We start from the raw sequence: 92714 nt of genomic DNA on the forward strand, positions 1-92714 counted from the left end.
CGGAACGGACGGCCCCGGAACGCACCGGGGGGCCAACCACTCGGGAGGAAACCCTCATGAAGCGCAACATCGTCATCGCCACCGTCGCGGCCGCCGCGCTCATCGGCGGCGGGACGGCCACGGCCTTCGCGCTCAACGGCGACGGCGAGAGTTCCCCGGCCTCGTCGGGCTCGTCGGCACAGAAGTCGAGCGTCCAGCTGAAGGGCGACGGCGCGCGGGGCGCGGAGGCCAAGGGCGACGACCGTGACGACGACCGGTACGACGACGACCGGTACGACGACGACCGGTACGACGACGACCGGCGCGACAAGGACGACCTGGATGACCGCGACGACCGCGACGACCGGGATGGCCGGGACGACCGGGACGACCGGGACGAGGACGCGCGGGACGCCGCCGAGGCCAAGGCCGCCAAGGTGAGCGCCGCGGACGCGATCGCCGCCGCGCTGAAGTCCGCGAACGGCACCGCCGTCTCCGCCGACCTCGACTCCGACGACGGCAGCCTGGTCTGGGACGTCGACGTCCTCGGCAAGGGCGGCGACACCTGGCACAGCGTGCACGTCGACCCCCGCACGGGCAAGGTGCTCGACTCGCACACGGAGAACGACGCCGAGGACGCGGCCGAGGCCAGGGCCGCGCTGAAGGGCTCCTCGGTCTCCGCGGCCGACGCGGCGAAGGCCGCCGCCGGCAAGGGCACCGTGACGTCGGTCGACCTCGAGGACGAGGCCCGCGGCAAGGGCGCCTGGGACGTGGAGACGGTGTCCGCCAAGGGCGCCGAGAGCCACTGGGTCGTGGACCTCGACTCCGGCAAGGTGACCGCCGGCCCCCTGGACGACTGACACCCCAGCCCCTCGCACCCCGCCCCTCACACCGCGCCCGCCGCCACCGCGGCGGGCGCTTTCCCTCCCACCCGCCCGCCCACGGCTCCCGGCCCCACCCCTCCCGGGGCCCCGCGGTCCCCTCCCCCGAGCACCGCGGCGGAGTCCTCCACCCACTGCCCGGGTGGCGGCGGGCGGGTGGGCGCGCACAGCCGCCGCGCCCGGCCCCGCCGTGCCAGGTGCCGGACCACCGCCCAAGCCGGGCCCCGCAGGACGAAAGCCCGGCGGGGCCTAGGCCCCGGTCAGCCCCTCCACCAGGGAGTCCGCCGCCGCGTAAGGGTCCAGCTCGCCCGCCACGATCCGCTCGGCCAGCGCGCTGAGCCGCACGTCCCCGTGCAGGTCGGCGATCCGCTCCCGCAGGGCCGTGACGGCGATCGTCTCGATCTCACGGGCCGCCCGGGAGACCCGCCGCGCGGCGAGGACCCCCCGCTCCTCCATCCACGCCCGGTGCTTCTCCAGCGCCTCGACGACCTCGTCGGTCCCCTCGCCGCGGGCGGCGACGGTCTTGACGATGGGAGGCCGCCAGTCCCCGGGCGTACGCGCCTCGCCGAGGCCCAGCATGTGGTTCAGCTCGCGCGCGGTCGCGTCGGCGCCGTCGCGGTCGGCCTTGTTGACCACGTACACGTCACCGATCTCCAGGATCCCGGCCTTCGCGGCCTGGATGCCGTCGCCCATCCCGGGCGCGAGGAGGACCACGGAGGTGTCGGCCTGCGAGGCGATCTCGACCTCGGACTGGCCGACGCCGACCGTCTCGACGAGGACCACGTCGCAGCCCGCGGCGTCGAGCACCCGGATGGCCTGCGGCGCGGCCCAGGCGAGCCCGCCCAGATGCCCCCGGGTCGCCATGGAGCGGATGTAGACGCCGGGGTCGGAGGCGTGCTCGGACATACGGACGCGGTCACCGAGCAACGCCCCGCCGGAGAAGGGCGACGACGGGTCGACGGCGAGGACGCCCACCCGCTTCCCGGCCCGCCGGTACGCGCTGACCAGGGCCGACGTCGACGTGGACTTGCCGACGCCCGGCGAACCGGTGAGCCCCACGACATACGCGTGCCCGGCCAGCGGCGCGAGGGCCGCCATCACTTCGCGCAGCTGCGGCGAGGCCCCCTCCACCAGCGAGATCAGCCGGGCCACGGCCCGCGGCCTGCCCTCGCGGGCCTGCGCCACCAGGGAGGGGACGTCTTGCATTGCGGCTCCGTTCCGTACGTACGTCTCCGAAGACACGAAGGGGATGCGAGAGGGAAGCGAAGAAGAAACGAGGGGCGACGGGAGTGAGGGGCTATAGCGAGAGTGCCAGGCCCTCAGCTCCTGGAGACCTTCAGGATGAGCGCGTCGCCCTGACCGCCGCCGCCGCACAGCGCGGCCGCGCCGACCCCGCCGCCGCGCCGCTTCAGCTCCAGGGCCAGGTGCAGGACGAGCCGCGCTCCGGACATCCCGATCGGGTGACCCAGGGCAATGGCGCCGCCGTTGACGTTCACCTTTTCCGTGGACACCCCGAGGTCCTTCATTGACTGGACCGCGACGGCCGCGAACGCCTCGTTGATCTCGATGAGGTCGAGGTCGTCGACGCCCAGGCCCTCCTTCTTCAGGGCGTGCAGGATCGCGTTGGAGGGCTGGGACTGGAGGGAGTTGTCCGGGCCCGCCACATTGCCGTGCGCCCCGATCTCGGCGATCCACGCGAGGCCCAGCTCCTCGGCCTTCGCCTTGCTCATGACGACGACGGCCGCGGCGCCGTCGGAGATCTGCGAGGCCGTGCCCGCGGTGATCGTGCCGTCCCTGCCGAAGGCGGGGCGCAGCTTGCCGAGCGTCTCGACGGTGGTCTCGGCGCGGATGCCCTCGTCCTTGGAGACGAGCACCGGGTCGCCCTTGCGCTGCGGCACCTCGACGGGCGTGATCTCGGCGTCGAACACGCCGTTCTTCTGGGCGGCGGCGGCGCGCTGGTGCGACAGGGCGCCGATCTCGTCCTGCTCGGGGCGCCGGATGCCGAGGCGGGTGTTGTGCTTCTCCGTGGACTCGCCCATGGCGATCGACTCGAAGGGGTCGGTGAGGCCGTCGTGCGCCATCGCGTCGAGCATCTCGACCGCGCCGTACTTGTAGCCCTCGCGGGACTTGGGGAGCAGGTGCGGGGCGTTGGTCATCGACTCCTGGCCGCCCGCGACCACGACGTCGAACTCACCGGCGCGGATCAGCTGGTCGGCGAGCGCGATCGCGTCGAGGCCGGAGAGGCACACCTTGTTCACGGTGAGTGCCGGGACGTTCATGGGGATGCCCGCCTTGACCGCGGCCTGGCGCGCCGGGATCTGCCCCGCCCCGGCCTGGAGGACCTGGCCCATGATCACGTACTGCACCTGGTCGCCACCGATGCCCGCCCGGTCGAGGGCCGCCTTGATCGCGAATCCGCCCAGGTCTGCGCCGGAGAAGGACTTGAGGGAGCCGAGCAGGCGCCCCATGGGCGTGCGCGCGCCCGCGACGATCACTGAGGTGGTTCCGGTCGTTCCAGACATGTGGCACGGCCCCTTCCAGCTGGGGAGCTGAGGAGATGTGAACGAGGGTTTACTCGAATGTACTTAGCGGTAGGGCGCGCGTCACCGGGAGGCGAGTGTGATCGCGCGCACGTTGCGTAATCACGGCCACAGGCGCTGCACTTGAACCATGCTGACGCGAATTGATCACATCGGGATCGCCTGCAAGGACCTCGACGCCACCGTCGAGTTCTACCGCGCGACGTACGGCTTCGAGGTGTTCCACACCGAGGTCAACGAGGAACAGGGTGTGCGCGAGGCCATGCTGAAGATCAACGAGACCTCGGACGGAGGCGCCTCCTACCTCCAGCTCCTGGAGCCGATCCGCGAGGACTCGGCCGTGGGCAAGTGGCTGGCCAAGAACGGCGAGGGCGTGCACCACATCGCCTTCGGCACGGCGGACGTGGACGGCGACGCGGAGGCCATCCGCGACAAGGGCGTCCGCGTCCTGTACGAGCAGCCGCGCATCGGTTCGATGGGGTCGCGCATCACCTTCCTGCACCCCAAGGACTGCCACGGCGTCCTCACCGAACTCGTCACCTCCGCGCCCGCCGAACAGGCCGAGCACTGACCTCCCCTTATCGGGGCCGGTAGGGTTGGTGGCGGCCGTCCGAACCTTGGGCGGTCGCTTGCCGGGGTCCGGGTTTCGGGGGACGAGCGTCGGGGCAGCAGCCCAAGCTCCGCTGTTGATCTGACACCATTCTCCGGGGGCCTCGTTCGCGGGACGGGCGAGGCTCGTACGTCTAAGACTTGCGACCAGGAGTGGGGCGTCCCCTGCTCGAGCGCAGCCGAGAGCTCGGGGAAGGATGGGACCGCGCAGTGCGGGGCTACGAGAGCCAGGACAGCCGACGACCGGCTGAGGCCGACCATCTCTCACGGTTCGAAGCCGAGATGGACCGGCTGAAGACCGACCGGGAGAAGGCCGTCCAGCACGCCGAGGACCTCGGCTACCAGGTCGAGGTGTTGCGCGCCAAGCTGCACGAGGCGCGCCGCAACCTCGCGTCCCGCCCTGCCTACGACAGCGCGGACATGGGCTATCAGGCCGAGCAGCTGCTGCGGAACGCCCAGATCCAGGCCGAGCAGCTGCGCGCCGACGCCGAGCGCGAGCTGCGCGAGGCCCGCGCCCAGACGCAGCGCATCCTCCAGGAGCACGCCGAGCAGCAGGCCCGGCTCCAGGCGGAGCTGCACACGGAGGCCGTCTCCCGGCGCCAGCAGCTCGACCAGGAGCTGAACGAGCGCCGTCAGACCGTCGAGTCCCACGTCAACGAGAACGTGGCGTGGGCCGAGCAACTGCGCGCCCGCAGCGAGCAGCAGGCCCGGCGCCTGCTCGACGAGTCGCGCGCGGAGGCCGAGCAGGCGCTCGCCGCCGCCCGTGCCGAGACCGAGCGGCTCGCCGAGGCGGCCCGGCAGCGCCTCGCCGCCGACGCCGAGAGCGCCCGCGCGGAAGCCGAAGCGATCCTCCGCCGCGCCCGCACCGACGCCGAGCGCCTGCTGAACGCCGCGTCGACGCAGGCCCAGGAGGCCGCCGACCACGCGGAGGCGCTGCGTACGTCCACCGCGGCCGAGTCCGACCAGGCGCGCCGCCAGGCCACCGAGCTGAGCCGGACCGCCGAGCAGCGCATGGCCGACGCCGAGGCGGCCCTGCGCGAGGCCCGCGCCGAGGCGGACAAGCTCGTCGCCGGGGCCAAGGAGGCCGCGGCCAAGCAGCTCGCGGCCGCCGAGGCCGCGGGTGAGCAGCGCACGCGGACGGCGAAGGAGCAGGTCGCACGCCTGGTCGGCGAGGCCACCAAGGAGGCCGAGGCGGCCAAGGCGGAGGCCGAGCAGAAGCTCGCGGACGCCGCCGCCGAGGCCGAGAAGCTGGTCGCGGAGGCCGCCGAGAAGGCCCGCTCGATCACCGCGGAGGAGACCGCCTCCGAGATCGCGAAGGCCGCACGGACCGCCGAGGAGGTCCTGACGAAGGCCTCCGAGGAGGCGACGGCGACCACGCGCGCCGCCGCCGAGGAGGCCGAGCGGGTCCGCGCCGAGGCCGAGGCCGAGGCGGACCGCCTGCGCAGCGAGGCGCACGACATCGCCGAGCAGCTCAAGGGCGCGGCGAAGGACGACACCAAGGAGTACCGCGCCAAGACCGTCGAACTCCAGGAGGAGGCGCGCCGGCTGCGCGGCGAGGCCGAGCAGCTGCGGGCCGACGCGGTCGCCGAGGGCGAGAAGATCCGCGGCGAGGCGCGGCGCGAGGCCGTCCAGCAGATCGAGGAGGCGGCCAGGTCCGCCGAGGAGCTGCTGACCAAGGCCAAGACGGACGCGGCCGAGGCCCGCCAGTCCGCGACCACCGAGGCCGAGCGGGTCCGCAGCGAGGCCGTCGAGCGGGCCACGTCCCTGCGCCAGCAGGCCGAGGAGACCCTGGAGCGCACCCGCGCGGAGGCCGAGCGGCACCGCACGGAGGTCAATGAGCAGGCCGAGGCCGTCAAGGCCGAGGCGGAGACGGCCGCGCGGGAGCTGCGCGAGGAGGCCGAGCGCGCGGTCGCGGCCCGCACGGCCGAGGCCGACGCCGAGCTGGCCCGGCTGCGGACGGAGGCCGAGGAGAAGCTCGCCGCGGCCGAGCGGACGCTGACCGAGGCACGCGCGGACGCCGAGCTGATGCGGCGTGAGGCCGCCGAGGAGACCGAGCGGCAGCGCACGGAGGCCGCCGAGCGGATCCGCACCCTCCAGTCGCAGGCCGAGGCCGAGGCGGAGCGGCTGCGCGACGAGGCCGCGGCGGACGCGTCGCAGGCGCGCGCCGAGGGCGAGGCCATCGCGGTGCGGCTGCGTTCCGAGGCCGCCGCCGAGGCCGAGCGCCTGAAGACGGAGGCGCAGGAGACCGCGGACCGGGTGCGCGCGGAGGCGGCGGCCGCCGCCGAGCGCGTCGCGGCCGAGGCCGCCGAGGCCCTCACGGCCGCGCAGGAGGAGGCGGCCCGGCGCCGCCGCGAGGCCGAGGAGACGCTCGGCGCCGCGCGCACGGAGGCCGACCAGGAGCGGGAGCGGGCCCGCGAGCAGAGCGAGGAACTGCTCGCCGCGGCGCGCAAGCGTGTGGAGGAGGCCGACGCCGAGGCGCACCGCCTGGCCGAGGAGGCCGAGGCGCGCGCCACGGAGCTGGTGTCCGCCGCCGAGCAGCAGGCCCAGTCCGTACGGGACTCCGTGGCCGGCCTGCATGAGCAGGCCCAGGAGGAGATCACCGGCCTGCGCTCGGCCGCCGAGCACGCGGCGGAGCGCACCCGCACCGAGGCGCAGGAGGAGGCGGACCGCGTCCGCGCCGACGCGTACGCCGAGCGGGAGCGCGCGAGCGAGGACGCGAGCCGTACCCGGCGCGAGTCCACCGAGGCGGCGGAGGCCGCCAAGGCGCTTGCCGAGCACACCGTCGCGGAGGCGATGGCCGAGGCCGACCGGCTGCGTTCGGACGCCGCCGAGCACGCCCAGCGGGTGCGCACGGAGGCCTCGGACACCATCGCGCAGGCCGACCAGGACGCCGCCCGCACCCGCGCCGACGCCCGCGAGGACGCCAACCGCATCCGCGGTGACGCCGCGAACCAGGCGGACACGCTGATCGGCGAGGCCCGCAGCGAGGCCGAGCGCCTCACCACGGAGACCGCGGCCGAGGCGGAGCGCGTGCGCACCGAGGCGATCGCCGAGGCCGAGCGCCTCACCACGGAGACGGCCACCGAGGCGGAGCGCGTCCGCGCGGAGGCCATCGCCGAGGCCGAGCGCCTCACGGCGGAGACCGCCGCCGAGGCCGAGCGCGTCCGCAGCGAGTCGGTGGCGGCGGCCGAGCGGCTCACGTCGGAGACGGCGGCCGAGGCCGAGCGCGTGCGCGCCGAGGCCGTGGCCGCGGCCGAGCGGCTGATCTCGGACGCGACCGGCGACGCCGAGCGGCTGCGCGCGGAGGCGGCGGACACCGTCGGTTCCGCGCAGCAGCACGCCGAGCGCGTCCGCGCGGAGTCCGAGCGCGTCAAGGAGGAGGCGCTCGCCGAGGCCGAGCGGCTGCGCGCGGACGCGCGCCAGGAGGCCGAGCGCACCCTGGACGAGGCCCGCAAGGAGGCCAACAAGCGGCGTACGGAAGCCGCGGAGCAGGTCGACAAGCTGATCACGGAGGCCACGTCCGAGGCGGAGAAGCTGACCGCGGACGCCCAGGAGAAGGCGCTCAAGGCGACGACGGACGCCGAGTCGCAGGCGGACACGATGGTCGGCGCGGCCCGCAAGGAGGCCGAGCGGATCGTCGCCGAGGCCACGGTCGAGGGCAACACGCTGGTGGAGAAGTCGCGTACGGACGCGGACGAGCTGCTCGTCGGTGCCCGCCGGGACGCCACCGCGATAAGGGAGCGGGTCGAGGAGCACCGCGGCCGCGTCACCACGGAGATCGAGGAGCTGCACGAGCGGGCGCGGCGCGAGTCGGCCGAGGCCATGAAGTCGGCGGGCGAGCGCTGCGACGCGCTGGTGAAGGCCGCGGAGGAGCAGCTGGCCGAGGCGAAGGCGAAGGCCGAGGAGCTGGTGTCGGACGCCAACTCCGAGGCGAGCAAGGTGCGCATCGCGGCCGTGAAGAAGGCCGAGGGGCTGCTGAAGGAGGCCGAGCAGAAGAAGGCCGAGCTGGTGCGCGAGGGCGAGCGGATCCACGCCGAGGCGCGGTCCGAGGCCGAGCGCACGGTCGAGGAGGGCAAGCGCGAGCTGGAGGTCCTCGTCCGGCGTCGCGAGGACATCAATGCGGAGATTTCCCGTGTCCAGGACGTGCTCGAGGCGTTGGAATCGTTTGAGGCCCCGCAGGGCGGCAAGGACGCGGGCGTCAAGGCGGGGGCCGCGGCGGGGGCCACACGTTCGGGTGGCAAGCAGTCAGAAGGCTAGCCACGGAGCCCATTCCGTGCTCGGCAGGGACCTTCGGCCCTGTCGCTGGCAAGCGCTCTGCCGGTTAGCCACTCAAAAGGGGTGTCATTCTCCAGATCAAACGGGCATACGCTCGATGACACGCCGCAACGCCCCCTAGGATTCCCTCTATCACCTCACCCGGTCTCATTCGACAGGAACCCCATGAGCGACACTTCCCCCTACGGCTTCGAGCTTGTGCGGCGTGGGTACGACCGCGCTCAGGTGGACGAACGTATCTCCAAGCTCGTCTCCGACCGAGACTCCGCTCTCACCCGAATCACTGCTCTGGAAAAGCGCATCGAGGAACTCCACCTCGAAACGCAGAACGCCCAGGCCCAGGTCGCCGACGCCGAGCCGTCGTACGCCGGGCTCGGGGCCCGCGTCGAGAAGATCCTGCGCCTCGCCGAGGAAGAGGCGAAGGACCTGCGCGAGGAGGCCCGGCGCGCGGCCGAACAGCACCGCGAGCTGGCCGAGTCGGCCGCCCAGCAGGTGCGTAACGACGCCGAGTCGTTCGCCGCCGAGCGCAAGGCGAAGGCCGAGGACGAGGGCGTCCGCATCGTCGAGAAGGCCAAGGGCGAGGCGAACGCGCTGCGTGCCGAGGCGCAGAAGGACGCGCAGTCCAAGCGCGAGGAGGCGGACGCCCTCTTCGAGGAGACCCGCGCCAAGGCCGCCCAGGCCGCCGCCGACTTCGAGACGAACCTCGCCAAGCGGCGCGACCAGTCCGAGCGCGACCTGGCCTCGCGCCAGGCCAAGGCCGAGAAGCGCCTCGCCGAGATCGAGCACCGCGCCGAGCAGCTCCGCCTGGAGGCGGAGAAGCTGCGCACCGACGCCGAGCGCCGCGCCCGCCAGACGGTGGAGACCGCGCAGCGTCAGGCCGAGGACATCGTCGCGGACGCGAACGCGAAGGCGGACCGCATCCGCAGCGAGTCCGAGCGCGAGCTGGCGGCGCTCACCAACCGCCGCGACTCCATCAACGCCCAGCTGACGAACGTCCGCGAGATGCTCGCGACGCTCACCGGTGCCGCCGTCGCCGCCGCGGGTACGCCCACGGAGGACGAGCCGATCTCTCGGGGGGTCCCGGCACAGCAGAGCCGCTGACGCGGTACGACCAATCACGGGGTGAACGCGACGGAGCCCCCTGCCACGCCGAGTGGCAGGGGGCTCCGTCCCGTTTTAGCGTGTCGACATGATCGGGGTCCGTGCGTGACCGAGGCGGCGGCGTGATCGAGGTGGCTGTGTGATCGAGGTGGCTGCGTGATCGAGCTGGAAGGGCTGACCAAGCGGTACGGCGAGAAGGTGGCGGTCAACAACCTCACCTTCACCGTCAGACCGGGCGTCGTCACGGGCTTCCTCGGGCCGAACGGCGCGGGCAAGTCCACGACCATGCGGATGATGCTGGGGCTCGACAACCCCACCGCGGGCGACGTGCGCATCGACGGCAAGCACTACGCGCAGCTGAAGGACCCGCTCACCTACATCGGCGCGCTCCTGGACGCCAAGGCGATGCACGGCGGCCGCAGCGCCTTCAACCATCTGCTGTGTCTGGCGCAGTCCAACGGCATCCCGCGCGCCCGCGTCCACGAGGTCCTCGACACCGTCGGCCTGACCGCTGTCGCGAAGAAGAAGGCCAAGGGCTTCTCGCTCGGCATGGGCCAGCGGCTCGGCATCGCGGGCGCGCTGCTCGGCGACCCCGAGATCCTGATGTTCGACGAGCCGGTCAACGGGCTCGACCCCGAGGGCATCCACTGGATCCGGAACCTGATGAAATCCCTCGCCGCGCAGGGCCGTACGGTCTTCGTCTCCTCGCATCTGATGAGCGAGATGGCGCTCACCGCCGACCACCTGGTCGTCATCGGCCAGGGCCGCCTCCTCGCCGACACCTCCATGTCGGACTTCATCCGCGAGAACTCCAGGTCGTACGTACGACTGCGCTCGCCGCAGCGCGAGCGCCTCCTCGACGTGCTGCACGAGGCCGGGATCACCGCCGTCGAAGCGGGCAACGGCACCCTCGAAGTGGACGGCGCCAGCTCCGAGCAGCTGGGCGAGCTGGCCGCCCAGCACCTCCTGGTCCTCCATGAACTCAGCCCCCAGCAGGCCTCGTTGGAGGAAGCCTTCATGCAGCTCACCGCGGAGTCGGTGGAGTACCACGCGCACGCCGACCACCAGGGCCCCGCGGCGGCCGACGGCCCGCCGCCCGGGCCCGGCGGCCCCGGCTGGGGCGCGGGCTGGCAGCCGCGCGCGAAGGGAGAGTGACCGGCGCATGGCAGCGACGCAGGTACTGAAGTCCGAGTGGACCAAGATCCGTTCGGTGGCGTCGACCGTGTGGACGCTGGGCCTCGCGGTCGTCGTCACGGTCGCCCTCGGCATGCTCATCAGCGCCCTCTCCAAGAACGACTACGACAGCCTCAGCCGCGACGACAAGCTCACCTTCGACCCGACCTTCATCAGCTTCGCCGGCATGTCGCTCGGCCAGCTCGCGATGATCGTCTTCGGCGTCCTCGTCGTCTCGAACGAGTACAGCACCGGCATGATCCGCACCTCGCTCGCCGCGGTTCCGCAGCGCGCCACGTTCCTCTTCAGCAAGGTCGTGGTGGCGGCGCTGCTCGCCTTCGTCGTCGGGCTCGCCACCAGCTTCATCGCCTTCTTCGCCGGGCAGGCGATGCTCGGTGAGCACCGGGCCCACCTGGGGGACCCCGGGGTGCTGCGCGCGGTCATCGGCGGCGGGCTCTACATGATGCTCATCGCCATGTTCTCCATGGGCGTGGCCGCGATGCTGCGCAGCCCGATGCTGTCCCTCGGCATCCTGATGCCGTTCTTCTTCCTGATCTCCAGCATCCTCGGCAATGTGTCGGCCACGAAGAAGGTCGGGCGGTTCCTGCCCGACCAGGCCGGCAGCAAGATCATGCAGGTCACGTCGCCCTTCGACGACGACACCCCGTACGGGCCCTGGGGCGGGCTCGGCATCATGGTGGCCTGGACGGTAGCGGCACTGCTGTGCGGGTACGTGCTGCTCAAGCGCCGCGACGCCTAGCCCGGGGGCTGCCCTCTCCTGCCCCACCCAGCCGTCGGCCGAGCTCAACCCACCGCGCTAACGCGCTTGTCCTCAAACGCCGGACGGGCCGGGGCGGGCTCGGCGGAGCGCTGTGGGCGACTGCCCGCCCGTTTCCCCCTCAGACAGAGGACCGGGGCCGGGCCGGGGCGCTGGGGCAGGTACGGGCAGACGGGCGACGGGCCGGGAGCCGCCAGGTCGGGGCCGGGCCCGGACACCGGGGACTAGCGGGTGGGCGGGTGGGGGAAACCCCGGCGCGGTAGCGGCGGGGAGGGTGCGGAGGGCGCCCACGCCAGGAGAAGGCATCGTTTTACTCGGTCTTGGCCGGAACCGTCAGCCCGCGGATATCCTCCTAACCCTTACGGGGGCGTCTGCCCCGACGTCCTGAACCATTCGATGGGTGCGGAGAATGATCGAGGCAGTCGGCCTGACGAAGCGCTACGGCGCCAAGACAGCCGTGTACAACCTTTCCTTCCAGGTGCGGCCCGGCACCGTGACCGGCTTCCTGGGGCCCAACGGCTCCGGCAAGTCGACGACGATGCGCATGATCCTGGGCCTTGACGCCCCCTCGGCCGGGCAGGTGACGATCGGCGGCTACCCGTACCGCAAGCTGCCGAACGCGCCCCGCCAGGTCGGCGCCCTCCTCGACGCGAAGGCCGTGCACGGCGGCCGGCACGCCCGCAACCACCTGCTCTGCCTCGCGCAGCTCTCCGGCATCCCGGCCCGCCGCGTGGACGAGGTCCTCGGCGTGGTCGGCCTCCAGGACGTGGCCCGGAAGCGCTCCAAGGGCTTCTCGCTCGGCATGGGCCAGCGCCTCGGCATCGCCGCCGCGCTGCTCGGCGACCCCCAGGTACTGCTCTTCGACGAACCGGTCAACGGCCTCGACCCCGAGGGCATCCTCTGGGTGCGCAACCTGATGAAGTCGCTCGCGGCCGAGGGCCGTACGGTCTTCGTCTCCTCGCACCTGATGAGCGAGATGGCACTGACCGCCGAGCACCTCATCGTCATCGGGCGCGGCCAGCTGCTCGCCGACATGAGCGTCACGGACTTCATCTCGGCGAACTCCGCCGACTTCGCCCGGGTCCGCACCCCGGACACCGATCCGCAGCAGCGCGAGAAGCTGTCCGGCGCGCTCACCGAGGCCGGCGGCCAGGTCCTGCCCGAGCCCGACGGCGCGCTGCGCGTCACGGGCCTGCCGCTGCCCCGCATCAGCGACCTCGCGCACGAGGCGGACGTACGCCTGTGGGAGCTGTCGCCACACCAGGCCTCGCTCGAGGAGGCGTACATGCGCATGACGCAGGGGGCCGTGGACTACCGGTCGACGATCGATCCGCGCACGGGCCTCCAGGAGCAGCTGCCGCCCGGCGCGCAGCCGCAGCCGCACATGCCGGTGCCGGGCCAGGGCCAGCCGGGCTGGTACGCCCCGCCGCCGCCCCAGCAGGGCGGCGGCCAGCCGTTCGCGATGCCGCAGGGCGCGCCCGGCGCAGCGCCCGCACCCGCGGGCGCGCAGCCGAACCCGTACGCCGCCCCGCAGGCCCCCGCCTCCCCCGAGATGACCAAGCGCGACAGCGAGGAAGCCCGATGACCACGCCTGAGACTCCGCAGCCGCAGGCGCAGCCCCAGCAGCCCCAGCAGCCCGCACAGCCCCCGGCCCCGCAGCAGGCCCCGGCCATGCCGCAGGCCCCCGCGCCGCAGGCCCCGGCCCCGCAGCCCGTCGCCGTCGCGACCGCCCCGCAGCCGCCGCACGGCGCACCGCCGCACGGCGCACCCCTGCCCGGCGCGACGCCGATGACCCCCGCGCCCGCCGCGCCCGCGCCGCCCTCGGCCTGGCAGCAGGCGATGAACAACGCGTACACCTCGCCGATCCCGATCAAGAAGACCAACCTCGGCCACGCCCTCACCTCGGAGTGGACGAAGATCAAGTCGGTCCGCTCCACGATGTGGACGCTCGGCGTCTTCCTGCTCCTGGTCATCGGCATCGGCCTGCTCGCGGTCGCGCAGACGGACGACGCCGACTACGTGGACGTGCCGTACACCATCCCGGCGTTCTTCGGCCTGATCCTCGGCCAGATCTGCCTGATCACCCTGGGCGTCCTGGTCACGTCGTCCGAGTACGGCACGGGCATGATCCGTACGACGTTCACGGCGTCGCCGCAGCGGTCCCGGGTCCTCGCGGCGAAGGCCCTGATCTTCTTCGTGATCGCCTTCGTCGTCTCCGCGGGCTCCATCTTCTTCGTGGGCCTCGTGGCCTCGGGCGCGCACAGCGGCCCGGGCGTCGGCGAGGTCTCGTGGATCGACACGGTCTTCAAGGGCGGCCTGTACGTCTCGCTGCTCGGCGTGCTCGCGCTCGCCGTCGGCTCGATGCTGCGCCACTCCGCGGGCGCGATCACCACGATGCTCGGCGTGGTCCTGGTCCCCGCGATCATGCCGGCGTTCCTCGGCATCTGGTCGAGCACCGAGAAGCTCGGCGAGAAGATGGAGGAGTACAACGCCATCAGCTCGCTCGCCGAGATCTTCAAGATCGACTCCAGCCTCGACGGCGGTGGCGGCGGGCAGCTGGTGCTGCTCGTCGTCGTCACGGCGGCCGCTCTCGCCGGCGCCTTCGCCCTCCTGGAGAAGCGCGACGTCTGATCCGCACCCGCGTCACGGCACGGCGCCCCGGCCCTCCCGGCCGGGGCGCCGTGCCGTTTCCGCGGGACGGTCTCAGTACCGCGGCGCGTTGCGCGACCGGCGCTCCGGCACGCCGCGCCGGTCCTTCGCGCCCCAGCATCCGGTGTGCCAGTGCCGCCGCTCGTCCACGCCCGAGTACGCGGGCCACGCGACCACGTGCGCGAGGCGGGACGGGATCTCCTGGTCGCAGCCCGGGCAGCGGTACGTCTTGCCCGCCGCGCTCGCGCCCGCGACCCGGCGCACCCGCCAGTCCTCGCCCTGCCAGTCCTCGGTGTGCTCGAAACCGCCGTAGCGCCCGGACGCCTCGGTGTCCGGGCCCGGCCTGGAGTCTCCGACGCCCTTGGGGCGGTTGCGACGCGGCGACACGGAACACCTCACGGGTTGCACAGGGGGCGGGTCCTGTCCAGCCTACGCGCCGCGGGACCGGGTACGCGTCCTTCACCGACCCCCGCGCAGCCCTCCGAGGCCACGTAGAAAATCTGCCAATCCGCCCGCCAAGCCGTGCCCTTGGCACGTGTCATGCGTTGTTGCCGGTTGGAGGGAGTGCCCGCGTCGGCGCCGAGGAGGCAGGAAGTTCGATGCGTTTAGGAAGCTTTGTGCTGGCCGCTCAGTTCCCGGGCCAGGATCATGGGGAGGCACTGCACCGCGCGGTGCGCTCCGCGGAAGTGGCCGAGGAGGCGGGCCTCGACAGCGTCTGGCTCGCCGAGCACCACTTCGTGCCGTACGGCACGTGTCCGTCCGCGATCACCCTCGCGGCCCTGCTGCTCGGCCGGACCCGGCGCCTGCGCGTCGGCACCGCCGTGACCGTGCTGCCCACCGCCCATCCGGTGGCGCTCGGCGAGCAGGCCGCGCTGCTGCACCTCACCACCGGCGGCCGCTTCACGCTCGGTGTGGGGCGCGGCGGCCCCTGGGTCGACCTGGAGGTCTTCGGCTCCGGGATAGAGGCGTACGAGAAGGGGTTCCCGGAGTCGCTCGACCTGTTGCTCCGCTGGCTGAGCGGCGAGCCGCGGGTCGGCGGTCCCGGCGGCCGCTTCGACTTCCGCGACGTCACGGTGGTCCCGCGCCTTCAGCGCGCCGTCGCGTCCCCCGGCGCGCCGGACCCGCCGCACGCCCCCGAAGTCGTGGTGGCGTGCACCTCGCCGTCGAGCGTCCGCCTCGCGGCGGCCCGCGGCCTGCCGATGCTGCTCGGCATGCACGTGGGCGACGAGGAGAAGGCCGAAATGGTGGCGTTGTGGAACCGGCACGCGCGTGCCGCAGGGCGCACGCCGGACGAGGTCGCGGGCGCCGCCCATGTGTCGGCGGGTGTCGTCCAGGTCGCCGACCGCCGGGTGGAGGCGGCCGAGACCCTCAAGAAGGCGATGCCCGGCTGGCTGCGCCAGGGCCTTGAGGCCCACGTCACGGTCGACGGCCGGGTCCGTGCCATGCGTGACCCGCTCGCCTACACGGAACTGCTGTGCGCCATCCACCCCGTGGGCACGCCCCGGGCATGCGTGGACCGCATCACCGCCACCGCGGAACGCACGGGCATCACCCGCTTCGCGTTCCTCGTCGAAGGCTCCGGCGACCTGACGACGACGGAGGAAAACATCCGCCGCCTGGGCACCGAGGTCCTACCGCACCTGACGTAGCACCCTCGACCGGCAGCGCCCCGTAAGGGGCGCGGGGAACTGCGCGCCCAGCCGAAACGCACCCGCAGAAGAAGAGAAAGCCCCACCCCCAGGAGCCCACCGGTTCAAGGCGCCCCCGCCAGCGAAAGGTACTGCCGCTCCGGTACTGAAACACCTCCCGCGTACGGAGCGGCAGCAACAACCCTCAGCAGTCCCGCAGTTCGGGCGACTGGTTCAGCAGCTGGCCGCGGATGGAAGTGAACTTGGCCAGTCTGTCGTCCGCCGAGGCGTCCAGAGGGAACACCGCCACCCGGTGGCAGTTCTGGAACGCCAGACGTACCCCGAAGTGGCGCTGCAGGGCGCCGCGGATCGCGTCACTCGCGAGCGCGCGCAGCAGCTGGCCGCGCGCCTGCTCGTCCGGCGGCGGCGTCTGGTTGTCGGCGAACTCGCCGCCGTCGACCTTCAGCTGGGCCACCAGGGAGCTGATCATCTCCCATGCGTAAGGCAGGGAGGTCCGGACGCAGTCGACGAAGGCAGCTTCGTCGACCTCGCCTCGCTCGGCCTGTGCCAACAGTGCCGGTGAGACGTCGAGCGACATGGGTTCTCCTCTCGCACCCCCGAGCAGCAGGGGCTTACGGGCAGGGAAGGAGCCCGCATACGCAGCGTGCACGCGTGACGACCTCCTGCTTATACGGTAGGCAACGCCCGTGGAGGGCACCAGGAGATTGGGCGGATAACTGGCCAGGTTCGAACGGGTCCATCGCCGGACAAGTGGTGCGGGCCACAGCCCGCGCGCGGGCGCGAGGGGGCGCGAATTCGCAGGACGGTCCCGCCGTCGAGTAGCGTTGCCGACCATGCGTCTCGTCATCGCCCGCTGCTCCGTGGACTACGCGGGCCGGCTCACCGCCCACCTCCCGTCGGCCCCCCGCCTGATCCTCGTCAAGGCGGACGGCAGCGTCTCCATCCACGCTGACGACCGGGCCTACAAGCCCCTCAACTGGATGTCGCCGCCGTGCACCCTCAAGGAGGGCACGGGCGACGAGTCCCACCTGTGGACCGTCACGAACAAGGCGGGCGAGAAGCTCATCATCACCATGGAGGAAGTGCTGCACGACTCCACGCACGAGCTGGGCGTGGATCCGGGCCTCATCAAGGACGGCGTGGAAGCACACCTTCAGGAACTGCTCGCCGATCGGATCGAGACACTCGGTGACGGCTACTCGCTGATCCGCCGCGAGTACATGACGGCCATCGGGCCCGTCGACATCCTGTGCCGGGACGCCGACGGCGGGACCGTCGCCGTCGAGATCAAGCGCCGCGGCGAGATCGACGGCGTGGAGCAACTCACCCGCTACCTGGAGCTGTTGAACCGCGACCCGCACCTCGCGCCGGTCAAGGGCGTCTTCGCAGCCCAGGAGATCAAGCCGCAGGCCCGCGTCCTGGCCACGGACCGGGGCATCAGCTGCACGGTCCTCGACTACGACGCGCTGCGCGGCATCGAGGACGACAAGCTGCGGCTGTTCTGACACCGACAGCCATGTGAGAGGGGGCGGGCCCGGCCGGGCCCGCCCCCTCTCACATGTGCGCTCAGGCGGTCGACGGGCCGGGCGCTCCGTCGGACGACGAGCTGGCGCTGCTCACCGGCGGCGAGGACGACACCGGGCGGCTCGCCGAGTTCGAGGTGTTCGGCGATGACGGCGTCGTCGGCGGCTGGGACGTGGGCGGCTGGGACGTCGGCGGCTGCGTGGTCGGCGGCCTGGACGTCGGGGGCCGGGACGTCGGCGGACGCGAGGTCGGCGGCCTGGACGTCGGCGGCCGCGTCGTCGGCCTGTCGGTGGGCTTGTCCGACGGCTTCCCGCTGGGCGTGCCGGAGGGCGACCGCGTGGCGCCGCCGCCGTCGCCACCGCCGCCGCGGGCCGGCTTGCCGCCGCCGGGCGGCGTCGGGTCGTCGGAGGTGCCGGGTACGCCGTCCCTGCCCGGGTCTGCGGGGCGGCGCGCGGAGCCGTCGCCCGGCTTGTCGGCGCCGTCCCCGCCCCCGTCGTCGTCCGCGCTCGCGGACTGGTCGGTACGGACCTTGTCGGGCGGCCCACCGTCGTCGCCGGAGGTCGCGCCGAGCGTCACCATCGTGCCCAGCACGGCGACGAGCAGGGCGCCCGCCCCGGCGGCGACCAGGTTGCGGCGCGCGCCGCGCAGGATGGCGCGGCGGGCGGGCGCGGGCCGGGGCACCGTCGGCGGCCCGGCCTGCCGGCTGACCACGGTCTCCGCCTCGTCGGGCGAGGCGGTCGGCACGCCAGGCACAGGCGGCACCGACGGTACGGACAGTACGGAGTACCCAGACGACCCAGACGACCCAGACGACCCAGACGACCCAGACGGTGCGGAGGACACACCCGGCACGAAGGTGGCGGGCACGCCGCCCGCCGGGGAAGCGGATTCCTCGGACCGGGCGTCCGGCACCTCCTCACCCGCTGCCGTGCGGCCCCCGGGCAGCACCCCGCCGGAGCGGTCGGCGACCAGGGCGAGGGCCCGGCGGCCCGCGATCATGCCGCGCTTGTCGGCGAGGGCGCCGCGCAGGCCGATGGAGGCCTCCAGTTCGGCGCGGGCCCGGTCGAGCCGCCCGCCGCAGAGCGCCAGGATGCCCAACTCGTGGTGGAAGTACGCCTCTTCGGCCACCTCACCGGCGGTGCGGGACGCCTCCTGGCCCGCGCGCAGGGCCCGCTCCCAGGAGCCCCAGTCGAGCCCGGCGGCGAAGGCGGGCGCGACGGTGCGGGCGAGCAGCACCGCGGCAGAGGGCTCGTCGGCGACCGTGCCCGAGGCGGTGGCCGTCCCGCCGCGGGCCGCGACGAGCGCGGTGAGCGCCGCGAGCACCGCGTCCGCCTCGGCGGCGACGCGCTCGGCGGCGACCGAGGGGTGCCCCGACCACCAGGCGTAGTGCTGCGCGGCGGACTGCACGTGCGCGGCGGCGTCGTCGGCGTACCCGGCGTTCTCCAGCTGGACGCGCACTCCGGCGGCGAGCCGGTAGTGCCCGCCTGCCGGGGTCACGAGGGCACAGTCGACGAGTTCGGCGAGGGCCGCGTCGGCGTGGGTGTCGCCGACGAGCGCGGGCAGGTGCGCCGGGTGCGGCAGCTCCCCGCCGAGCGCGACGGCGAACCGCAGGGCGGCGCGCGCGGACGGACTGAGCCGGGAGGCGAGCAGCGCCGCGGGCGCGGCGCCGTCGGCGAGCGAGGGCAGCGGCACGTCGTCCCCAGGTGCCGCCGCGTCCGGGGCGTCGTACGCGGCGAAGTCCTCGAGGGCGGCGGGGTCGGCGCGCAGCCGGTCGCGCTGCCGCAGCAGGGCCCCGGCCTGTACGAAGCGCAGCGGCAAACCCTCGGACTCGAACCACAGGCCGCCCGCCCAGTCGGCTTCCTCGTCGGTGAGGACGCGGCCGACGGCCCGCTCCAGGAGTTCCAGGGAGCCGCCGCGGCCGAGGCCGCCGAGGAAGATCTCTTCGAGGTGCGACTCGGGGGCGGGCGCGGCGATGTCGGGGGTGGCGGCGACGAGGAAGGCACACTCGGGTGTGGCGTCGAGCAGCTCTTCGAGCGCGGTGCCGCCGAACTCCAGGTCGTCGAGGATCACGACGGCGCCTATCTCGCCGACGAGTTCGGCGAGCAGGGCCCGGTCGGGGCGGTGGCGCCGGGTGTCGTGGACGGCGGCGCACAGGTCGTACAGGAGGTCCGTGGGCGTCCGGTGGTAGCCGGAGAGGCGGATCACGCCGTCGGGGGCGAGGTCCGCGCAGTCCTCGGCGACGGCGTCGAGCAGCGAGGTGCGCCCGGAGCCCGCGGGTCCGGTCAGGCGCACGGAGCGGCCGCGGGCGAGCAGGCGCACCAGGCGCCGGCGTTCCTCCTGGCGTTCGAGGAGCGGGGGGCGGGCGACGGCGGGGCCGGTGGGCACGGGCGGCAGGGCGGCCCTGCGGCGTTCGGCGCGCTCGGCGGCGGTGTACTTGCGGGGGCGGTCGGGCTGTTCGCCGGGCGGGCAGGTCTCTATCTCGCTGCCGTCTATGGGGTTGACGGTGAGCAGGAAGTCGCCGGAGACGAGCTGGACGGCGCGCACGCGCGCGGGTGTGCCGAGGCCGGGTGTGCCGGGGCCGCGGGTGTGCGCGGGTCCCGTCGAGGCGTCGTGCTGCGGCGGGCGGTTCTCGCGCGCCGCGCCGTCGTGGGCGTCGGGCGCACCGGGCGCACCGAGCGCACCGGCATCGTGGCCGTCACCGCCCGCGTAATCGTCACCGCCTGCGTAATCGTCACGGTCGGCGTAGTCGTCACGGCTGGCGTAGCCGTCACGGTCGGCGTATCCGTCACCGTCGGCGTAATCGTCGTGGCCTGTGGAGTCGTCGCGGCCTTCGAAGGCGTCGCGACCGTACTCCTGCGGGCCCCGGTTCGTCGGGTCCATGGTCCAAGCCCCCCAGATGCGTCGTGTGCGAAGCCCCCTCCGGCCTTGGGCACACCGCGCTGTCGCTTCTGGTCCGGTGCCCCCGTGTGGGTTCGTCAATCGTCGGGCGGACCGAACCCTAAACCGTCTTCAGTATCTCCGCGGAAGGCGGGGTACCGCGCGGCCCGAGACGTCACAGTCTCGTGAGGATTGCGCGTGTGATGCCGTCCCGCACCGCTCGCGCCGCTTGTCCGCGTGGCGGACGCGAGGGGCCCGCGGGTCAGACGCGTCCGTGGGTCAGACGCGAGGAAGCGATTCGACGCCGATGCCGCCCTCGATGGCGAGGATGCGGTGCAGTCGGGTGGCGACGAGCAGGCGCTGCATCTGCGGCGGCACGCCGCGCAGGACGAGCCGGCGTCCGCATCGCCCGGCGCGCCGGTGCGCGCCCATGATGACGCCGAGACCCGTGGCGTCCCACGAGTCGAGTTCGGACAGATCGAGCACCAGGTCACCGGCTCCGTCGTCGACGGCCGAGTGCAGGACCGTACGGGCGTCCGCCGCGCTGCGTACGTCGAGGCGTCCCCCGACGACCAGCTGGGCCTGGTCGCCCCTGATGTGCATATGCGCTCCCCGAGAGTGCCGTGTCGTGTGTGACGCCCGTGCCGCAAGGCGTCTGCGTATGTCACAGCAACTGACTGTCACGTGGGTGAGGAAGTTGCCGTCTGTAAGCGAACCGATACCGAAATCACTCCGAGGGGTGACCCTCGGAGTGACAGCACGTCCGGGTTCGTGCTCAGTGCTTGTAGAAGCCCTGCCCGCTCTTGCGGCCGATGTCACCGGCGTCAACCATCCGGCGCATCAGCTCGGGGGCGGCGAACTTCTCGTCCTGCGACTCGGTGTAGATGTTGTCGGTGGCGTGCAGGAGGATGTCGACGCCCGTGAGGTCCGCGGTGGCGAGCGGCCCCATGGCGTGGCCGAAGCCGAGCTTGCAGGCGATGTCGATGTCCTCGGCGGTCGCGACGCCCGACTCGTAGAGCTTGGCGGCCTCGACGACGAGGGCGGAGATGAGGCGGGTGGTCACGAAGCCCGCGACGTCGCGGTTGACGACGATGCAGGTCTTGCCGACGGACTCGGCGAACTCGCGGGTGGTGGCGAGGGTTTCGTCGCTGGTCTTGTGGCCGCGGACCAGCTCGCACAGCTGCATCATGGGCACCGGCGAGAAGAAGTGGGCGCCGACGACCCGCTCGGGCCGCTCGGTGACGGCCGCGATCTTGGTGATCGGGATGGCGGAGGTGTTGGAGGCGAGCACGGTCTCGTCCCGCACGAGCTTGTCGAGGGTGCGGAAGATCTCGTGCTTGACCTCCAGCTTCTCGAAGACGGCCTCGACGACGACGTCCGCGTCGGCGGCGGCGTCCAGGTCGGTGGTGGTCGTGATGCGGCCGAGCGCGGACTCGGCGGTCTCGGCGTCGAGCTTGCCCTTGCTCACGAACTTCTCGTACGAGGCCTTGATGCCGTCGGTGCCCCGGGTCAGCGCCTCGTCGGTGACGTCGCGCAGGACCACGTCCCAGCCCGCCTGGGCGGAGACCTGGGCGATGCCGGACCCCATGAGTCCGGCTCCGATGACGGCGAGCTTTCGTGCCACGTTACGACTCCCCTTGCCTGGCGTATGACGGAGCGCTAACACGCTGTTTACGTTTCGCTCTCCAGCGGACACTAGCGCTCGTGAGCTGCCCTGGGGCGGTGAAGAGACGCACGCCACGTGCCGTTTGACGGACATCACACCGGGGCGGGCGGCCAGGGGGCCCGCGCGGGGTCAGGAGGCCTCGCGGACGGCGTAGTTGAGGACCTGTTCGCTGAGGAGTTCCTCCATCTCGTCGATGAGGACGAGCGCCTCGCGGGAGACCTCGCCGGGGTCGCGCCGCTCGACCATCTCGGCGCCGATCCAGGCCAGGACGTGGGCGTGCAGCCAGTTGAGCTGGCCCGCGACGAGGTCGGGCAGATGGCCTCCGCCGGGGCCCGCATCGGCGCGCAGGGTGACCTCCAGGTCGTGCAGGCTCTCCTGCTGGATGGCCCACAGCCGCGAGCGCAGGGCGGGCGAGTCGGTGATGACCCGCATGAAGTCGGCGTAGCCCCCGAAGAGTCCGACGGTGGGCGAGACGCCCTCGACGAGCGCGCGCAGCTCGCGCAGGACGGCGTCGGCGGCGGACTCCCCGGCCCGCCGGCCGCGCACCCAGCGCGAGAGCCGGTCGACCATGTCCGCGCCCCGGTCGAGGAAGAGGTCCTCCTTGGCCGGGAAGTAGTTGTAGACGGTGTTGACGGAGACGTCGGCCGCCTCGGCGACGTCGGCGACGGTCACGGCGGCGAAGCCGCGCTCCAGGAAGAGCCCGGTCGCCACGTCCGAGATCCGCTGCTTGGTCTGCCGCTTCTTGCGCTCCCTGAGTCCCTCAGCCATGGCCTCATCCTAGGTGCCGTTCTGGGGGTCCATGAAAAATTGGTGGCATTGCAAAATTTCAGTGACTCTGTTTTTGTTGTCTCCATGGCAATCATCAGTACGGCCGGGCTCGCCCGGACCTTCGCCACCAAGAGCGGCCCCGTGGAGGCCGTGCGCGGCGTCGACCTGACCGTCGAGCCCGGCGAGATCCTCGGCTTCCTCGGGCCGAACGGCGCGGGCAAGACCACCACCCTGCGGATGCTCACCACGCTCCTGCCGCCCACCGGCGGCGCCGCCACCGTCGCGGGCCACGATCTGCTGCGGGACCCGGCGGGCGTGCGCGCGAAGATCGGGTACGTGGCCCAGTCCGGCGGCGTCGACCCGCAGGAGACCGTGCGCGACGAGCTGGTCCTCCAGGGAAGGCTCTACCACCTGGCCAAGGCCGAAGCCGCCGCCCGCGCCGAGGAGTTGGCGGCCGACCTCGGCCTCACCGAGCTGCTCGGCCGCAAGACCGCCGCGCTCTCCGGAGGCCAGCGGCGCAGGCTCGACATCGCGCTCGGGCTCGTGCACCGGCCCGCCGTCCTCTTCCTGGACGAGCCGACCACGGGGCTCGACCCGGCGAGCCGCGCCGACCTGTGGAAGCTGGTGCGCCACCTGCGCGCCGAGCACGGCACCACGGTCTTCCTCACCACGCACTACCTGGACGAGGCCGACGCCCTCGCGGACCGGATCGTCGTGGTGGACCGGGGCGTGGTCGTCGCCGAAGGCGCCCCGGCCGCGCTCAAGGAGCGGTACGCGGGCTCGCCCGACGCCACGCTCCAGGATGCGTTCCTCGCCATCACCGGGCGCGGCCCGGCCCCCGTGGACACCGCGCCGGTCGCGGTCTGACCCCGCGCCCGGCCGGGCCCGCCGCCCCCGTCACCGCCGCCGTCCCCGTCCCCGCCGCCGTCCCCACCGACCCGTCGACACCCCGGATGCCCCCATGCTTGTGCACGACACCGCGCTGCTGTTCCGGCGCTATGCCCGCCAGACCCTGAACTCCCGGTTCCAGATGCTCTTCGGGGTGCTGATGCCCCTGCTGTACCTGCTCTTCTTCGGCCCGCTGCTCACCGATCTGCCGCTGGCGGCCGACGCCGACTCCTGGCAGGTCCTGGTGCCGGGCCTGCTGCTCCAACTCAGCCTGTTCGGCGCCTCGTTCAGCGGCTTCGCGCTGATCCTGGAGAACAGCTGGGGCGTCGTCGAGCGCATGCGCGTGACGCCGGTCAGCCGGCTCGCGCTGATGCTCGGGCGGCTCCTTCGGGACGCCGCGCTCTTCGTCTTCCAGGCGGTGCTGCTCGTCCTGGCCGCGCTGGTGATGGGGTTGCGGGCGCCGCTCGCCGGGATCCTGATCGGCTTCGTGTTCGTGGCCCTGCTGACCGTCGCGCTCGCCGCTCTGTCGTACGCGCTCGCCCTCAAGGTCCGCACCCCGCAGGAGTTCGGCCCGACGGTCAACGGACTCGCCATGCCGTCCATGCTGCTCTCCGGCCTGATGCTGCCGATGACGCTCGGGCCCGGCTGGCTGGACGTGCTCTCGCACTTCACGCCGTTCCGGTACCTCGTGGACGCGGTCCGCGACGCGTACGTCGGCGAGTACGCCACCGCGCACATGCTGTACGGCGTCCTGGTCGCCGTCGCCTTCGCGGCCGCCGCCGTGGTGGTCGGCACCCGCGTCGTCCGCTCCGCGGGGTCCTAGCGCCCGCCCGGCCGGTGGCGGGCTCACCTACCCTGGCCGCATGGTCAATCTGACGCGCATCTACACCCGTACCGGCGACAAGGGCACCACCGCCCTCGGCGACATGAGCAGGACCGCCAAGACCGACCTGCGGATCTCCGCGTACGCCGACGCGAACGAGGCCAACGCGGCCATCGGCACGGCCATCGCCATCGGCGGCCTCGACGCGGAGGTCACGGCGGTCCTCACCCGGGTCCAGAACGACCTCTTCGACGTGGGCGCCGACCTGTGCACCCCCGTCGTCGAGGACCCGGAGTACCCGCCGCTGCGCGTCGAGCAGGGTTACGTCGACAAGCTGGAGGCGGACTGCGACCGCTTCAACGAGGACCTGGACAAGCTCCGCAGCTTCATCCTGCCCGGCGGTACGCCGGGGGCGGCGCTCCTGCACCAGGCGTGCACGGTGGTGCGGCGGGCCGAGCGCTCCACGTGGGCCGCTCTTGAGGCGCACGGCGAGACGATGAACCCGCTCACCGCCACCTACCTCAACCGCCTCTCCGACCTCCTGTTCATCCTCGCGAGGACGGCGAACAAGGAGGTCGGGGACGTGCTGTGGGTGCCCGGCGGCGAACGCTAGCCGCTTCGCTGGAAGTGCCGCGCCGGGCCGTCGCCCGCCTGCGGGTCCGTTGTGGCTGATCGCGCGGTTCCCTGTGCCCCTTCGGGGCGCTCCCCGGCAGTCTCCCGCGGGCCGGGGGCCGGGATCCGCTTCGGGAACAGCGTGTAGCTGCCCGCGATGATCAGGTTGATGCCGATCACCCAGAGCATCTTCTGCTGCCACATCCGCAGCGACCCGGTCTCGCCGTCGGCGCCGACGTACCAGATCGCGCCCTGGAGCAGGGCCATGGCGATCACCGCGGCGAGCACCCAGCGCGCGGCGAGCTTCCACTCGTGCAGCGCGCGCGGCCACCCGTACTTCGGCGTGACCGGCTTCGGGCCGCCCGCGAAGCGGTGGGCGACGCGGACGTCCACCCACTTGATCGTGTAGTGGCCGAGCGCGACCGAGTAGCCGATGTAGACGGCGGCCAGGCCGTGCTTCCAGTCCGGCTCGGCGCCGTTCTTCAGGTCGATCGCCGTGACCACGAACAGGACGACTTCGAGGAGCGGCTCGCAGAGCAGGACCGCGACGCTGGTGCGGGGCATCTTCGCCCAGTACCGCAGGGCGAGCCCGCCGGCGAGCAACGCCCAGAAGCCCACTTCGCAGATGATGATCAGTGTGACGATCACGGCTCGTTCCTCCCGGACGCGCTGGTCTTCCCGGTCACCACTCCAGGCTCGCGGCCGCGCGGCCGCGGATCGTCGTCGCCAGTGACGAAGTGGGGGTGCATCCTTCGGTGTACTCGGGGGACGCGGGCTTCGCCCGGCATAGGGAGGCCGCGGCGGCGTACGCCGTGTTGGATGGAGGCATGCCGCTGCCGCTCCCCCGCCCCGACGTCGTCGACGTGCGCATCGCCGTCGCCAGTCTGGTCAGCGGCGTCGCCCTGTGGGCGCTGGGGCTGCACATGCAAATGGGCCGGCCCCTCGGCCACGGGTGGACGCTGGTGCCGCTGTGCGTCATGGCGGGCCTGGGGCTGCTGCGCAGGACGGCGCCGCAGGCGGCCCTGGCCTGCGGCACCCTCGCGCTGATCGCCGACCAGTTCACGCCGGGCAATCTGGCGACGGCCGTGATGTTCACGGACCTGGTGTACGCGGCCGTCGTGTACGGCACCCCGGCGGCGGCCCGGCGCATCCCGGTCACCACGGGGCTGATCACCGTGGCGACGACGATCGGTTTCCTGGCCTGGTTCCGGGAGGCCGAGGCGCTGCTCATCGGCGCCGTCGTCGCCCTGGTGTCGTTCGCACCCGCGACGACCGGTGTCCTCGTGCGCAGCCACCGGGAGGCGGCCGAGATGGCCAGGCTGCGCGCCGAGCAGACCGCGCTGCTCGCCGAGATGGACCGCACCCAGGCGGTGACGGCCGAGCGCGCCCGGATGGCCCGCGAGCTGCACGACATGGTCGCCAACCACCTGTCGGCCATCGCCATCCACTCCACCGCCGCGCTCTCCCTCGACGACCCGCGGACCAGCAGGGACGCGCTCGGCGTCATCCGGGAGAACAGCGTCGAGGGCCTCGCGGAGATGCGCCGCCTCATCGGCATCCTGCGGGACTCCAGTGGAGACCTGGAGCCGGTGGCCGCGCCCACCTTGGACGGGCTCGGCTCCCTCGTGGAGAACGCGCGCGCCAACGGCCTGGACGTCACCCTCGACGACACCCGCGCCCCGGACGCCGAGGCCCTGCCCGCGCCCGTCGGCCTCGCCGCGTACCGCATCGTGCAGGAGTCGCTGACCAACGCGCTCAAGCACGCGGCCCCCGGCCGGGTCACCGTGTCCCTCACCCAGCCGCGGGGCGCCCTGTGCGTGCTGGTCACGAGCCCGTACGGGGACACGCCTGGCCCCCGCGCGCCCGGCTCGGGCGCCGGGCTCGTCGGCATGCGGGAACGCGTCGCGCTGCTCGGCGGCACGTTCACGGCGGGCCCCGACGCCGACCCGGAAACGCCGGCGGGCAAGGTGTGGCGGGTGGCCGTCCGGCTGCCCGTGGACCCCGCAGACCAAGAGGTGACCGAATGATCCGTGTCCTCGTCGCCGAGGACCAGTCCGCCGTGCGGGCGGGCCTCGTCCTGATCCTGCGCAGCGCGCCCGACATCGAGGTCGTCGGCGAGGCCGCGGACGGCGAGCAGGCCGTGGCGCTCGCCCGTGAGCTGCGGCCCGACCTCGTCCTGATGGATGTGCAGATGCCGCGCCTGGACGGCGTGTCGGCCACGCGCCAGGTGGTCGCCGAGCAGCTGGCGGACGTGCTCGTCCTGACGACGTTCGACCTGGACGAGTACGTCTTCGGGGCGCTGCGCGCGGGAGCGTCGGGGTTCCTGCTCAAGAACACGGAGGCGAGGGCGCTGCTCGACGCGGTCCGTACGGTGGCGCGCGGCGAGGGCCTGATCGCGCCCGCCGTCACCCGCCGCCTCATCGCCGAGTTCGCGGCGCCCCGCCCGGTGCGCTCCGCGGACGCGCCCGACCCCGCGATCCTCGACGCCCTGACGCGGCGCGAGCGCGAGGTCCTGTCCTGCCTCGGCGAGGGCATGTCCAACGCGGAGATCGCCCGGCGCCTGGACATGGCGGAGGCCACGGTGAAGACGCACGTGAGCCGTCTGCTCGGGAAGCTGGAGCTGCGCAGCCGGGTGCAGGCGGCGGTGCTCGCCCAGGAGCTGGGGGTCTGATCGCTCCTGGCCCGCCCGGGCCCGCCGGGCGGGCCTGTCTGCCCCAACTGCCCCTTTTCGGCCAGTGGTTGAACCTCTTGACCGTTGGTCCAGACCTTTCTATTCTCGCCGCACTGCGATGGGCACAGAACGTGCACAACGTGCTCATGGGCGTCGCAGGGTTCCACCAGTTCCATCACCCCCACCGAGGAACTCACCCCAGGAGCACACCTTGCGCGTCAAACTCAGGTTCAGACACCGGCTGACGGCGGGACTCACCACCCTGCTGCTGCCCCTCGCCACCCTCGTCGCGCTCTCGGGCAGCGCACAGGCCGCGCCGGACGCCCCGCCCAAGGCCGCCGCCGGGGCCACCGCCACGTACCAGAAGACCCAGGACTGGGGCGCCGGCTTCGAGGGCAAGTGGACGATCAAGAACACCGGCACCGCCTCGATCAGCAGCTGGACCGTCGAGTGGGACTTCCCCGCCGGGACCCGCGTGACCTCCGGCTGGGACGCGACCATCACCAACTCCGCCGACCACTGGACCGCCAAGAACCTCGGCTGGAACGGGACGCTCGCCCCCGGCGCCTCGGTCTCCTTCGGGTTCAACGGCAGCGGCGCCGGCAACCCCTCGGGCTGCAAGCTGAACGGCGAGAGCTGCGACGGCGGCGGCCAGCCCGGCGACGCCCCGCCCTCGGCCCCCGGCACCCCGACCGCCTCCGGCATCACCGACACCTCGGTGAAGCTGGACTGGAAGGCCGCCACCGACGACAAGGGCGTCAAGAACTACGACGTGCTGCGCGACGGCACCAAGGTCGCCACGGTCACCGGCACCACGTACTCCGACTCCGGCCTGGCCACAGGCACCGACTACTCCTACAGCGTGCAGGCCCGTGACACCGCCGACCAGACGGGCCCGGTCAGCGCCTCGGTGAAGGTCCGCACCACCGGCGGCGGCCCCGGCCCCGACCCGGGCGCCAAGGTGAAGCTCGGCTACTTCACCAACTGGGGCATCTACCAGCGCAACTACAACGTCAAGGACCTCGTGACCTCCGGCTCCGCCGAGAAGATCACGCACATCAACTACGCCTTCGGCAACGTCCAGGGCGGCAAGTGCACGATCGGCGACGCCTACGCGGACTACGACAAGGCCGTCCCGGCCAACCTGTCGGTGGACGGGGTCGGCGACACCTGGGACCAGCCGCTGCGCGGCAACTTCAACCAGCTGCGCAAGCTCAAGGCCAAGTACCCGCACATCAAGGTGCTCTACTCGTTCGGCGGCTGGACCTGGTCCGGCGGCTTCACCGACGCCATGAAGAACCCGGCGGCGTTCGCCGACTCCTGCTACAAGCTGGTCGAGGACCCGCGCTGGGCCGACGTCTTCGACGGCATCGACCTGGACTGGGAGTACCCGAACGCGTGCGGCCTGAGCTGTGACACCTCCGGCCCGGCCGTGATGAAGACGATGATGCAGGCCTTCCGCACCAAGTTCGGCGCGAACAACCTCGTCACCGCCGCCATCACCGCCGACGCCTCGCCCGGCGGCAAGATCGACGCCGCCGACTACGGGGGCGCCGCCGAGTACGCCGACTGGTACAACGTGATGACGTACGATTTCTTCGGCGCCTGGGACGCCAAGGGCCCCACGGCCCCGCACTCCCCGCTCACCGACTACCCGGGCATCCCCAAGCAGGGCTTCAACTCGGCGGCGGCGATCGCCAAGCTCAAGGCCAAGGGCGTACCGGCCAAGAAGCTCCTGCTCGGCATCGGCTTCTACGGCCGCGGCTGGACGGGCGTCACGCAGAAGGAGCCGGGCGGCACCGCCACCGGACCCGCCCAGGGCTCGTACGAGCAGGGCATCGAGGACTACAAGGTCCTGAAGAACTCCTGCCCCTCCAACGGCACCGTGGCGGGCACGGCCTATGCCCACTGCGGCACCAACTGGTGGTCGTACGACACCCCGGCGACCATCCGGGCCAAGATGGCCTGGGCCAAGGAGCAGTCCCTGGGCGGCGCCTTCTTCTGGGAGTTCAGCGGTGACACCGCCAATGGCGAGTTGGTGAACGCCATCCACGAGGGCCTGAAGTAGCCCTCCCCCGAGGGCCCGAGGCACCCCCTCGGCGACCCCGGCCGTGCTCCGCCCCCTGACGCGGCCGGGGCCATGACGAAGCCGGGGAGGCGGGAACGCCCCCCGCCTCCCCGGCTTCTTCGCGCCCGCCCGTCAGCGGCGGGCCTCCGAGCCGTACGGCGATCCGTACTCCTGCTGCTGGTAGGGGCCCGGGTACGTCCCGTGCGGCGCGGGCGCGGGTGCCCGGTGGCCGCCGCCGTGCGCGCCGCCGGACCCGCGGCCCGACCGCGAGGGCCACCACGTCGCCCGGCCGAGCATCGCCACCACCGCGGGCACCAGGACGATCGAGAGGACGAGCGACGACAGGCCGATGCCGAGCGCGGTGACGAGGCCGATCTCCTGGGTGGCCGGGGACGGGTTCACCGCGAGGCTCGCGAAGGAGCCCGCGAGGACCACTCCGGCGGTGACGATGGCGGGGGCCGTGTGCCGCACCGCGGCGGACACCGCCTGCCGGGCCGAGCCGGGCCGCCCCATCTCCTCCCGGATGCGGTCACTGATCAGGATGTTGTAGTCGGTGCCGAGGGCGACGACGAACAGGAAGAGCACGAGCGGGAGCGTGAAGGACACGCCCGGCCGGTCCAGGAGGTGCTGGAACACGAGCACGCCGGACCCGAGCGTCGCCGTGAAGCCGAGCCCGATGGCGAGCATCAGGACCAGCGGCGCGAGCAGGCTGCGCAGCAGGGCCACCAGGATCAGGGCGATCAGCGCGGCGGCCACCGGGAAGACCACCTTGAGGTCCTTCGACACCGCCTCGGAGATGTCCGAGAAGATCGCGGCCTGGCCGGACACATGGGCCTCGGTGCCGGGCGGCGCCGCCTTGGAGACGGTCGGCCGCACCTGGTCGGAGACCACGTCGCGGGCCCGCTGCGACTGCACGTCCATGTCCAGGTAGAAGTCCACCTTAGCGGCCGTGTGCTGCTTGTTGAGCACCGGCCGCGCCACGCGCCCGACGCCCTCGACGGCCTTCAGGTCCTTCGTGAGGCCTTCGAGTCCCGCCCGGTCGAGCGTGACCTTCTTCGACCCGTCGCCCGCCACGTACACGGTGTGCGGGCTGTCCACCCCGCCGGGCAGCGCCTTGGATATCTCCGCGGCCGTGACCGCCGCGGGCGTGTCGTCGGGGCCCGCGTCGGTGCCGTAGTCCATCTTCATGCCGAGCGCGCCCGCGCTCAGCGCGGCCAGGAGGCCGATGCTGGCGGCCACGAAGAGGAACGGCCGCCGGGCGACGCGCTCCCCGAGCCGTGCGCTCATCCCGGGGCGCGGCTCCTTGCGCAGCGCCCGCGACGGCCAGAACATCTTGCGCCCGGACACCGCGAGCAGCGCCGGCATCAGGGTGAGGCTGGCGACGAGCATCACCAGGACGCACACCGCGATGGCCGGGCCGAGCACCTTGAACTGCCCGAAGCTGGCGATGCCCAGGGTGGCGAACGCGGCCACGATGGTGAGCGCGGCGGACGCGATGGCCGCGCCGACCCGGCCCGCGCACTCCCCCGCGACGTCCCGGGGCCGCGCCGCCGGGTCGGCCCGCAGCAGCTCGCGGAAGCGGAACAGCAGGAACAGGAAGTAGTCGATGCCGATGCCCAGGAGCACCACGGTGATCAGGGACGGCGTCGACGGGTCGAGCTTGAAGTCGAACAGCAGGGCCGCGCCGACCACCGCGCCGGTCGCGGCACCACCGATGATCGTGACGGCGAGCAGCGGCAGAAGCGCGGCGAGCACACTGCGGAAGGCGAGGACGTTCAGGAGCACGATGAGCCCCATGGTCAGGATGCCGACCAGCTTCTCGGTGTCCTCCTGGTCCTCCGCCGTGTCGGCGAGGTCCGCGATCCCGCCGGTGTACCCGGTGCGCAGGTCCGCCCGGTCGTACGCCTTCTCCGCGCGCTCGCGGAAGTCACGGAAGACCTCCTGGAGCGCGGGGTCGTTCTGGTTGCCCTTGAGCGAGACGGAGACCAGGCGGAACGATTTGTCCGGCGCGTCGGCCAGCGGCCTGACGACCGGCGTCTGGGAGTGGTCCGTCATCATGAACGACGGCACGTCGTCGGGATTGGCCATCTTCAGGCGCTGCTTGCCGAGCCCGGCCGCGATCCTGTCGATGCGCTCGCTGTCGCCCGCGGCGAGCTTGCGCCCGTCCTCACGGGCGACGAGCACCGTGACGGCGTTGCCGTCGGGCTTGGCCCCGAACTCGTCCTCGGCGATCTTCAGGGCTGCCGCGGAGTCGTAGGACTTCGGCAGGAAGCCCGCGATGTCGGGCTCGGTGACGCTGTTCAGCTTGGCCTGGCCGACGAGGGTCAGCGCCACGCCGACCACCGTCCACAGCAGGATGAACTTCCAGGCATGGCGTGTGGTGCACGCCGTCAGGGATCTGATCATGGTTCCGGGTTCCTCCGGCAGGTGGGTGGAGCCCGGTCCCACCGGGCCCTTCCAGAAGATCACCGGCTCCCCCGCGTTCTCCTCGCCCGCTGCGACGAAACCGCCCCGGGAGCAGGGCCACGGCCCGCCGCCGGACCAGGACCCTGCTCCTAAGCCGCACTCGGTCCCGAGGACGACGCCCGCGCCGATCCCGCAGACTGGAATGGACACACACATCCCCCCGGCAAGGAGTCAGCACGGCATGCACGCGCGCAGCCACCCGCCACGACCCGGCACCCGCAGGCCGAGCCGCCGGGACGTCCAGGTGGCGCTCGCCGCCGCGGTCCTCGACCTCACCGCCTACACACTGAACGTGGGCACCAACGGCGTGAACTGGAGCGCGGGCGTCTTCGCGCTGCACTTCCTGTTCCCCGTCCTCCTGATCTGGCACCGGCGCCGCCCCCTGACCGCCCTGGCCGCCGTCCTCGTCAACCTGACCGTCATCAGCTGCTTCGCCGCCAACGCGTACGGCCTGTCCATCTCCCTCGTCGTCGCCCTGTTCTCCGTGGCCCTGGAGCGGCCGCCGCGCGTCGCGGTGGCCGCGGGCGCCGTGACCCTCATCGTGCTCCAGGTGCCCGGCATCGGCGAGGACGAGGAGCTGGTGCGGGCGCTCATCGCGGACGTGGTGGGCCTCGGCATGGCGGTCGTCGCCGGTTTCGCCGCGCGCCAGTGGCAGCGGCAGCTCGCCGCCCACCGGGAGCTGCTCGCCGCGGGCGCGGTCGCCGCCGAGCGCCGCCGCATCGCCCGCGAGCTGCACGACGTCGTCGCGCACCACATCACCGCGATGCAGCTGATGGCGGGCGGCGCCCGCAAGGTGGTCCAGCACGACGTGGACCTGGCCCAGGACGCCCTGAAGTCCCTGGAGGACTCCGGCCGCCTGGCGCTCAGCGAGATGCGGCAGCTCCTGGACGTCCTGCGCACCGACGAGGACACCGAGGGCGGCCCGGCCGCGCCCCAGCCCGGCGTCGACGACCTGCCCCGGGTGGTCGCCGATTCGTGCCAGGCGGGCGTGGAGACGGAGCTGCTCGTGGAGGGCGTACCCCAGGACCTGGCGCCCACCCTCGGCCTCACGGTGTTCCGGATCGTCCAGGAGGCCCTCACCAACGTCCGCAAGCACGCCGGCCGCGCCCACGCCACCGTGCGCCTCTGCTACGGCCCCGAGCGGCTCACCGTCGAGATCCGCGACGACGGCCGCGGCGGCGCCCCGCGCAAGGGACGCGCCGGGCACGGCCTCGTCGGCATGCGCGAACGCGTCGCCCTGCACGGCGGCGAGCTGGAGACGGGTGCCCGGCCCGAGGGCGGCTTCCGGGTCCTTGCGACACTGCCCCTGCCCACCGGCGAGCAGACCCCCACGTCCCACGAGAGAGCGACGGTCCGTTGACATCGTCCGAAGAGCCCCTGAGCGTCCTGATAGCCGACGACCAGCCGCTGGTCCGCAGGGGCATCGCGCTCATCTTCCACGCCGACCCCGGCGTGCGCGTCGTCGGCGAGGCCGGGGACGGCCGCGAGGCCGTGGACCTCGCGCTTCAGCTCCGGCCCGACGTGGTCCTGATGGACATCCGCATGCCCCGCCTCGACGGCGTCGAGGCCACCGCGGCCATCACCACCGAGCTTCCCGAGTGCCGCGTCCTCGCCCTGAGCACCTTCGACATGGACGAGTACGTGGTCGGCGCGCTGCGCGCGGGCGCGGCGGGCTTCCTGCCGAAGGACGTCTCGCCCGAGGAGCTGGTGGCCGCCGTCCACACCGTCAGCCGCGGCGAGGCGGCGGTGGCCCCGCGGCTGCTCACCCGGCTCATCTCCGCGTACGTCACCACGCCCGCGCCCCGCACGGCGGGGCAGCGCGTGCGCCCCGACCTCACGTCCCGGGAGACGGACGTCTGGACGCTGATGGCCAGGGGGTACGACAACACGGAGATAGCCGAGGCGCTGCGGATCAGCCCCTCCACGGTGAAGAACCACGTCACGGCGGTCTTCGCCAAGCTGGGCGCCCGCGACCGCGCCCAGGCGGTCATCGCGGCCTATGAGTCGGGCCTGGTCACAGCGGGCCAGTAGCCCGGGCGGGCGGGGCCGCGGGAGGGCCTAGGCCACGTTCACCCGCTGGCCGGGCGGCGCGGCCTCCAGCCAGGCCAGGAAACCGGTCAGCGCGTCCTCGCTCATCGCGAGTTCGAGGCGCACACCACGGTGGAGACAGCCGAGCACCACCGCGTCGGAGAGCAGCGCCAGCTCCTCCTCGCCGTCGGGCGCCCGCCGGTCCACGACCTCGATCGCCGACCGCTCCAGGACACGCCGCGGCCTGGGGGCGTACGAGAAGACTCGGAACCACTCGATCCGGTCCCCGTTGTAACGGGCGACCCCGTATCCCCACCCCTTACCGGAGGTGTCGGGGGCCTCATGGGGGTCGGGCGCGTGCCAGCGCAGGCTGCAGTCGAAGGTGCCGCCGGACCGCTGGATGAGTCTGCGGCGCAGGCCGAAGACGAAGAGCCCCAGCAACACCAGCGCGATCAACGCAAGTCCGCACACGAGCAGAACGAGGATCATCGGCACCGACCTCCTCGCCTCACTACAGTCTCAACACGACTTCCCGAAACGGACCGAACTACCGCACCCGAAAAAGCACCCGCATTGCCGCAGCCGCGACCCGGTCCGGAAGGTTCCGGACCTGGCCGCGGCTGAGTCACGTTACGCCGCGCGCTGGGGTCAGCGCGCCGCCACCGCACGCAGTCGGGCGTCGGCGCGCCGCTCGGCGGAGGCGTCGGCCTCCGACTTGGCACGCTCGAGCGCCCGCTCCGCACGCTGGACGTCGATCTCGTCGGACAGCTCGGCGATCTCGGCGAGCAGCGACAGCTTGTCGTCCGCGAACGAGATGAATCCGCCGTGCACAGCGGCGACGACAGTGCCCCCGTCACTCGTACGAATGGTCACCGGGCCCGACTCCAGCACACCGAGCAGCGGCTGGTGACCGGGCATGACGCCGATGTCGCCGGACGTGGTGCGCGCGACGACCAGGGTGGCCTCGCCGGACCAGACACTGCGGTCCGCGGCGACCAGCTCGACATGCAGCTCAGCAGCCAAGGGTGGCTCCTCGGGTCACCACCCGGCGGTTCGGCCGGGTGTTGGGTCAAATTCTACGTGGCGTGTGGGGAGGGGCGGGACACGGTCCCCCGCGAGGGCCGGGCCCGCCCCTCCACCGAGAGTCACGGGACTCAGGAGACGCCGAGCTCCTTGGCGTTGGCCTTGAGGTCCTCGAGGCCACCGCACATGAAGAACGCCTGCTCGGGGAAGTGGTCGTACTCGCCGTCGCAGATCGCGTTGAACGCGGCGATCGATTCGTCCAGCGGGACGTCCGAACCGTCGACGCCGGTGAACTGCTTGGCGACGTGCGTGTTCTGCGACAGGAAGCGCTCCACGCGACGGGCACGGGAGACGACCAGCTTGTCCTCCTCGCCCAGCTCGTCGATGCCGAGAATGGCGATCATGTCCTGGAGGTCCTTGTACTTCTGCAGGATGTTCTTGACCCGCATGGCGGTGTCGTAGTGGTCCTGCGCGATGTACCGCGGGTCCAGGATGCGGGACGTGGAGTCCAGCGGGTCCACGGCCGGGTAGATGCCCTTCTCCGAGATCGGACGGGAGAGCACCGTCGTCGCGTCGAGGTGGGCGAAGGTGGTGGCCGGGGCCGGGTCGGTCAGGTCGTCCGCGGGGACGTAGATCGCCTGCATCGAGGTGATCGAGTGACCACGGGTCGAGGTGATGCGCTCCTGGAGGAGACCCATCTCGTCGGCCAGGTTCGGCTGGTAACCCACGGCGGACGGCATGCGGCCGAGCAGCGTGGAGACCTCGGAACCGGCCTGGGTGAAGCGGAAGATGTTGTCGATGAAGAACAGCACGTCCTGCTTCTGCACATCGCGGAAGTACTCCGCCATGGTCAGACCGGCGAGGGCCACGCGCAGACGGGTGCCCGGGGGCTCGTCCATCTGGCCGAAGACGAGGGCGGTCTTGTCGATGACGCCCGAGTCCGACATCTCCTCGATGAGGTCGTTGCCCTCACGGGTGCGCTCGCCGACACCGGCGAACACGGAGACACCGTCGTGGTTGTTGGCGACGCGGTAGATCATCTCCTGGATGAGCACCGTCTTGCCGACGCCGGCACCGCCGAACAGACCGATCTTTCCACCCTTGACGTACGGGGTGAGAAGGTCGATGACCTTGACGCCGGTCTCGAACATCTCGGTCTTCGACTCGAGCTCGTCGAAGTTCGGCGCCTTGCGGTGGATGCCCCAGCGCTCGCCCGTGTACTGCTCGTCGACGTTCAGCACCTCACCGAGGGTGTTGAACACCTTGCCCTTGGTGAAGTCACCCACGGGCACCGTGATGGAGGTGCCCGTGTCGGTCACCGGGGCCTGGCGGACCAGACCGTCGGTGGGCTGCATCGAGATGGCGCGGACGAGGCCGTCACCGAGGTGCTGGGCGACCTCGAGCGTCAGCGTCTTCTTCTCGCCGTCCTTGGCCGGGTCGGCCACCTCGACGTGAAGGGCGTTGTAGATGTCCGGCATGGCGTCGACGGGGAACTCCACGTCGACGACCGGGCCGATGACCCGGGCGACGCGGCCCGTGGCCGTCGCGGTCTCAACAGTGGTCGTCATTACTTGTCACTCCCCGCGTTCGCGTCGGCCAGGGCGCTGGCGCCACCGACGATCTCGCTGATTTCCTGGGTGATTTCGGCCTGGCGGGCCGCGTTGGCAAGCCGGGACAGATTCTGGATCAGGTCCCCGGCGTTGTCGGTCGCCGACTTCATCGCGCGGCGCGTGGCGGCGTGCTTGGAGGCAGCCGACTGCAGCAGCGCGTTGTAGATGCGGCTCTCGACGTAGCGCGGAAGGAGGGCGTCGAGGACGTCCTCCGCCGACGGCTCGAAGTCGTAGAGCGGAAGGATCTCGCTCTTCGCGTCCGACTCCTGCGCCACCGCGTCGAGGCTGAGCGGCAGCAGGCGGCCGTGGACCGCCGTCTGCGTCGTCATCGAGACGAACTCGGTGTAGACGATGTGGAGTTCGTCCACGCCGCCCTCGGCCGTGTCCTTCTCGATGGCCTCGATCAGCGGGGCCGCGACCGTCTTGGCGTCCGCGTACTCGGGCTGGTCGGTGAAGCCGGTCCACTGCTTCGCGATCTTGTGCTCGCGGAAGTTGTAGTAGGCCACACCGCGGCGGCCGACGATGTACGTGTCGACCTCCTTGCCCTCGGCCTCAAGGCGCGCGGTCAGCTGCTGCGCGGCCTTGATGGAGTTGGAGTTGAAGGCGCCGGCCAGACCGCGGTCGCTGGTCAGGAGCAGCACGGCGGCTCGCGTCGCCGTCTCCGCCTCCGTCGTCAGCGGGTGCTTGGTGTTCGAGCCGGTACCGACGGCCGTGACCGCGCGCGTCAGCTCGGTCGCGTACGGCGTGGAGGCCGCCACCTTGCGCTGCGCCTTGACGACGCGCGAGGCGGCGATCATCTCCATCGCCTTGGTGATCTTCTTGGTCGCCGTGACGGATTTGATGCGACGCTTGTAGACCCGGAGCTGGGCTCCCATGAGTCAGGTCCCTTCCGTCGTCACTTGCCGGCAGCGGCAGGAGCGTCCTCGCCGAGAAGCTTGCCGTCCGAGGTCTCGAACTGCTTCTTGAACGCGGCTACGGCGTCACCGATGGCCGTGATCGTGTCGTCCGACATCTTGGCGCCCTCCTTGATGGAGGTGAGCAGACCCTGCTCCTTGCGGTGCAGGTACTCGAGCAGCTCCTTCTCGAAGCGGCGGATGTCGGCGACGGGCACGTCGTCCATCTTGCCGGTGGTGCCGGCCCAGATGGAGACGACCTGGTCCTCGGTGGCCATCGGCTGGTACTGGGCCTGCTTCAGCAGCTCGACCATGCGCTGGCCGCGCTCCAGCTGCGCCTTCGACGCGGCGTCCAGGTCGGAACCGAAGGCGGCGAACGCCTCCAGCTCACGGAACTGGGCGAGGTCGACGCGCAGTCGGCCGGAGACCTGACGGATCGCCTTGTGCTGCGCGGAACCACCGACTCGGGAGACGGAGATACCGACGTTCAGGGCGGGCCGCTGGCCGGCGTTGAACAGGTCCGACTCCAGGAAGCACTGGCCGTCGGTGATGGAGATGACGTTGGTCGGGATGAACGCCGACACGTCGTTCGCCTTGGTCTCGACGATCGGCAGACCGGTCATCGAGCCCTTGCCCATCTCGTCCGAGAGCTTCGCGCAGCGCTCGAGGAGGCGGGAGTGCAGGTAGAAGACGTCACCCGGGTAGGCCTCGCGCCCCGGCGGGCGGCGGAGCAGCAGGGACACGGCGCGGTAGGCGTCGGCCTGCTTCGAGAGGTCGTCGAAGATGATGAGGACGTGCTTGCCCTCGTACATCCACTGCTGACCGATGGCCGAACCGGTGTAGGGGGCCAGGTACTTGAAGCCCGCCGGGTCGGACGCCGGGGCGGCGACGATGGTCGTGTACTCCAGCGCGCCGGCCTCTTCGAGGGCACCACGCACGGAGGCGATGGTCGAGCCCTTCTGGCCGATGGCGACGTAGATGCAGCGGACCTGCTTGTTCACGTCGCCCGAGCGCCAGTTGTCGCGCTGGTTGATGATCGTGTCGACGGCCAGGGCGGTCTTGCCGGTCTGGCGGTCGCCGATGATCAGCTGACGCTGGCCACGGCCGATCGGGGTCATCGCGTCGACGGCCTTGTAGCCCGTCTCCATCGGCTCGTGCACCGACTTGCGCTCCATGACCGTGGGGGCCTGAAGCTCAAGGGCACGACGTCCGCTGGTCTCGATCTCGCCGAGGCCGTCGATCGGGTTGCCGAGCGGGTCGACGACGCGGCCGAGGTAGCCCTCGCCCACCGCGACCGACAGGACCTCGCCGGTGCGCTGCACCGACTGGCCCTCTTCGATGCCGCTGAACTCGCCGAGGACGATCGAACCGATCTCGCGCTCTTCCAGGTTCAGCGCGAGACCGAGCGTCCCGTCCTCGAACTTCAGCAGTTCGTTGGCCATGGCCGAGGGCAGGCCCTCGACCTTCGCGATGCCATCGCCGGCCAGGGTGACCGTACCGACCTCCTCGCGCGAGGCCGCGTCCGGCTTGTACGCCTGGACAAAGTTCTCCAGCGCGTCCCGGATCTCCTCCGGCCGGATCGTGAGCTCCGCCATCTGGGTTCCCTGCTCTCCTTGTTGGGCCCGAAGTTTCACTTGGGGGGGATGGGGACTCCCCCCAGGAAGAGGTGAATCCTCTGCACGGCCCAACTCGGGCCGTTCGGTCTTGCTTGTTGAGTTGCTAGCCCGCCATGCGGCGGTGCGCGTCCTCGATGCGGTCCGCGATGGAGCCGTTGATGACTTCGTCGCCCACCTGCACCCGGATCCCGCCGAGGACCTCGGGGTCCACGTCGAGGTTCAGGTGCATCTGCCGGCCGTAGATCTTGGCGAGTGCCGCGCCGAGCCGCTGCCTCTGCTGGTCCGACAGCGGAACAGCGGAGGTGACGACGGCGACCATGCGCTCCCGGCGGTCCGCGGCCAGCTTGGAGAGGGACTCCAGTCCCGACTCCAGGCTACGTCCACGGGGCGCGGTCACAAGGCGCTCGACGAGACGCTCCGTGGTCGCCGTCGCCTTGCCCCCGAGCAGGCCGCGCAGCAGCTCGCTCTTGGCCGTGGCGGTGGCGGCGCGGTCGGTGAGCGCCGCTCGCAGCTCGGTGCTGGAGGCGACGATCCGGCCGAAGCGGAACAGCTCGTCCTCGACCGTGTCCAGCGCGCCCGACTTCTGCGCGGCGGTCAGGTCGGCCACGTCGGCCAGCTCCTCGACGGCGTCCACCAGGTCGCGCGAGGAGGACCAGCGGGACCGGACCATGCCGGCCACCAGGTCCGCGGTCTCGCCGCCGACCTTGCCGCCGAGCAGGCGCCCGGCAAGCTCGGCCTTGGCCTCGCCGGCCTGCGCCGGGTCGGTCAGGACCCGACGCAGCGAGACCTCCCGGTCGAGCAGCGCGGTGACGGCGGCCAGCTCGTCCGCGAGCCGCCCCGCGTCGACCGCGGTGTTGTCCGTCAGCGCGTCGAGGCGCTCGCGCGCGGCGGCAAGCGCCTCGCGGCTCGCTCCATGCGCTGTCATCGAGTCGCCTCGGCCTTCGTCGCCTTCGCGTCGAGTTCGTCGAGGAAGCGGTCGATGGTGCGGCTCTGGCGGGCGTGGTCCTCGAGGGACTCACCGACGAGCTTGCCGGCCAGTTCGGTGGCCAGCTGGCCCACGTCCTGGCGCAGGGCCTGTGCTGCGGCCTTGCGGTCGGCCTCGATCTGGGAGTGACCGGCGGCGACGATCTCCTCGCGCTGCCGCTGGCCCTCGGCCCGCATCTCGGCGATGAGCTGGGCGCCCTGCTCCTGCGCCTCCTGGCGCAGTCGCGCGGCCTCGTGCCGTGCCTCGGCGAGCTGAGCCTTGTACTGCTCAAGAACGCTCTGGGCCTCGGTCTGGGCGGCCTCGGCCTTCTCGATACCGCCTTCGATCGCCTCCCGGCGCTCTTCCAGAACCTTGTTGATGTTCGGGAGGAGCTTCTTCCAGAAGAAGAAGAAAACGATGGCGAAGGCAATGGCGCCGACAAGCAGCTCGGGGCCGGGAGGAATAAGCGGGTTCTGCTTCTCCTCGGCCGCCAGCTGAACCAGGTTGGCGATCACATCAGTGCCTTTCGTCGAAAACGTGTCGGTGAGTAGTAATTACTGACCGAACACGAACGGCATAACGATGCCGATGAGGGCGAGCGCCTCACAGAAGGCGAAGCCGAGGATCTGGTTGGCACGGATCAGACCGGCGGCCTCGGGCTGACGGGCCAGGGCCTCGGTGCCCTTACCGAAGACGATGCCGACGCCGATGCCGGGGCCGATCGCGGAGAGGCCGTAGCCGATCGAACCGAGGGAACCGGAAACACCTGCGGCGAGCTCAACAGCGGACATGCTGTCTCTTCCTTCTCTTTCATGGGCCGGTGGGGGTTGGCCACCGGGCGATCTGGGGGTTTACGGGCGGGTGGTGTCAGTGGTGCTCGGCGACAGCGCCCTGGATGTAGGTGCAGGCGAGGAGCACGAAGACGTACGCCTGGACGGCCTGCACGAAGAGTTCGAAGCCGATCATGGCGACGGTCATCACGAAGGAGACGCCGGCCGCCGGGATCATCCAGCTGTTCAGCAGGTACCAGGAGGCGACGGTGAACATCACCAGCATCAGGTGACCGGCGAACATGTTGGCGAAGAGTCGCACGGAGTGCGTGAAGGGACGCACCAGGAGGTTCGAGAAGAACTCGATGAACGACACCAGCCACTTGATCGGGCCGAGCGAGTTGTCGTAGCCGGTGATGTTCTTCCAGCCACCCACGAAGCCGTGGCGCTTGAAGGTCAGCGGCACCCAGATCAGATAGGTGATGAGCGCGAGCACGACCGGGTACGCGAAGACCGACGAGACCGGGAACTGTGCGAGCGGGATCACGGACCAGATGTTCATGATCCAGATGAAGAAGAACATCGAGACCATCAGGGGGACGTACTTCTCGCCCTCCTTCTTGCCCAGGGTCTCGTAGACGATCCCACGGCGGACGAAGTCGTAGCCCGCCTCGCCGATCATCTGGAGCTTGCCCGGCACGACCTTGGCCTTGCCGAAGGCGGCGTAGAAGAAGGTGATGACGATGAGCGTCGTCAGGAGCGCGAGCAGCATCACCTTGTTGAACTCGAACCCGCCGACCTCGAAGATCGGCTTGAAGAGGAACGAGTGGAGGCCCGGGGCCGGGAAGCCGCAGCCGTCTTCGCCGTCGCCGGACATGATCCGGCAGCTCCAGTTGAAGGCGAGCTCAGTTTGTTCAGCACTCACCGCGGGCTCCTTCGGCGTGAAGCATGGGTACGGCAACCTCGTTGTCGAGTCGGCGCGGCACGCGGCCGCGGATCGGCACCGGACTGGTGTTTCGGAAGTGTGAGCGGCGGTCAGGCATCGAGCCTCGCGATGGTGCAGGCGTCAGCTCAGATGCCCGCGCCTGCAGTGCCGCAGTTGGCACCGGACGATAGCAGCATCTCGAACGGGCATTTATCCCGGCCCTACCTCTCACGTCCCCGACCCCGGCTTCTCCGGCTTGTCGCGCTTCTGGGAGGCGGCAACCGAGGAAGGTTCGGGTTCGGGTTCGACGTAGAGGATCTTGGCCTTCATATGCGCACGAGCCTGCGACGCCATCCAGGCGACGGTCGCGATGACGAGAGCGAGCGCGAAGGACTTCGGGTTGAACGCGGTGGTGTCCTTGAACAGACCCACGAAGATGAGAAGCAGCAGCAACTGGGCGACGTAGAGCATCATGCCCATCGCCTGGAAGAGCTGCGGAAGCGATTTTGCCGTCCGCTGGAGGACGAACAGACCGAGCCCCATGAAGGCGATGACCACCAGTGTGCCGATGACGGCGCCGAGCGCCCCCTTGCCGCCCGCGACCACACCGCTGACCACGGCGGTGATCGCACCGGCGGCGGCAGTGGGGACGGCGGACTGCAGGAGAGTCCGGGTGTCTTGAGACGGCATGGCGGCAACTCCGCTTACTGATGGGGGCAGGGTGTCGTCATGGACGAGCGTAGACCCGGGCCGAGCGGGGTCCTCGGTCCAATGGACCGTCGCACTACGGTCCTTCGGCTCTGTCGCCGGGTCTCGTGAACCGTATCACAAACTATTTGATGAGGTCTTTACCTGTCTGGTGTGCTCGCTGTCACACATGAGTAGGAACCTGCGCGTCTGTGCAGGCGAGCCGTCGCTTTGTCTGGTAAAGGACCGCTTTGCCGAAGGCCGTCAACGCGACGACCCCGCCTTGCGCCGGTCCAGGAAGCGCGGGCGGGTGCCGAGCGCGGTCGCGCCGTTGACGCCCGCGCCGACCGCCGGGCGGTCCTGCGCCGCCTCTCCCGACTCGTCCGCCCCGCCCTTCTCGTACGCCTCCTCGGGCGTCTCGCCGGAGGCGGTCCCGTCGGCGCGCTCAGCGGCCGCCGCACGGGCCCCGAAGGGCCGGCTGCGCCGATACCTCGGCGGTACGAAGTTCTCCGCCCAGCGGGGCGCGTGCGGCGTGAAACGGGGCAACAGGAGCAACACCAGGCCCACCGCACTCAGAGCGACGATGAGCAGCAGGATCCACATGTTCGTCGAGTGGACCGAGTACGCGACGGTGCCGAAGGCGATGAGCGCCGACCAGAAGTACATGATCAGCACGGCCCTGCTGTGCGAGTGGCCGACGTCCAGGAGCCGGTGGTGCAGGTGGCCGCGGTCGGCGGCGAACGGCGACTGGCCCTTCCAGGTGCGGCGCGCGATGGCGAGCACCAGGTCGCCGAACGGGATCGCGATGATCGTCAGCGGCATAAGGAGCGGGATGAAGACCGGCAGCATCGCGTGCGTGGCGTCCCGGGCGCTGCCGCCGAGGTTCAGCTTCATCGCGTCCGGGTCGACCTGACCGGTGATGGAGATGGCGCCGGCGGCGAGCACGAGGCCGATGAGCATGGAGCCCGAGTCACCCATGAAGATCCTGGCCGGGTGCATGTTGTGCGGCAGGAAGCCGAGGCACATGCCCATCAGGATGGCCGCGAAGAGGGTCGCGGGGGCGGCGGCCTCGATGCCGTAGCCGTACCAGATGCGGTACGCGTACATGAAGAACGCGGCGGCGGCGATGCACACCATGCCCGCGGCGAGGCCGTCCAGGCCGTCGACGAAGTTCACGGCGTTGATGGTGATGACGACGAGGGCGACCGTCAGGAGGGTGCCCTGCCACTGGGTCAGCGAGACCGTGCCGACGCCGGGGATGGGCAGCCACAGAATCGTCAGACCCTGCATGACCATGACGCCCGCGGCGATCATCTGGCCGCCGAGCTTGATCAGCGCGTCGATCTCGAACTTGTCGTCCAGGACGCCGATGAGCCAGATCAGGGCGGCGCCGGACAGCAGCGCCCGCGGCTCGTTGGACTTGGTGAACACCTCGTTGAGGTTGGGCAGGTGGTCGGCGACGAGGAGGCCCGCGCACAGGCCGAAGAACATCGCGATACCGCCGAGCCGGGGTGTCGGTTCCCGGTGCACGTCGCGCGCGCGGATCTCCGGCATGGCGCCGGCCACGATCGCGAACTTCCGCACCGGGCCGGTCAGCAGATAGGTCACCGCGGCCGTGATGCAGAGCGTCAGCAGATATTCACGCACGGGCTTCCCCACAGGTATCGCTGGCCATCTCAGCACCACACCCTAGCTTCGCGCGCATAAGGTTGGGCACTTCCGGGTAGCGACGATCGTTGCACAACTCCGCTACAACGCCGTGATCTCGCGGCCGTCCCGGCCCGGATAGGGGGGAAACCGGGCCGCCAGATCCCGGACCGCCGCCCTGACGTCGTCCTCCTCCCGGACGGCCGCGGCGAACAGCGCGGCGACGCGTGCCATCTCCGCCTCCCGCATCCCCTGCGTGGTGACGGCGGCCGTGCCCAGGCGCAGGCCGCGGCCGTCGCCGTGCGGCAGCGCGCAGGTGTCCAGAACAAGACCCGCCGCGGCGAGCCGCCCCCGGGCCGTCCGCGCGTCCACGCCGTGCGGGGCGGCGTCGGCGAGCACCAGGTGGGTGTCGGTGCCCCCGGTGCTGACGGCGAACCCCTCCCCCGCCAGAGCCTCGGCCAACACCCGTGCGTTGGCGACGACTTGATGGGCGTACGCGGTGAAGGCGGGGGTCGCCGCCTCGCCGAAGGCCACCGCCTTGGCGGCGATGGTGTGCATCTGCGCGCCGCCCTGGGTGAACGGGAACACCGCCCGGTCGATCCGCTCGGCGAGGTCCGCCCCGCACAGGATCAAGCCACCGCGCGGACCGCGCAGGACCTTGTGGGTGGTGGCGCACACGACGTCCGCGTACGGCACGGGGCTGGGCGCCGCGCCGCCCGCGACCAGGCCGATGGGGTGCGCGGCGTCGGCGATCAGATGGGCGCCCACCTCGTCGGCGACCTCGCGGAAGGCGGCGTAGTCGATGTGGCGCGGATAGGCGATGGAGCCGCACACGACGGCCTTCGGCCGGTGCTCGCGGGCCAGGGCGCGCAGCTGCTCGTAGTCGATGAGGCCGGTCTCCGGGTCCAGGCCGTAGCCGACGAAGTCGAACCACCTGCCCGAGAAGTTCGACGGCGAGCCGTGCGTGAGATGTCCTCCGTACGGGAGACCCATCGCGAGGACCGTGTCCCCCGGGCGCAGGAGCGCGGCGTACGCGGCGAGGACGGCGGACGAGCCCGAGTGCGCCTGCACGTTGGCGTGCTCGGCGCCGAAGAGGGCCTTGGCGCGGTCCACGGCGAGGCGCTCGGCGACGTCCACGAACTCGCAGCCGCCGTGGTGGCGGGCGCCGGGGTAGCCCTCGGCGTACTTGTTCGCGAGGGGGGAGCCCAGGGCCGTCAGGACGGCCTCGGAGGTGAAGTTCTCGGCGGCGACGAGCTGGAGCGAGGCCGACTGCCGGGTCGTCTCGCCGAGCAGGACCTCCGCCAGCTCGGGGTCCTGGCGGCGCAGCGCGGCGTACGCCGCCGGGGCGGCGGGGCGCCTCGCGCTGGCCGTCGTCATTTCTCCAATGTAGGCGCGCCCGGCCCGATGTGCGCGGCGATGCCCTCGCGGGGCGCCCGCGAAGGCTAGGCCTGAGGGGCCGGGACGCCGGTCAGGGCCGTGACGACCGGGTCCAGGGCCTGCTGGATCTCGCCGCCGACGGAGCGGAAGAAGGGCAGGGGCGCGCCGTAGGGGTCGTAGACCTCGTCGGCCTCCACGCTGGGCGCGAGCAGCCAGCCGCGCAGCGCGGCCGCGGCCCGCACCAGGGCGCGGGCCCGCTCGACCACGCCGTCGGCCCCTTCGGGGTCGGGCAGGGTCGCGGGGTCTATGGCCCGCACGAGCCGGGTGAACTCCTTCAGGGTGAAGGTCCGCAGGCCGGCCGAGTGCCCCATCGAGATGACCTGGGCGCGGTGGTCCCTGGTCGCGGTGAGCACCAGGTCGGCCCGGATGACGTGGTCGTCGAGGAGTTCGCGGCCCACGAAGCCGGTGGCGTCCGCCCCGAAGTCGGCGAGGACCGTCTCGGCGTGGGTCTCCATGGGCGCGCCCTCGTGCCCCCACGTGCCCGCGCTCTCCACGATGAGGCCGCCGGTGCCCGGGTCGCCGAGCCGGTCGGCGAGGGCGTGCCGGGTCAGCCGCTCGGTGATCGGCGAGCGGCAGACGTTGCCGGTGCTGACGTGGAGGATGCGGAAGGCGCCGGGGGCCTTGAGGGAGCGCGGGCCCCCGTCGTCCCCGGCGGGGTCCGGGAAGCCCACCGGGCCCGCGAACCCCGCGGGGACCGGGCGGCCCGCTATGCCACGCCCCGTCTCAGGGGCTGTCAATTGGCCACCTCGAGGTCGGGTACGACCTTGCGCAGCTCGTCCGCGTCGAGCGCTCCGGCCCGCAGCAGGACGGGCACCTTGCCGGTGACGTCCACGATGGAGGAGGGGACGATGCCGGGCGTGGGGCCGCCGTCCAGGTAGACCGAGATGGAGTCGCCGAGCATCTCCTGGGCGGCGTCGCAGTCCTCGGGTGCCGGGTGCCCGGTGAGGTTCGCCGAGGACACCGCCATGGGGCCGACCTCTGTCAGCAGCTCGATCGCGACGGGGTGCAGCGGCATGCGGATGGCGACGGTGCCCCGGGTGTCCCCCAGGTCCCACTGGAGCGACGGCTGCTGCTTGGCGACGAGGGTCAGGGCCCCCGGCCAGAAGGCGTCGACCAGCTCCCAGGCGGACTCGGAGAAGTCCGTGACGAGGCCGTGGAGGGTGTTCGGGGAGCCGATGAGGACCGGCGTCGGCATGTTCCGCCCGCGCCCCTTGGCGTCGAGGAGGTCGGCCACGGCCTCCGGGCTGAAGGCGTCCGCGCCCACGCCGTACACCGTGTCCGTGGGCAGCACCACCAGCTCGCCGCGGCGGACGGCGGACGCGGCCTCGCGCAGACCGGTCGTACGGTCGGTCGCGTCGTTGGTGTCGTATCGCCGTGCCATCTAGCGGGCCTCCTCGTACACGTACTGGTCCATGTACTCGTCGTACTCGTCGTACTCGTCGTGCTTGTCGTGCTTGTCGTGCTTGTCGTGCTTGTCGTGCTTCTGCTGCGCCGCCATGGTCACGGCAGCGCCTTGCGGGCGGTCGCGAAGCGCGGCCGGTTGTTCAGGTCGGGGTGGTCGGCCGCGTCGGCCCAGCCACGCTCCTCGGTGAAGATCCACGGCACCTGCCCGCCCTGGGTGTCGGCGTGCTCCACGACGACGACTCCGCCCGGCCGCAGCAGCCGGTGCGCGGTGCGCTCGATGCCGCGGATCAGGTCGAGGCCGTCCTCGCCGGAGAACAGGGCGAGTTCGGGATCGTAGTCCCGGGCCTCCGGCGCAACGTACTCCCACTCCGTGAGCGGGATGTACGGCGGGTTGGAGACGACCAGGTCGACCTGGCCGTCCAGCTCCGGAAGGGCCGTGCGCGCGTCACCCGCGTGCAGGGTGACGCGGGAGCCCTCGACGTTCTTGCGGGTCCAGGTCAGGGCGTCATCGGACAGCTCGACGGCGTGCACGCGCGAGCGCGGCACCTCCTGGGCCAGGGCCAGGGCGATGGCGCCGCTGCCGGTGCACAGGTCGACGATGAGCGGCTCCACCACGTCCATGGCGCGCACCGCGTCTATGGCCCAGCCGACCACGGACTCGGTCTCGGGGCGCGGCACGAACACACCGGGGCCCACCTGGAGCTCCAGATACCGGAAGAACGCGCGCCCCGTGATGTGCTGGAGCGGCTCGCGGGCCTCGCGGCGGGCGATCGCCTCCCAGTAGCGGGCGTCGAAGTCCGCGTCCTTGACGGAGTGCAGCTCGCCCCGTTTCACGCCGTGCACGAAGGCAGCCAGCTCCTCCGCGTCGTTGCGCGGCGAGGGCACGCCGGCGTCGGCCAGCCGCTGAGTGGCCTGGGCCACCTCTGCGAGCAGCAGGTTCACGCTGGTCCTCCGGGGCTTGAACGGTGGTTGCGGGGCACTCAGGCGGCGGCGAGTTTCGCGGCGGAGTCCGCGTCGACGCAGGCCTGGATGACCGCGTCGAGGTCGCCGTCGAGCACTTGGTCCAAGTTGTACGCCTTGAAGCCCACGCGGTGGTCGGAGATGCGGTTTTCCGGGAAGTTGTACGTACGGATCTTCTCGGACCTGTCGACGGTGCGGACCTGGCTGCGGCGGGCGTCCGCGGCCTCCTTCTCCGCCTCCTCCTGGGCCGCGGCGAGCAGCCTGGAGCGCAGGATACGCAGCGCCTGCTCCTTGTTCTGGAGCTGGCTCTTCTCGTTCTGGCAGGAGGCGACGACACCGGTGGGGACGTGCGTGATGCGCACGGCCGAGTCGGTGGTGTTGACGGACTGGCCGCCGGGGCCCGAGGAGCGGTACACGTCGATGCGCAGGTCGTTCATGTTGATCTCGACGTCGACCTCCTCCGCCTCGGGCGTGACGAGCACGCCGGCCGCGGAGGTGTGGATGCGGCCCTGCGACTCGGTCGCGGGCACGCGCTGCACGCGGTGCACCCCGCCCTCGTACTTCAGGCGGGCCCAGACGCCGTGACCGGGCTCGGTGGCGCCGTTGCCGCCCTTGGTCTTCACGGCGACCTGGACGTCCTTGTAGCCGCCCAGCTCGGACTCGGTGGCGTCGATGATCTCGGTCTTCCAGCCGACGCGCTCGGCGTACCGCAGGTACATGCGGAGCAGGTTGCCGGCGAACAGCGCCGACTCGTCGCCGCCCGCGCCCGCCTTGATCTCCAGGATGACGTCCTTGTCGTCGCTGGGGTCACGCGGCACGAGCAGCAGGCGCAGCTTCTCGGTGACCTCTTCGCGGCTCTCGGTGAGGTCCTTGACCTCGGCGGCGAAGTCGGGGTCGTCCGCCGCGAACTCGCGAGCGGTGTCGATGTCGTCACCGAGCTGCTTCCAGGTCCGGTACGTGGCGACGATCGGGGTCAGCTCGGCGTAGCGCTTGTTGAGCTTGCGCGCGTTGGCCTGGTCCGCGTGGACCGAAGGGTCGGCGAGCTTGCGCTCCAGATCGGCGTGCTCGCCGATCAGTTCCTCGACCGCCTCGAACATCTTCGGGCTCCTGGGTTTTCGGTACGCGAGCGGGGCTCGCGCAGGGACTGCGGGGCTGCTGCTGCGACAGACGGCAAACGCCGGTCCCGGCCACCCCCGCGGACGAGGGCGGCCGGAGACCGGCGCAGGTGGCTCGCTACTTCTTGGCGGAGCCGGCAGCCTTGCCGAAGCGGGCCTCGAAGCGGGCCACGCGGCCACCGGTGTCGAGGATCTTCTGCTTGCCCGTGTAGAACGGGTGGCACTCGGAGCAGACCTCGGCACGGATGGTGCCGGCGGAGATCGTGCTGCGGGTGGTGAACGACGCGCCACAGGTGCAGCTGACCTGCGTCTCGACGTACTCGGGGTGGATGTCGCGCTTCAAGGTGTCTCCTAGTTTCGGGAGGGCGCCGGGTCGCACGCGCGGGATGCGGGTGCGTGAACCGGGGCCGACGTACCAGTTTGCCAGGACCGGCCGCATCTGCCCAAACCGGGGTGGGCCCGGAAGTATTCCCCGGGCCGTCCGACGGGCCTGCGCGGCGGTCGTCCGCCGCTCGTCCGGCAGCCGTCCGGCGGGCTTATTCGCTGGTCACGACCTTGCCCGCGGCGCCCTTGTCGCCGGCGGACTTGTCGGTGGCCGACTTGGGGATCGGCTTGTCCGCGCGGAGGGCCTCCCAGACCTGCCGGTCGGCCTCCTCCAGGGGGATGACGCGGTTGCGGTCGGCCGGGTCGTACTCGACGGGCATCGTGACCATCTTCATGTCACCCGCGCCGATGCCCTTGAGGCCGCTCGCGAAGCCCGCCAGGTCCTTGACCGTGTCCAGGTCGGAGTCGGTGGTGATGGCGCTGGTGGAGGCGTCCGCGAGGTCCCAGAGCTTCTTCGGGTTGCCGAACAGGTCGACGTCCTTGACCCGGTTGATCAGCGCCTTGATGAAGGCCTGCTGGAGCTGGATGCGGCCGAGGTCGCTGCCGTCGCCGACGCCGTGCCGGGTGCGGACGAGGCCGAGGGCCTGCTCGCCGTTGAGCTGGTGTTCACCCGCGGGCAGGTCGAGGTGACTGTCCTTGTCCTTGATCGGCTGCTTGGTGGTGATGTCCACGCCGCCGAGGGTGTCGATGAGCTTCTTGAAGCCCGTGAAGTCGACCTCGATGTAGTGGTCCATGCGGATGCCGGACATCTTCTCGACGGTCTTCACCGCGCAGGCGGGGCCACCGACCTCGTACGCCGTGTTGAACATCTGGCGCTGCCCGCCCGGGTCCGTCCTTCCCTCGCCGTCCCTGGCGGCGCACTCGGGCCGGGTGATGAGGGTGTCGCGGGGGATGGAGACCACGCTGGCTTTCTTGTGGCCCTTGTAGACGTGGACGATCATCGCGGTGTCGGAGCGGGCCCCGCCCTCGTCCTTGCCGTACTTGGCGTTCTTGCCCGAGCGCGAGTCGGAGCCGAGGACGAGGATGTCCTGCGAGCCGTTGTCGATGTCGAGGGGGCGGTCGGTGCCGAGCGCGGCGTTGATGTCGACGCCCTTGATGTTGCCGTTGAGCTTGAAGTACACGTAGCCGAGGCCGGTGCCGCCGAGGACGACCACGCCGGCGGCGGTCCAGGCGGATATGACGAGGGCCTTCTTGCGCTTGCTGCGCGGTTTGCGGCGCCGGCCGCGCTTGCCGCGGTGCTTCGGCTTCGCGTCGGCGGGCCTGCTCTCGTCGGTCATGCGCTCCTCAGTCCTCGTCCGTTCGGCTACCCCCTGCTTTCAAGGGTCAGGCGTGGCTTTCCGTCACTTGTCAGACGTCGAAACCGAAAGAAGGGTTGCATAGGCACCTGTGTGCGCCCCGAGGTCCAGCGGTTACCGAGGGTGCGTGCGGTCTAGTCCTTTCGGCCCCCCACCTGCGCTTTCACGCGAGACGGCGCTACCGCGCGTGACCGTGAGAATCTCTTATCCATGTGGCCAAGGTCTCTTGGCCGAAACCGGACGGTCGCTGTGCGCCTCATTTCCCGCACAAGCGGAAAGGGCCGGTCCCGTCGGATGACGGAACCGGCCCTTCGGGGGCGCGGCCGCGCCCCCGAAGGGGCGCGAGGAACTGCGCGACCAGCCACGACAAACCCGCAGCCGCCCGACGGCAATCCCAGTCGAGCACGAAGGCGCCCCGGTCAAAGGCGCCCCCGCCAGTTAATCGTTGCCGTTGCCCGGCGCCGGCGTCGTCTTCTGGATCTGGAGCAGGAACTCGGCGTTCGACTTCGTCTGCTTCATCTTGTCCAGGAGCAGCTCGATGGCCTGCTGCTGGTCCAGGGCGTGCAGCACCCGGCGCAGCTTCCAGACGATGGCCAGCTCGTCGCTGCCGAGCAGGATCTCTTCCTTGCGGGTGCTGGACGCGTCCACGTCCACCGCCGGGAAGATGCGCTTGTCGGAGAGCTTCCGGTCGAGCTTCAGCTCCATGTTGCCGGTGCCCTTGAACTCCTCGAAGATCACCTCGTCCATGCGCGAGCCGGTCTCGACGAGCGCGGTGGCCAGGATGGTCAGCGAGCCGCCGTCCTCGATGTTGCGGGCCGCGCCGAAGAAGCGCTTCGGCGGGTAGAGCGCGGTCGAGTCGACACCACCGGACAGGATGCGGCCGGAGGCCGGGGCGGCGAGGTTGTACGCACGGCCCAGACGCGTGATCGAGTCGAGCAGCACGACCACGTCGTGACCCAGCTCCACCAGCCGCTTGGCACGCTCGATGGCCAGCTCGGCGACCGTGGTGTGGTCCTCGGCGGGACGGTCGAAGGTCGAGGAGATGACCTCGCCCTTCACCGACCGCTGCATGTCGGTGACCTCTTCCGGACGCTCGTCGACGAGGACGACCATCAGGTGGCACTCGGGGCTGTTGTGCGTGATGGCGTTGGCGATCGCCTGCATGATCATGGTCTTGCCGGTCTTCGGCGGGGCCACGATCAGACCGCGCTGGCCCTTGCCGATGGGCGAGACGAGGTCGATGATGCGGGTCGTCAGGACGCCCGGGTCGGTCTCCAGGCGGAGCCGGTCCTGCGGGTAGAGGGGCGTCAGCTTGTTGAACTCCGGCCGCCCGCGGCCGTGTTCGGGCGCCATGCCGTTGACCGAGTCCAGGCGCACCAGGGCGTTGAACTTCTCGCGGCGCTCGCCGTCCTTGGGCTGGCGCACGGCGCCGGTGACGTGGTCACCCTTGCGCAGGCCGTTCTTGCGGACCTGGGCGAGGGAGACGTACACGTCGTTGGGGCCGGGGAGGTAGCCCGACGTCCGGATGAACGCGTAGTTGTCGAGGATGTCCAGGATGCCCGCGACGGGGATCAGGACGTCGTCGTCGGACACCTGCGGCTCGCCCGCGAAGTCCTCGCGGCCACGACGGCCACGGCGGTCGCGGTAACGGCCGCGGCGACCGCGGCGACCGCCGCCGTCCTCGTCGAAGTCGTCCTGCTCCTTGCGGTCCTGACGGTCCTGGCGACCGCCCTGGTCCTTGCGGTTGCCGCCCTGCTGGTCGTCGCCCTTGTTGCCACGGCGCTCGCCGCGCTCGCCACGGTCACCGCGCTCGCCGCGGTCGCTGCGCTCGCCGCGGTCACGGTCGCGGCCACGGCCCTGGCGGTCGCGGCGGCCCTGGCGGCCCTCGCCCTGCTGGTCGTCGCCCTTGTCGGCGCGGTCGCCGCGGTCGGACTTCGCCTCGGACTGCTCGGCCCTGGGGGCCTCGGCCTTCGCCTCGCTCTGGCCCTTGGCCTCGGCGGAGACGGTCTCGGGGCTGCCGGCCTCGGCGGTGACGCGGCGGCGGCCGCGGCCCGGCTTGTCGTCGCTCGCCGGCTGGCCGGGGATGTCGATCTGCTGCTGGGCCGGGGCCTTGGGCTGCTCGGCCGGGGCCTCGTCGGCCTTGGCGGCCTTCTCCGCGGCCTCGCCGGTGCGCGCCTTGGAGGTGGCGCGGCGCTTCGGCTTGGCCGGGGCCTCCGCGGTGTCGGCGCCGGCGGCGGCCTTGGCCGGGGCTCCCCCCGCGGCCTGCGCCTCCTTGATGACCTCGATCAGCTGGCTCTTGCGCATGCGCGCGGTGCCCTTGATCCCGAGGCCCGATGCGACCTGCTGCAGTTCGGCCAGCACCATGCCCTCAAGGCCGGTGCCGCGGCGCCGCCGGGACCCGGCCGAAGCACCGGTGGCAGGCGCCGCAGAGGCGTCCGTGGCGGGCGTGTCGGCAGTCACGCCCATCAGATCGGTGGTGTCGCTCACGAAGGGTCCTTCCCTGGAGCGGACGTCGGCCTGTCTGGCTCGGCGACCGGTTGTGCTGTCCGGCGGTCCTTGGTGTGTGGACCGTGCCGGGGCGGTGGTCCGCCAACGCGGCGGAAGAGTTCACAGATGTGGCGCTTCCCGATGCCGGGCCACTGAGGTGCGGTGGTCACTCGGCTCGGTCACGCCGGTTCCGGAGCGTGCTCGGCACTGCTCAGTGCGAGGCACAGAGCAGTTTGGGAGGCTCCCGGAAGGATGGATGTCCCGGACGGGGACACAAAGCACCTCGCCATGGTGAGGTCGGGTGCAGACTTGAGGTTAACACTACCGGATCCAACAAACATTCCCCCTCTCCAAATCCGGACACCCCGAATGCGCTGCCCTCCCGGGTCAGGGAGCCAGCGGCAGCACACTCGCGCCCGCCGGGTCCAGCGCCAGGCGGTTCGCCGCCCAGCCCTCGCCCGCCAGGCGTGCGACCTTGTCGGCCGCACTGTCGTCGACCAGCGCGAGGACCGTGGGTCCCGCGCCGGAGATCACCGCGGGTACGCCGTCGGCGCGCAGGCTCTCCACCAGGGCGGCGCTCTCCGGCATGGCCGGGGCGCGGTACTCCTGGTGCAGGCGGTCCTCGGTGGCGGGCAGCAGCAGCTCGGGGCGCCTGGTCAGGGCCTCGACGAGCAGGGCCGCCCGGCCCGCGTTGGCGGCCGCGTCCACGTGCGGGACGGTGCGCGGCAGCAGTCCGCGGGCGGTTTCGGTGAGCACGGGTTTTCCGGGTACGAAAACCACCGGAACGATGGAATCGACGGGGTCCATCCTGATGGCACGGGCCGCGGAGCCGTCCATCCAGGAGGCCGTGAAGCCGCCGAGCAGGCAGGCCGCGACGTTGTCGGGGTGGCCCTCGATCTCGGTGGCCAGCTCCAGGAGCGCGGCGTCGTCGAGGCGGGCCTCGCCGCCTATGGTCACCGCCCGTGCGGCGACGATCCCGGCGCAGATCGCGGCGGATGAGGAGCCGAGGCCGCGCCCGTGCGGGATGCGGTTGGCGCACACGACCTCCAGGCCGCGCGGCTGCCCGCCGAGCAGGTCGAAGGCGGTGCGCAGGGAGCGTACGAGCAGATGTGACTCGTCGCGCGGGAGGGTGTCGCTGCCCTCGCCTGCGATGTCGACGTGCAGGCCGGAGTCGGCGACGCGCACGACCACGTCGTCGTAGAGCCCCAGCGACAGGCCGAGGGCGTCGAAGCCCGGGCCGAGGTTGGCGCTGGTGGCGGGGACGCGCACCCTGACGGCGGCGGCGCGGAACGCGGGACCGGCCATCGCTCGATGACTCTCCTTGAGCTGCGATTTGTGGAGGACTTGCCGCCTCGGCCGGCACTCGGCCGACGAGAAACGGCAGCACCCGAGAGCCGCCTCTGCGGGCGGCACCACGGCACATGCGTCGGCATATGCGGGGTGGGTTCGCTACAGCCTATCGAAGGAAGGTTCTGCGGCGACATAGGGCGCACAGGAGGCGCACGATGCGTGTCGCGAGCCCCCTGTGCACCCCCTGTGGGGAGTTGAGAGGTTTGGGCGTTACGCCAGGCCGAGGCGCTCCGCGGCGGCCGCCGCGTCCACCGGCACGGTGACCGGCTGCGGGGCTCCCGCGACCGCCCAGTCCGGGTCCTTCAGGCCGTTGCCGGTGACCGTGCAGACGATGCGCTGGCCCTTGTCGACCTTGCCCTGCTCGGCGGCCTTCAGCAGACCGGCGACGGACGCGGCGGACGCGGGCTCGACGAAGACGCCCTCCTGGGAGGCCAACAGCTTGTAGGCGCGCAGGATCTCACGGTCCGTCACCTCGTCGATGAAGCCGCCCGACTCGTCGCGCGCGGCGAGCGCGTGCTGCCACGACGCGGGGTTGCCGATGCGAATCGCGGTGGCGATCGTCGAGGGGTCCTTGACGACCTCGCCGCGCACGATGGGCGCCGAACCGGAGGCCTGGAAGCCCCACATGCGCGGGGTGCTCGTGGCCACGCCGTCGGCGGCGTACTCCTGGTAGCCCTTCCAGTAGGCCGTGATGTTGCCCGCGTTGCCGACCGGCAGGACGTGGAGGTCCGGGGCGGCGCCGAGGGCGTCCACGATCTCGAACGAGGCGGTCTTCTGGCCCTCGATGCGGAACGGGTTGACCGAGTTGACCAGGGCCACCGGGTAGTTCTCGGACAGGCCGCGGGCCAGGTTCAGACAGTCGTCGAAGTTGCCGTCGACCTGGAGGATCTTGGAGCCGTAGACGAGCGCCTGGCCCATCTTGCCGAGGGCGATCTTGCCCTGCGGCACTAGGACCGCGCAGACCATGCCCGCGCGGACGGCGTAGGCGGCGGCCGACGCCGAGGTGTTGCCGGTGGAGGCGCAGATGACGGCCTTGGCGCCGTCCTCCTTGGCCTTGGTGATCGCCATGGTCATGCCGCGGTCCTTGAAGGACCCGGTCGGGTTCGCGCCCTCGACCTTGAGGTGGACCTCGCAGCCGGTGCGCTCGGAGAGCACCTGCGCGGGCACGAGCGGCGTGCCACCCTCACGGAGCGTCACGACCGGCGTGGTGTCGGAGACGGGGAGACGGTCCCGGTACTCCTCGATGATTCCGCGCCACTGGTGGGTCATTGCTGCTTACTCCCCTTCAACCCGCATGATGCTGGCGACACCACGCACGGTGTCGAGATTGCGCAGCGCCTCGACGGTGCCGCTGAGGGCGGCGTCGGGCGCGCGGTGGGTGACGACGACGAGGGAGGCCTCGCCGTCCTTGACCGTCTGGCGGACGGTGTCGATGGAGACGCCGTGCTCGGCGAAGACGGTGGCCACCTGGGCGAGCACGCCCGGCTTGTCGGCCACGTCGAGGCTGATGTGGTACCGCGTGACGACCTCGCCCATGGAGCTGACGGGCAGCTGGGTGTAGGCGGAGTCACCGGGTCCGGTGGACTCACCGAGCTTGTTGCGGCACACGGCGACCAGGTCGCCGAGGACGGCGGACGCGGTCGGCGCGCCGCCCGCGCCGGGGCCGTAGAACATCAGCTGGCCGGCGGCCTCGGCCTCCACGAAGACCGCGTTGTACGCCTCGCGGACGCTCGCCAGCGGGTGGCTGAGCGGAATCATCGCCGGGTGCACCCGGGCGGTGACGGAGCCGCCGTCGGCGGCCCGCTCGCAGATGGCGAGCAGCTTGATGGTGCAGCCCATGCGCTTCGCGGACGCGAAGTCGGCGGCGGTGACCTCGGTCATCCCCTCGCGGTAGACGTCGTCGAGGCGCACCCGGGTGTGGAAGGCGATGCCGGCCAGGATCGCGGCCTTGGCGGCGGCGTCGAAGCCCTCGACGTCAGCGGTGGGGTCGGCCTCCGCGTACCCGAGCGCGGTGGCCTCGTCCAGGGCTTCCTGGTAGCCGGCGCCCGTGGTGTCCATCTTGTCGAGGATGAAGTTGGTCGTGCCGTTCACGATGCCGAGGACGCGGTTGACCTTGTCGCCGGCGAGCGACTCGCGCAGCGGCCTGATCAGCGGAATCGCGCCGGCCACTGCCGCTTCGTAATAAAGATCACGTCCGTGCTGCTCGGCGGTGGCGTGCAGCGCGGCGCCGTCCTGGGCGATGAGCGCCTTGTTCGCCGAGACCACGGACGCGCCGTGCTCGAAGGCGGTGGTGATGAGGGCGCGGGCGGGCTCGATGCCGCCGATGACCTCGACGACGACGTCGATGTCCCCGCGTTTGACGAGGGCGGTGGCGTCCGTCGTGACGAGCGCCGGGTCGATGCCCTCGCGCACCTTGGAGGGGCGCCGGACGGCGACCCCGGCCAGCTCCACCGGGGCGCCGATCCTGGCTGTGAGGTCGTCGGCGTGCGTCGTCATGATGCGCGCCACCTCTGAGCCGACGACCCCACAGCCCAGCAGCGCCACCTTCAGCGGACGCGTACGCATCATCCGACCTCGTTTCCTTCTCCAAGTACGGTGGGTCCAGTCTCACCCACCGGAACGGTGTTTCTGACCAAAGTCCGGATCGTGAGACACCAATTTCACTGACCGGTTGTATCGGGTCCGGTCGTGCCGGACAGGTGGACCGGGTGGGCCGGGTGGGCCGGGTGGGTCACCCGACGTCGAGTCGCATCAGGTCGTCCTCCGTCTCCCGGCGCACGACGACGCGGCCCGCGCCGTCCGCCACGGCGACGACCGGCGGGCGCAGCGCGTGGTTGTAGTTGCTGGCCATGGAGCGGCAGTAGGCGCCCGTCGCGGGGACGGCGATGAGGTCGCCGGGGGCGAGGTCGGCGGGCAGGAAGGCGTCGCGGACGACGATGTCGCCGCTCTCGCAGTGCTTGCCGACGACGCGGACGAGCATCGGCTCGGCGTCGGACGAGCGGGACACGAGCGCGACGCTGTACTCGGCGTCGTACAGCGCGGTGCGGATGTTGTCCGACATGCCGCCGTCCACGGAGACGTACGTGCGCAGGCCGTCGAGGGGCTTGATGGTGCCGACCTCGTACAGCGTGAACGCGGTGGGGCCGACGATGGCGCGGCCCGGCTCGACGGAGAGGCGCGGCACGCGCAGGCCCGCCCGCTCGCACTCGCGCGTGACGATCTCGCGCAGGGCGGTGGCGATCTCGTGCGGCTCGCGCGGGTCGTCGGCCGGGGTGTAGGCGATGCCGAGGCCGCCGCCGAGGTCGATCTCGGGCAGTTCGACGCCGTGCTCGTCGCGGATGTCCTTCAGGAGGCCCACGACGCGGTGGGCGGCCACCTCGAATCCGGACGTGTCGAAGATCTGCGAGCCGATGTGGCTGTGGATGCCGACGAGGTCGAGCCCGTCGAGCTTGAGGGCGCGCCGCACGGCCTCGGCGGCCTGTCCCCCGGCCAGCGGGATGCCGAACTTCTGGTCCTCGTGGGCGGTGGCGATGAACTCGTGCGTGTGGGCCTCGACGCCGACGGTCACGCGGATCTGCACGCGCTGCCGGGTGCCGAGGGTGTCGGCGATGTGCGCGACCCGCACGATCTCCTGGAAGGAGTCGAGCACGATGCGGCCGACGCCGGCGCGGACGGCCCGCTCGATCTCCGCCGCGCTCTTGTTGTTGCCGTGGAAGGCGATGCGGTCGGCGGGCATGCCCGCGTCGAGGGCGGTGGCCAGCTCGACGCCGGAGCACACGTCGAGGTTGAGCCCTTCCTCGTGCAGCCATCGCACGACGGCGCGGGAGAGGAAGGCCTTGCCGGCGTAGAACACGTCGGCGTCCGGGCCGAAGGCGTCGCGCCAGGCCTGGCAGCGGGCGCGGAAGTCGGCCTCGTCGAGGACGTAGGCGGGCGTGCCGAACTCCTCGGCGAGCCGGAGCACGTCGGTGCCGCCGACGCCGACGACGCCGTCGGCGCCGCGGGTGACGGTCTTGGACCAGATCTTGGGGTCGAGGGCGTTGAGGTCGGTGGGCGGCGGGGAGTAGTGCCCCTCGGGCAGGACGTCTCCGTGCCGGGGTCCTGCGGGGTGGGCGGAACGGCTCATGGCTCTATCGACTCTTCTCGTCTCACAGGTACGCGGGAGCGCTGATGCCGAGCAGGGACAGGCCGCCGGCGAGCACCGTCCCGGCGGCTTCGGCGAGCGCGAGCCGGGCCCGGTGGGCGGCCGAGGGTTTCTCGTCACCGAGCGGCAGCACGGTGTGGGCCCCCGCGAGGAGGGCGTCAGCGGTACGGACGAGGTGCCGGGCGAGCCGGTCGGGCGCGCGGTGGCGGGCGGCGGCGGCGAGGACGACGGGGTAGTCGCCGAGGGCGCCGAGCAGCGACTGTCCGTCTTCGACCGCTGCTCGCCCTGCTTGTACTGCTTGCTCTGGGGTGCGTACGTCGTCCGTGTCTCCGGGGGCGGCGGTGAAGCCGAGCTGCGCGGCGTTGCGGGTGAGGGCGCGGGCGCGGGAGTGGGCGTACCGGACGCGGAAGAGGGGGTTGGTCTCGCGCTGGGCGAGGTGCTCTTCGCCGGTGTGGGGGCGGTCGTGGGCGGCGGGCAGGAGCAGGGCCCAGCGGGCGGCGTCGCGGCCGAGGCGCAGCGGGTCCGGGTGGGCAGGGGCGGGGACCGGGCGGAGGGTGGGCAGCGGGGCCGGGGGGCGCCCGTACGCGTCGACGCGTACGCCGAGGACCTCGGTCCAGGCGGGGTCCGGCGCGGCGTCGCAGGTGACGCGGACGAGGGCGCCCTGGGAGCGCAGGACGCGGCGCGCGCTGTCGGCGACGACGGCGGCGCGCAGCTCGTGCGGGATGTGCAGCTGGGCGAGTTCCCCGGTGTCCGGGACGACGTGGCCGTACCGCTCGCCGAGGGCGAGGATCTCGGTGACGAGCCGGGTGCCGGGGTCGCCGTCGAGGGTGATGCTGAGGAAGCCGGGGCCCGTGATGTCGGCGCGGGCGATGCCGGGCTCGGCGGTGAGGCGCGCGGAGAGGATCTCGGCGACGCGGCGCGGGGGCGCGCCCGCTTCGCGGGCGATCCGCAGGGGGAGGTTGCTGGCGTAGTCGCCGCGGCCGCCGGGGCGCGGCCGTTCCACGTGCGCCCGCTCGGGCACGGTGGCGCTCAGCTCTCCGGCGTCCACGGCGGCGCGCAGGGCGCGCAGCACGGTGCGGGAGAGCTCGACGGGTGTCACGGGACAAGGGTAGGGGAGGCGCATCGCGCGCGCCGACGTGAGGGGGCGGCGGGGTGCGCGGGGGTGGCGGGGTGCCCGGGCGCCAGGACCCCGGCCGCAGGGGTGCGGGGGCTCAGGGGTGCGAGGGCAGAGGTGCCAGGGCTCAGGGGTGGCCCGCGCGCTCGGGGCCCCCGCCGGAGCAGCCACTGCCGAGGGGACCGTCCCCGCGGCGCCGGCACGCCTCCACCAACTGCCGTACGACCTGGACGAGTTCGCTCGGCTCGAAGGGCTTGGCCAGGAACGCGTCGACGCCGACCTCAAGGCCCGCCTCCACCTCGTACTGCGTACAGGCGCTGACCACGATCAGGGGGACGTCCCGGGTGCGCGGGTCGGCGCGCAGGCGGGCGGCGGTGCGCAGGCCGTCGAGGCGGGGCATGACCACGTCCAGGGTCACGACGTCGGGCCGGACCTGATGCACGACGTCCAGGCACTCGGCACCGTCGGCCGCGGTCACGACCTCGAAGCCCTCCAGCTCGAGGTTGACCCTGATCAGTTGCCGGATGACCTTGTTGTCGTCCACAACAAGCACACGGCCGGGCACGCCTGGCACAACTCGAGAGTAGGTCGACACCCGCCGTCGCGTCCGGGTTTTCCCTACTTCCGCCACTTGCGAGGGAGCCCCGGCGGGCCCCCGGAACCGCCGTCAGCTCCGCGTCCGCGCCTCGATCCCGTCGAGCAGGAACTCCAGGCCGAGGGCGAAGTTGGCGTCCCAGTCGTCGTCCGAGATGTACTGGTTCGCGGCGACGGTCGGGTACCGCTCGCGCCGGCGTTCCAGGTACTCCTGGCCCATCCGGGCCTCTTCGGCGGAGAGCCGCAGGCTGGACTGGGTGGCGGTGGCGCCCATGACGTGGTTGTACAGCGCCCACGTCGCCGCGTTCAGCTCCTTGCCGGAGAGGCCCGCGCGCGCCAGGGCGGATTGCAGGAACTCCATCCAGGTCAGGAAGTTGGGGCCCATCAGGGGCCGTTGCCGCGAGGGCACGGCGGCCGCCCAGGGGTGCCGCAGCAGGGCCTGGCGCCAGTCGTCGACCAGGGTGGTGATGTCCTGCCGGGGGTCGTCGCCGTGCCGGTCGGGGACCCGCGTCTCGCCGAAGATCGCGTCGACGGCGAGGTCGATGACGTCGCCCTTCGTCTTCACGTGCCAGTACAGCGTCGTGGCGCCCGCCTGGAGCCGCTCGGCCAGGCGGCGCATCGTGAGGCGCTCCATCCCCTCCTCGTCGAGGAGGTCGACGGCCGCCCGGACGATGCGGTCACGGGTGAGCGGCGGCTCTCCCTTGTCGCGCGGGGGTCGCAGCCACACGTTGCCGACCGCCCCGCCGCCGGGCTCGCCCTTCGCGCGTCCTTCGCCTGCGATGACGTTCACCTCCACAGTCACGCGGCTCACTCCGGGCGCATCGCGCGGCACCGGGTGTTCGCCGGTCGAGTCTCGCACGGCCGAGCCACCGGTCCGGGCCCCCGGGGCCGCACCCGGCCGAGCACGACCGCCTTTCCCAACTTTTTCCCATTCTCCCAACTCACTTGAAAACAAGGGCAGTTGATGTCCCGCGAGCGCGCCCCGAACGCTTCTTCCGCCACGGCCCGGCACGCGGAGCCGTAGTACAGTCACGGCCCACTAGAACAACGATCGAGTCACTCGACCGTTGTACGAGCAGAGGGGACAGACATGAAGCAAGAGGCGTCATCGCCGCCGGCTCGGTCCGCGAGGCACTGGTGGGCCCTCCCCGTGGTCAGCCTCGCCCAGCTGATGGTCGTGCTCGACGCGACCATCGTGAACATCGCGCTTCCCTCCGCCCAGCGGGACCTGGGGATGGCCGACGCCGACCGGCACTGGGTCATCACCGCCTACGCCCTCGCCTTCGGCGGCCTGCTGCTCGTCGGCGGGCGCGTGTCCGGTGCGCTCGGCCACCGGCGGGCCTTCACCGTCGGCCTCGTCGGCTTCGCCCTCGCCTCCGCGCTCGGCGGGGCGGCGGGTGACGCGGGCACGCTGTTCGCCGCCCGCGCGGGACAGGGTGTCTTCGCGGCGCTCCTGGCACCGGCGGCCCTGTCCTTGCTGATCCTGACGTTCACCGACGCGCGCGAGCGCGGAAGGGCGTTCGGCGTCTTCGCCGGTGTCGGTGCCGGCGGCGCCGCCCTCGGCGTGGTGGCCGGCGGCCTGCTCACCGAGTACGCCGACTGGCGCTGGTGCCTCTACATCAACATCCCGATGGCGGCGATCGCCCTCCTCGGCATCCCGATGGTCCCGCGCGACCGCCCCAGCGGGGACCTGCGCGACCTCGACGTCCCCGGCGTACTGCTCAGCGCCGCGGGCCTGGTCGCCCTGGTCTACGGCTTCACGCAGGCCGAGCCGCACGGCTGGGGCGACCCGAAGGTGCTCGCCCTGCTGATCGGGGGCGTGCTGCTGCTCGCCCTGTTCGTCCTGGTGGAGGCCAAGTCGCCGGAGGCGCTCCTTCCGCTGCACATCCTGGCGCACAGGGCGCGGGGCGCGGCCTTCGTGTCCGTGTGCGTCATGTTCGTCGCGATGTTCGGCTTCTATCTGTTCGTCAGCTACTACACGCAGACGATCCTCGGCTACTCACCCGTCAAGGCGGGCCTGACGCTCCTGGTGAACGCCGTGAGCACGACCGTCGGCGCGCTGCTGATCGCGGGGACGCTGCACCGCAGGGTCCCGGCGTACGTCCTGATCGCGGGCAGCCTGCTGTCCGCCGCCGCGGGCATGCTGGTCCTCACGCAGCTGGAGGTGGACAGCTCTCACGTGTTCTGGGCGTATCTGACCCCGTCCATGGTCCTCACCGGTGTCGGCCTCGGCACCTTGCTCGCGGCCGCCACCAACAGGGCGACGGCCGGGCTCGACCACACCGAGGCGGGGGTGGCGTCGGCCGCGTACAACACGGTGCAGCAGGTGGGCGCCGCGTTCGGCACCGCCCTGCTCAACTCCGTCGCGACCAGCGTGACCACGTCGTACCTCAAGGCCCACGGGGACCGTCCGGAGGCCCTCGCCGCCGGGACGGTGCACGGGTACAGCGTGGCGCTGTGGGTGGCGTTCGGCGTCCTCGTGTGCGGCGCACTGGCCGTGGCCCTGTTCTCCAGGGGTGGCGGCCGCGGCTCCCGGGCCGAGGGCGAGGCCGTCCCTGAGACGTCCGACGCGTCGTACTAGGCCCGCCGGGCGGCGCCTGACCCAGGCCTTGCGCCGACTCGCTGTCCATGAAGCGCCATTGGTGGGTACGCATCTCATCGACTGGTGGGTACGCATCTCAGTCAGACGGGTTCCGCCAGGAAGAGGAACAGGGGCAGGGCAGGGGCACGGGCAGATGGGCTCTGCCAGAAGGGAACTCCGCTTGAACGCGACCGCGCACGAGACAGCCCTCGTCGGCACGGGCCGGCGCGGGCTCGCCGTGCTGGACATCAGGGCCGTCACCGGGGCCGTCGTATGAACGCGCCCCGGGACCCCGCGGACAGGCGGCGGGACCCGCCTTTCTCCGCGGCGGACGACACCGCTGTGGACCCGCCCACCCTCGACGCCGGGCTCCTCTCCCCCGTGCGCGCCGGGACCCCTGTGGAGCGGGTGGTGTCCGATGTCGCCTGGTTGCAGGCCATGTTGGACACCGAGGCCGCGCTGGCCCGTGCGCAGGCCGCGATCGGGGTCGTGCCGGCCGGGGCGGCGCGGACCATCACCGCCGCCGCGCGGGCCGACCTGCTGGACGTGCGGGCGCTCGCGGTGCACGCGCGCGAGAGCGCCAACCCGGTGGTCGGCCTGGTCCGGGCGCTCACCGGCGCGGTGGAGGCGGTGGACCCGGCCGCCGCCGAGTACGTCCACCGGGGCTCGACGAGCCAGGACGTCTTCGATACGGCGGCAATGCTGGTGGCCAGGGAAGCGCTCGGGCTGCTGCGGGCGGACCTGGCACGCGCCGGGCGGGCGCTGGCCGGCCTCGCCCGCACCCACCGGGACACCGTCGTCGCAGGGCGCACGCTGGGGCAGCACGCCGTGCCCACCACGTTCGGGCTGAAGGCCGCCGGATGGCGGGAGGCGGTGCTCGACGCGGACGCCCGCGTGGGGGCCGTGCTCGACGCGTTGCCGGTCTCGCTCGGGGGCGCAGCGGGCACCGCGGCGGGGTACACCGCGTACGGCGCCGACGCCGAGCGCCTCGTGACGGCCTTCGCCGCGGAGACGGGCCTGCGGGCACCGGTGCTGCCCTGGCACACGCTGCGTACGCCGATCGCCGACCTGGGCGCCGCGCTCGCGCACACCGCCGGGGCGCTCGGCAAGCTGGCGGTGGACGTGCAGTCGCTGAGCCGCACCGAGGTGGGCGAGGTCGGCGAGCCGCACGTGCCCGGGCGCGGCGGTTCCTCGGCGATGCCGCAGAAGCGCAACCCGGTGCTCGCCACGCTGATCCGCAGCGCCGCCCTCCAGGTCCCGGCGCTCGCCGCCGTCCTGACGCAGTGCATGCTCGCCGAGGACGAGCGTTCGGCCGGGGCGTGGCACGCGGAGTGGCAGCCGCTGCGCGAGTGCCTGCGCCTGACGGGCGGCGCCGCGCACACGGCGGTGGAACTCGTGGAGGGCCTCGTGGTGCACCCGGAGCGGATGCGCGCGAACCTCGCGCTCACCGGCGGCGGGCTCGTCGCCGAACGACTCGTGGCGGAGCTGACCCCGCTCCTCGGCAAGACCGCCGCCCAGCACCTCCTGACGTCCGCCACGGAAGCCGCGGCCCGGGACGGCCGCCCCCTGCCCGACCACCTCGCCGCCTCCCCCGCCCTCGCGGGGCGCGTCACGCGGGCGGAGCTGGAACGCTGGTGCGAGGCGGGTGGATATGTGGGGGCGGCGGGGGTGTTGGTGGAGCGGGCGCTGGAGGAACGGGGGGAAGCCTGAGGCGCTGTGCGGGGGGCCACACCTTGTAGTACGGAGCCGGGCCAGGGCCCGGCTGACGACGCGGAGGTTCCTCCTGCGCCGCCCGCTGTCCCTCAGCGCCGCCGCCGACTACGACTTGGTGGTTTGAGGTCTGGGGGCGGGGGCCGGGTCCGGGTCTAACCGAGGTGGCCGGGACGGTCGGGGCTCGCGGGGCTGCCGGGGCCACCGAGGCCGCCAGGACCGCCCGGGCTGTCAGACCGCCCGAGCCGCCGAGGCTGCCGGAGCTGCCAGGGCTGCCAGGGCTGCCAGGGCTGCCAGGGCTGCCAGGGCTGCCAGGGCTGCCAGGGCTGCCAGGGTGACCAACGCCGGATCCTGCCCGAGGGGAGCGGAGTCTCGGCCCGCGTCAAACCGCGGCGGCCGGGACCACCAGGACCGCCGGGGCGACCAACGCCGGACCCTGCCCGAGGGGGGCGGGGTCCCGGTCCGGGTCAGATCGCAGCGGCCGGGACGGCCGGGGCCGTCAGGACCACCAGGGCCACCGGGGCCACCGGGGCCGGGCCCTGCCCGGGGAGCGGGGCCCCGGCCCGCGTCAAACCGCGGCGGCGGGGGCGACCAGTGCCGGATCCTGCCCGGAACGACGCAGCGCCTCCGCGACGAACCCGGACGCCACCAACTCGGCCACGAGTTCACTGAGGAACCGCGTGGTCTCCGGGCTCCGCTCCTTCGTCGTGCCCATGGCCTGCCGGATCGTCATGAACGCGGGCTCCAGCAGGCGCAGTTCGCCGTGCCGGGCCACGTGCGCGGTCATCGGCTGCCGGATCCCGGCCGCCACGTCCAGCCCCTCGGCATGGAACACATCCACCCCGTCGACCCCACGCACCACAGTGGCGTGCCGGAGAGCACGGCTCAGATACAGGTCGTACGCGGACCCCTTCTTGACACCGACGCGCACCCCGGCACCATCCACATCGGCGGCAGAGGCGAACCCCGAGCCCACCGGCACCGCGTACACCCCCTCGATGTGCACATACGGCGGACTGAACGACACCTCCTCCTCACGGTCCGGATCCACGGCAAGGAAACACAGGTCGGCACGGCCCTCGGCCATCGCGGCGTACGACTTACGAGCCGCGTCGAAACAGACGAACCGCACGCGCAGCCCCAACCGCGCCCCCACCTCCCGAGCCAGCGCGACCGCGACCCCCGCCGGCTCCTCCGGGGTGCCCTGAGCGAGCACCGGATTACCCAGGTTGATGGAGGCCCGCAGCACGCCCGTGGGGGCCAGGTCACGCGCGATCTCGGTATCTATGAGCGTCATGGCCCGAGCGTAGGCGCCCGCTGCTCAACCACTCACGGCGGAAACCTTCAAGGGCAGGCAACGGAGAGCGCGCCCACATGCGCACGCGCGCCTGAACACACCTCACCGACGCCCCATAAGAACCGGGCCCGATCCGCGAGAGCCAACACGGATGCGGCATAGCTCCAGCACCCTGCCCGTGGGCATCTGACGAACCATCGGTTCAGTGGCGGCGAAGCTGCGCGAAAGCCGTTCGAGCGGTAGGCGCGTACGGCAACTTCCGCGGTGTCCGGACCGACCAGGCTCACACCAAGAGAATGCCCACCGCCTCGCGCCGGGGACCGGCACCAGGCGGCCCTCAACACGTCCGCCCCTCAACGGGGCCCGCCCGTAATCCGAACGGGGTCTTTTGCCGCACGAATGAAGCTCTCTGTCGGCGGTGGTGGGTAAAGTACCTCCGCGCAATTCCGGAACTAGGCATTCCGGCATTGCAAGGGGCGCAAACCCCTGGCAAATGTCCACAAAATGACATGAGTGCACTTGTGCGTTAGGTCACCCTTAGATGGTGACGTGTGTCACACAGCTGGGGTGAGTAGCCCCAATGAGCTGGAACCTTGCCAGTTTCTCCGAGATGACCCCACGGACCGACCCGCGAACTCCCGGTACACACGGCTCGCGACACAGGGCAAGATGGGGGCATCACCGCGGGGGCTTGTGACTGCCATCACATGACGGGCGCAGGGCTTGCATACGCGGCGGTAATCCGCACTCGGACACAGAAGAGGCCCTGCCTGTCGCCCGCGAAGCTCTAGGCAGGGCCTTACATCAGCACCTCATCCGTGTGCAGCGTTGCCCCGACCTCCTAGGTCGGGGCTTTCGCGTCAAAAGGGCCAGTGGTCTCTCACGATCCGGTAGAGCGTGTAGACCGGCCCCAGCCAGCGAGCCGCCCGATCAGACTTGTCCCGCTCGCTGCAACGGCAGTGCCCCTGCGGCTGTTTGACCATAGGGATCCACCCCTTTCTGGGCCCACGACCATCGTGGACCCCCGGGGGGTACACAAGGAGCGTTTGAGCCCGGGGTGGATTGATAGCGGCACCCTACCCAAGAGCCGCTCACATGCGGGCCGGTCAATTCCGCACCGTTGAAGGGGAAACCAGGCACTCCGTGCCAAAGGAGCCCCGCAAACGCGGCACACTGTCGCATCGCCCATGGCCAGAACTACCCCACGCCGCCGTGGATCTTGCCGATACGTTCCGAAGTCGCCCCTGGTTCCCGGCACTTGAGTAGCGCAAATCACATTCGACATCTTGTGGTCCAGGAACGTCGTGCGGCCCAGAGGCATCAGCCCTCAAGATCCCCGAGGCTTTCGGCGAGCGGAACCAGCCCCGCTGGAACTCTTTGCCGCCAACCGCAGGCGACGCGGTCGCCCGACCACACAGCTCTGGCTACACAGGAAAGTTGGGACGTTCCTGTCCAGGGAAGGGCCGACCCGTGAAACTGACGATCAACTTGGCGGTTCTGCTGGCTGTCATCCTCGTCGTGCTCATACGCCGACGCGTACAGGCCAGAAGCCGGGCCGACCAGACGATGGTCCTGGCCATAGCGGTGGTGTTCGGGGTACTGGTCGCTCCGACCGACTTCGGACAGGGGATCCTGCGCACCGTGTCCGACATCGCGGAGAGCGTCTCCGATGCGGGCACCCCTTGAGTGCGGCGCGGCGAGTGGCCATGCGGGCTTCCAGGGCCTGACTTCGTCTTCGTCGCCGCTCTGGAGACCGGCCATGCTCCAGGCCGTTCCGTGGCCGGCCCCGAAGCGCCCACGGACGAAGGCCCGTTCGCCTGCCCATGCCCCCACAGCCTGCCGACCGCTGACCACCCGACAACGCGTTGATCGTCGAGTTCGGGGGTTGCGGCGCTACGACCAGGTGAGGTGCTGGGGCTCCGCCGGCCCGACTACACGCTCCCGGCCTCCGGGTGGAGCCGCATGAACTCGCAGAGACCCGTCCCATCGCGGGAAAGGCGTGGCCGGACCTGGCGAGGCACACGACGGTGCAGCCCGAGGCAGCGGGACCACAGGGAGATGCGCATCGTGCCGATACCGCCCCCGCTGGTGTGGCTGCTCCGCGAGCACGTGAAAAAGTTCGGCACGGCGAAGGACAGTCGTCTGTTCTCACGCGGTCGCCGCCCGCGCCGTACACGCGGTGGACGTACTGCTGAAGATCTACGCGAAGTGCATCGACGGCCAGGAGCAGGCACCCGGATCCTGTAAGAGCTCGGCGAGGAGTGAAGCAAACAGAAACCGCACGGCTAGAGAGGCCCTCCTGCGCATGCTCGTTGTGAGTTCCAGATGGCGCCCCTGATGATGTGCCGGTGGGGGATTGGAGCGATCTCATAAGCCAAGCTGTGAGTGCCCTGGCGGGGACTCTGGTAGGCGGTTTGATTACTGTCCTGGTCGCTCGATGGCAAACGGTTAAGACGATCACTGCACAAGAAGAGCTCGCAGCTGCGCAGCAGTCCGCTGCCGCTCGCTTGGCGCGCATGGAGCGGGAGCGAGAGCGGGCTTCCACCGCTGCCAGTCAGTTGCTGCAGACGTTGGCCACCTTGTACGCCTGGCTGCCGTCCTTGCCGGATGTGTCCAAGGAGGCACCTCGACTGAGCACGCATGCTCGGGACCAATGCCGTGCCGCGCTGGAGCAGCTACGTCGAGGAATGATGACCGATCTTCCTCTGATCGATGAGACTGAAGCCCGTGCCCGGTACAGGACGCTCGTGAAGCTCTCATATGACGTCGGGTGGCGAGGCAGAGGCTGTGGGCACGGTGGCAGAGCCGTGAGGGACCTCTGTGGCTACATGCGGTACGTGCAGTCCTCACTCGAAGCCGTCATAGACGGAACATCACTGCCTGAGCATGAGGAGCCGCCGGCCCTCGATCGCCCCGGCGTCGAGGCCTGGAGGTCGGAGCAGGTGCCGGATGACTGGACCGATCCGGCAGACGAGAGCTGATCCTGCCCATGCACCGGAGCTGAGACAGACGGTGAATGGGTAAAGATCCGAGGGGGACCCACTCGAAGATCAACACCATAGTCCAGCGTGACTACAGGCGAACGCCTGCTTCCGGTGACACCTGCCCGCACAAACGCGAAGACCCCGTCCTCAGCGAAGTCGCTGGTGGCGGGGTCTACAGGCACCTCATACAGGGTGCCCCCGGCAGGATTCGAACCTGCGCACACGGCTCCGGAGGCCGTTGCTCTATCCCCTGAGCTACGGGGGCGTGTCGGTCGCGGTGTTCGCGGCGACGGGTAGAACCCTACCAGCTCTTCGGTGGTCCTCAGGAATGGGTTCGCGGGCGGCGCCCGGGAGGTCGTGGCGGGCGCCGCTTCGCAGGTCAGGGCTTGCGGCCGACGCCGGCGTAGGCGTCCACCTCCGTGGTGGTGTCGGTGGTCGGCTCGGGGCGCCAGCGAGTGACCTGGGAGACGCCCGGGTCGGCCAGGGTGAGGCCGTCGAAGAAGCCGGTGATCTCCTCGACGCTGCGGACGTAGTACGGGATCGCGCCGCTCTGGTTGTAGGCGTTCGACGCCGCGATCATGCCGTCGCTGGTGGCGGTGGAGTCGCTTATCACCAGGTAGCTGCCGGAGGGCAGGCCCGCCATCAGGCGGCTGACCAGGTCGCGGGCCTGGTCGTAGGACTCGACGTGCCCCAGGGTGTTCAGGATCATGAGCGCGACCGGCTGCGAGAGGTCCAGCGTCTTGGCGGCCTCGGTGAGGATCGCCTCCGGCTCGTACATGTTCGCGTCGATGTACGCCGTCTCGCCCTCGGGCGTGCTCGTGAGCAGGGCCCGGGCGTGGGCGAGGACCAGCGGGTCGTTGTCCACGTACACGATGCGGGCGTCGGGGGCGACGCGCTGGGCGACCTCGTGGGTGTTGTCGGCGGTCGGAAGGCCCGTGCCGATGTCCAGGAACTGGCGGATGCCCTGCTCCCCCGCCAGGTGGCGGACCGCGCGGCCGAGGAAGAGGCGGCTGGTGCGGGCCACGTCGACGAGGCCGGGGAAGATCTCCTTGATCTGGTCGCCCAGCTCCCGGTCCTTCTCGTAGTTGTCCTTGCCGCCCACGAAGTAGTTCCAGAAGCGTGCCGAGTGCGGCTTGCTCGTGTCGATCCGCGCGCGTATCTCCGCGGACGAGTCGAGTCTGGGGTCGGAACCGGTCACGGGGGACCTCCTGCGGTGCGTGGGCCTGTCGATCTCTTGCTGAGTTATCGGTGTCACACGATGTCGATCGGTTTCGCGCGACCTCGATCGGTGTCGATTGGTGTCGATCGGTTTCGCGCGACCCCAATCGGTGTCGATCGGTGCTGCGGCACATCGTGCCCGTCGTCACGTCGTGCACGTCGTCACGTCGTGCACGTGGTCACGTCGCACACGCCGTACACGCCGTACACGCCGCGCACGTCGCGCACGTCGCGCACGTCGCGCACATCCTTGCCGCTCGCATCAATTGAATCGTGGATCAAAGTAGCAACTGTGCCGCGCGGTGCAGTCGTTGCCTTCCCCGTCCGCCGGATCCGGTGGCCTACTCAGGGCCGGCCGAGTAGGCGTACGGATGTCGGGGGCGCGGGGCGGCCGGGACGCTTGGCGGCATGACGAAACCTCTGCGGAACCTCAAGTGGGCAGTGCTCCGGGGCCTGTTGCGCACGGTCGGGCGGGCCTCCGAGGGCATTCGTGTCGGGTATCGGCACGGCTTCGACAGCGGCACGATGCTCGACTACGTGTACGTGAACCGGGCGCGCGGCGCGCTCGGCGTCGGGCGTCTCGTCGACCGGGTCTATCTCGACGCCGTCGGCTGGCGTGCCATCCGCGCCCGCCGGGACCTCCTCCAGCGGGTGCTGCGCGAGCAGGTCGAAAGCCGTCCCGGGCGGCCCGTCCGCGTTCTCGACGTGGCCGCGGGGCCCGGCCGCTACCTCCATGACCTGGCGGCGGACTACGGGCCCGAGCGGGTGCGGGTGGTCTGCCGGGACCTCGCGGAGGCCGGGCTGCGCCGGGGCGAGTCGCTGGCGCGGGCGCGGGGGCTCACGAACGTCTCGTACGAGACCGGGGACGCGTTCGACCCCGAGCCGCTTCGGGACGGCGGGGCGCCGGACGTCATCGTGGTCTCCGGCCTGTACGAGCTGCTGCTGGAGGACGACACCGTCCGTACGTCCATCAAGCGGCTGCGCGGGCTGCTCGCGCCGGGCGGCGTGCTCGTCTGCACGACCCAGACCCGGCACCCCCAGCTGGACTTCATCGCGAACGTGCTGCCCAACCGGGAGGGGCGGCTGTGGGTCATGAAGTGCCGCAACGTGGCCCTTACGGAGGGCTGGGCGCGGGAGGCGGGGTTCGGGAACGTGCGGAGCCGGCGGGAGGAGGTGGGGTTGTTCGCCGTGACGGTGTGCGCGGAGGCGGTGTGAAGGGGGCGGTGTGAAGGGGGCGGTGTGAAGGGGGCGGTGTGAAGGGGGCCGGCCGGCCGCCGGGCCCGGGGCCCGGCGGTCAGGGCCTAGGACGCGCGGCGCTTCGCCGTCGCCTTCTTCGCCGTCGTCGTCTTCTTGGCCGTCGTCGACTTCCTGGCTCCCGTGGCCTTCGTGGCTCCCGTCGTCTTCTTGGCCGTGGATTTCGCCGTGGACTTCGTGGCCGTCGCCGTCTTCTTCGCGGTGCTCTTCTTCGACGTGCTCTTCTTCGGGGCGGCGGCGGCCGTCGTCTTCTTCGCCGACGTGGACTTCTTGCCGCCGACCTGCTTGGGGGCCGCGGGGGCGGACTTGCGGGGCGAGGTCCTGGCGCGGCGGGAGGGCAGGTCCGTGACCTCGGCCTCCTTGCCGTCCTCCGCTTCGCCGCGGGCCGTGCGGGCGGCGCGGACGCTGCTCTCCAGGGCGGCCATCAAGTCGATGACCTTGCCGCCGCGGGGCTCGGCGGCGGGTTCGGGGGCGGTGGTCGTACCGCCCTCGACCTTCGCGGCGATCATCTCCTCCACGGCTGCGCGGTAGTCGTCGTGGAGCGAGTCGAGGTCGACCTCGCCGAGGGTGTCCATCAGGGCGTCCGCGAGGTCGAGTTCGGCGTCGCGGACCGTGACGCTCGCGTCGGGGGCGACGCTGTCGGTGGCCCGGATCTCGTCCGGCCACAGCAGGCCGTGCATGGCGATGACGTCGTCGACGACCCGCAGCATGCCGAGCCGTTCGCGCCCGCGCAGCGCGAACTTGGCGATGGCCACGCGGTCGCTGCGCTTGAGGGCCTCGCGCAGCAGGGTGTAGGGCTTGGCGGCGGGCACTCCGTTGGCCGAGAGGTAGTACGCCGTGTCCATCTGGAGCGGGTCGATGCGGTCCGCCGGGACGAACGAGACGATCTCGATGGTCTTCGCGGTCGGGATCGGCAGCGCGGCCAGGTCGTCCTCGGTGATCGGGATGACCGAGCCGTCCGCGTCCTCGTACCCCTTGCCGATCTCGGAGGTCGGGACCTCGCGGTCCTCCAGCTCGCAGACCTTGCGGTAGCGGATGCGGCCGCCGTCCTCCGTGTGGATCTGGCGGAAGGAGATCGAGTGGCTCTCCGTGGCGTTCACCAGCTTGATCGGGATGCTGACCAGGCCGAAGGAGATGGCGCCGTTCCATATGGAGCGCATGTGGTGCACCTTTCGACGCGTTTTGCCATGTTTTATCGTGTTCGCCTGGCTCGCTCGCCCTTGTAAGTACTTATAAGTCTTGGCAGCCTTATCAGCCTTGCCAGCCTTGTCAGCCTTGTCAGCCTTGTCAGCCTTGTGCCGTGATTCGTGGGATTCTCATCGTATGACGCCCATCACGGAGGTGGAGGGGCGACGGCTCGCGCTCAGCAACCTCGACAAGGTGCTGTATCCGGCGAGCGGCTTCACCAAGGGCGAGGTCCTGCACTACTGCGCGACCGCCGCTGACGTGCTGCTGCCCGAGTTGCGCGACCGGCCGGTGTCGTTCCTGCGCTTCCCGGACGGCCCCGAGGGGCAGCTCTTCTTCACCAAGAACGTGCTGCCCGGTACGCCCGACTGGGTGCGGACGGCCGAGGTGCCGAGGTCCGAGGGGCCCGCCCGGCAGATCCTCGTACAGGACCTGCCGACGCTGATGTGGGCGGCGAACCTGGTGACGGAGTTCCACACGCCGCAGTGGCGGGCGGACGCGCCGGGGCTCGCTGACCGGCTGGTGCTCGACCTCGACCCGGGGCCGCCCGCGACCGTGGTGGAGGCGTGCTCGGCGGCGCTGTGGCTGCGGGAGCACCTGGTCGCGGACGGGTTCGAGGTGTTCGCGAAGACGTCAGGGAGCAAGGGGCTGCACCTCGTCGTGCCGCTGGAGCCGGTCGCTTCCGCGCGGGTCACGGCGTACGCGAAGGACCTTGCGGTGGCGGCGGAGCGGGCGCTGCCGGAGCTGGTGGTGCACCGGATGACGCGGAGTCTGCGGCCGGGGAAGGTGTTCGTGGACTTCAGCCAGAACGCGGCGGCGAAGACGACGGCGACGGCCTACACACTGCGGGCGCGGGGGGAGCCGACGGTTTCGGCGCCCGTGACGTGGGACGAGGTGGAGGAGTGCCACGGCCTCGGGGACGCCGGGCTCCTCGTCTTCCGGGCCCCGGACATGGCGGCCCGGCTGCGCCGGGTGGGCGACCTGTTCGCGGCCCTGCGGGAGCCCGGGCGGGCGGCCCGGCTGCCCGGCGCCTGAGCTGCTCGGCGCCTGAGCTGTGCGGATGCCCGGCACCCGGGCGGCAGGGCGGCGGAGGGGCGGAGCGGCGGAGCGGCGGGGCGGCGGGGCCCTGGTCGCACGGTTGCTCAGCACCCTTGGCGGGCCCGGGTCGCACGGTTGCTCGGCACCGAGGGCTGCGCCCCCGCCGAACGACGGCCCACAGCCGGCGAGGGCAGGCGCGCCCGGCCGGAAGGCCCCGGCCCTACACCCGATGCCACACGTGCCGGTCGCGCGCCAAGGCGTGCAGCGCCTCCACGTCCGCCGGCTTCAGGACACCCCCCGCGCGGGCGAGCCCGGGCAGGTCGGGCTCGGCGAGCACACGGACCTCGCGTGGCTCCGCCGCGACCTCGACGGACACCGCGCCGACGGGTACGAGGACGGCCCGGACCTCGGCGGTGAGGGCGAAGGAGGCCCGCGCGGCGTCGGCGCGCAGCTCCCGCAGGAGCGGGGCGGGCCGGGCGCGGCCGACCGTCACCAGGGGGTCGGTCACCCGGACCCGCTGCCGCCGGGCGGGCACCGCGCGGACGCAGAAGAGCCCCCCGGGCCCGATGAGGAGGTGGTGGATGCGGGCCCCGCCGGGCAGGCCGACGGAGTGCAGCGTGTGCCAGCCCACGGCGTCGAGCCGGTCGAGGGCCTCGCCGACGGCGACCTCGGCGGCGAGGGCCCGGCTCCGGGGGTCGGACCGCAGCTTGCGGGCCGACGGCGGGTCGCGTTCGAGCTGGACGCGCAGCGTTTCCCCCGGCCGGTTCGGCGCGAGGTCGTCGTCGGGGTGGAGGGAGAGCCGGGCCAGCTCGGCGGGGGTGGGCACGGGCGGGGGCCCGACCGCGACGTTCCCGGTGAGGAAGGGGGCGAGGACGTGCAGGACGTCCTCCTCCTCGGCCGCGCTGAGCAGGTTCACACGGGCGGTCTCGCGGTCGTACCAGGCCACGTTCCTGCCGTCCGCCCGGCACACGTAGAGCCGCTCCTGACCGTGCCGGAACGCCGGTACGACACGCAGTCCGCTCATCCCCATCACCCCACCGACCATGGGAACAGCCCGGACGCGCCTGCGGCAAGAAGCTGACGGGGCCACGCGGAAGTTGATGCCCGTTCGCCCCGGGTTCGCCCTGCTGGGACGGGTCCGTGCACGGCGCCCCTCCTGTCCCGTAACGGCACCGCTCGCACAGCTATGGCGCTCTGTTACACATCCGCCGAACCGCCGCAATGGCGGGCGCCTAGCGTCGTAGCCGTCATCGCCTCCGGGGCCGCGACCCCGGATCCCCGCCCCAGCCCGCCGGGCCCACGGGCCCCCTCCGCACGAGCGCAAGGAACGTACCGTGAGCCGTCCCCGCCGCACCGCCGCCTTCCGTACCGCCGCCGTCGCCGTGCTCGCGGGCGGCGCGCTGCTCGTTCCCGCCACCGGCGCGCTCGCCGCGGCGCCCGCCCCCGTGGCCTCCCCCACCACCGCTCCCCAGCACACCGGTAAGGCCGTCACGCCCAAGGGCGGCGTCCGCGCCGGCGCCGACGGGCTGCGCGACGCCGGGAACCCCGCGTTCCTCGCGGCGGGCGGCGCCATGGCCGCCGCCGGTGCCGCGGGCCTCGGCTTCGCGATGCTCCGCCGCGGCCGCACCGAGGACTGAACCCCGGCCCTTTCCCCGCCCAGGAGCACCAGCAGCACCAGGAGCCCTCTATGACCACCCCCGCCACCAGGCCTCCCGAGGAGATGCCCGCGCCCGGACCCACCCCCGCGCGGCGCCGCACGGGGCGCATCGCGGCGGCCGCGGCCCTCACCGCAGCCGTCGGTGTCGGGCTCATCGCCTGCGGCCAGGGCGGCCACACCGCCGCCGCCCCCGACGTGACCGTCAAGAACGCGGCGACCACGCGGGCCAAGCAGGCCCCGGCGCCCCTGGCGGAGTCGAGGCCGACCGGTCTGCGGATCCCGGCGGCCGGTGTCGACGCCTCCCGGATGCTGGACCTCGGCATCGGCGCGGACGGGCAACTGGAGGTGCCGCCGGTCGCGAAGGCGGAGGTGCCGGGCTGGTGGACGGGCGGCGTGACGCCCGGCCAGCGGGGCGCGGCCGTGCTCGTCGCGCACTACGACACCGCGAACGGACCGGCGTTGATGCGGAACGTGGCCCGGGTGAAGGTCGGCGACGCCATCATGGTGCCGCGCGCGGACGGCAGCACGGCGTCGTTCCGGGTACGCGAGATCCAGCAGGTCGACAAGGAAGACTTTCCAACCCATAAGGTGTACGGAACGACCGACCGGCCGGAGCTGCGCCTGCTGACGTGCGGCGGCCCGATCAGGAACGGTCACCGCGCCGACAACATCATTCTCTACGCCGACCTCGTGCGGTGACCAGGCCCCCCTCGCTCCTGGCTCCGCGCGTCTCACCATCGCCCTTGGCCCGCAGGAGTGCCGTTGAACCGCAGCCGACGCGGCCGCAACCGCCGCAACGCGCTCGCCGCAGCCGCTCTCGCGCTGTGCGCGGGCGCGCTCGCCGCGGGCTGCGGCGACCCGGGCGACCTGCGCAGCGCGGGCGCGACACCCACGGCCGTCGGCCCCACCCGCCTCTGGCCCGACCTGCCGCCCGCGTCCTCGCCGCTCGGTGACTACGGCACGGCCGACACCGAGGAGGTCAAGGGGGTGAAGGTGCCCGGTGGCGACCTGCACAAGGTGGACCCCGTCGACATCGTCAAGGCACAGGCCGCCGCGCACCCCGACGACTACAGCGGCCCGTCCGCGCTCTACAAGGAAACCGTCGACGCCCTGGAGGACTGCGGCGAGAAGGGCAAGGAGTGCCCGGTCCTCAAGGCGTACTTCCGCGACTTCACCGGTGACGGGAAGGACGACATGGTCATCGGCATCCGCATGCCCGAGGAGCAGCTGGCCATCCGCGTCTACGCCATGGAGAAGGGCCATCTGACACAGATCATGGGCACCTCCGACGCCGTGCTCGGCGTGGAGCTGGCCGGGCGCGACCTGGTGCTCCGGGCGGCCTCCGACATCCCGGGCTACGAGTACCGCACCGCCTGGTCCTGGGACCGGCACCAGCGCGCGATGCTGCCGACCCGCGACGAGTTCCTGCGCTCGTCCGACGCGCCGCGGCCCAAGGGCGTGCGCAGCCCCGCGCCGGAGGTGACCGAGTTCCCCGCCGAGGAGGCCCCCGCCCCTGTCCCCGGCCCCAGCTCCGACGCCCGCCCCGACGCGGGCGAAGGCGGGGACGCGGGCGAAGGCGGGGACGCGGGCGAATGACCAGCCTCCGCAGACCGCGCCTGCCCCGGCTCCCCGTGCTCCTGCCCGCCTGGACCGCGACGCTGACGTGGAAGGCCGCGGTGTTCATCGCCGTGATGTGCTGCGCCCTCGCGGCGCTGCTCGGCGTGCTCGTGCACGTGGCCGTGACGAACCAGACCGTGGGCCAGGCCCGGGAGCGCGCCCTGTCCCGGCTCGACGAGGCCACCAAGAGTTACGAGGCGGGCGGGCGCCTCGGCCCCGGCGCGGGCCTCGACCCGCCCGGCCTGCCGGACCGCCTCCGTGACCTCGCCGTGGCCGGTGAGCGCGGCACGATGGTCGGCGACCACGACCGGACGCCCACGGTGTGGGCGGCGGGCCCCGCGGACGGCGGCCGGGCCATCGCCGTGGAGGTCGACTACGCGCAGGGCGCCCGCACCATCGACGGCCTCGACCGGGCGATCCTGGGCTCGTCCGTGCTCGCGATCGGCGCGACCCTGCTGGTCGGGGCGTTCGCGGTGACGCGCGTGACGCGGCGCCTGCATCTGACGGCCCGGGTCGCGCGCCGCATCAGCGCGGGCGACCTGGACGCGCGCGTGCGTGACCCGCGCACCCGCGACCCCGGCCGCCACCAGGACGAGGTGGCCACGGTGTCCGGGGCCCTGGACACCATGGCCTCCTCGCTCCAGGGCAAGCTCCTGAGCGAGCAGCGGTTCACCGCGGACGTGGCGCACGAGCTGCGCACCCCGCTGACCGGCCTGCACGCGGCGGCCGAGCTGCTGCCGCCGGGCCGCCCGACCGAGCTGGTCCGGGACCGGGTGGCCGCGCTGCGCACGCTCACCGAGGACCTCCTGGAGATCTCCCGGCTCGACACGCGCAACGAACGCGTGGACCTGGACGCGGTGCGGCTCGCTCCCCTGGCGGAGCGCGTGGTGCGCGCCTCGGGCGCCGATGTGGACCTGACCGTCGTACGCGACCTCGTGGTGGACACCGACGGGCGGCGCCTGGAGCGGGTGCTCGGCAACCTCGTCGCGAACGCCCTGAAGCACGGGGCCCCGCCGGTGTCCCTGACCGTGGACGGGCCGGTGATCACCGTGCGGGACCACGGCCCCGGCTTCCCCGGCTACCTGGTGGAACACGGCCCGCAGCGCTTCCGCACGGAGGGCACCACCAAGGGCCACGGCCTCGGCCTGACCATCGCGCTCGGCCAGGCGCGGATGGTCGGGGCGACCCTCACCTTCACCAATGTGGAGCAAGGGACGGGAGCGGTCGCGACGCTCACGCTGCCCTGCGAGGAGCGGCCCGCGGAGGACGATCCGGACGAAGTCCCGGCCTGACGGGGACACCTGACCGCACGTGACCTTTTGCGGTCCCGGGGTGTCGCTTTTAGCGTGAATCGCGGCCTGTGAACCGGCCGTACACCGCACCCCCCCGAGGAGACCCTCATGGCCCTTCGTCCCCGCTCCCTCGCCGTCCGCGCCGGCATAGCCGTCGCCGGTGGCGCGCTCGCCGCCACCACGCTGGCCACCGCCCCGGCCCTCGCGGCCGACGGCAACGAGCACCCCCGTGTCTACAAGGGCAAGGTCACCGCCAAGGGCGGGCTGCTCCTGCGCGACCGGCCCACGCGGGGCAGCCACGTCATCCGGCACGAGCCGTACGGCAAGATCGTGCACATCTTCTGCAAGACGCGCGGCGACCACGTGCGGGGCAACGACCGCTGGTACCTCCTCACGGACGGCACCTGGGCCTGGGGCGCCGCGCACTACATCGCCAACATCGGGCCCGCGCCGCGCTGGTGCTGAGACACGGGGGCCTCAAGCACCCCGGGAGTCACCGGAGCCGCCGGAGCCCAGGCGGGGCATAACCGGACATTAGGCCCGGAGCTTGCTACGTTCCGGTCATGGAGGTCCGCGTCCCGCGGCGCCGGGGCACCGAACTCGCCCTGATCGTCGTCGCCGTCCTGCTCTCGGTCTACGGCTACTGCGACGTGGGCCTGGCCAGGACCGGCTCCGTCCCACCCGGCGCCGCCGGCTACGGCGCCGGACTGGGAGTGCTCGCGCTCCTCGCCCATCTGGCGGTGCGCCTGCGCGCCCCGTACGCCGACCCGCTGCTCCTGCCGATCGCCGTGCTCCTCAACGGCCTCGGGCTCGTCCTCATCTACCGGCTCGACCTGGAGACGCCCGGCGACCGCGCGGCGCCGACGCAGCTGGTCTGGTCGACCATCGGCGTCGGCCTGTGCGTCGCGGTGGTGGTCCTGCTGCGCGACCACCGGCTGCTGCGGCGCTACGCGTACCTGTCCGTCGTCACGGCGCTCGTGCTGATGATCGTGCCGATCTTCTTCCCGGCCGTGAACGGCGCCCGCATCTGGATCCGGCTCGGCGGGTTCTCCATCCAGCCGGGCGAGTTCGCGAAGATCCTGCTCGCGGTGTTCTTCGCCAGCTACCTCGCGGCCAACCGCACCACCCTCGCCACCACGGGCCGCACCCTGGGGAAGTTCGTCCAGCTCCCCACCGGCCGCGTGCTCGGCCCGGTCGTGGCGATCTGGCTGCTGAGCGTCGGCGTCCTGGTCCTGGAGCGGGACCTCGGGACCTCGCTGCTCTTCTTCGGGCTCTTCGTGATCCTGCTGTACGTGGCCACGGGCCGCACCGGCTGGATCGCCGTCGGCCTTCTGCTCGCGGCGGCGGGCGCCTACGCGGTCGGCTCGCTGGAACCGCACGTGCACAGCCGGGTCGCGGACTGGCTGCACCCCTTCGCCTCCATCGAGGCCGGGCAGGGCCCCAACCAGCTCGCCCAGTCGCTCTTCGCCTTCGCCGCAGGCGGGCTGCTCGGCACCGGGCTCGGGCTCGGCCACTCCATCCTCATCGGCTTCGCCGCGAAGTCCGACTTCATCCTGGCCACGGCGGGCGAGGAGCTGGGCCTGGCCGGACTCACGGCGATCTTCCTGCTCTACGCGCTGCTCGTGGAGCGCGGCTACCGCGCCGGGCTCGCCCTGCGTGACCCCTTCGGGCGGCTCCTCGCGATCGGGCTCGCCTCGATCGTGGCGCTCCAGGTGTTCGTGATCGCGGGCGGCGTGACCGGGCTCATCCCGCTGACCGGCATGGCGATGCCGTTCCTCGCCCAGGGCGGCTCGTCCGTCGTCACCAACTGGATCATCGTGGCGCTGCTCATCCGGCTGAGCGACTCGGCCCGCGCCCACGCCCCGGCGGGCGAGGAGGCGTCCACGTGACCCGGTACATCCGCCACGCCGCGGCGTTCTGCCTGCTGCTGCTCGTGGCCCTGCTCGTGAACGCCACCCGCGTGCAGGTCTTCGACGCCGAGGCCTACGACGACAACCCCGCCAACCGCCGCGGGGCCATCGAGCGCTTCGCCGCGCCGCGCGGCGACATCCTGGTGGACGGCCGCCCGGTCACCGGCTCCCGCGACACCCGCGAGCAGCTGCGCCACGAGCGGACGTACACGAACGGCCCGCTGTACGCACCGGTGACGGGCTTCGCCTCGCAGGTGTACGGCACGACGTTCCTGGAGCACGCCGAGGACTCCGTGCTCTCCGGCACCGACCCGATGCTCGCGCCGATCCCGCTGTGGCACGACCTCACCCGGTCGCGGAGCCCGGGCGGCGACGTCGTGACCACCGTCAAAGGCGCGGTGCAGCGGGCCGCGCACGCCGGGCTCGGCGGCAAGAAGGGCGCGGTGGCCGCGCTCGAACCGGCCACCGGCAGGATCCTCGCGCTCGTGTCCACGCCGTCGTACGACCCCGAGCGGCTCTCCGGCACGAGCCGCTCGGTGGCGGACTCCTGGGCGCGGCTCAACCGTGACCCCGACAAGCCGATGCTGAACCGCGCGCTGCGCCGGACGTATCCGCCCGGCTCGACGTTCAAGGTGGTCACGGCGGCGGCCGCGCTCGACTCGGGCCAGGTCACCGACGTGGACGCGCCGACGGACTCCCCCGACCCGTACACGCTCCCCGGCACCTCCACCCGCCTGTCGAACGAGGTCTCCGGCTGCGCCGACGCAAGCCTGCGGTACGCCTTCCGGTGGTCGTGCAACACCGTCTTCGCCAAGCTGGGCGCCGACACCGGGCTCGGCGCGCTGGCGCGGACCGCCGGGAAGTTCGGCTTCAACGACCCGGGGATCAAGGTGCCGTCGTCGGTGGCCACCAGTACCTTCGACACCTCGATGGACCGGGCGCAGCTCGCGCTCTCCGCCATCGGCCAGTACGACACCCGGGCCACGCCGCTCCAGATGGCGATGGTGGCGGCGGCCGTCGCCAACGGCGGCTTCGTGAAGGCGCCGCACCTCGTGGAGCGGACGGCCACCGCGTCCGGGACCACGGTGGACTCGACGCCGACGCGCACGCTCCACCAGGCCATGGGGCCCGCCACCGCGATGCGCCTCCGGGAGCTGATGACGGAGGTCGTCGAGCAGGGCACCGGCGCCAACGCGGCGATCCCCGGCGTGACCGTGGGCGGCAAGACCGGCACCGCGCAGCACGGGCTCGGCAACTCCGGTACCCCGTACGCCTGGTTCATCTCCTGGGCGCAGAAGCCGGGCGACGGCGAGCCGTCGGTGGCCGTGGCGGTGGTCGTCGAGGACGCGGCCGCCGCGCGCGCGGACATCAGCGGTGGGGGTAGCGCCGCGCCCATTGCCCGGGCTGTCATGGAGGCCGCGCTCTCTGGCTGAGGGCTTTGCTTCCGCCTGTCATCCGCGGGTGCGCTGTGGCTGGTCGCGCCCACGCGGCGGAGCCGCACATGGACACAGCCCCGCGCCCCTACGGGGCGCTCCCCTTGGGCAGCCGCGGTGGCTCATAGCCAGCCACCGGTTTCGCGCCCCGGTCGGGGCGGACCGCGCCGAGCGGGGGGTTGGCCGCGAGCGGGGAGACCTTCACCTTGGCGCCGGGCCGGGGCGCGTGCACCACGAGCCCGTCGCCCAGGTACAGCGCGACATGGGTGGCCTTCGGGAAGTACACGACCAGGTCGCCGGGCCGCAGCTGGCGCAGGGGCACCCGCGGCAGCCGCGCCCACTGCGCCTGGCTGGTGCGCGGGATCCCCCGCCCGCCCGCGCCCCACGCCCGCTGCGTGAGCCCGGAGCAGTCGAAGGAGGCGGGCCCCTCCGCGCCCCACTCGTACGGCTTGCCGATCTGCGCGACGGCGTACCGCACGGCCCGCTCCCCCCGGGCCGAAGGGGCCCGCCGCGCGCCGGGCGCCCCGAGCGCGCCGGAGGCGACCAGCTCGCGCTGGGCGGCGTCCGTGCCCGCGCGCTCGGCCCGGCCGACCGCGGCCACCTCGTCGGCGCTGAGCGAGGCGAGCAGCTCCTCCACCTCGCGCAGCCGCGTCCGCACGCCGTCGCGGGCCCGCTCCTGGCGCCGGGCGAGGGAGGCCTGCGCGGCGAGCGCCCGCCGGGCGGCGCGGGCGAGGGTGTCGGCCCGCTGCTCGCCGTCGGCGAGGCGGCTGACGGCCGCGGCCCGGTCGGCGGCCGCGCGGCGCAGCACATGGCTCTGGTCGAGGGCCCCGCGCGGGCTGCGGGCGAGCAGCAGCCGGACGTAGGAGGAGATCTCGACGCTGTGGTGCTGGTACTGCTGGCGGGCGAGGCGGCCCGCCCGGCCGCGCCCCTCGCGCGCGGCGGTCCTGGCCGCGGCGAGGCGGCGGTCGAGGTCCTTGACCCGGCGGCGCTGCTCGGTCAGCTTCTCCTCGGCCGCGTTGTACGTCTCGGTGGACTCCTCGGCCTTGCGGTACAGGCGCTGAAGGTCCGTCAGGAGGGCGGCGACCGAGCGTTCGCCGGGAGCGGGGGCGGGCTTCGGCGCGGCGTGGGCCGGTGGCAGCAGGGGGGCGGGCGCCACCAGGGCGCAGAGCGCGCAGCCCGTGCGGGCCCAGCGCAGCAGCCTTCCTGACACGACATCACCTCCGGTGCGCGGCGGGCCTTCCGGCGCGCACCGCGAGCATCCGGCCGCCGCGCGGGGCCCGCCTCCCGGCGGTGGGCGTCTGGCGCAACGAGGTCACTCGTCCTTGGGGCGCTCGGCGCGTCCAGTTGCACGCGGCCGACGGCGGTGTCGCCGCGGGATCAGGCCCGGCCCGGCTTGGACCAGGGCCACTTCAGGTCGCGCAGGCGGCCGCCGCGGGGGTCGCCGTCGGGCTCGTACTCGTACCGCCAGCCCGGGTGGAGCCCGAACCGCTTCGCGGCGGCGGCCGGCACCCGGCGGTAGACGAGCACCGTGGGCTCGCCCCCGGCGTCGTCCGGCACCGGGACCCGGTACACCTTCGGCGGGTGACCGGTCGGCCCGAGCAGGACCGGGAGCACGCGGCCGTCCAGGGGGCCGCCCACGAAGGGGGTGTCTTCACTCTTCACGGGCCCAGTGTCCGTCACCAACGGGTCCGGGCGCCCGTCACAGCAGGTGCGCGGCCTCCGCCACCACGGGGAGGACCCGGCGGACCAGCTCGCCCACCGGCCCCTCGGGGCTCTCCAGGGCGAGGGCGCGGCGCACCACGTCCGCGGTCTGCGGATCCCGTCCGGCGGTGGCGGCGATCTGGGCCACGAACTGCTCGACGAGGAGTTCCCGCAGCTCGTCCAGGGGCGGCCGCTTGTCCTCGTCGAGCCAGATCAGCGAGGCCGCCTCCACGGCGGTGACCCACATCCGCACGGTGGTGCGCAGCCGCGGTCCGGCCGGCTCGGCGAGGTCCATGTGGGCGAGGATGTGCGTGACCGCGGAGCGCCGCACCTCGTCCACGATGGCACTCGTGCGGGAGGTCTCCACGACGCTGCCGCCCTGGAGCAGCGCGCTGAACCCGGCGTCGTGCTCGTCCACGAACGCCAGGTACCGGTCGACGGCCCGGGCCAGGCGCTGGGTGAGCGGGCCGTCCTGGGGCTCGGCGAAGCACTGCTGAAGGTCGTCGGCGGCCGACCGCAGCGCGGCCTCGTACAACTGCTGCTTGCCGCCGGGGAAGTAGCGGTAGACGAGGGGGCGCGAGACCCCTGCGGCCTCCGCCACGTCGTCGAGCGAGACCTCTTCGGGCGCGCGGTGCGCGAACAGCGAGAGGGCGGCGTCGAGCAGCTGGCTCCTCCGCTGCTCGACGCTCAGGCGCCGGTACGCACGGGTGGGGCTGAGGGCTGCGGTCATGCTCCGCAGGGTAACCGGGTTGTCGTACCAATGGGCCTTCCGTCACCTGCGGGTTCGTCGTGGCTGGTCGCGCAGTTCCCCGCGCCCCTTCGGGGCGCTCAGGCGAGCAGCCCCGACGACCTCCACAGCCTGCGGCCCACCCCGCGCAACACCCCGATGTCGTCCAGGAAGTCGGTGAGGCGCTGCGCCCCGCTCTGCATGACCTCGCGGCGGTGGCCGCTCGCCTTGACCTGGGCGACGGCCTCGCGGCGGTCGAGGCCCACGTCCGTGTACACCTGGGGGTTGACGAAGGCGATGGAGAAGACGCGGGCGGCCTCGCCGGAGCTGATCCGGGTCAGCTCGCGCTCCCAGCGGGGGGCGGTCACCATCTGGCGGCGCAGCTCCTCGCGCGCGTAGCGGACGTGCCGGGCCTCCTCCACGACGTGGATGCGGGTCACGCCGCGCACCAGGGTCTGCACGCGCTCGTCCGGGAACGTCAGGCGCTGCATCCAGTCCAGGATCTCCTCGCCGAGCAGCGTGCAGGCGAACGAACCGGGCGTGGTCGAGACGGTCTTGAGCACGCGGGCGAGGTTGTGGTTGAGCCGCGTGACGGGGTAGGTGGGCGCGCCGCCCTTCTGGATCATGCGGGCGAACATCATCGAGTGGCGGCACTCGTCGGCTATCTCGGTGAGCGCGTACCGCACGTGCGCGCTGGTCACGGACTTGTCGTAGATGTGCCGCACGAGCAGCTGCATCAGGATGATCTCGAACCAGATGCCGAGGGAGGCCAGGGAGGCCGCCTCGTGCCGGGCGAGGTCGAAGCGCTGCTCCTCGGACATCCGCTTCCACATCGGGGTGTCGTAGAGCGAGACGAGTTCCGGCGGCCAGAACCACTTGCCGTCCTCGACGGGGGCGTCCCAGTCGAGTTCACGGTCCGGGTCGAAGGAGTGCTTGGCGGAGGACTCAAGGAGCCGTACGGCCACTTGTTCGCGGTCCTTGAGCAGGCCGAGCGCGTCCCGCAGACCGGTGAGTTCGCCGTCTTCGGTCACGGTCGTCATGAGGTCTCCTGCTCTTCGTGTGCTGTCTGTTGCCGTCTGCGGCGGGTTACCAGCGGTCACCTCTTATAAGACTGCTTGTCAGCAAGGTCGTCAATCCCCCGCGCGTAACTTGTTGACCGCTCGTCTACCACCGTGTGAGCCTGCCAACTACCCACCACTGAACGGCGGTTGCGCAGCGATGGGGCCGCCGAGACCGTGAGGAGCCGTCCGTGTCCACGCGCGATCTGTACGTCAACGGCCAGCAGGACCTCACCTGGCAGGTGCCCGCCACCGGCGCGGCCCGCTTCAGCTGGGAGTACGACGAAGGGCGCGAACGCCTTCTGAACCTGTACCGCAAGGGCAAGGACAAGCAGTGGGACGGCGCGAAGCGCGTCGACTGGGACCTGGAGGTGGACCCCCTCGACCCGCTCGGCACCCCCGACGAGGCCACGACCCTGTACGGCACGCGGCACTGGGACCTGATGAACGCGCGCGAGCGCGGCGAGCTGCGCAGGCACTACGCCTCCTGGCAGTTCAGCCAGTTCCTGCACGGCGAGCAGGGGGCCATGGTGTGCGCGGCCCGCATCGTGGAGTCCGTCCCCGACCTGGACGCGAAGTTCTACTCCGCCACCCAGACCATGGACGAGGCCCGGCACGCCGAGATCTTCGGCCGCTTCCTGCACGAGAAGATCGGCCTGCTCTACCCGGTCAACGACGACCTCCAGGCGCTGCTCGGCGACACCCTGCGCGACTCCCGCTGGGACATGCCGTACCTGGGCATGCAGGTGCTCATCGAAGGCCTCGCCCTCGCCGCGTTCGGCATGATCCGCGACACCACGGACAAGCCGCTGCCGAAGCAGATCCTGGCCTACGTCATGCAGGACGAGGCCCGGCACGTGGCCTTCGGCCGCATGGCCCTGCGCGACTACTACCGGCAGCTCACCGACGCCGAGCGGCGCGAGCGTGAGGAGTTCGTCATCCAGGGCTGCTATCTGATGCGGGACCGGCTCCTCGGTGTCGAGGTCCTGGAGAACTTCGGCATCCCGAAGCCGGAGGCGGCGGAACTCAGCGAGCGCTCCGAGTTCCTCCAGCTCTTCCGCCGGCTGCTGTTCAGCCGGATCGTCCCCTGCGTCAAGGACATCGGCCTGTGGGGCGAGCGGCTCCAGCGGGCGTACGTCGACATGGGCGTCTTCGACATGGGCGACGCGAACCTGGACCTGCTGATGACCCAGGACGAGGAGATCGCGGAGAAGCTGGACGCGGAGCGCTTCGCCTCTGAGGAGCGGCAGCGCATGGCCGAGGTCGAGGCCGCCATCACCTCGGGCGGCGGTGCCGACTAGGCAATCGGCGCTCCGCGCCTCGTCCTCGAACGCCGGACGGGCTGAATCCTTCAGCCCGTCCGGCGTTCGGGGAGCGGGGGCTTACGCCCCGGCCACCTCCGCCAAGTACGCCTCCGCGCGGGCCGGGTCGTAGAAGTACTCCTCGAAGTCCGCCGGATCGTTGAAGCCGTTGGCGAAGCGGTCGGCCACCGGCTGGAGGTCGCCCGCCGCGCCGAGCAGGTTCAGCACGTGCTCGGGCGGCGGCGCCAGCATCGCGTTGGTCCACTTCGTGACGTGCCGCGCGGTCGCCCAGTACCGCTCGAACGTCGCCCGCATCCAGGCCTCGTCGAAGGGCCGGTCCCCGTGCTCCACGATGGACGCCAGGTACGAGGCCGCGCACTTGGACGCGGAGTTGGACCCCTGCCCGGTGATCGGGTCGTTGGCGACGACCACGTCGGCGACGCCGAGGACGAGGCCGCCGGAGGGCAGCCGCCCGACGGGCTTGCGCACGGTGGGGGCGTACCGCCCGGCCAGCGTGCCGCCCGCGTCGGTCAGCTCGGCCTTCGTGGCGCGCGCGTACTCCCACGGCAGGAACTTCTCCAGGAGCCCGAGGGTCAGGGAGAGGTGCTCGCCGGGGTCCTTCACGCCCTGGAAGACGTCGAGGGGACCGCCCGGCACGCCCTCCCAGAAGATGATGTCCGCCCGCCCGGAGGTGGTGAGCGTCGGCATCACGAACAGCTCGCCGACGCCCGGCACCAGGTTGCAGCGGACCGCGTCGAACTCGGGGTGCTCGGGGCGCGGCCCGAGGCCGTGCACATAGGCGACGGCGAGCGCCCGCTGCGGCGTGGCGTACGGCGACCGCTCCGGGTCCCGCTCGAACATCGACACCAGCTCGCCCTTGCCCGCCGACACCAGGACCAGGTCGTAGGCGCGTGAGAAGTAGTCGAGGTCGCCGACGGCCGCGCCGTGGATGACGAGCTGGCCGCCGCGCTGGGCGAACGTCTCCATCCACCCGGCCATCTTCACGCGCTGGTCGACGGATTGCGCGTGGCCGTCGAGCCGTCCCACCCAGTCGATGACGCGGGCGGAGTCGGGCCCGGCGACGGAGACGCCGACGCCCTCGATGTCCGGGGCCTGCGACTCCCAGAAGTTCAGCCCCAGATCGCGCTCGTGCTGGAGCGCGGTGGCGAACATGCACTGCGTCGACATGACCCGGCCCGAACGGATCTCGTCCGCCGTGCGGTTGGACATCAGCGTGACCTCGTACCCCTGCGACTGGAGTCCGAGCGCGAGCTGGAGACCGGACTGACCGGCTCCGACGACGAGTATCTTCCGCATACGGGTCCTTCCCCTACCTCATGGAACGCGGCGGGCGCACGGGCGCGGGCACGCCCGAGCCGTCACTCGGGCGTTTCGTCCAGCGCGTGGCCCACCAGGGCGAGCAGCGATTCGATCACGGAAGGCCGCTGCCGCGCGTCCATGATCAGGACGGGTATCCGGTCGGCCACGGTGAGCGCCTCGCGGACGTCCTCCGCCTCGTACCGCTCGGTGCCCTCGAAGTGGTTGACCGCCACGACGTACGGAAGCCCGCAGCTCTCGAAGTAGTCGAGCGCGGGGAAGCAGTCGGTGAGCCTGCGGGTGTCGGCGAGCACGACCGCGCCGATCGCGCCGCGCACCAGGTCGTCCCACATGAACCAGAAGCGCTGCTGCCCCGGCGTGCCGAACAGGTACAGGACCAGGTCGTCGGCCAGCGTGATGCGGCCGAAGTCCATGGCCACCGTGGTCGTGGTCTTGCCCGGGGTCGCGCTCAGATCGTCGGTGCCGGCGCTGGCCTGCGTCATCAGCGCCTCCGTCTTCAGAGGCGTGATCTCGGATACGGCCGAGACGAGCGTCGTCTTGCCGACGCCGAAGCCGCCCGCGACCACGATCTTCGTGGCGATCGGCGCGCGCGTGCGGTCCAGCTGCCAGGCCTGTACGCCCTCTTCGCCCGCCAGCAGCTCCCGGACGCGGGTGTCAGATGCCACGGAGCCCATGCAGCACCCTTTCCAGCAGCGCGCGGTCCGGCCTCCCGGGGCCGTGCCCCGTCCCGTACACGCGGATCCTTCCCTGGTCGGCGAGGTCGCTGAGCAGGACGCGGACCACACCGAGCGGTATCTTCAACAGCGCCGAGATCTCCGCGACCGTACGCATCCGGCGGCACAGCTCCACGATGGCCCGCAGCTCCGGCATCACCCGGGCGCTCAGCGGGTCGCCCTGCCCCAGCTCGCGCCGCTCCTCGGCCGCTTCGAGCGCGGGGTGGGCGGCCACGAACGTCTCGACGAGCAGGACGTGCCCGAAGCGGGTGCGGCCGCCGGTGAGCGAGTACGGGCGTACCCGCGCGGGTTTACGGTCGGCGCCGCGCACCGGCAGGCGGGGCGCCGCCGCGCCCGCGCTCATCCGGCGCTCTCCATCGACTGCCGCAACTCGCTGCGGAGTTCGGGCGTCAGGACGTGTCCGGCCCGGCCGACGAAGAGCGCCATGTGGTACGCCACGACCGTCATGTCGCAGTCGGGTGTCGCGTGCACCCCGAGCAGCGAGCCGTCGCTGATCGCCATCACGAAGAGGCTGCCCTCGGCCATGGCGACGACGGTCTGCTTGACCGTTCCGCCGTCCATGAGCTGGGCGGCTCCGAGGGTGAGGCTGCCCAGGCCGGACACGATGGTGGCGAGGTCCGCGCTCGATCCCCTGGGCCCGGTGGGCCGGTGGGCGGGGCGGTGCTCGGCGTTGCGGGCGGGGTCGGAGGACAGCAGCAGGAGGCCGTCGGACGAGACGACGGCGACCGACAGGATGCCGCTGACCTCCTCGACGAGGTTCGTCAGGAGCCAGTGCAGATTGCGGGCCTCGCTGCTCAGGCCGTGCACGGTGGGCCCGGCCTGCGCGGGCCGCGCGGCTTCGTGCCCGGGTTTCGCGGACTCCTCGGGTTGCGTGGTCTGGGCGGAAGAACCGGGCGTGCGCATGGGCGCAGTCAACTGCTTGCCTCCTCGACTGGGTCCCCCGGAACATCTGCGGTCTCTGCTGTACGCGTGGCTGGGCGCGGGGCCGGGCGCGGGGTGGCCCGCCCGTGGGGCGGCTCCCCGGCCAGTTCGGCCTCCACGTCGCGCCGCCCGCTCAGGGCGCCCCGCTGGAAGCCGCCGAGCCTGCGCCGCAGTTCCTCGGCGTCGACACCGGTGGCACGGGGCCGGGGCGTGAGTCCCCCGGCGATCGGGCTGACCCTGGGGGTCCGCTTGGGCAGGCCCTTGGCGGTGTAGACCTGCGGCTCGGCCTCCGGCGGGGTGTCCGCGTCGGGCGTGCTGGGCGTGTCGGGCGTGTTCGGCGTATCGGGTGTGCCGGGCTCGGGGCGCGCCGGCGGCTCGGTGGGCGCGTCCTCGGCGGGTCGCGCGTGCGGCGCCGGCTCCTGGGGACGGTCGGGGTGGTCGGTCCCGAAGGTCGGCGCCAGGAGTTCCATGGTGGTCTCGGCTGCCGCGATCAGGGGGTCCCGCTCCCCCGGACGCGCGGGCAGCACGTCGGAGTCCGCCTCCGCATCGGAGCCGGGGAGCGGGGCGGCCGGTTCCGCGTCCCGGGGGGCGGGCACGGGGGCCGGGGGCACGGCGACGGGCGGGGCTGCGTTCGGCTGCGCGGCGGCGGGCGGCTCGGGTGCCGGGGGCACGGCGGCAGGCGGCTCGGGTGCCGGGGGCACCGCGGCGGGCGGCTCGGGTGCCGGGGGCACCGCGGCAGGCGGCTCGGGTGCCGGGGGCACCGCGGCGGGCGGCTCGGTGAGTATCCCGTCGGGCAGCACCACGACCGCGGCCACCCCGCCCTGCTTCTGCTCGCGCAGCCGCACCCGCGCCCCGTGCCGGGCCGCGAGCCGTGCCACCACGTACAGGCCGAGCCCCAGCTCGTCGCCGTTCTCGTGCTCGTACGCGTCCTCGGGGGAGAACGCGGTGTACTCGGCGAGCCGCGTGTTCAGCTCGCGCAGCCGCTCCACGCTCGCGCCGATGCCGTCGTCCTGCACGGAGAGCATCACCTCGCCGTTCTCCAGGAGCCAGCCGGACACCTCGACGGAGGAGTCGGGCGGCGAGAACGACGTGGCGTTCTCCAGGAGTTCCGCCACCAGGTGGCTGATGTCGTCCGCCGCGAACCCGGCGATGTGGGAGTGCGGCGGCAGCGTGGCGATGCGGACGCGCTCGTACCGCTCGATCTCGCTGACGGCGGCGCGGACGACGTCGACGAGCGGCACCGGGCCCGTGTGCTGGTGGCCGTGGTCGGCGCCCGCAAGGACGAGGAGGTTCTCGCTGTGGCGGCGGGTGACGGTGGCGAGGTGGTCGAGCTTGAAGAGGGTGGCGAGCCGGTCGGGGTCCTGCTCGCGCTCCTCCAGGTTCTCGATGACGGCGAGTTGGCGCTCGACGAGGCCGAGGGTGCGCAGCGCGAGGTTCACGAAGGTGCCCTGGATGCCGCGCCGCACCCGGTCCAGGTTCGTGGCGGCCTCGGCGAGTTCGGCGCGCAGCGCGTCGCGCTCGTCGGCCATCGCCTGGCGGGCGTCGGCCATCGTCTGGCGCCGGCCGATGAGGTGCTTGCGGTCGGCTTCGAGCGTGCCGAGGCGCTCCTGGAGGGCGACGGCGTGGCCGTGCAGCGCGTTGACGGACCGTACGACGGCGGCGAACTCGTCGTCTCGGCCGGTGAACCGCACCGGCTCCGCCGTCCCCGGCGCCGCCGCGACCCGGGCCGCGCCGAGGCGGAGGACGGCGAGCGGGCGGGTGAGCGAGCGGGCCGTCGCCATGGCGACGCCGACGGCGAGGAGCAACAGCGCGCCGACGAGCGCCACCCTGATCTCCAGGGCGGTGACATCGTCGTCACGCAGCTCCGCGAGGCTCTTCGTACGGGCGGCCGCGAGCGCGTTCTCGGCGCCGCGCATGGCCTCGATGCGCGCGGAGAGGGCGGTGTTGACCTTGTCCCGGTCGAGGCGCCGGTCGGCGGCGGACAGCGTGCGCTCGTCGGTGAGCCGGTCCAGGTACTGCTCGGCGGTGGTCACGTCGGAGCCGGTGACCGTCGACTCGTAGGTGGCGCGGGCCTTGCCGGGCGCGGCCCCCTGGAAGTCGGCGAGCGCGGCCAGCTCCCGGACGTGCGCCTGCTGGGCGGCGGCGCTGAGGTCGTCGCGCTGCCCGGCCCCGGCGTCCGGCTCGTCGGGCCCGGAGGTGGGCAGGCCGGTGACCGGGTCGACGGTGGAGCCCGCGGCCGGGCGGGGCACGGACAGGGCGGCGATGAGCAGGCCACGGGTGGCGCCCGCCTGGTCGACGGCGTGGTCGAGGTCGGCGAGCGCATAGGCGCCGGAGCCCGCGCGCGGCGGCATCTCCTCCGCCAGTTCGCGGGTGAGGGCATGGAGTTCGTCGATGGCCTTCGCGTACGCCTTGTGGGCGTCGAGGGCGCTGCTCCTGCCGGTGAGCGCGGAGCGCCGCACGGTGGCCAGCTCCGCGAGGTCGCGGCGGAGCCCGGCCGTGACGGAGCTGTTGGTGTTCGCGTCGGCGGCGGCCTCGCGCAGCTCCTCGATCCGCCGGTCCACGCGGGCGCTGCGGCCCTCCGACAGGCCCTTGCCGTCCGGGCGGCCCGCGGCGATGTAGGCGGTGACCTCGTCGCGCTCGTCGGCCAGGGAGTGGCTGAGCGTGACGGCCTGCTGGGTCAGCTCGGACAGCGTGAACAGGCTCTGCGAGTCGCCGAGGTCCCCGGACGCGGCGATGACCGCGGGCGCCCCCGCACCGGCGACGGCGGCGGCGACCACGGCGACGGCCACGATGAGCCGGTTACGGACGCGGGCTTTGGGGGGTGGGGGGGCCGCGGGCTGGGGGGCGAGGTCGGCCGGGGCGTCCGCCGAGGCACCCGGAGCGGTGGCACCCTCGGGCCGCGCCGAGGCGCCCTGCGCCGGGGTGCCGTCGGGGTTCGCCGGGGTGCCGTTCGGGTTCGCCGGGGTGGCCTTGGGCTGAGCTGAGGTGCCCTGGGGCTGAGCCGAGGTGCCTGCGGCGCGCGCTGAGGTGCCGTTGGCGTGCGCTGGGGTGCCCGTGGAGTGTGCCGAGGTGCCCGTGGTGTGCGTTGAGGCGCCCGTGGGGGTCGCCGGGGCGCCCTTCGCCCGCGCCGGGGAGCCTGTGGGGTGCGCTGAGGCATCCGTGGGGGTCGCCGGGGCACCCTTGGCCCGCCCCGGGGTGCCTGGAGGGTGCGCCGAAGTGCCGGTGGTGTGCGTTGAGGCGCCCGTGGGGGTCGCCGGGGCGCCCTTCGCCCGCGCCGGGGAGCCTGTGGGGTGCGCTGAGGCATCCGTGGGGGTCGC

The 92714-nt window shown here is 72.1% G+C and carries 81 protein-coding genes and 1 tRNA gene; 32 read left to right on the forward strand and 50 right to left on the reverse strand.

The window, feature by feature from the left end:
- Positions 1 to 56 precede the first annotated feature (56 nt).
- A complete protein-coding gene (locus AC07GB_RS01440; RefSeq protein WP_478841179.1) occupies positions 57 to 839 on the forward strand; it encodes a PepSY domain-containing protein in 783 nt (260 codons plus the stop codon).
- Between the two features lie 270 nt (positions 840 to 1109).
- Here AC07GB_RS01440 and meaB read toward each other — a convergent pair whose 3' ends face one another.
- Together meaB and AC07GB_RS01450 are read right to left on the reverse strand one after the other, a co-directional pair.
- Entirely contained in the window at positions 1110 to 2066 is a 957-nt protein-coding gene (meaB, locus tag AC07GB_RS01445) for a methylmalonyl Co-A mutase-associated GTPase MeaB (protein WP_478841180.1), read from the reverse strand.
- Between the two features lie 113 nt (positions 2067 to 2179).
- Complete coding sequence (locus AC07GB_RS01450; RefSeq protein ID WP_478841181.1) at positions 2180 to 3382, reverse strand: acetyl-CoA C-acetyltransferase; 1203 nt, start codon at positions 3380 to 3382, stop codon at positions 2180 to 2182.
- Between the two features lie 148 nt (positions 3383 to 3530).
- On the opposite strand from AC07GB_RS01450, the gene mce reads away from it, so the two are divergent.
- The 7 genes from mce to AC07GB_RS01485 all read left to right on the forward strand — a co-directional run bounded on the left by mce (position 3531) and on the right by AC07GB_RS01485 (position 13967).
- The gene (mce, locus tag AC07GB_RS01455) at positions 3531 to 3971 is read left to right on the forward strand and encodes a methylmalonyl-CoA epimerase (RefSeq protein ID WP_478841182.1); all 441 of its coding nucleotides are present in this window, start codon (positions 3531 to 3533) and stop codon (positions 3969 to 3971) included.
- Between the two features lie 248 nt (positions 3972 to 4219).
- Entirely contained in the window at positions 4220 to 8266 is a 4047-nt protein-coding gene (gene scy, locus AC07GB_RS01460) for a polarized growth protein Scy (protein WP_478841183.1), read from the forward strand.
- A gap of 183 nt (positions 8267 to 8449) precedes the next feature.
- The gene (locus AC07GB_RS01465) at positions 8450 to 9385 is read left to right on the forward strand and encodes a coiled-coil domain-containing protein (protein WP_144320964.1); all 936 of its coding nucleotides are present in this window, start codon (positions 8450 to 8452) and stop codon (positions 9383 to 9385) included.
- A gap of 156 nt (positions 9386 to 9541) precedes the next feature.
- Positions 9542 to 10540, forward strand: a complete 999-nt coding sequence (locus AC07GB_RS01470; protein WP_478841184.1) for an ABC transporter ATP-binding protein — start codon at positions 9542 to 9544, stop codon at positions 10538 to 10540.
- A gap of 7 nt (positions 10541 to 10547) precedes the next feature.
- Positions 10548 to 11318 carry an ABC transporter permease gene (locus AC07GB_RS01475; protein WP_478841185.1) on the forward strand — a complete coding sequence of 257 codons (771 nt, stop codon included), beginning with the start codon at positions 10548 to 10550 and terminating at the stop codon, positions 11316 to 11318.
- Between the two features lie 427 nt (positions 11319 to 11745).
- Positions 11746 to 12921, forward strand: a complete 1176-nt coding sequence (locus AC07GB_RS01480) for an ABC transporter ATP-binding protein (protein ID WP_478841186.1) — start codon at positions 11746 to 11748, stop codon at positions 12919 to 12921.
- Between the two features lie 203 nt (positions 12922 to 13124).
- Positions 13125 to 13967, forward strand: a complete 843-nt coding sequence (locus AC07GB_RS01485; protein WP_478841406.1) for an ABC transporter permease — start codon at positions 13125 to 13127, stop codon at positions 13965 to 13967.
- A 72-nt stretch (positions 13968 to 14039) separates the two neighbouring features.
- Here the strand turns inward: AC07GB_RS01485 and AC07GB_RS01490 are convergent, their stop codons facing one another.
- Positions 14040 to 14372: an ATP/GTP-binding protein gene (locus AC07GB_RS01490; protein ID WP_478841187.1), complete on the reverse strand. Its 333-nt coding sequence runs from the start codon at positions 14370 to 14372 to the stop codon at positions 14040 to 14042.
- 212 nt (positions 14373 to 14584) lie between these two features.
- Here AC07GB_RS01490 and AC07GB_RS01495 point away from each other — a divergent pair, with 212 nt between their 5' ends.
- Positions 14585 to 15634, forward strand: coding sequence for an LLM class flavin-dependent oxidoreductase (locus tag AC07GB_RS01495; protein ID WP_478841188.1), 1050 nt, complete (start codon positions 14585 to 14587; stop codon positions 15632 to 15634).
- A 184-nt stretch (positions 15635 to 15818) separates the two neighbouring features.
- Here the strand turns inward: AC07GB_RS01495 and AC07GB_RS01500 are convergent, their stop codons facing one another.
- Complete coding sequence (locus AC07GB_RS01500; protein ID WP_478841189.1) at positions 15819 to 16211, reverse strand: SCO5389 family protein; 393 nt, start codon at positions 16209 to 16211, stop codon at positions 15819 to 15821.
- 256 nt (positions 16212 to 16467) lie between these two features.
- Between AC07GB_RS01500 and nucS the strand changes: the two genes are divergently transcribed.
- Positions 16468 to 17139, forward strand: coding sequence for an endonuclease NucS (gene nucS / locus AC07GB_RS01505; protein ID WP_478841190.1), 672 nt, complete (start codon positions 16468 to 16470; stop codon positions 17137 to 17139).
- Between the two features lie 61 nt (positions 17140 to 17200).
- Here the strand turns inward: nucS and AC07GB_RS01510 are convergent, their stop codons facing one another.
- The 4 genes from AC07GB_RS01510 to AC07GB_RS01525 all read right to left on the reverse strand — a co-directional run bounded on the left by AC07GB_RS01510 (position 17201) and on the right by AC07GB_RS01525 (position 22469).
- The gene (locus AC07GB_RS01510) at positions 17201 to 20038 is read right to left on the reverse strand and encodes an ATP-binding protein (RefSeq protein WP_478841191.1); all 2838 of its coding nucleotides are present in this window, start codon (positions 20036 to 20038) and stop codon (positions 17201 to 17203) included.
- Between the two features lie 276 nt (positions 20039 to 20314).
- The gene (locus AC07GB_RS01515) at positions 20315 to 20638 is read right to left on the reverse strand and encodes an STAS domain-containing protein (RefSeq protein ID WP_030361223.1); all 324 of its coding nucleotides are present in this window, start codon (positions 20636 to 20638) and stop codon (positions 20315 to 20317) included.
- 172 nt (positions 20639 to 20810) lie between these two features.
- Positions 20811 to 21659, reverse strand: coding sequence for a 3-hydroxyacyl-CoA dehydrogenase family protein (locus tag AC07GB_RS01520; protein ID WP_478841192.1), 849 nt, complete (start codon positions 21657 to 21659; stop codon positions 20811 to 20813).
- A 171-nt stretch (positions 21660 to 21830) separates the two neighbouring features.
- Positions 21831 to 22469 carry a TetR/AcrR family transcriptional regulator gene (locus AC07GB_RS01525; protein WP_478841193.1) on the reverse strand — a complete coding sequence of 213 codons (639 nt, stop codon included), beginning with the start codon at positions 22467 to 22469 and terminating at the stop codon, positions 21831 to 21833.
- 84 nt (positions 22470 to 22553) lie between these two features.
- Between AC07GB_RS01525 and AC07GB_RS01530 the strand changes: the two genes are divergently transcribed.
- From AC07GB_RS01530 to AC07GB_RS01540, 3 genes are all read left to right on the forward strand, one after another.
- Positions 22554 to 23336 carry an ABC transporter ATP-binding protein gene (locus AC07GB_RS01530; RefSeq protein ID WP_478841194.1) on the forward strand — a complete coding sequence of 261 codons (783 nt, stop codon included), beginning with the start codon at positions 22554 to 22556 and terminating at the stop codon, positions 23334 to 23336.
- 94 nt (positions 23337 to 23430) lie between these two features.
- Positions 23431 to 24180, forward strand: coding sequence for an ABC transporter permease (locus AC07GB_RS01535; protein WP_478841195.1), 750 nt, complete (start codon positions 23431 to 23433; stop codon positions 24178 to 24180).
- A gap of 40 nt (positions 24181 to 24220) precedes the next feature.
- On the forward strand, positions 24221 to 24793 hold the full coding sequence (locus tag AC07GB_RS01540) for a cob(I)yrinic acid a,c-diamide adenosyltransferase (protein ID WP_478841196.1): 573 nt from the start codon (positions 24221 to 24223) through the stop codon (positions 24791 to 24793).
- On the opposite strand, the gene AC07GB_RS01545 is transcribed toward AC07GB_RS01540, so the two are convergent.
- Complete coding sequence (locus AC07GB_RS01545) at positions 24790 to 25440, reverse strand: hypothetical protein (RefSeq protein ID WP_478841197.1); 651 nt, start codon at positions 25438 to 25440, stop codon at positions 24790 to 24792. The two genes, AC07GB_RS01540 and AC07GB_RS01545, sit on opposite strands and share 4 nt — an antisense overlap.
- A gap of 179 nt (positions 25441 to 25619) precedes the next feature.
- Here AC07GB_RS01545 and AC07GB_RS01550 point away from each other — a divergent pair, with 179 nt between their 5' ends.
- From AC07GB_RS01550 to AC07GB_RS01560, 3 genes are all read left to right on the forward strand, one after another.
- Complete coding sequence (locus tag AC07GB_RS01550; RefSeq protein ID WP_478841198.1) at positions 25620 to 26819, forward strand: sensor histidine kinase; 1200 nt, start codon at positions 25620 to 25622, stop codon at positions 26817 to 26819.
- Positions 26816 to 27463, forward strand: a complete 648-nt coding sequence (locus tag AC07GB_RS01555; RefSeq protein ID WP_478841199.1) for a response regulator — start codon at positions 26816 to 26818, stop codon at positions 27461 to 27463. Before AC07GB_RS01550 ends, AC07GB_RS01555 begins: the two co-directional genes overlap by 4 nt.
- Before the next feature lie 211 nt (positions 27464 to 27674).
- Entirely contained in the window at positions 27675 to 29531 is a 1857-nt protein-coding gene (locus tag AC07GB_RS01560) for a glycosyl hydrolase family 18 protein (protein WP_478841200.1), read from the forward strand.
- 132 nt (positions 29532 to 29663) lie between these two features.
- Here the strand turns inward: AC07GB_RS01560 and AC07GB_RS01565 are convergent, their stop codons facing one another.
- The gene (locus AC07GB_RS01565; RefSeq protein ID WP_478841201.1) at positions 29664 to 31937 is read right to left on the reverse strand and encodes an MMPL family transporter; all 2274 of its coding nucleotides are present in this window, start codon (positions 31935 to 31937) and stop codon (positions 29664 to 29666) included.
- Positions 31938 to 32178: 241 nt separating this feature from the next.
- Here AC07GB_RS01565 and AC07GB_RS01570 point away from each other — a divergent pair, with 241 nt between their 5' ends.
- Both AC07GB_RS01570 and AC07GB_RS01575 read left to right on the forward strand, forming a co-directional pair.
- On the forward strand, positions 32179 to 33357 hold the full coding sequence (locus AC07GB_RS01570) for a sensor histidine kinase (protein WP_478841202.1): 1179 nt from the start codon (positions 32179 to 32181) through the stop codon (positions 33355 to 33357).
- Positions 33354 to 34028, forward strand: coding sequence for a response regulator (locus tag AC07GB_RS01575; RefSeq protein ID WP_478841203.1), 675 nt, complete (start codon positions 33354 to 33356; stop codon positions 34026 to 34028). Before AC07GB_RS01570 ends, AC07GB_RS01575 begins: the two co-directional genes overlap by 4 nt.
- A gap of 27 nt (positions 34029 to 34055) precedes the next feature.
- On the opposite strand, the gene AC07GB_RS01580 is transcribed toward AC07GB_RS01575, so the two are convergent.
- The 26 genes from AC07GB_RS01580 to AC07GB_RS01705 form a co-directional block, all read right to left on the reverse strand.
- On the reverse strand, positions 34056 to 34514 hold the full coding sequence (locus AC07GB_RS01580; RefSeq protein WP_478841204.1) for a DUF2550 domain-containing protein: 459 nt from the start codon (positions 34512 to 34514) through the stop codon (positions 34056 to 34058).
- 159 nt (positions 34515 to 34673) lie between these two features.
- A complete protein-coding gene (locus AC07GB_RS01585; RefSeq protein ID WP_478841205.1) occupies positions 34674 to 35048 on the reverse strand; it encodes a F0F1 ATP synthase subunit epsilon in 375 nt (124 codons plus the stop codon).
- A 131-nt stretch (positions 35049 to 35179) separates the two neighbouring features.
- Positions 35180 to 36616, reverse strand: a complete 1437-nt coding sequence (gene atpD, locus AC07GB_RS01590) for a F0F1 ATP synthase subunit beta (RefSeq protein WP_478841206.1) — start codon at positions 36614 to 36616, stop codon at positions 35180 to 35182.
- A complete protein-coding gene (locus AC07GB_RS01595) occupies positions 36616 to 37533 on the reverse strand; it encodes a F0F1 ATP synthase subunit gamma (protein ID WP_478841207.1) in 918 nt (305 codons plus the stop codon). Before AC07GB_RS01595 ends, atpD begins: the two co-directional genes overlap by 1 nt.
- A gap of 20 nt (positions 37534 to 37553) precedes the next feature.
- Complete coding sequence (gene atpA, locus AC07GB_RS01600; protein WP_478841208.1) at positions 37554 to 39146, reverse strand: F0F1 ATP synthase subunit alpha; 1593 nt, start codon at positions 39144 to 39146, stop codon at positions 37554 to 37556.
- 124 nt (positions 39147 to 39270) lie between these two features.
- Entirely contained in the window at positions 39271 to 40092 is an 822-nt protein-coding gene (locus tag AC07GB_RS01605; RefSeq protein ID WP_478841209.1) for a F0F1 ATP synthase subunit delta, read from the reverse strand.
- On the reverse strand, positions 40089 to 40646 hold the full coding sequence (locus AC07GB_RS01610) for a F0F1 ATP synthase subunit B (protein ID WP_478841210.1): 558 nt from the start codon (positions 40644 to 40646) through the stop codon (positions 40089 to 40091). The genes AC07GB_RS01605 and AC07GB_RS01610 overlap by 4 nt, the downstream gene beginning before the upstream one ends.
- A 39-nt stretch (positions 40647 to 40685) precedes the next feature.
- The gene (gene atpE / locus AC07GB_RS01615) at positions 40686 to 40922 is read right to left on the reverse strand and encodes an ATP synthase F0 subunit C (protein ID WP_030685170.1); all 237 of its coding nucleotides are present in this window, start codon (positions 40920 to 40922) and stop codon (positions 40686 to 40688) included.
- 76 nt (positions 40923 to 40998) lie between these two features.
- Positions 40999 to 41778: a F0F1 ATP synthase subunit A gene (atpB, locus tag AC07GB_RS01620; RefSeq protein WP_478841407.1), complete on the reverse strand. Its 780-nt coding sequence runs from the start codon at positions 41776 to 41778 to the stop codon at positions 40999 to 41001.
- A gap of 276 nt (positions 41779 to 42054) precedes the next feature.
- Positions 42055 to 42516: a hypothetical protein gene (locus AC07GB_RS01625; protein WP_478841211.1), complete on the reverse strand. Its 462-nt coding sequence runs from the start codon at positions 42514 to 42516 to the stop codon at positions 42055 to 42057.
- A 261-nt stretch (positions 42517 to 42777) separates the two neighbouring features.
- Positions 42778 to 44172, reverse strand: coding sequence for an MraY family glycosyltransferase (locus AC07GB_RS01630; protein ID WP_478841212.1), 1395 nt, complete (start codon positions 44170 to 44172; stop codon positions 42778 to 42780).
- Between the two features lie 90 nt (positions 44173 to 44262).
- Positions 44263 to 45537, reverse strand: coding sequence for a serine hydroxymethyltransferase (locus tag AC07GB_RS01635; protein WP_478841213.1), 1275 nt, complete (start codon positions 45535 to 45537; stop codon positions 44263 to 44265).
- Positions 45538 to 45602: 65 nt separating this feature from the next.
- Complete coding sequence (locus AC07GB_RS01640; RefSeq protein ID WP_478841408.1) at positions 45603 to 46268, reverse strand: arsenate reductase/protein-tyrosine-phosphatase family protein; 666 nt, start codon at positions 46266 to 46268, stop codon at positions 45603 to 45605.
- Positions 46269 to 46330: 62 nt separating this feature from the next.
- The gene (locus tag AC07GB_RS01645; protein ID WP_138961826.1) at positions 46331 to 46978 is read right to left on the reverse strand and encodes an L-threonylcarbamoyladenylate synthase; all 648 of its coding nucleotides are present in this window, start codon (positions 46976 to 46978) and stop codon (positions 46331 to 46333) included.
- Between the two features lie 119 nt (positions 46979 to 47097).
- On the reverse strand, positions 47098 to 47943 hold the full coding sequence (gene prmC / locus AC07GB_RS01650) for a peptide chain release factor N(5)-glutamine methyltransferase (protein ID WP_478841214.1): 846 nt from the start codon (positions 47941 to 47943) through the stop codon (positions 47098 to 47100).
- Between the two features lie 38 nt (positions 47944 to 47981).
- Complete coding sequence (gene prfA, locus AC07GB_RS01655) at positions 47982 to 49058, reverse strand: peptide chain release factor 1 (protein WP_478841215.1); 1077 nt, start codon at positions 49056 to 49058, stop codon at positions 47982 to 47984.
- 136 nt (positions 49059 to 49194) lie between these two features.
- Positions 49195 to 49419, reverse strand: a complete 225-nt coding sequence (rpmE, locus tag AC07GB_RS01660; protein ID WP_478841216.1) for a 50S ribosomal protein L31 — start codon at positions 49417 to 49419, stop codon at positions 49195 to 49197.
- Between the two features lie 193 nt (positions 49420 to 49612).
- A complete protein-coding gene (locus tag AC07GB_RS01665) occupies positions 49613 to 50737 on the reverse strand; it encodes an LCP family protein (RefSeq protein WP_478841217.1) in 1125 nt (374 codons plus the stop codon).
- A gap of 456 nt (positions 50738 to 51193) precedes the next feature.
- Positions 51194 to 53242, reverse strand: a complete 2049-nt coding sequence (gene rho / locus AC07GB_RS01670) for a transcription termination factor Rho (protein ID WP_478841218.1) — start codon at positions 53240 to 53242, stop codon at positions 51194 to 51196.
- 387 nt (positions 53243 to 53629) lie between these two features.
- A complete protein-coding gene (thrB, locus tag AC07GB_RS01675; RefSeq protein WP_144320931.1) occupies positions 53630 to 54547 on the reverse strand; it encodes a homoserine kinase in 918 nt (305 codons plus the stop codon).
- Positions 54548 to 54802: 255 nt separating this feature from the next.
- Positions 54803 to 55861 carry a threonine synthase gene (gene thrC / locus AC07GB_RS01680; protein WP_478841219.1) on the reverse strand — a complete coding sequence of 353 codons (1059 nt, stop codon included), beginning with the start codon at positions 55859 to 55861 and terminating at the stop codon, positions 54803 to 54805.
- Between the two features lie 6 nt (positions 55862 to 55867).
- On the reverse strand, positions 55868 to 57157 hold the full coding sequence (locus AC07GB_RS01685; RefSeq protein ID WP_478841409.1) for a homoserine dehydrogenase: 1290 nt from the start codon (positions 57155 to 57157) through the stop codon (positions 55868 to 55870).
- Between the two features lie 166 nt (positions 57158 to 57323).
- A complete protein-coding gene (gene lysA, locus AC07GB_RS01690; RefSeq protein ID WP_478841220.1) occupies positions 57324 to 58715 on the reverse strand; it encodes a diaminopimelate decarboxylase in 1392 nt (463 codons plus the stop codon).
- Positions 58716 to 58737: 22 nt separating this feature from the next.
- Entirely contained in the window at positions 58738 to 59832 is a 1095-nt protein-coding gene (nrtL, locus tag AC07GB_RS01695) for an ArgS-related anticodon-binding protein NrtL (RefSeq protein ID WP_478841221.1), read from the reverse strand.
- Between the two features lie 142 nt (positions 59833 to 59974).
- Positions 59975 to 60478 (reverse strand): response regulator, encoded by a 504-nt coding sequence (locus AC07GB_RS01700; RefSeq protein ID WP_478841222.1) that lies wholly within the window; start codon positions 60476 to 60478, stop codon positions 59975 to 59977.
- Between the two features lie 36 nt (positions 60479 to 60514).
- Positions 60515 to 61243 (reverse strand): TetR/AcrR family transcriptional regulator, encoded by a 729-nt coding sequence (locus AC07GB_RS01705; RefSeq protein WP_478841223.1) that lies wholly within the window; start codon positions 61241 to 61243, stop codon positions 60515 to 60517.
- Positions 61244 to 61531: 288 nt separating this feature from the next.
- Here AC07GB_RS01705 and AC07GB_RS01710 point away from each other — a divergent pair, with 288 nt between their 5' ends.
- Positions 61532 to 63022 carry an MFS transporter gene (locus tag AC07GB_RS01710; protein WP_478841224.1) on the forward strand — a complete coding sequence of 497 codons (1491 nt, stop codon included), beginning with the start codon at positions 61532 to 61534 and terminating at the stop codon, positions 63020 to 63022.
- A 273-nt stretch (positions 63023 to 63295) separates the two neighbouring features.
- On the forward strand, positions 63296 to 64732 hold the full coding sequence (locus AC07GB_RS01715; RefSeq protein WP_478841225.1) for a nitrosuccinate lyase: 1437 nt from the start codon (positions 63296 to 63298) through the stop codon (positions 64730 to 64732).
- Positions 64733 to 65300: 568 nt separating this feature from the next.
- Here AC07GB_RS01715 and AC07GB_RS01720 read toward each other — a convergent pair.
- Positions 65301 to 66029, reverse strand: coding sequence for a transporter substrate-binding domain-containing protein (locus tag AC07GB_RS01720; protein WP_478841226.1), 729 nt, complete (start codon positions 66027 to 66029; stop codon positions 65301 to 65303).
- 1470 nt (positions 66030 to 67499) lie between these two features.
- On the opposite strand from AC07GB_RS01720, the gene AC07GB_RS01725 reads away from it, so the two are divergent.
- Both AC07GB_RS01725 and AC07GB_RS01730 read left to right on the forward strand, forming a co-directional pair.
- On the forward strand, positions 67500 to 67715 hold the full coding sequence (locus tag AC07GB_RS01725) for a hypothetical protein (RefSeq protein ID WP_478841227.1): 216 nt from the start codon (positions 67500 to 67502) through the stop codon (positions 67713 to 67715).
- 1004 nt (positions 67716 to 68719) lie between these two features.
- Positions 68720 to 69010 (forward strand): hypothetical protein, encoded by a 291-nt coding sequence (locus AC07GB_RS01730; protein WP_478841228.1) that lies wholly within the window; start codon positions 68720 to 68722, stop codon positions 69008 to 69010.
- Between the two features lie 196 nt (positions 69011 to 69206).
- Here the strand turns inward: AC07GB_RS01730 and AC07GB_RS01735 are convergent.
- Positions 69207 to 69278: transfer RNA gene (locus tag AC07GB_RS01735), tRNA-Arg, on the reverse strand.
- A gap of 114 nt (positions 69279 to 69392) precedes the next feature.
- Positions 69393 to 70211, reverse strand: coding sequence for an SAM-dependent methyltransferase (locus tag AC07GB_RS01740; protein WP_478841229.1), 819 nt, complete (start codon positions 70209 to 70211; stop codon positions 69393 to 69395).
- Between the two features lie 428 nt (positions 70212 to 70639).
- Here AC07GB_RS01740 and AC07GB_RS01745 point away from each other — a divergent pair, with 428 nt between their 5' ends.
- Positions 70640 to 71446: a class I SAM-dependent methyltransferase family protein gene (locus tag AC07GB_RS01745; RefSeq protein WP_478841230.1), complete on the forward strand. Its 807-nt coding sequence runs from the start codon at positions 70640 to 70642 to the stop codon at positions 71444 to 71446.
- Between the two features lie 86 nt (positions 71447 to 71532).
- Here the strand turns inward: AC07GB_RS01745 and ku are convergent, their stop codons facing one another.
- Positions 71533 to 72645 carry a non-homologous end joining protein Ku gene (ku, locus tag AC07GB_RS01750; protein ID WP_478841231.1) on the reverse strand — a complete coding sequence of 371 codons (1113 nt, stop codon included), beginning with the start codon at positions 72643 to 72645 and terminating at the stop codon, positions 71533 to 71535.
- 163 nt (positions 72646 to 72808) lie between these two features.
- Between ku and ligD the strand changes: the two genes are divergently transcribed.
- Positions 72809 to 73705, forward strand: coding sequence for a non-homologous end-joining DNA ligase (gene ligD / locus AC07GB_RS01755; RefSeq protein ID WP_478841232.1), 897 nt, complete (start codon positions 72809 to 72811; stop codon positions 73703 to 73705).
- A 223-nt stretch (positions 73706 to 73928) separates the two neighbouring features.
- Here ligD and AC07GB_RS01760 read toward each other — a convergent pair whose 3' ends face one another.
- Complete coding sequence (locus tag AC07GB_RS01760) at positions 73929 to 74732, reverse strand: nuclease-related domain-containing protein (RefSeq protein ID WP_478841233.1); 804 nt, start codon at positions 74730 to 74732, stop codon at positions 73929 to 73931.
- A gap of 310 nt (positions 74733 to 75042) precedes the next feature.
- Between AC07GB_RS01760 and AC07GB_RS01765 the strand changes: the two genes are divergently transcribed.
- From AC07GB_RS01765 to AC07GB_RS01795, 7 genes are all read left to right on the forward strand, one after another.
- Positions 75043 to 75345, forward strand: coding sequence for a hypothetical protein (locus AC07GB_RS01765; protein WP_478841234.1), 303 nt, complete (start codon positions 75043 to 75045; stop codon positions 75343 to 75345).
- Between the two features lie 83 nt (positions 75346 to 75428).
- On the forward strand, positions 75429 to 76064 hold the full coding sequence (locus AC07GB_RS01770; RefSeq protein WP_478841410.1) for a class F sortase: 636 nt from the start codon (positions 75429 to 75431) through the stop codon (positions 76062 to 76064).
- 57 nt (positions 76065 to 76121) lie between these two features.
- A complete protein-coding gene (locus AC07GB_RS01775; protein WP_478841235.1) occupies positions 76122 to 76961 on the forward strand; it encodes a hypothetical protein in 840 nt (279 codons plus the stop codon).
- The gene (locus AC07GB_RS01780) at positions 76958 to 78274 is read left to right on the forward strand and encodes an ATP-binding protein (protein WP_478841236.1); all 1317 of its coding nucleotides are present in this window, start codon (positions 76958 to 76960) and stop codon (positions 78272 to 78274) included. Before AC07GB_RS01775 ends, AC07GB_RS01780 begins: the two co-directional genes overlap by 4 nt.
- Before the next feature lie 108 nt (positions 78275 to 78382).
- The gene (locus tag AC07GB_RS01785; RefSeq protein ID WP_478841237.1) at positions 78383 to 78739 is read left to right on the forward strand and encodes an SH3 domain-containing protein; all 357 of its coding nucleotides are present in this window, start codon (positions 78383 to 78385) and stop codon (positions 78737 to 78739) included.
- 98 nt (positions 78740 to 78837) lie between these two features.
- Positions 78838 to 80163, forward strand: a complete 1326-nt coding sequence (locus AC07GB_RS01790; protein ID WP_478841238.1) for an FtsW/RodA/SpoVE family cell cycle protein — start codon at positions 78838 to 78840, stop codon at positions 80161 to 80163.
- Positions 80160 to 81617 (forward strand): penicillin-binding transpeptidase domain-containing protein, encoded by a 1458-nt coding sequence (locus AC07GB_RS01795; RefSeq protein WP_478841239.1) that lies wholly within the window; start codon positions 80160 to 80162, stop codon positions 81615 to 81617. The genes AC07GB_RS01790 and AC07GB_RS01795 overlap by 4 nt, the downstream gene beginning before the upstream one ends.
- Before the next feature lie 88 nt (positions 81618 to 81705).
- Here AC07GB_RS01795 and AC07GB_RS01800 read toward each other — a convergent pair whose 3' ends face one another.
- The 4 genes from AC07GB_RS01800 to AC07GB_RS01815 form a co-directional block, all read right to left on the reverse strand.
- A complete protein-coding gene (locus AC07GB_RS01800) occupies positions 81706 to 82827 on the reverse strand; it encodes a C40 family peptidase (RefSeq protein ID WP_478841240.1) in 1122 nt (373 codons plus the stop codon).
- Positions 82828 to 82994: 167 nt separating this feature from the next.
- Positions 82995 to 83279 (reverse strand): hypothetical protein, encoded by a 285-nt coding sequence (locus AC07GB_RS01805; protein WP_478841241.1) that lies wholly within the window; start codon positions 83277 to 83279, stop codon positions 82995 to 82997.
- Between the two features lie 37 nt (positions 83280 to 83316).
- On the reverse strand, positions 83317 to 84048 hold the full coding sequence (locus tag AC07GB_RS01810; RefSeq protein WP_478841242.1) for a TetR/AcrR family transcriptional regulator: 732 nt from the start codon (positions 84046 to 84048) through the stop codon (positions 83317 to 83319).
- Between the two features lie 98 nt (positions 84049 to 84146).
- Positions 84147 to 85085 (reverse strand): AurF N-oxygenase family protein, encoded by a 939-nt coding sequence (locus AC07GB_RS01815; protein WP_478841243.1) that lies wholly within the window; start codon positions 85083 to 85085, stop codon positions 84147 to 84149.
- A 209-nt stretch (positions 85086 to 85294) separates the two neighbouring features.
- Between AC07GB_RS01815 and AC07GB_RS01820 the strand changes: the two genes are divergently transcribed.
- Positions 85295 to 86404 (forward strand): ferritin-like domain-containing protein, encoded by a 1110-nt coding sequence (locus tag AC07GB_RS01820; RefSeq protein WP_478841244.1) that lies wholly within the window; start codon positions 85295 to 85297, stop codon positions 86402 to 86404.
- A gap of 81 nt (positions 86405 to 86485) precedes the next feature.
- Here AC07GB_RS01820 and AC07GB_RS01825 read toward each other — a convergent pair whose 3' ends face one another.
- The 5 genes from AC07GB_RS01825 to AC07GB_RS01845 form a co-directional block, all read right to left on the reverse strand.
- On the reverse strand, positions 86486 to 87721 hold the full coding sequence (locus AC07GB_RS01825) for a styrene monooxygenase/indole monooxygenase family protein (RefSeq protein WP_478841245.1): 1236 nt from the start codon (positions 87719 to 87721) through the stop codon (positions 86486 to 86488).
- A gap of 62 nt (positions 87722 to 87783) precedes the next feature.
- Positions 87784 to 88416, reverse strand: coding sequence for a GTP-binding protein (locus tag AC07GB_RS01830; RefSeq protein ID WP_478841246.1), 633 nt, complete (start codon positions 88414 to 88416; stop codon positions 87784 to 87786).
- Entirely contained in the window at positions 88397 to 88819 is a 423-nt protein-coding gene (locus tag AC07GB_RS01835; protein WP_478841247.1) for a DUF742 domain-containing protein, read from the reverse strand. Before AC07GB_RS01835 ends, AC07GB_RS01830 begins: the two co-directional genes overlap by 20 nt.
- Positions 88816 to 89391, reverse strand: a complete 576-nt coding sequence (locus AC07GB_RS01840) for a roadblock/LC7 domain-containing protein (RefSeq protein WP_478841248.1) — start codon at positions 89389 to 89391, stop codon at positions 88816 to 88818. The genes AC07GB_RS01835 and AC07GB_RS01840 overlap by 4 nt, the downstream gene beginning before the upstream one ends.
- Positions 89388 to 92186: a sensor histidine kinase gene (locus AC07GB_RS01845; RefSeq protein WP_478841249.1), complete on the reverse strand. Its 2799-nt coding sequence runs from the start codon at positions 92184 to 92186 to the stop codon at positions 89388 to 89390. The genes AC07GB_RS01840 and AC07GB_RS01845 overlap by 4 nt, the downstream gene beginning before the upstream one ends.
- Positions 92187 to 92714: the final 528 nt, after the last annotated feature.

Source organism: Streptomyces sp. NPDC045778, from assembly GCF_056431945.1.

What these genes read in the sequence shown, in the direction of transcription:
- AC07GB_RS01440 (WP_478841179.1), top strand. Translation starts at nt 57, where the DNA reads ATGAAGCGCAACATCGTCATCGCCACCGTCGCGGCCGCCGCGCTCATC.
- meaB (WP_478841180.1), bottom strand. Translation starts at nt 2,066, where the DNA reads ATGCAAGACGTCCCCTCCCTGGTGGCGCAGGCCCGCGAGGGCAGGCCG.
- AC07GB_RS01450 (WP_478841181.1), bottom strand. Translation starts at nt 3,382, where the DNA reads ATGTCTGGAACGACCGGAACCACCTCAGTGATCGTCGCGGGCGCGCGC.
- mce (WP_478841182.1), top strand. Translation starts at nt 3,531, where the DNA reads ATGCTGACGCGAATTGATCACATCGGGATCGCCTGCAAGGACCTCGAC.
- AC07GB_RS01465 (WP_144320964.1), top strand. Translation starts at nt 8,450, where the DNA reads ATGAGCGACACTTCCCCCTACGGCTTCGAGCTTGTGCGGCGTGGGTAC.
- AC07GB_RS01475 (WP_478841185.1), top strand. Translation starts at nt 10,548, where the DNA reads ATGGCAGCGACGCAGGTACTGAAGTCCGAGTGGACCAAGATCCGTTCG.
- AC07GB_RS01480 (WP_478841186.1), top strand. Translation starts at nt 11,746, where the DNA reads ATGATCGAGGCAGTCGGCCTGACGAAGCGCTACGGCGCCAAGACAGCC.
- AC07GB_RS01485 (WP_478841406.1), top strand. Translation starts at nt 13,125, where the DNA reads ATGACCCCCGCGCCCGCCGCGCCCGCGCCGCCCTCGGCCTGGCAGCAG.
- AC07GB_RS01495 (WP_478841188.1), top strand. Translation starts at nt 14,585, where the DNA reads ATGCGTTTAGGAAGCTTTGTGCTGGCCGCTCAGTTCCCGGGCCAGGAT.
- AC07GB_RS01500 (WP_478841189.1), bottom strand. Translation starts at nt 16,211, where the DNA reads ATGTCGCTCGACGTCTCACCGGCACTGTTGGCACAGGCCGAGCGAGGC.
- nucS (WP_478841190.1), top strand. Translation starts at nt 16,468, where the DNA reads ATGCGTCTCGTCATCGCCCGCTGCTCCGTGGACTACGCGGGCCGGCTC.
- AC07GB_RS01510 (WP_478841191.1), bottom strand. Translation starts at nt 20,038, where the DNA reads ATGGACCCGACGAACCGGGGCCCGCAGGAGTACGGTCGCGACGCCTTC.
- AC07GB_RS01515 (WP_030361223.1), bottom strand. Translation starts at nt 20,638, where the DNA reads ATGCACATCAGGGGCGACCAGGCCCAGCTGGTCGTCGGGGGACGCCTC.
- AC07GB_RS01525 (WP_478841193.1), bottom strand. Translation starts at nt 22,469, where the DNA reads ATGGCTGAGGGACTCAGGGAGCGCAAGAAGCGGCAGACCAAGCAGCGG.
- AC07GB_RS01530 (WP_478841194.1), top strand. Translation starts at nt 22,554, where the DNA reads ATGGCAATCATCAGTACGGCCGGGCTCGCCCGGACCTTCGCCACCAAG.
- AC07GB_RS01535 (WP_478841195.1), top strand. Translation starts at nt 23,431, where the DNA reads ATGCTTGTGCACGACACCGCGCTGCTGTTCCGGCGCTATGCCCGCCAG.
- AC07GB_RS01540 (WP_478841196.1), top strand. Translation starts at nt 24,221, where the DNA reads ATGGTCAATCTGACGCGCATCTACACCCGTACCGGCGACAAGGGCACC.
- AC07GB_RS01550 (WP_478841198.1), top strand. Translation starts at nt 25,620, where the DNA reads ATGCCGCTGCCGCTCCCCCGCCCCGACGTCGTCGACGTGCGCATCGCC.
- AC07GB_RS01555 (WP_478841199.1), top strand. Translation starts at nt 26,816, where the DNA reads ATGATCCGTGTCCTCGTCGCCGAGGACCAGTCCGCCGTGCGGGCGGGC.
- AC07GB_RS01565 (WP_478841201.1), bottom strand. Translation starts at nt 31,937, where the DNA reads ATGATCAGATCCCTGACGGCGTGCACCACACGCCATGCCTGGAAGTTC.
- AC07GB_RS01570 (WP_478841202.1), top strand. Translation starts at nt 32,179, where the DNA reads ATGCACGCGCGCAGCCACCCGCCACGACCCGGCACCCGCAGGCCGAGC.
- AC07GB_RS01580 (WP_478841204.1), bottom strand. Translation starts at nt 34,514, where the DNA reads ATGATCCTCGTTCTGCTCGTGTGCGGACTTGCGTTGATCGCGCTGGTG.
- atpD (WP_478841206.1), bottom strand. Translation starts at nt 36,616, where the DNA reads ATGACGACCACTGTTGAGACCGCGACGGCCACGGGCCGCGTCGCCCGG.
- AC07GB_RS01595 (WP_478841207.1), bottom strand. Translation starts at nt 37,533, where the DNA reads ATGGGAGCCCAGCTCCGGGTCTACAAGCGTCGCATCAAATCCGTCACG.
- atpA (WP_478841208.1), bottom strand. Translation starts at nt 39,146, where the DNA reads ATGGCGGAGCTCACGATCCGGCCGGAGGAGATCCGGGACGCGCTGGAG.
- AC07GB_RS01605 (WP_478841209.1), bottom strand. Translation starts at nt 40,092, where the DNA reads ATGACAGCGCATGGAGCGAGCCGCGAGGCGCTTGCCGCCGCGCGCGAG.
- atpE (WP_030685170.1), bottom strand. Translation starts at nt 40,922, where the DNA reads ATGTCCGCTGTTGAGCTCGCCGCAGGTGTTTCCGGTTCCCTCGGTTCG.
- atpB (WP_478841407.1), bottom strand. Translation starts at nt 41,778, where the DNA reads ATGTCCGGCGACGGCGAAGACGGCTGCGGCTTCCCGGCCCCGGGCCTC.
- AC07GB_RS01625 (WP_478841211.1), bottom strand. Translation starts at nt 42,516, where the DNA reads ATGCCGTCTCAAGACACCCGGACTCTCCTGCAGTCCGCCGTCCCCACT.
- AC07GB_RS01635 (WP_478841213.1), bottom strand. Translation starts at nt 45,537, where the DNA reads ATGACGACGGCCAGCGCGAGGCGCCCCGCCGCCCCGGCGGCGTACGCC.
- AC07GB_RS01645 (WP_138961826.1), bottom strand. Translation starts at nt 46,978, where the DNA reads ATGGCACGGCGATACGACACCAACGACGCGACCGACCGTACGACCGGT.
- prfA (WP_478841215.1), bottom strand. Translation starts at nt 49,058, where the DNA reads ATGTTCGAGGCGGTCGAGGAACTGATCGGCGAGCACGCCGATCTGGAG.
- AC07GB_RS01665 (WP_478841217.1), bottom strand. Translation starts at nt 50,737, where the DNA reads ATGACCGACGAGAGCAGGCCCGCCGACGCGAAGCCGAAGCACCGCGGC.
- thrB (WP_144320931.1), bottom strand. Translation starts at nt 54,547, where the DNA reads ATGGCCGGTCCCGCGTTCCGCGCCGCCGCCGTCAGGGTGCGCGTCCCC.
- thrC (WP_478841219.1), bottom strand. Translation starts at nt 55,861, where the DNA reads ATGACCCACCAGTGGCGCGGAATCATCGAGGAGTACCGGGACCGTCTC.
- AC07GB_RS01685 (WP_478841409.1), bottom strand. Translation starts at nt 57,157, where the DNA reads ATGCGTACGCGTCCGCTGAAGGTGGCGCTGCTGGGCTGTGGGGTCGTC.
- lysA (WP_478841220.1), bottom strand. Translation starts at nt 58,715, where the DNA reads ATGAGCCGTTCCGCCCACCCCGCAGGACCCCGGCACGGAGACGTCCTG.
- AC07GB_RS01710 (WP_478841224.1), top strand. Translation starts at nt 61,532, where the DNA reads ATGAAGCAAGAGGCGTCATCGCCGCCGGCTCGGTCCGCGAGGCACTGG.
- AC07GB_RS01715 (WP_478841225.1), top strand. Translation starts at nt 63,296, where the DNA reads ATGAACGCGCCCCGGGACCCCGCGGACAGGCGGCGGGACCCGCCTTTC.
- AC07GB_RS01720 (WP_478841226.1), bottom strand. Translation starts at nt 66,029, where the DNA reads ATGACGCTCATAGATACCGAGATCGCGCGTGACCTGGCCCCCACGGGC.
- AC07GB_RS01730 (WP_478841228.1), top strand. Translation starts at nt 68,720, where the DNA reads ATGACCGATCTTCCTCTGATCGATGAGACTGAAGCCCGTGCCCGGTAC.
- AC07GB_RS01745 (WP_478841230.1), top strand. Translation starts at nt 70,640, where the DNA reads ATGACGAAACCTCTGCGGAACCTCAAGTGGGCAGTGCTCCGGGGCCTG.
- ku (WP_478841231.1), bottom strand. Translation starts at nt 72,645, where the DNA reads ATGCGCTCCATATGGAACGGCGCCATCTCCTTCGGCCTGGTCAGCATC.
- ligD (WP_478841232.1), top strand. Translation starts at nt 72,809, where the DNA reads ATGACGCCCATCACGGAGGTGGAGGGGCGACGGCTCGCGCTCAGCAAC.
- AC07GB_RS01760 (WP_478841233.1), bottom strand. Translation starts at nt 74,732, where the DNA reads ATGAGCGGACTGCGTGTCGTACCGGCGTTCCGGCACGGTCAGGAGCGG.
- AC07GB_RS01770 (WP_478841410.1), top strand. Translation starts at nt 75,429, where the DNA reads ATGCCCGCGCCCGGACCCACCCCCGCGCGGCGCCGCACGGGGCGCATC.
- AC07GB_RS01780 (WP_478841236.1), top strand. Translation starts at nt 76,958, where the DNA reads ATGACCAGCCTCCGCAGACCGCGCCTGCCCCGGCTCCCCGTGCTCCTG.
- AC07GB_RS01785 (WP_478841237.1), top strand. Translation starts at nt 78,383, where the DNA reads ATGGCCCTTCGTCCCCGCTCCCTCGCCGTCCGCGCCGGCATAGCCGTC.
- AC07GB_RS01790 (WP_478841238.1), top strand. Translation starts at nt 78,838, where the DNA reads ATGGAGGTCCGCGTCCCGCGGCGCCGGGGCACCGAACTCGCCCTGATC.
- AC07GB_RS01810 (WP_478841242.1), bottom strand. Translation starts at nt 84,048, where the DNA reads ATGACCGCAGCCCTCAGCCCCACCCGTGCGTACCGGCGCCTGAGCGTC.
- AC07GB_RS01815 (WP_478841243.1), bottom strand. Translation starts at nt 85,085, where the DNA reads ATGACGACCGTGACCGAAGACGGCGAACTCACCGGTCTGCGGGACGCG.
- AC07GB_RS01825 (WP_478841245.1), bottom strand. Translation starts at nt 87,721, where the DNA reads ATGCGGAAGATACTCGTCGTCGGAGCCGGTCAGTCCGGTCTCCAGCTC.
- AC07GB_RS01830 (WP_478841246.1), bottom strand. Translation starts at nt 88,416, where the DNA reads ATGGGCTCCGTGGCATCTGACACCCGCGTCCGGGAGCTGCTGGCGGGC.
- AC07GB_RS01835 (WP_478841247.1), bottom strand. Translation starts at nt 88,819, where the DNA reads ATGAGCGCGGGCGCGGCGGCGCCCCGCCTGCCGGTGCGCGGCGCCGAC.